Origin of the sequence: Delftia sp. K82 (genome assembly GCF_002193035.1) — a bacterium.
Lineage (GTDB): Bacteria > Pseudomonadota > Gammaproteobacteria > Burkholderiales > Burkholderiaceae_C > Comamonas > Comamonas acidovorans.
Genome location: NZ_MYFL01000001.1, coordinates 1028697 through 1142072, shown reverse-complemented (window position 1 = coordinate 1142072; position 113376 = coordinate 1028697). Strand labels below are relative to the sequence as shown.

The window sequence follows — 113376 nt, the reverse complement described above, 5'->3', positions numbered from 1 at the left end:
GCCCCGCAGCGAGGCTGTAGTCCCCCACGAAGCGAGAGGGGAAGGCGCGCAGCGCCTCAGGGGGAGTTCTGCTTGTGCACGTCTTGCCAGCGCAGCATGTCGGTCACGCGCTCGGCCTTGTCGTCATCGAAGCCCAGGCGCTCCACCCGCTCGGCCGGATTGGCCCAGGTGCCGAACAGCAGGTCCCAGACGGGCAGGCCGTAGTTCTGCGCATGGTGGCCGTACTGGTGGTGCACGGTGTGCATCTCGGGCCGCTGCACGATGTATCCCAGCCAGCGCGGCGTGCGGATGTCGGCATGCAGGAACAGGTCGAACGCCCCCGTGAGGCCGATGGCGAAGGCGGCCGCCAGCGGGCTGGCCCCCAGCACCCAGTAGCTGGACAGCGCGCTCAGCAGCACGGCGGCCGCCGTGTCCATGGGGTGGGCAAAGAAAGCCGTGAGCGCCTCCACGCGCGGCGCGCTGTGGTGCAGCTGGTGGAACAGGCGCCACAGCGTGTCCGACCGGTGCGTGGCGCGGTGCCACCAGTAAAAGACAAAGCTGGTCAGCACAAAGCTCAGCGCGCCCACGGCCCAGGCCGGCCATTGCCGGCCCACGTCCAGCAACGCATGGCGGCGGATGCCGTCCGAGAACAGATGGCCTACCGCCAAGGTGGTGGCCAGCGTGCCCAGGCCCAGCAGCGTGGACAGGATCAGCCAGCGCCGGTCGCAATGGTTGCGCGAGGCCGGCGCGATCACCTCGCGCGTGAAGATGCCGACGAACATCAGCGCCAGCAGCGGGTAGGCCGCGAACTCCCACATCTGCAGCATGCCGCCTGCTCCTTGCCGCTCAGTGCACGTGGCCCCAGTAGATCAGCGCATCGCGCCCTTCGACCGACAGCGACACGGGCGCGCCCACGGGCAGCATCACCTTGGTCGGCACATGGCCATAGGGCAGGCCCTGCAGCACGGGGCACTTGACCTGGCTGCGCAGCCAGTCGATCACGGTCTGCAGCTTGAAGCCCTTGTCGTGCGAGCTGAGCTTGAACTCGCTGAACTGGCCGAACACGATGGCCTTTTGCTGGGCCAGCACGCCGGCATGCAGCAGTTGGGTCAGCATGCGTTCCACGCGGTAGGGATGCTCGCCCACGTCTTCCAGGAACAGGATGCCGCCCTTGATCTGCGGGAAGTAAGGCGTGCCCAGCAGGGAGACCAGCACGGCCAGGTTGCCGCCCCACAGCGTGGCGCCGCCGCTGATGTAGAAGTCCTTGACGGCGGGCTTGCCGTCTTCGCGCAGGCCGATCTTCGGCATCTGCCAGCCCGCGCCCTCGCCCTGGCCGCTGAGCAGGTCGTTGAAGCAGTCCAGCATGATGTCGTCCACGCCGCCCTCGTCGTCGGGGCGGCCGAAGTCGTGCACCAGCAGCGGGCCGGCCCAGGTGGTGGCGCCGGTCTTGGCCAGCAGGGCCAGCGACAGCGCCGTGAAGTCGCTCAGGCCCACGAAGCGCGTGCCGCCTGCGATGGCCTTGGCCACGGCCTTGTACTTGATGCCCGGCAGGATGCGCGTGAGGCCGTAGCCGCCGCGCGTGGGCAGCGCCAGGTCGGCACCGCTGGCCGCTGCGCGCTCGATGGCCGCCAGGCGCGTGGCGTCGTCGCCTGCAAAGCGCTGGTGGCTGCTCAACGCGTCGGCATCGATCTCCACCTGATGGCCCATGGCCTCCAGGCGGCGCACGCCGCGCTTGAAGCCGGCCTTGTCGCGCACGGCACCGGCGGGCGAATAGATATAGATGTGGCGCGGACCCTGGTCATGCGCATGGCCGCAGCAGCTGCCGTCGGCGGCATGCACATGGCCGTGATCGTGATCGTGATCGTGATCGTGGCTGTGGGCAGCGCCATGGTCATGTGGATGCTCGTGCCCATGGGCACAGCAGGTGCCGTCGGCGGAATGCACATGTTCGTGCGCGTGATCAACGGGTGCAGGCGCGGCAGTGGCTGCCTTTTTGCGGGGCGTGCCGGATGTGCTGGGTGTGCCGGGCGTGCTGGAAGAGCGGGAACTGCGCGAAGTGGCCAAGGTGGTTCCATGCCGGCCCTGGCCGGCATGCTCCATATTGCAAGGGGAGTGAAGACGGGGACCTGCCGCTGCGCAGCCCCGGCAAGGGGCCGGCGGCGCAGGCCTACGGGCGGAAGTATTCCACAGCACCGTCCACCATGCCGGCAGCACACAGGGGAACCCAATGGCCGCACGGGGATAGGCGCAACTGCGCTGGCGGCAGCTGTGGCAGCGCCTGCAGCCAGGCCTGGCGCCATGCGGGCGCAGGCATCAGCGCATCGTGCTCGCCGCCCTGCACCCACAGGCGCTGCTGTTGGCTCCACTGCACCAGCAACTCCATCGGCAGCGGCGGCATTTCGGCCTGCACCCGGGGCCAGGCCTGCAGCGCGGCGCGGTGGCCGGGTTGGGAAAACGGCAGGTTCCAGGCCTGCGGCTGTGCGCCGGCCTCCTCACCCACCTCGTGCATGGCGCGGCCCACGGGCCATGACGGCTTGCGCGCCGCCTGCGCAAACCATTGCACGCAGGCATCGGGCGCAGGGCCTGCGGGCCAGGCATTCATGAGCCAGGCGCCGCAAAAACGGGCGGGCTCGGCCTGCGCCACGGCCAAGCCCAAGTGCGCGCCATCGTCATGGCCGACCAGCACGATGCTCCGCAGGTCCAGCGCCAGCACCAGCTCGCGCAGCACCTGCACATGCCAGGCCGCGCTGTGCGCCTTCTCCTTCTTGGGCTGGTCGCTGCGGCCAAAGCCCGGCAGGTCGGGAACGACCACGCGATGGCCGGCCTGGAGCCACCCGGGCAGCATGGGCTGGAACAGCTGGCCCCATGAGGGGCTGCCGTGCAGGCACAGCCAGGTCAGCGGTGCATCGCGCGGTCCTTCATCGACCACGGCCAAGCGCAGGCCTGCCAGCGCCGGCAGGTCGCTGCGCCACTGCGGCTGGGCAAAGCCGCCAAAGGTGGAATCCGCATGGCGCAGCGCCGTGTCCTTGAGCGGATGCGGCTGGGCCGCGCGCTGCTCGGCGCGGCGCGTGCGAAAGAAGTCCGACATCAGGGCCGCGCATTCGCCGGCCAGCAAGCCGCGCGTCACCTGCGTGTGGTGGTTGATCTGCGGCAGCGCAAACACGTCCAGCACCGATCCGGCCGCGCCCGTGCGCGGCTCGGCCGCGCCATAGACCACGCGGCCCAGGCGCGCATGCAGCATGGCGCCGCTGCACATGGTGCAGGGCTCCAGGGTCACATAGAGCGTGCAATCGTCCAGCCGGTAGTTGCCCAGGCGCGCGGCCGCGTCGCGCAGCGCCAGCACCTCGGCATGGGCCGTGGGGTCGCCCTGGGCGATGGGCGCATTGCGGCCCCGGCCGACGATGGCGCCGTCCTTGACGATGACGGCGCCCACGGGCACCTCGCCCGCCTGGGCGGCGGCACGCGCCAGTTCCAGGGCGGCGCGCATCCAGGCCTCGTCGTCGGCCTGCGGCAGTGGACGGTGCTCGGCAGTCAAGGTGTCACAGTGTCCGGGCGACAGGGGGTCAGGGGGTCAGGGCAGCGGCTTGCGCACGCCCTGCGCATATTGGTAGAGCGTGACGACCGGCGCCTGCAGCTCGCCCTGGGGCGTGAAGGCAATCGGCGCCGTCACGCCGTCATGCCGGGTCTGGCGCAGATAGGGGATATAGGCATCGGGCCGGATGGAGTCGGCCCGCACCATGGCCTGGGCCAGCACCATGGTGGCGTCGTAGGCGTAGGGGCTGAAGACCTGGTACTGGTCTGGAAAGCGCTGGTCGTAGCGCTGCTTCCAGGCAGCGCCGCCCGGCATGCGCTCCAGCGGGCTGCCGCCCACGGCGCAGGTCACATTGCGCAGCGGGGACGTGTTGCCCGCCAGCTCGGGCAGGCGCAGCGTGCACAGGCCGTCGCCGCCCAGCAGGCGCACCTTGTCCATGGCCAGCTGGGCCATCTGCCTGAGCATGGGGCCGGCCTGGGCGTCCAGGCCGCCGAAGAAGATGGCGTCCGGCTTCTTGCCCTTGATGGCGGTGAGGATGGGCACGAAGTCGGTGGCCTTGTCGCCGGTGAACTGCTTGTCCACGATCTCGATGCCCTGCTCGCGCGCCTCGGCCTCGAACAGCGCCACGATGCCCTGGCCGTAGGCCGAGCGGTCATCGATGATGGCCGCGCGCTTGACGCCCAGCTTGCCCACGGCGTGCGCGACCAGCGCATCGACCATGGCGCGGTCGTCGGCGATCACGCGGTAGGTGGTGTCGTAGCCCGCCTGGGTGATGGCCGGGTTGCTGGCTGCGGGCGTGACCATGACGATGCCGCAGTCGTGGTAGATGGATGTGGCCGGCAGCGTGGTGCCCGACTGCAGGTGGCCGACCACGGCCGCCACCTTCTTGTCGCACAGGCGCCGGGCCAGGGCCACGGCCTGGCCGGGGTCGCCGCCATCGTCGCCGGCCTCCAGCTTCCAGCGCAGCTTGCGCCCGCCGATCTCCAGCCCCTTGGCGTTGAGATCGTCCAGGGCCATGCGCACGCCGTTTTCCTCATCCTTGCCCAGGCTGGCGATGGGGCCGGACACCGGCCCCGCATGGGCAATGCGCACCACCAGGGGCGCATCGGCCGTACCAGGTGCAGCGGGCGCAGCGGGTGCAGCAGGCGCAGCGGCCGTTCCGGGTGCAGCCGCCGCAGCGGAAGCCCCAGCCGACTGCCCGTTGGCCGGGCCGCTTCCCGGCAGCGCCCAGGCCAGGCCGCCGCTGCCCAGCAGGGTGCACAGCAGGGCCGGGCCGGCCCACGGGAAATGGCGAATCGAGGCGTGCATGGCAACTCCTGGAAAAAACGGTCAATCTGTGAAACAGGCGCCCTGGCAAACGAAATCCGCTGCGGCGTGGCCCACTCGGGCGCTGCCCGGCCGGGCAAGGCCTGGCGCAGAAAGCGCATCAGGCCCGGGGCGGGGCAGGCACGGGCCGGGGTATCCGGCATGGCGGCCCGGCCCGTGCAGTGCGCATCCTAAAGGATAGGCAAAAACCGGCGCCGCCCGCCAGGGCATCGGGCGCATACCCCCTGGCGCGCGTTTTTTCGGTGCTGCGGCGATAATGCTGCGCCTCACCGCAAGCGGGCTGCGAGGTTTTCGTCGCCGGACCGCCCCAAGAGTGGGGGCCTTTTTTTGTCGCCGGGCCGCCCCAAGACAAAAAGCGGCCCCCTTGGGGGGCAGCGGACCTTGCGCAGCAAGGGTAGCGTGGGGGCCAGTTTCCCCCGCATTGCGCCCGACGCCCGGCCCCCACGCCGGTGCGGGTACGAACACAGAACACCACAAAGCCCCATGTCCCTCCTGCCCCACCAGCTCGAACTCCTGTCACCCGCGCGCGATGCCGACATCGGCATCGAGGCCGTGAACCATGGCGCCGACGCCGTCTACATCGGCGGCCCGGCCTTCGGCGCACGCGCCACGGCAGGCAACGACATCCGCGACCTGCAGCGGCTGATCAACCACGCGCACCGCTTCGGCAGCCGCATCTTCATCACGCTCAACACCATCCTGCGCGACGATGAACTGGAGGCCGCGCGCAAGATGGCCTGGCAGATCTACGAAGCCGGTGCCGACGCGCTGATCATCCAGGACATGGGCCTGCTGGAGCTGGACCTGCCGCCCATCCAGCTGCACGCCAGCACCCAGACCGACATCCGCACCCCCGAGAAGGCGCGCTTCCTGCAGGACGCCGGCCTGTCGCAGATCGTCGTTGCGCGCGAGCTGGACCTGCAGCAGATCGCCGCCGTGCGCGCGGCCACCGACCCGGCGCGCACCACCATCGAATTCTTCGTGCACGGCGCGCTGTGCGTGGCCTACTCGGGCCAGTGCTACATCACCCACGCCCACACGGGCCGCAGCGCCAACCGCGGCGACTGCAACCAGGCCTGCCGCCTGCCCTACGAGGTGCTGGACGCGAGCGGCCGCATCATCGCCCACGAAAAGCACGTGCTGTCCATGAAGGACAACAACCAGAGCGACAACCTGCGCGCCCTGATCGACGCCGGCGTGCGCAGCTTCAAGATCGAGGGCCGCTACAAGGACATGGGCTACGTGAAGAACATCACGGCCCACTACCGCAAGCTGCTGGACGAAATCATCGAGGAGCGCGAGTTCTCCGACACGCCCCTGGCGCGCTCATCCTCGGGCAGCACCACGTTCAGCTTCACGCCCGACCCCGACCAGAACTTCAACCGCGAGTTCACCGACTACTTCGTCAACGGCCGCAAGGAAGACATCGGCGCCTTCGACACGCCCAAGACGCCGGGCCGCGCGATCGGCTGGGTCACCAAGGTGGGCGAGAACTTCGTGGAGATCGAGACCTCGAGCCGCGACACCGAACTGCACAACGGCGACGGCCTGTGCTACTACGACCTGCAAAAGGAACTGGTGGGCCTGCAGATCAACCGCGCCGAGTCGGTGGATGCGAAGAAGTCGCTGTGGCGCCTGTTCCCCAAGGACCCCATCGCCGGCTTCAAGGACCTGCGCAAGGGCCTGGAGGTCAACCGCAACCGCGACATGGCCTGGGTGCGCACGCTGGACAAGAAGTCCAGCGACCGCCGCATCGGCCTGTGGGCCGAACTCAAGGAAACGCCCGACGGCTTTGCGCTCACGCTGACCGACGAGGACGGCTTCACCGCCACCGCCGCCATCGTGCAGGAACACCAGGCCGCCACCGACGCAGCCCGTGCCGAGGCCACGCTGCGCGAGCAGCTGGGCCGCTTCGGCGCCACCATCTTCTCCGTGCATGACATCGGCCTGCAGCTGAGCCAGCCCTGGTTCGTGCCGGCCTCGGCCCTGAACCAGCTGCGCCGCGACGCCGTCGCCGCGCTGGAGGCCGCGCGCCAGGCCGGCTTCGTGCGCCTGCCGCGCGCCCTGCCCGTGGAGCCGCCCGTGCCCTTCCCCGAGGACACGCTGACCTATCTGGCCAACGTCTACAACCAGAAGGCGCACGATTTCTACATCAAGCACGGCGTCAAGGTCATGGACGCGGCCTACGAGAGCAAGGAAGAAGAAGGCGAAGTCAGCCTGATGATCACCAAGCATTGCGTGCGCTTTTCCATGAGCCTGTGCCCCAAGCAGGCCAAGGGCGTCATCGGCGTCAAGGGCACGATCAAGGCCGAGCCGCTGCAGCTGATCAACGGCAAGGAAAAACTCACGCTGCGCTTCGACTGCAAGCCCTGCGAGATGCACGTGGTCGGCAAGATGAAGCGCGCGGTGATCAACCAGCACGCCAAGGAAATGCAGGAGTTTCCGATGCAGTTCTACCGCACGCGGCCCGTGCCTTCGGCCAGCGCCTGACAGGCCTCGGCCTCTACCCACAAGCGCCCGCGCTCCGTCAGGGCCGCCAGCCACCGCCCCTCCTCCTGCTCCAGCCTGACCCAGCCCGGCCCCGGCGTGCCGGCAATGGGCGCATCGCCCATCAGCGCCAGGCAGCGCATGAGCACGCTGGCGCCCTGCCCCAGTCGCTTGCCCAGCCTGGGCAGGGACATGGGTGCGGGCTCGGTGGCCAATTCGCGCAGGATGGCGGCAGCCAGTTCTTCCATGCCTTGCACTTCAGGCCGCCATTTCTTCCAGCGCGGGAGACGGCACGGCAGGCAGCCTGTGCGCCACCAGCTGCACGGGAATGGACTTGGAGCTGGGCGTGCCCGCCACTATCGCCGTGGCTGACAGCGGCACCAGCGGATTGGTCTCTGGATAGTAGGCAGCGATGCAGCCGCGCGGAATGTCGTAGACCACGAGCCTGAAGCGCTCGGCGCTGCGCTGCTGGCCGTCATCCCACACCGTCTGCAGGTCCACCCAGTCGCCATTCTTCATGCCCAGGGCGCGGATGTCCTCGGCATGGATGAAGACCACGCGGCGCTGGCCGAAGACGCCGCGGTAGCGGTCGTCCATGCCGTAGATGGTGGTGTTGTACTGGTCGTGCGAGCGCGTGGTGAACAGCGTGAACACCGGCGATGCGCCGGGGCTGCGCGCGGCGCGTGCGCGGTGCACGGGCGTGTCGCGCGGCACGGCGTGCACAAAGAAGCCGGCCTTGCCCCGGGGCGTCTCCCAGATGCGCTCGCTCGCCGCATTGCGCAGCTTGAAGCCGCCCGGCACGGCCACGCGCGCGTTAAAGTCGTGGAAGTCGTCGAAGACCTGCTCGATCAGCTCGCGTATGCGCGCATAGTCGCCAGCCAGCTCCAGCCAGGGCACGGGCCGCTGCGCGCCCAGCGTGGCAGCGGCCAGGCGCGCGACGATGGCGATCTCGCTGAGCAGGTGCTCCGACGCAGGCGGGTTGATGCCGCTGGAGATATGGACCATGCCCATGGAGTCCTCCACCGTCACGCCCTGCGGCCCGGTGGCCTGCATGTCGATCTCGGTGCGGCCCAGGCAGGGCAGGATCAGCGCCTCTCGGCCGTGCACCAGGTGGCTGCGGTTGAGCTTGGTGGTCACATGCACGGTCAGGTCGCAGCGGCGCAGAGCCTGCCAGGTGGCATGCGTGTCGGGCGTGGCCGCCGCGAAGTTGCCGCCCAGCGCTAAGAAGACCTTGCCCCGGCCCTCGAGCATGAGGCGGATGGACTCGACCACGTCCACGCCGTTGGCGCGCGGCGGCTCGAAGCCGAAGACCTGCTGCAGCCGGTCCAGCAGCGCGGCCGGCGGCTTCTCCCAGATGCCCATGCTGCGGTCGCCCTGCACATTGCTGTGGCCGCGCACCGGGCAGGCGCCCGCACCCGGGCGGCCGATGTTGCCGCGCAGCAGCAGCAGGTTGACCAGCATCTGCACGGCGGCCACCGAATGCATGTGCTGCGTGATGCCCATGCCCCAGCAGACGATGGTGCTGCGGGCGGCGATGTAGACCTCGGCCGCCGTCTGCATCTGCGCACGGCTCAGGCCGGACTCGGCCTCCAGCAGGCCCCAGTCCTCGGCCCGCAGGTCCTCGGCCAGGGCCTCGAAGCCGGTCGTGTGTTCGGCGATGAAGGCATGGTCCAGCACGCCGCCGCACCCGTGCCCCAGTGCATCGTCCTGCGCGATCACATGCTTCATGATGCCCTTGACGGCCGCGATGTCGCCGCCCACGCGCAGCTGAAAGTAGTGCGTGCTGATGGGCGTGGCGCCCAGGGTGGCCATCTCCAGCTTGCTTTGCGGGTCCTGGAAGCGCTCCAGCCCACGCTCGCGCAGCGGGTTGAAGCTCAGGATGCGCGCGCCGCGCTTGTGGGCTGCGCGCAGCTCGCCCAGCATGCGCGGGTGGTTGGTGCCGGGGTTCTGGCCGAAGATGAAGATGGCATCGGCCTGCTCGAAATCGGACAGCTGCACCGTGCCCTTGCCCACGCCGATCTGCGGCTTCATGCCGCTGCCGCTGGGCTCGTGGCACATGTTGGAGCAGTCGGGGAAATTGTTGGTGCCGTAGGCGCGCACGAACAGCTGGTACAGGAAGGCTGCCTCGTTGCTGGCGCGGCCCGAGGTGTAGAAGATGGCCTGGTTCGGGTCGGGCAGCGCGTTCAGGTGGCGGGCAATCAGCGCAAAGGCGTCGTCCCAGGCGATGGGCCGGTAGCGGTCGCTGGCCGGGTCGTACACCATGGGCTCGGTGAGCCGGCCCTGGTCTTCCAGCCAGAAATCGCTTTGCGCCATGAGCTCGGCCACCGTATGCCGGGCAAAGAATTCGGGCGTCACGCGGCGCGCCGTGGCCTCGGCCGCCACGGCCTTGGCGCCGTTCTCGCAGAACTCGAAGGTGGAATGGTGGTTGCGGTCGGGCCAGGCGCAGCCCGGGCAGTCGAAGCCGTCGGGCTGGTTGGCCGACAGCAGCGTCTTGGCGCCCTTGACGGCGATATCCTGGCGCATCAGGGCCTGGCTCACGCTGCGCAGTGCGCCCCAGCCGCCAGCGGCCCCCTTGTAGAACTCGATCTTTTGTTCGGACATGGGCCGGGAGTGTTCCGCCTGTCCATGATCCAGGTCAAATCACATCTCCAAATGGAGAGATTCAGCAAATATATGAGCACGGCATCATTGCCCTGCGCCATGCTGGCAACCTCCGCACTGAACCACCGATGAACTCCACAGCCATACACACCGCCATCCCCGAAGACGCCGCGCTGATCGCCCCGCTGTTTGACGCCTACCGCCAGTTCTACGAGCAACCTGCGGATGCCGACGCGGCGCTGGCCTTCATCACGGCGCGGCTGGAGCGCGGCGAATCCGTGATCCTGCTGGCCCGCCGACCGGACGGCAGTGCCCTGGGCTTTTGCCAGCTCTATCCCTCGTTCTGCTCGGTGCTGGCCGCGCCCATCTACGTGCTCTACGACCTCTTCGTGGTACCCGATGCGCGCCGCCTGGGCGTGGGCCGCGCCCTGCTGCTGGCGGCCGAAGCCCATGCCCGCGCCACGGGCCATGCACGCATGGACCTGACCACGGCCCGCAACAACCTGCGCGCCCAGGCGCTGTACGAGTCGCTGGGCTGGGTGCGTGACGAAGTGTTCCTGACCTATGCGCGCCATCTGCAGGCTTGAGCCGCCAGCGGCCTAGCGCAAAACCCGCAGCTCCCGCGCCAGCGCCACGGCCTGGGTGCGGCTGCGCGCGCCCAGCTTGAGGTTGATGCTGCGCAGGTGGGTGCGCACCGTGCTGTCGGAGACGAAGAGTTTCTCGGCCATGGCCGCATTGGAGTAGCCCGAGGCCAGCAGCTCCAGCACGCGCAGCTCCTTGCGGGTCAGGGGCTCGGCAAGCGCCGTGGCCGGCGCCAGGCCCTGGGGAGCATCCGCTGCCTGCAGCTCGGGAGGATCGGCGGGCTCGGCAGGCTCGCCCAGGGCAGACAGCAGCCGCTGCGCATGGGCGGCAGCCTCCGGCTCCGCCGGTTCCGTGCGGCGCGTCAGTGAAGGCGATAGTGAGGGCGACAGCACACGCTGCAGCACCGGCGCGAGCAGCGGCCCCTCATCGAGCATCAGGCGCACAAAGCCTTCGCTGGCACCGTGGCGCAGCGGCTGGGCCAGCATGGCGGCAGCGGCGTCCATGTCGCCGCTGCCCGCCTCGGCCAGCGCGCACAGCACCTGCAGCTTGAGGCTGCGGTGGCGGCGCCCGCGCAGTTGCGCATCGGCCAGCAAGGGGGCGATGGCATCGCGCACGGCACGGCAGTCGCCAAAGTGCAGACCCCAGCGCAGCCGGGCGATGGCGATGTCCTCCACCTCGTGAGGCGGCAGGCGCAGGCGTTCCACGCGCGGCCATACGCCGGGATCGTCGGCACGCTCCAGCGCCTCGGACGCGGCGGCCCGGTTGCCCTGCAGCACGAAGATGCGCGCATGCTCCAGCCGCGCGCTGGCCGTCACGCGGGGCAGCTGGCGTTCATGCCCCAGGTACTCCAGTTCGGTCAGCAGGCCGAAGGCCGCATCCACATCGCCACGCACGAAGGCAATGCGCGCACGCATGCGGTAGCTGGAGATCACATGGTCGGGCAGGCCCACGTCGCGGGCCAGTGGCAGGTAGACGTTGAGCAGGTGGTCGGCGCCATCGAGGTCGTTGGTCTCGTAGAGCACGCCGGCATGCAGCACGCCGGCCCAGGCATTGCCGTTGGTGGGGTTGTAGGAGGCGCTGCGCGGCGTGGCGGCCAGCGCCACGCGAAAGCGCGATGCCGCCTGCCGCAGCCGCCCGCCCGACAGGTCCAGCACGCCCTCCATGGCCTCGGTGTACATGCGGCTGAACAGGCTGCCGGCCTGGGTGCTGCGCGCCGCGTCCAGCAGGCGGTGGGCCTCCTCGGCATCGCCCAGCACCGACACCACGTAGGCCATGGCATTGGTCAGCGAGCTGTCCGCAAACGGCCGGCAGCTGGGCAGGCAGGCCAGCGCCTGGCGGCCCAGGGGCGCCGCCTCTTCCACGCGGTCCATCATGGCCAGCAGCAGCGGCTGCAGGGCCATGACCAGCGCCTGCGCGGCGGGGTCCGCGGCCATGCGGGGCCGCAAGGCGTCCAGCCGCTGCTGCGCCTGCCAGGGGCCGCGCGTGAAGCAGTCGGCATAGGCGGCCACGGCCTGCAGCAGCGGCTCGCGCGCCATCAGCGGCGCCGGCATGGCCGAGAACCAGCGCGACAGCAGGCGCATGCGACCCTGCTCCATCAACGCCTCGGCATGGCGCGCCAGCAGGGACAGGGCATGCGGCAGGTCGCCGCCTTCCAGCGCATGCTCGATGGCGGGCACGGGCCGGCCGCAGGATTCGTACCAGCCGCTCGCCGCCAGGTGAAGGCGCGTCAATTCACCGGGCTGCTCGCGCAGCAACTGCGCGCGCAGGAAGTCGGCAAACATGCTGTGGTAGCGCCAGCTGTGCCCGCCCTGGCCACCCTGCGCCTCGTCGGCCAGCGGCACCAGGAACAGGTGGGCCTGCTCCAGCGCCTGCAGCATGGCGGCGCCGTCGGCACGCGGCACCAGTGCCTGGCAGACCTGGGCATCCAGCGTGCGCAGGATACTGGTGCGCAGCAGGAAGTCGCGCACGGACGCGGGCTGCTGTGCCAGCACATCCTCGGCCAGGTAGTCGGCCACGGCGCGCTCCGAGCCCGAGAAGCGCTCGATGAAATCGCTGTGCGGGCCATGGCGCTCCAGCGCCAGCGAGGCCAGCCACAGCGCGCCTATCCAGCCTTCGGTCTTGTCCAGCAGCCGCGCCAGGGCCTCGCGCGGCAGCGGGCAGCCGCGCAGGCGAAAGAACTCCTCGGCCTCGCCCACGGAAAAGCGCAGCAGCGCCGCATCGATCTCCAGCAACTGGCCACTGGTGCGCAGCCGCCCCAGTCCAAGGGCCGGCAGCGCGCGCGAGCCTATGACCAGCCGCCCGCGCTCGGGCAGCTGCTCCATGAGCTGGCGCACCAGGCCGAGCACGGCATCGTTGTGCAGCACCTCGAAATCATCGATGAACAGCGCAAAGGAGCGGCCCTCGCTGGCCAGCGCATGCAGGGCCTGGGAAAACTCGCCGGCGCCTTGCGACGGCCCCACCCCCAGGGTGCGCACGGCCGCGCCCAGGCACTGCAGAAAGCGCGAGACATCGTTGTCTGCGGCATCCAGCGTCAGCCAGGCCGTGGCCTGGCCCTCCGCCTGCAGGCGCTCGCGCATCTGGCGCATGGCCGTGGTCTTGCCGAAGCCGGCCGGCGCACGCACCAGCACCACGCGGGCGCGCAGCGCCTCGGGCCAGCGCGCGGCCACCGCCAGGCGCGCCACCTGGGCTGCGGCCGCGCGCGGCGGGCTCAGCTTGGCCTGGGGCACATAGCCGGAACCGGGAGCAGGAATGGGCACTGGGGACGGCATGCGGGCGAGGAGCACATGGCAGGAGTGAAGGAGCGGGCACTTTCGTCGGTTTCGACGATGGCGGCAATGCGGGGTGATTCCTAGACTGGCCTGCAGATCATAGGCAGCGCAGCGCGCCCTGTCGCGAGCCAAGGCGACAGAGCGCGCGGCAAAGACTCTCTCAAAGGAGACCCACACATGAAGCTTGACGCAAGCATCAGCGCCGTCGTCACGGGCGGGGCATCGGGCCTGGGCGCGGCCACCGCGCGCCGCCTGGCCGCCAGGGGCGTGCGCGTTGCCCTGTTCGACCTCAACGAGACGGCCGGGCAGGCGCTGGCGCGCGAGACAGGCGGCCTGTTCTGCCGCGTGGACGTGACCGACGAGGCCAGCGTGGACGCCGGCTTTGCCCAGGCGCGCGCGGCCCACGGGCAGGAGCGCATCCTGGTCAACTGCGCGGGCACGGGCAATGCCGTCAAGACGGCCAGCCGCGACAAGGCCACGGGCGAGATCCGGCACCTGCCCGTGGCCAATTTCGACCGCATCATCCAGATCAACCTGGTGGGCACCTTCCGCTGCATCGCCAAGTCGGCGGCAGGCATGCTCACACTGGAGCCGCTGGCCGACGGCGAGCGCGGCGCCATCGTCAACACGGCCTCGGTGGCGGCGCAAGACGGGCAGATGGGCCAGGCCAGCTACTCGGCCAGCAAGGCCGGCATCACGGGCATGACCCTGCCCATCGCGCGCGACCTCATGGGCGAGGGCATCCGCGTGAACACCATCCTGCCCGGCATCTTCGACACGCCGCTGCTGCAGGGTGCGCCCGACAACGTGAAGGCGGCGCTGGCCGCCTCCGTGCCCTTCCCCAAGCGGCTGGGCCAGCCCGACGAATACGCCCACCTGGCCGAGACCATGATCACCAACGGCTACTTCAACGGCGAGTGCGTGCGCCTGGACGGCGCCATCCGCATGGCGCCGCGCTAGGCGTACCGCCCAGGCACCACGGCAGGCACCATCCCCGCGTTTTCCCTGGCCGGAATCGTCGCTTGCGACGATGCCCGGCCCGCGCCGGCCGGGCCACCATCCCCCAGGAATACAGGAACAGGAGACATCCATGGCACAGGCATACATCGTTGCCGCCACGCGCACGGCGGGCGGCAAGCGCGGCGGAAAGCTCTCGGGCTGGCATCCGGCCGATCTCGCGGCCCAGGTGCTCGACGAGCTGGTGCGCCGCAGCCAGGCCGACCCAGCCCAGGTCGAGGACGTGATCATGGGCTGCGTCAGCCAGGTCGGCCAGCAGGCGACGAACGTGGCGCGCAACGCGGTGCTGGCCTCGTCCCTGCCCGAGTCCGTGCCGGGCACCACGGTGGACCGGCAGTGCGGGTCGTCCCAGCAGGCCCTGCATTTCGCGGCCCAGGCCGTGATGTCGGGCAGCATGGACATGGTGATCGCCGCAGGCGTGGAGAGCATGTCGCGCGTGCCCATGGGCACGCCCAACGCCCTGCCCGCCAAGGCCGGCCTGGGCGTCTACATGAGCCCGGCCATGCAGAGGCGCTATCCGGGCGTGGAGTTCAGCCAGTTCATGGGCGCCGAGATGATGGCCGGCAAGTACGGCCTGACCAAGGACCAGCTGGACGCCTATGCGCTGCAAAGCCATGAGCGCGCCGTGCAGGCCGCGCGCGAGGGCCGCTTCGACCGCGAGATCCTCGCCGTGCAGGCGCGCAGCGCCGAAGGCGGTGCCGAGGGGGAAGGCCAGCCGCACACGGTGGATGAAGGCATACGCTTCAACGCCACGCTGGAGGGCATTGCCGGCGTCAAGACCATCCGCGAAGGCGGCTGCGTGACCGCCGCCACGGCCAGCCAGATCTGCGATGGCGCCAGCGGCGTCATGGTGGTCAGCGAGCGCGGCCTCAAGGCCCTGGGCGTGCAGCCGCTGGCGCGCATCCACCACATGAGCCTGCTCGGGCATGACCCCGTGATCATGCTGGAGGCCCCCATCCCCGCCACCCAGGCCGCGCTGAAAAAGGCCGGCATGCGCATCTCCGACATCGACCTGTACGAAGTCAACGAGGCCTTCGCCCCCGTGCCCCTGGCCTGGCTGCAGGCCACGGGCGCCGATCCGGCGCGGCTCAACGTCAACGGCGGCGCCATTGCGCTGGGCCATCCGCTGGGCGCCTCGGGCACCAAGCTCATGGCCACGCTGATCCACGCCCTGCATGCGCGCGGCGGGCGCTACGGCCTGCAGACCATGTGCGAGGGCGGCGGCATGGCCAACGTCACCATCATCGAGCGCCTGTAGGCGCCGCCATGCCACCGTGCGGCCGGCGCCGCCCGCGCCGGTCGCCCACCATCGGGGGAGGGAAAGCCATGAGCCAGGACTCGCAGCCCCTGCTGCGCATCGAAGGCGTTTCGCTGCGCTTCGGCGGCATCGTCGCGCTGGACGGCGTGAGTTTCGATGTTGCGGCAGGCCAGATCTGCGGCCTCATCGGCCCCAACGGCGCAGGCAAGAGCAGCCTGTTCAACTGCCTGTCGCGGCTGTATGCCTGGCAGGCCGGCCACATCCGCTTTCGCGGGCAGCCGCTGGCCACGCTGGGGCGCCACCGCATGGCCGCGCTGGGCATGGGCCGCACCTTCCAGAACCTGGCCCTGTTTCCCAGCATGACGGTGGCCGACAACGTGCGCCTGGGCACGCACAGCCACCAGCACGCCGGCTTTGTGCGCGACGCCCTGCGCCTGCCCGGCGTGCGCCGGCGCGAGGAAGAAGCCCGCGCCCAGGCGCAGTCTCTGATGGCCCTTCTGAAGCTGACGGGCGTGGCAGAGCGCCGCGTGGCCGACCTGCCCTTCGGCACGCAAAAGCGCGTGGAGCTGGCGCGCGCCCTGGCCTGCCGCCCGCAGTTGCTGCTGCTGGACGAGCCGGCCTGCGGCCTCAACCATGAGGAGCTGGCCGGCCTGGGCGACCTGATCCTGTCGCTGCGCGACCGGCTGGGGCTGACCGTGCTGCTGGTGGAGCACCACATGGGCCTGGTCATGCGCGTGAGCGACAAGGTCGTGGCGCTGAACTTTGGCCGCAAGATCGCCGAAGGCACGCCGGGCGAGGTCCGCGCCCATGCCGAAGTCATCCGCGCCTACCTGGGTTCGGACATGCAGCCGCAGGATCAGGACAGGGAGGTGGCGCATGCCGGCACTGCTTGAAATCCGCGGACTGCATGCGGCCTACGGGTCGGTGCGCGTGCTGGACGGCATCGACATGGACCTGGCCGAAGGCCGCGTCACGGCCCTGCTGGGCGCCAATGGCGCGGGCAAGACCACCACGCTGCGCGCCATCTGCCGCCACCTGGTGGACACGCGCGGCGAGGTGCGCCTGGCCGGCGAACGCATAGACCGGCACAGCACCGAGCGCATCGCGCGCCAGGGCGTGGGCCATGTGCCCGACGGGCGCGGCACCTTCGCCCAGCTCAGCGCCGAGGAGAACCTGCGCCTGGGCGCGCAGGCCCGGCCCACGCGCGCGGCGCGCGCCGACGTGGGCGGCGATATGGAGCGCATGTTCGGCTACTTCCCCCGCCTGCGCGAGCGCCGCGCCCAGCAGGCCGGCACGCTGTCGGGCGGCGAGCAGCAGATGCTGGCCATTGCCCGCGCCCTCATGGGCCGCCCGCGCCTGCTGCTGCTGGACGAGCCCTCCTTCGGCCTCGCGCCGCTGGTGGTGCGCGACATCTTCGGCATCCTGCGGCGCATCAACGCCGAGCAGGGCACGACCATCCTGCTGGTGGAGCAGAACGCGCGCCTGGCGCTGGAGCTGGCGCACAGCGCCTACCTGCTGGAGACCGGCCGCATCGTGCTGCACGGACCCAGCGAAGCCATGCGCCGCAACGATGCGGTGCGCCAGGCCTATCTCGGGGAGTAGCGGCCATGGACGCCTTCATCCACCAATTGCTGGCCGGCCTGGCCACGGGCGGCATCTATGCCACCGTGGCCCTGGCCCTGGTCATGATCTACCAGGCCACGCACCACATCAATTTCGCGCAGGGCGAGATGGCCATGTTCTCCACCTTCATCGCCTGGGCGCTGCTGCAGGCGGGGCTGCCGTACTGGTGGGCCTTCCTGGCCACGGTGGCGCTGTCCTTCGTGCTGGGCGCGGCCGTGGAGTTCGCCATCATCCGCCCCATGCACAAGGCGGCGGACCTGGCCCAGGTGGTGGTCTTCATCGGCCTGCTGATCGTCTTCCACAGCCTGGCCGGCTGGATCTTCGGCTACACCATCAAGGAGTTTCCCAGCCCGTTCCCGGCCGACGCCTGGTATGGCAGCGCCCTGATGTCGGCCCATGAGGTGGGCACCATCTTCGTGGCCCTGGCCATCGTGGCCCTGCTGTTTGCCTTCTTCCGGCTCACGCCGCTGGGGCTGGCCATGCGCGCGGCCGCGCAGAACCCGGCCTCCTCGCGCCTGGTGGGCATCTCCGTGGGACGCATGCTGATGCTGGGCTGGGGCCTGGCCGGCGCCATCGGCGCGGTGGCCGGGATGATGGTGGCGCCCGTGGTCTTCCTCGATCCGCACATGATGAGCGGCGTGCTGCTGTATGCCTTTGCGGGCGCGCTGCTGGGCGGCATCGACAGCCCCGCGGGCGCCGTGCTGGGCGGCTTCATCGTGGGCGTGCTCGAAAACCTGGTGGGCAGCTACGTGGTCGGCACCGAACTCAAGCTTTCTGTGGCCCTGGTGCTGATCGTGGGCGTGCTCATCGTGCGGCCGGCCGGGCTGATGGGCCGCAAAGTCGTCAGGAGGGTTTGAACAATGCCCTCCCTGAGCGGCGGACGCCGCTTCCCGTTGCACGGCGCCCCCTCTCTCGCTACGCGGGAGGGGGACGACACCCTCGCGGCGGGGCGGGGCGGGGCGGCGCGGCCGGCGTAGGCCCTTGCTCGGTGTCCCTCGCTTTTGGGCCACGCCAGTTTTGTGCCAAACGCCCTGGAGAACAATGATGTCCACACGATCCGCCTCCTCGTCTGACGCACTGGTCGCCGCCACCAGCGCACGCCGCCCCCTGCCCCTGGGCACGGTACTGATCGCGGCGCTGGCGCTGGCGGCCTGCTCGCTGGTCTTCGTGGCCAAGGGCTACCAGCTGTTCCAGGCCACCATGGTGCTGGCCTATGCCGTGGCCCTGGTGGGGCTGAACATCCTCACGGGCTACAGCGGCCAGATCTCGCTGGGACATGGCGCCTTCTTCGCCATAGGCGCCTATGCGGCCGGCATCCTGATGGACCGCGCGGGCCTGGCCTACTGGCTGGCCGTGCCTGCGGCCGGCCTGGTGAGCCTGGCGGCGGGCTACCTGTTCGGGCGGCCCGCGCTCAGGCTGGAAGGGCTGTACCTGGCGCTGGCCACCTTTGCGCTGGGCGTGGCCATGCCCCAGCTGCTCAAGTACCGCCACCTGGAGGCCTGGACGGGCGGCGTGGGCGGCATCGTGCTGACCAAGCCCGAGGCGCCCTGGGGCCTGCCGCTGGATGCCGACCAGTGGTTCTACCTCTATGCATTGGCCGTGGCGGCGCTGCTGTTCTGGATGGCGCGCAACCTCATAGACAGCGGCAGCGGCCTGGCGCTGCGCGCCATCCGCGACCACGCCATGGCGGCCGAGGCCATGGGTGTGGACAACGCGCACTGCAAGTCCATGGCCTTTGCGATTTCGGCCGGCTACACGGGCGTGGGCGGCGCGCTGTCGGCCATTGCCGTGCAGTTCGTGGCGCCCGACTCCTTCACCATGTTCCTGTCCATTTCGCTGCTGGTGGGCGTGGTGGTGGGCGGCGTGGGAACGCTGTGGGGCGCGCTGTTCGGCGCCCTGTTCATCATGTTCATCCCGGGGCTGGCCGAGCAGGTGTCCAAGGCCGCGCCCTGGGCCGTCTACGGCACCGTGCTCATCGTCTTCATGTTCGCCATGCCCGGCGGCGTGATGGGCCTGCTGCACCGACTGGGCCGGCCGGGCCGGCCGGGCCTGCACCTGCCCTGGCAGCGGCCGCGTGCCTGACTTTCCATCCCCACCCACAGGAGTCCCCCATGAATTCCAGTCCGGCCGTCCGCATGGAACGCCACGGCGACAACGGCGACAGCGGCGAGATCGCCCTCATCGTCCTCCAGGACAGCGCCCGCATGAATCCGCTGGGCAGGCCCTTGCAGCTGCGGCTGCGCGAACTGCTGGCCGAGGTGCGCGAGGACACCTCCCTCCGCGCCCTGGTGCTCACCGCCGAGGGCCGGGGCTTTTGCGTGGGCGCGGACCTGTCGTCCATGGGCGGCGCACAAGGCGGGGCCCAGGCCGATGGCCGCACGCTGGGCGCGCAGACGGCCGACAACATGCACCAGCTGTCCAACCGCCTCATCCTGGACCTGCAGCAGCTGCCCGTGCCCGTGGTCTGCGCCATCAACGGCGCGGCAGCCGGTGCCGGCGTGGGCCTGGCCCTGGCCGGCGACGTGGCGCTGGCGGCGCGCTCGGCCTACTTCTACCTGCCTTTCCTGCCGCGCCTGGGCATCGTGCCGGACCTGGGCACCACCTGGTTCATCGAGCGCCGGCTGGGCCGTGCGCGCGCCCTGGGCCTGTCCCTGCTGGGCGACAGGCTGGGCGCGCAGCAGGCCGCCGACTGGGGCCTGGTCTGGGCCTGCGTGGACGACGAGGCCCTGCGCGAACAGGCCCTGGCCACGGCCGCCCGCCTGGCGCGGTTGCCGGCCGGTGCCGTGCTGGAAGCCCGCCGCGCGCTGGACCACGCAGCCGCTTCCACGCTGGAGCAGCAGCTTCACTACGAGGCCGAACGCCAGCGCGATCTGGTGGGCGCGCCGGCCTTCATGGAAGGCGTGCAGGCCTTCATGCAAAAGCGCGAGCCCGTCTTCGCGCCACGCCAGCCGGGCTGACCGCCGCGCCTTCCCGCCCCGCCGTCCCGACGCACCTTGCTGCGCCCGCACATGCATTCGTCGGAATCGACGATGGGCGCGCGCCGGGCCGGTTCCTACCATGGACCGGCCACCACAAGAAAAGCGGGCACGCCGCCCGCAAGCCAGGAGACAACCATGCGCAACACCATCGCCCGGGGCCCCTGGGCCCTGATCGCCTGCCTGGCGCTGGCCCTGCCGGCCATCACCCAGGCGCCAGCCCAGGCCCAGACCCAGACCCAGACCCAGAAGAAGTACGACACCGGCGCCAGCGACACCGAGATCCGCATCGGCAACTTCGTGCCCTACTCGGGCCCGGTGTCGGCCTACGGCACCATCGGCAAGGCCCATGCGGCCTACTTCGCCAAGATCAACGCCGAAGGCGGCATCAACGGCCGCAAGATCACCTACCTCTCTGCCGACGACGCCTACAACCCCGCGCAGAGCGTGGAGCAGACGCGCAAGCTGGTCGAGCGCGACGGCGTGCTGCTGATGTTCGGCGCGCTGGGCACCTCGCACAACCAGGCCGTGCATCGCTACATGAACCAGCGCAAGGTGCCCCAGCTGTTCGTCTCCACGGGCGCCACGCGCTGGGGCGATCCGAAGAACTTCCCCTGGACCATGGGCTGGCAGCCCACCTACCAGCTCGAAGGCCGCACCTTCGCTCAGCACATCCTGGCCACGCGGCCCCAGGCCAAGGTGGCCGTCCTGATGCAGAACGACGACTTCGGCAAGGACTACCTCAAGGGCGTGCTCGACGGCTTTGGCGAGCAGGCCAAGCAGCGCATCGTCGTGCAGCAGACCTACGAGGTCGGCGACCCCACGGTGGACAGCCAGATGGTGGCGCTCAAGGGCTCGGGGGCGGACACCTTCATCAACATCAGCACGCCCAAGTTCGCGGCCCAGTCCATACGCAAGGCCGCCGACATCGGCTGGAAGCCTGCGCACTACCTGGTCAGCGTCTCGCTGTCCATCAGCTCGGTGCTCAAGCCCGCGGGCCTGGACAACGCGCGCGGCGTGATGACGGCCAGCTACCTGCGCGAGCCCTCGGACCCCACCAACCAGGGCACGCCCGAGCTGGCGGGCTACCTGGCCTTCATGAAGCAGTTCTACCCGGCCGGCGACCCCAACGATTCGCTCAACGTCATCGGCTACTCACAGGCCCAGACCCTGGTACAGGTGCTCAGGCAGGCCGGCGACGAGCTCACGCGCGCCAACATCATGAAGCAGGCCGCCAGCCTGAAGATGGACCTGCCCATGCTCTACCCGGGCATCAGCCTGCTGACCGGGGCAGACGATTTCTTCCCCATCAAGAAGATGCAGCTCGTGCGCTTCGACGGCAGCCGCTACGCGCCCGTGCAATGACCCCGGCCTTCAGGACAACGACAGGAGACACCCCATGCCCGCCTTGCAAGGACTGATGCAGGACCGCCCGCTCATGATCTCGTCGCTGATCGAGCATGCGGCGCGCTTTCACCCGCACACCGAGATCGTCTCGCGCCTGCCGGAAACCCGGGACGGTGGCCTGCACCGCACCGACTGGGCCGGCATGCGCCGCGCCTCCTGCCAGGTGGCCAACGCCCTGCAGTCGCTGGGCGTGCAGCCTGGCGAACGCGTGGGCACGCTGGCCTGGAACAGCTGGCGCCACCTGGCGCTGTACTTCGGCGTCTCGGGCAGCGGCGCGGTGCTGCACACCATCAACCCGCGCCTGTTTCCCGAGCAGATCGAATACATCGCCAACCATGCCGAGGACCGGGTGCTGTTCTTCGACGTGACCTTCGCGCCGCTGGTGGAAAAGCTCGCACCGCATCTGAAGACCGTCACCACCTATGTCTGCATGAGTTCGCGCGAGCACATGCCCGCGCTGGACCTGCCCGACCTGCACTGCTGGGACGAACTGGTGGGCAACCAGAGCGAGGACTTCGAGTGGCCCGAGTTCGACGAGCGCACGGCCTCGTCGCTGTGCTACACCTCGGGCACCACGGGCCACCCCAAGGGCGTGCTGTACTCGCACCGCTCCACCGTGCTGCACACATTGATGGAGCTGGCGCCCGACACCTTCGGCCTGAACGCGAGCGAGACCGTGATGCTCATCGTGCCCATGTTCCATGCCAACGCCTGGGGCACGCCCTATGCGGCGGCCATGGCCGGCGCACGGCTGGTGCTGCCCGGCCCGCACCTGGACGGCCAGAGCGTCTACGAGCTCATGCGCGACGAGAAGGTCACCTTCTCGCAGGGCGTGCCCACCGTGTGGCTGATACTGTTCCAGTACCTGGATGCGCATCCCGACATCGACCCGCGCGCGCTGGGCGTCAAGAGCATAGGCATCGGCGGCGCGGCCGTGCCGCGCGCCATGCTGGAGCGCTTCGAGAACCAGTTCGGCGCCCAAGTCGTGCAGGGCTGGGGCATGACCGAGACCAGCCCCATCGGCGTGGTCAGCAAGCTGCTGCCCCGGCACGATGCGCTGTCGGGCGAGGAGCTGGTCAAGGTCAAGCTCAAGCAGGGACGCGGCGTCTGGGGCGTGGACCTCAAGATCGTGGACGACGACGGCCGGCCCCAGCCCTGGGACGGCCAGGCCCGGGGACACCTGCGCGTGCGCGGCCCCTGGATCGCCAGCGGCTACTTCAAGGGCGAAGGCGGCTCGCCCGTCGATGAGGAAGGCTTCTTCACCACGGGCGACGTGGCCACCATCGATGCCGACGGCTTCCTGCAGCTGGTGGACCGCGCCAAGGACGTGATCAAGTCGGGCGGCGAGTGGATTTCCTCCATCGACGTGGAGAACGCCGCCATGGGCCATCCCGGCGTGGCCGAGGCCGCCATCATCGGCGTGGCCCATCCCAAGTGGCAGGAGCGGCCGCTGCTGCTGGTGGTGCCGCGCGCAGGCCACAGCGTCAGCCGAGAGTCCATGCTCGACTTCCTGTCCACGCGCATCGCCAAATGGTGGCTGCCCGACGATGTGCTGCAGGTAGCCGAGCTGCCGCACACAGCCACCGGCAAGCTGCTGAAAACGAAGTTGCGCGAGCAGTACAAGAACCATCCACTGCCCACAGCCTGAAAGGAGACCTCCATGCCAGGACCGCTTGAAGGCGTGCGCGTGGTCGAGTTCGCGGGCCTGGGCCCGGGGCCGTTTTGCGCCATGCTGCTGGCCGACATGGGTGCCGAGGTGCTGCGCATCGCGCGGCCCGGCACGCCGGTCGATGCACAGGACATCACCACGCGCAGCCGCAGCCAGGTCGAGATCGACCTGCGCGGCGAGGAAGGCCAGGCCTCGGCCCTGGCGCTGATCGCGCGCGCCGACCTGCTGATCGAGGGCTTTCGGCCCGGCGTGATGGAGCGCCTGGGCCTGGGCCCCGAGCCCTGCCTGGCGCGAAACCCGCGCCTGGTCTACGGCCGCATGACGGGCTGGGGCCAGCACGGGCCGCTGGCGCATGCGGCGGGGCATGACATCAACTACATCGCCATCTCCGGCGCGCTGCATGCCATCGGCCGCGCGGGCGAGGCGCCCGTGCCGCCGCTCAACTACGTGGGCGACTTCGGCGGCGGCGGCATGCTGCTGGCCGTGGGCCTGCTGGCCGCCCTGCACGAGGCCGGGCGCAGCGGCCGGGGCCAGGTCATCGACGCGGCCATGACCGATGGCACGGCCCTGCTGTCGGCCTTCATGTACGGCTTCAAGGCCAAGGGCCAGTGGAGCAACCAGCGCGGAGAGAACCTGCTGGACGGCGGCGCGCACTTCTATGACACCTATGCATGCGCCGACGGCAAATACATCGCCATAGGCGCCATCGAGCCGCAGTTCTACGCCGAGCTGCGCCAGCGCTGCGGCATACAGGACCCGCTGTTCGACGCGCAGCTGGACGCCGCACGCTGGCCCCTGCTCAAGCTGCGCCTGGCCGATGTGTTCCGCACGCGCACGCGCCAGCAGTGGTGCGAGCTGCTGGAAGGCAGCGATGCCTGCTTCGCCCCCGTGCTCGACTGGGACGAGGCGCCCCAGCACGCCCACAACCGCGCGCGCGCCACGTTCACCGAGGCCGGTGGCGTGCTCCAGCCCGCGCCGGCGCCGCGCTTTTCGCGCAGCGTGCCCGAGCAGCCCCGCCCCCCGCGCGCCGCCAGCCTGCAAGACACGCTGGCCGCGTGGAACGCCCGCTCCTGAGGAAACCCCATGCCCATGTATCTCACCCAGGCCATCCACAAGGGCCGCCGCGAAAGGGCCGGTGCCACGGCGGCCATCTGCGGCGAAGAGCAGGCCAGCTGGTCGCAGCTTGCGCAGCGCATCGAACGCTGTGCCGGCCTGCTGCGGACGCTGGACGTGGCGCCCGGCGACCGCGTCGGCATGATGGGCCTGAACTCCATCCGCTACCTTGAATACTTCTATGGCTGCTGGTGGGCAGGCGCCGCGGTCAACCCCGTCAACATCCGCTGGAGCGCGCACGAGGTGGCCTACTCGCTGGACGACTGCGACACGCGCGTGCTCTTCGTGGACGATGCCTTCGCGCCCCTGGTGCCCCGGCTGCGCGAGCTGTCCTCCAGCCTGCGCACCGTGGTGTTCTGCGGCACGGGCGCCGCGCCCGAAGGCGCTCTGCACTACGAGCAATTGCTGGCCGCCGCCACGCCCTGCGCCGACGCGCTGCGCAGCGGCAACGACCTGGCTGCCGTCATGTACACAGGCGGCACCACGGGCCGGCCCAAGGGGGTGATGCTCAGCCACGACAACCTGTTCATCAACGCCCTGTCCAATGCCAGCAACGTGCCGCGCCAGCATGTGAAGGTGGGCATGGTGGTCACGCCCATGTTCCATGTGGCCGGCTGCGGCCTGGCCCTGCTCATGGCCCAGCGCCTGGTGCCCCAGGTCATCGTGCCGGCCTTCGACGAGCTGGCCATCCTGGACGGCATCCAGCAGCACGGCGTGAACGAGCTGTTCCTGGTGCCCACCATGATCCGCCGGCTGATCGAGCATCCGCGCCTGGCGGAGTTCGACCTGTCCAGCCTGCGCCTCATGCTCTATGGCGCGGCGCCCATCGACGCCAGCCTGCTGGAGCGCGCCATGCAGGCGCTGCCCGGCGCCGACTTCGCCCAGGCCTACGGCATGACCGAGCTGTCGCCCACCATCGTGTCCATGGGCCCGGCCGAGCACCGCCCCGGCCCGCAGCGTGAGCGCCTGCTGCGCGCGGCCGGCCGGCCCGTGACCATTGCCGAGGTGCGCATCGTCGATGGCGAGGGCCGCGAGCTGCCGCCCGGCGAGGTGGGCGAGATCACGGCGCGCGGCCCCATGGTCATGCAGGGCTACTGGAACAGGCCCGCCGAGACGGCCGCCGCGCTCAAGGACGGCTGGATGCACACGGGCGACATGGGCCGGCTGGATGCCGACGGCTACCTCTTCGTCGTGGACCGGCTCAAGGACATGATCGTCAGCGGCGGCGAGAACGTGTACTCGGCCGAGGTCGAGAACGCCATCGCCCAGCTGCCCCAGGTCGCCATGTGCGCCGTCATCGGCGTGCCCGACGAACGCTGGGGCGAGCGCGTGCACGCCGTGATCGTCGCGCGCGAGGGCCAGCCGCTGACCGAGGCCGAGGTCATCGCCCACTGCCGCGAACGCATCGCGGGCTACAAGTGCCCGCGCTCAGTGGAGTTCCGCGCCGAGCTGCCGCTGTCGGCCGCCGGCAAGCTGCAGAAATTCCAATTGCGCGAACCCTATTGGCAGGGCCGCGAACGCCGCATCAACTGACCCCCAACGAACCACCAGGCCACGCCATGCCACTGCAACTGACACGCTCCTGGAGCACCCCCGAGCTGGAAAGCCTGCGCGCCACCGCCGTGCGCTTTCTGGAAACCGAAATGCAGCCGCAGGACGAGGCCGCACGCCAGCGCGGCAACGTGGGCCATGCGATATGGCGCCGCGCTGGCGAGCTGGGCCTGCTGTGCACCGACATCCCCGAGGAATACGGCGGCGGCGGCGGCGACTTCCGCCACGAGGCCGTGATCCACGAGGAGATGGCGCGCCGCGCCCTCTCGGGCATGAGCAACTCCGTGCACTCCATCGTGGCCCACTACCTGCTCAACCACGGCACCGAGGCGCAAAAGCGCAAGTACCTGCCCGCCATGGCGCGCGGCGAGCTGGTGGGCGCCATCGCCATGACCGAGCCCGGCGCGGGCTCGGACCTGCAGGGCGTGCGCACGCGCGCAGAACTCAGGGACGGCCGCTACCGCATCAACGGCAGCAAGACCTTCATCACCAACGGCCTGCTGGCCGGCCTGATCCTCGTGGTCTGCAAGACCGACCCGGCCCAGGGCGCGCGCGGCACCTCCATCCTCATCGTGGAGACCCGGGACTGCGCGGGCTTTCGCGTGGGCCGCGTGCTCGACAAGATGGGCATGAAGGCCCAGGACACCTCGGAGCTTTTCTTTGATGACGTGACCGTGCCGCAGGACGCGCTGCTGGGCGGGCGCGAAGGCCAGGGCTTCTACCAGCTCATGGGCGACCTGCCCTACGAGCGCCTGATCATCGGCCTGGCTGCCCTGGCCTGCATGGAAGGCGCCTACGAGGCCACGCTGGCCTATGTGCGCGAGCGCCGCGCCTTCGGCCAGGCCATTGCTGACATGCAGAACACCCGGTTCAAGCTCGCCGAGGTGGCCACCACCCTCACCGTGGGCCGCGCCTTCATCGACCGCTGCGTGGAGCAGCTGGTGGCCGGCACGCTGGACACGGCCACGGCCTCCATGGCCAAGCTCTGGGGCTCGGAAGCGCAGGGCCGCGTGCTCGACGAACTCGTGCAACTGCATGGCGGCTACGGCTACATGAACGAATACATGGTCACGCGCATGTACGCCGATGCGCGCGTGCAGCGCATCTACGGCGGCACCAGCGAAATCATGAAGGAAGTGATCGCTCGCGCGCTCTGACGCTCTGATCCCCTGGCGGCGCCAAGCGCTGCCGCAGTCCCCCCTATCCCTTCCCCGGCAGCACAGGAGACAGCAGCCATGACCCTCGACGACCTCATCTACAAGCCCGGCCTGCTCAAGGGCGAACGCATCCTCGTCACTGGCGGCGGCACCGGCCTGGGCCGTGTCATGGCCGAGGCCTTTCTCATGATGGGCGCCGACATCCACCTGTGCGGCCGGCGCGGCGCCGTGGTCGAGCAGACAGCGCAGGAGCTGATGCAGCAGCACGGCGGCCGGGCCACGGGCCATGCCTGCGACGTGCGCCAGCCCGAGGCCGTGGAGCAGATGATCGAGGCCATCTGGGCCGACGGCGGCGCGCTCACGGGCCTGGTCAACAACGCGGCCGGCAACTTCGTGAGCCGCACCGAGGACCTGTCCATGCGCGCCTTCGACGCCGTGGCCAACATCGTCATGCGCGGCAGCTTCAACCTCACGCTGGAGTGCGGCCGCCGCTGGCTGGCCGAGGGCCGCAAGGCCAGCGTGCTGTCCATCCTCACCACCTGGGTCTGGAACGGCTCGGCCTTCACCGTGCCCTCGGCCATGGCCAAGTCGGGCGTGCATGCCATGACGCAGTCGCTGGCAGTGGAATGGGGCAACCGGGGCATACGCTTCAACGCCATCGCGCCGGGCCTGTTCCCCACCGAAGGCATGAGCGCGCGGCTGAACCCGCAGGGCGGCGAGCATGTGCGTGCCGACAACCCCATGGGCCGCAACGGCCGCATGCCCGAGCTGGCCAACCTGGCCGTCTTCCTCATGAGCACCCAGGCCGAGTACCTGACGGGACAGACCATCGCCATAGACGGCGGACAATACCAGGCGACGGGCGGCAACTTCGCCGGGCTGGCCAGCTGGAGCGACCAGGACTGGGCGAATGCGCGCAGCGCCATCGAATCGCGCAACGCGGCCGACCGCCAGCAAAGAACCGCATAGACACAAGGAGACAAGCCATGAGCCAAGAACGCGTGCGCATATCGGTGGACCACGGCGTGGCCGAGGTGACGCTGGCCCGGCCGGACAAGATGAATGCGCTGGACCCCGCCATGTTCGACGCCCTGATCGACGCATTGGCGCGGCTGCGGGATACGCCCGGGTTGCGCGCCGTGGTGCTGCATGGCGAAGGGCGCGCCTTCTGCGCGGGCCTGGACATGGGCAGCATGGCCGGCATTGCCGACGGCCAGCAGACGGCGGACATGACGGACCTGGCCGCGCGCACGCACGGCATGGCCAACCGCTTCCAGCAGATCTGCTGGGGCTGGCGCGAGCTGCCCGTGCCCGTGATCGCCGCCGTGCACGGCGTGGCCTACGGCGGCGGCCTGCAGCTGGCGCTGGGTGCGGACATCCGCCTGGTGGCCGATGATGCGCGGCTGTCCATCATGGAAATCAAGTGGGGACTGGTGCCCGACATGGCCGGCTGCGCGCTGGCCGCGCCGCTGGTGCGCAGTGATGTGCTGCGCGAACTGGTCTACACCGGCCGCATCGTGCCCGGCCCCGAGGCCGTGGCCCTGGGCCTGGCCACGCGCGTGAGCGCTGCGCCGCTGGAGGAAGCGCGCCACCTGGCCCGCCAGATCGCGGCCAGCAGCCCCCATGCCATACGCGCATCCAAGCGCCTGATGCAGCTCAGCGAAACCGCTTCTCCCGCAGACATCCTGCTGGCCGAGGCGCAGGAGCAGCAGGCCCTGCTGGGTAGCCCCAACCAGGCCGAGGCCGTGCGCGCCGGCCTGGAAAAGCGGGTGCCGGTGTTCAACGATCAAGGCCTTTAGACACCTTTTGAAACAGCCGCCGGACCCTGCATCGGGTCCGGCGCAGCCATCCGCAAATACCCTTATTCGACGCCCTTTCGCCACTGCGCTGATTTTTTAGGCATTCCGTGGAAAGCCTTGCAGGGCGCGGATTCGGCAAGTTACACCCGGAGTTTTCCACAACTCCGTCCACACGCACCGGGGATAAAAACCCGGTGCCTGAGGGGCATGCAAGTGCAGGCATACTTGACGGCTTGCCTCGGCTTCCCCCTCTTTTCCCATGCCCCGCCTGCACGCTCCCAGCAAGGATGACAGCCGCCTGCTGCCGCCTTTTGCCGCCCTGCTCGAGCGCTGCATCCACGTGCCCGCCACCGACGCCGAATTCGCGGCCGCACGCGCCGCGCTGATGGCGGCTCCCGTGCTCGGTTTCGATACCGAGAGCAAGCCGCTGTTCCACGCCCACCAGACCGACACCGGCCCCCATGTGGTGCAGTTGGCCACCTGCGACCAGGCCTGGCTGCTGCAGTTGCACCATGCGCAGGCACGCGCGCTTGCGGCCGACGTGCTGGCCAGCGAGTCCATCTGCAAGGCCGGTTTCGGCCTGGACCATGACCGCAGCGCGCTGCCCGCGCGCCTGGGCGTTGCGCTGCACAACGTGATCGACCTGGACCGCGTGTTCAAGCGCCACGGCTATGCCAGCTCGGTGGGCGTGCGCGCGGCCGTGGCCCTGGTGCTGGGGCAGAACTTCCACAAGTCCAAGAAGATCTCCACCTCCAACTGGGCTGCACCGCAGCTGAGCCTGGCCCAGCGCCACTACGCGGCCAACGACGCCCACGGCGCCGCCATGGTGCATGCCGCCCTGCCCGCCTGGGAACAGCGCCAGCCGGCCGTGGCCCAGCCGCCCGCCAGGCCCGGCAGGCCCGCGCCTGAACCCCGCGGCCCCGGCAGCTCCAGCGGCCCGCGGGGGCCACGCAGACCCCACGCGCCACGCGAGCAGGACGCACCGCGCGAACAGCATGTGCCGCACGAGCCGCATGTGTCGCACGAGCAGCACAAGCCGCACGAGCCACATGCACCGCGCGAGTCCAGCGCCCCACGCTCATCGCCACGCCCTTCCCGCACCCCACGCCTGCTGCAGGCGCCGGTCACACCGGGCAAGCCAAGCCCTGGCTAGGCCTCTTCCTCTTGCGGCACCAGCCGCACCCGGTCGCGGCCTGCGCGCTTGGCCTCGTAGAGCATGGCGTCGGCACGCGCCAGCGCCTGCTCCAGCGTCTGGCCCTGGGTCATCCAGGCCACGCCAAAGCTGGCCGTGATGCGCATCTCGTCGGGCAGCGCGCTGAAGCCCATCAGGCGCAGCTGGGTCTGGATGCGCCGGGTGATCCATTGCGCGGCCAGCGGGTCGGCGTGCGGCAGCAGGGCCACGAACTCCTCCCCGCCAAAGCGTGCAACCAAGTCCTGCTGGCGTGTGCTGCGCAGCAGCAGGCGCGCAAAGCGCTGCAGCACCTCGTCGCCCGCCGCATGGCCCCAGCCGTCGTTGACCCGCTTGAAATGGTCCAGGTCGCACACCAGTACGGCGGCCGACAGCTGCGGCTGCTCGGCCAGCCGGCGCTGCACGGCCTCCTTGAAGGCGCGCCGGTTCAGCAGCCCGGTCAGCGGATCGCGGTCGCGTTCCTCGTGCAGCTCCTGCACGGTGTCGCGCACCGCTGCGGCCAGGAATAGCATGGCAAACAGCAGGCCGAACACCAGCAGGCTCAACTGCAGCGCCATCCACGAGGAAGAAATGCCCAGCCATTCCCCGGCCGCGCTGGCCGATACCGAAGCAGCACGCGGCGTCACCCACAGCGTGCGGACGAAAAAACTCAGCGCAAAGACCACGAACACCCACAGCAGCAGCCGGTCCCAGCCTGTGCAGGGATGCCTGCGTGGCAGTCGCCACAGCGGCAGGGCCAGCTGCAGGCCCAGGCCGAAATTGAGCACATGCTGGCGCGCCTGGGCATCGGGCACGGCCCAGGCGTAGTAGCCCAGCACCACCAGCACCGCGCCGCCAAAGCCGGCCGCCAGCGGTGCGTCCGGGCGCACGCCCTGGCGTATGGCCATGGCCTCGGTGATGAACCAGGCCGCGCACAGTTGCAGCGCGGCCGTCGTCAACGCATTGACGGGAACGGCCGCAGGCCGCTCCAGGATCTGCAGCAGCAGCGCCAGGCTGAAGCCGGTGAAGGCGAAGGACATGCTGCGCAACTCGCGCCGGGCACGCAGATGCCGCCAGCAGACATAGAAACAGCCGGCCAGCAGCAAGGTGCACAGGGGCACCGCCAGCGCCAGAAGATGTCTTGCTGTCAACGTCACCATCAACTCCCTGATGGAGTCTAGCGATCAGGTCACGTTACAACACATCGTTAACAAAAATACACATTCACTCACGGTCCTGTCAATGGCAGGCTGGGCCTATCTGCGCGTGGCAGAGGAGCAACCGGGCTGCGGCGTATATGTTCGTAACCAACGCATCGTTGGGCACCGGAGGCCGGCACGCCACAATGCCAACCGTCCTCCGCTAGTAAAACCTCAGGACTTACGCAAACAGGATGCGGGAACGCGCCGCTCCCCCATGGCAAATGGCCCGCCCGTGCCCTTCCTGCGTAAGCCGTCACCAGAAAGGCAATCTTCCATGCGCATCGAAACCCTGGCCGTCCACGCCGGCTACTCGCCCGACCCCACCACCAAGTCGGCCGCCGTGCCCATCTACCAGACCGTGGCCTACGCCTTCGACAGTGCCCAGCATGGCGCCGACCTGTTCGACCTCAAGGTGGCCGGCAACATCTACACGCGCATCATGAACCCCACCACCGACGTGCTGGAAAAGCGCGTCGCGGCGCTGGAAGGCGGCATTGCCGCCGTGGCCGTGGCCTCGGGCATGGCCGCCATCACCTATGCCATCCAGGCGATTGCCGAGGCCGGCGACAACATCGTCTCGGCCAGCACGCTCTACGGCGGCACCTACAACCTGTTCGCCCACACCTTCCCGCAGCAGGGCATCACGGTGCGCTTTGCCGATCCGCGCGACCCGGCCAGCTTTGCCCAGCACATCGATGAGAAGACCAAGGCCATCTTCATCGAGTCCATCGGCAACCCGCTGGGCAATGTCACCGACATCCGCGCGCTGGCCGACGTGGCCCATGCCCATGGCGTGCCGCTGATCGTGGACAACACGGTGCCCAGCCCCTATCTGCTGCGCCCCATCGAGCACGGCGCCGACATCGTCGTGCACTCGCTGACCAAGTACCTGGGCGGCCACGGCAACAGCGTGGGCGGCGCCGTCGTGGACAGCGGCAAGTTCCCCTGGGCCGAGCACAAGACACGCTTCAAGCGCCTGAACGAGCCCGATGTCAGCTACCACGGCGTGGTCTACACCGAGGCCCTGGGCGAGGCCGCCTACATCGGCCGCGTGCGCGTGGTGCCGCTGCGCAATACCGGCGCCGCACTGTCGCCGCACAACGCCTTCCTCATCCTGCAGGGCATCGAGACGCTGGCCCTGCGCATGGACCGCATCTGCGAGAACACCCAGAAGATCGCCGAGACGCTGCAAAAGCATCCCAAGATCGAATGGGTGCGCTACGCTGGCCTGCAGGACCATCCCGACCACGCCCTGGTGAAGAAGCAGCTGGGCGGCCGCGCCTCGGGCATCCTCTCCTTCAGCCTCAAGAACGGCAGCGGCGACAGCGACACGCGCGCCGCCGGTGCGCGCTTCCTGGATGCGCTGCAGCTGTTCACGCGCCTGGTCAACATCGGCGACGCCAAGTCCCTGGCCACGCACCCGGCATCGACCACGCACCGCCAGCTGGACGCCGAGGAGCTTGCCAAGGCCGGCGTGACCGAAGGCATGGTGCGCCTGTCCGTGGGCATCGAGCACATCAGCGACCTGCTGGCCGACCTGGAGCAGGCGCTGGCCAAGGTCTGATTCCCGCGCAAGGGCGGGCCGGACTGCGCGGCGGCCCGGCCCTTGCAGGCAGGCCCTGGCCTGTCAGCGCCGCTTGGCGCGCTCTCGCACTTGCTGCGAGGAGTAGAAGATCAGCGGATCGGGCGTGCGTTGCGGGTTGGCGCAGGGCTCGATGGCATGGCCCTTGGGCGGGGCGCAGCGGGCCAGGTCGCGCAACTGGGCCTGGGTGCGTTCGGCGTGGCGCGCGGCGGTCTCGCCTTCGGACGGGCGGCTGCCGGGCACGATGAGGCGCAGCTCCATCTTGCGGATGGCAGGCTCCACGGCATAGGTGCCCTGGTACTGCATCACCACGCGGCGCTCGGCCAGGTCCACCGTGGCCAGCACGGCGCGCATGGGCACGGGAATCATGGCGCCCGACTGGTAGCGCACCAGCACGAAGGGCGCAAAGGGCTTGGGAATCTTCAGCTCCAGTGTCTGGCCCTTGCCTCCGCGCGCATCGGCGCGCACGCGCAGCTGCCCGCCGTCGGGCAGGTAGCGGTCCAGCCGCCAGCCCGTGGATACACGCTGCGCACCCACGCAGGGCGCGTAGTAGTACTCGGTGGCATCAGCATCCTTGCCCGTGTAGAGCATCTGGGCACCTTCATGCTCGGTGAGCGCCTTGGCGGCCACGTCCGCACCGTCGGCCCTGGCGCCAACCAGCGTGCCGCCCCGCACGAACACGCCTGTGTACGGGAACCAGGTGGTGCGCTGGTTCGCCACGGCGCCATAGGGCTTGCATTCGGTGGACATGCTCTGGTCCTGCATGTCGGCATGGGGGGCCACGGGCTCGCCGCCGTGGCCGCCGCCCTGGTCGGCCAGGCTCAGGCGGCCATCGGCCTCGATGGTGAACGTGGCCTTGGCCACCATGGAGTAGTAGCGGCCGGCAGCGTCTTCGCCGATCAGCAGCAGGCTGGGCAGGGGCGTGAGGTTGGCCACCTCGGGTTCGGCGTGCGGCGCATCGGCCGGGGCCTTGGCGGGCACCTCGGGCCGGGGCTGGTCCTGTGGCTGGCTGGGCGCCGGTGCCTGGGGCGGCGCAGTGGCGCAGCCGGCAAGGACCAGGGACAGCGGCATGGCAAGAACAAGCGAACGCAACAACATGGAACTCCCTCGGATCATTGAGGCCGACGATGCTACTGCATGCGCCGGCGCGCGATGCAATGCCAGGCAACGCGGCACGGGCAGGCTCAGGCCAGGTCCCTTGCCAGCCGCAGGCCGGTCATCTGCCAGCGCGCCTGGGTGGGGAAGAAATTGCGGTAGCTGGCGCGCGCATGGCCGGGCGGCGTGAGGCAGGAGCCGCCACGCAGCACGTACTGGTTGACCATGAACTTGCCGTTGTATTCACCCACCGCGCCCTCGGCCACCACAAAGCCCGGGTAGGCGGTGTAGGCCGACTGGGTCCACTCCCAGACCTCGCCCAGCGCATGGCTGCCGGGCTGCATGGCGCGCGGGTGCACGGGGCCGGGCGGCTCGCCGTGCTGGGGGCGCTGCGCCATCTGCGCGGCAAGGGCCGCCTCCCATTCCGCCTCGGTGGGCAGGCGCGCACCGGCCCAGCGCGCATAGGCATCGGCCTCGAAGTACGAGAGGTGGCAGACGGGCCTGCGCCCGTCCAGCGCCAGCGCGCCATGCAGGCTGAATTCCTGCCACATGCCGTCCATCACGCCGCCGGCCTGGCGCCGCCAGTACCACGGGTGCTCCAGCTGCTGCGCGCAGCGCCAGTCCCAGCCTTCGGCCAGCCACCACTGCGGCTGGGCATAGCCGCCATCCTTGACGAAGCGCAGGAACTCGGCATTGCTCACGGGCCGCTGCGCCATCTCGCAGCCCTGCAGGAACACCTCGTGGCGCGGGCGCTCGTTGTCGAAGGCAAAGCCATCGCCCGCATGGCCCACGGCATGCATGCCGCGCGGCACGGTCAGCCACTGCAGCGGCGGGGGCAATCCATCGGGCTCTTGCGACGCAGGCACGCCCTCTTCCTGCGCCCGGTACGCAGGCCACAGCGGGTGGCAGGACAGCAGGTGCTTGATGTCGGTCAGCAGCAGCTCCTGGTGCTGCTGCTCATGCTGCAGGCCCAGCTCCAGCAGCGCGGCCAGCCGTGCAGGCGGCTGCGTGCCCCAGTCCTCGAACATCTGCAGCATGCGCTGGTCCACGGCCTCGCGGTAGGCCAGCACCCGCGCCAGCGAGGGGCGCGTCAGCAGCCCGCGCTGGGCACGCGGATGCCGCTCGCCCACCTGCTGGTAGTAGGAGTTGAACAGCACGCGAAAGTCGGCATCGAAGGGCGGCATGCCGGGCGCGTGCTCGGCCAGCACAAAGGTCTCGAAGAACCAGGTGGTATGCGCCAGATGCCATTTGGCCGGGCTGGCGTCTGGCATGGACTGCACGCAGGCATCCTCGGCCGACAGGGGCGCGGCCAGCAGCACGGTGCTCTGGCGCACGGCCTCGTAGCGCTGCACCCAGCGGAAGACGGCGGGCATTTCACGCATGGGCATGGATCACGGCAAACCACTGGCGCTCATCCGTCCAGACTTGGCAGGACCCGAAGCCCGCGCAGGCCAGCATGCCCAGGAATTCGGGCAGCGGGTACTTGTAGCTGTTTTCGGTGTGGATGGTCTCGCCGGCCGAGAAATGCCGCAGCCCCTGCGGCCAGCCCACGATCAGCGGGCGGCGCGCGCGCAGGTGCATCTCGATGCGCGAATGCTCGGCGTTGAAGAAGGCCACATGCTCCCAGTCGTCCGGGTTGAAGTCGCTGCCCAGCAGGCTGTTGACGTGGCTGAGCAGGTTCAGGTTGAAGCGCGCCGTCACGCCCTGTGCATCGTCATAGGCGGGCTCCAGCCATTGCGTGGACTTGGGCAGGTCTATGCCGATCAGCAGGCCGCCGTCGTCGTTGACCATGGCACGCATCTGGCCCAGCATGCGCTGGGCCTGTACCGGGTCGAAATTGCCGATGGACGAACCCGGATAGAACAGCAGCCGCCCGGCCTGCGGGATATGGGGCGGCAGGGTCAGCGGCTCGGTGATGTCGGCCGTGACGGCATGGGTCTGCAGCTGCGGAAACTCCTCGGCCAGCCGGCGCACGGACTGGCGCAGGAACGCGCCCGCAATGTCCACGCCCACGAAATGCCGTGGCCGCAGGCTGCGGCACAGGCCGCGCACCTTCTCGCAATTGCCGGCGCCCAGCTCGATCAGCACCTCGCTGCCGCGCAGGGCCTCGGCCATGGCGGCGCCAGAGTCGGCCAGGATGGCGGTCTCGGTGCGCGTGGGGTAGTACTCGGGCAGCCGCGTGATCTGCTCGAACAGGTCGCAGCCGCGCGCGTCGTAGAGGTATTTGGGAGAGACCTGGGCCTGGGGCTGCATCAGCCCGTGCTGCAGTTCGGCGCGGGTCGCGCGCAGTGCGTGGTCCGCCCATTCCGGGGCCGCCTCGCGCCTGCTGCCCTGGGCGGGCGCACGCGGCGCCGAAGGCAAAGGCAGCGGCACGCGCTGGGCGCGCGATGCCAGGGCAGAGGAAGACACGGTCGAGTCGTGGGCAGACAGCATGGTGGGGGCCTCGCGTTGTGCGCCGCCCGCCGCAGCATGGTGAATGCCGCATCCCGGCTTGCAGCAGGGCGCGGTCGCCAAGGGGCGGACAGCCAATGGTGACTGACGCCTGCAAACGGCAAGCGAGCCTCGCAAGACTCGCACCGGCAGGCCGAGGCACCAGCCTAGGCGCCTGCCCATGGCATGCGGGTAGGACAGTTTCCACCGCGCGTGATTTTTTCGTGACCTGTCCGGTGGTGCGCCGCAGCATGTCAGCAGCAGGCGAAAGCACCGGTTCGGACGAAAAAAATCCGGTATGCCGCGAACGGCATACCGGACCAAGTACCCATCCTTGCCTCACTACGCGCTGCCGGATGAAGCAGCGCGTGCCTCACTCATGATCAGGAGATCAGAAGCGATAGCCCAGTCCCACACCGACCAGCACCGGGTTCACCTTGAAGGTGCCCACCTTGGTGCCGGCGGAGCTCACGTCCGTTTCAATGAAGACCTTCTTCACGTCGAAATTCAGCGACCAGTTCTTGTCCAGCGCGTAGTCGAAACCGATCTGCAGCGCGCCGCCGAAACTGTTCTTCTTGATCGAGGGGTTCAGCGCGGCCTGCACGGCAGGGTTGAAGCTCACGCTCGAAAAGCGGGTGTAGTTCACACCGGCGCCGACGTAGGGCTTGAAGGCGCCGAAATTGGTGAAGTGGTATTGCGCCAGCAGCGTGGGCGGCAGGTGCTTGAGGCTGCCGATCTGGCCCAGGCCGTTGGCACGCAGGTCGTGCTTTTGCGGGTAGGTCAGCACCAGCTCGGCCGCGATGTTGGGCGTGAAGAAGTAGGACACGTCCAGTTCGGGCATCCACTTGTTGTTGATCGACAGACCCAGACCCGTGCTGTCCTTGTTGGCGCTGTCCAGATTCACGGCGCGCACGCGCACCATCCAGGGGCCTTCGGCCTGCTGCGCAAACGCGGCACCCGACGACAGGGCGCAAACGGCAGCAACGGCGAGCAGAGTTCTTTTCATGATGGAGAGTCTTGGAGTAGCCCGGGGCAAATCCCGTAGCTGTATTGCATCAGGGGCGGACGTGGCCGATCTTGTCCTAGCTCAAACCCGAAGGTGCGCAGCCCCGCATGGCCGGATCGCGTTGGATGCATGCAACGCATTGCGCGGCGGGCCAGCGGCAACCGATTCGAGCTGCCTGGCTTGAGGTTTGAGCTGCGAGGTCGTGGCTGCATTGGTTGATTGACTACGTCCTCGCTGGACGCATGCTGTTTCGCCTCGGCGATGCCCTGGACATCACGCCGTCTGCATTGATCAAGGATGTGGAAAAGCGCCTGAAGGTGATCGGTCAGGGCAGTGACCCGGCCGGCGATTGACGGCTCCTTTCGACAGAACGGGAAGCCGGGCGCTGGAACACCCAGGGCCGGCATAAGCAAAGACGCAGATGCCGCTTGCACGCCCATGCAATACGCACTAATTTGGAGGGCCGGCCCGGCCATCGGCGCCGACGGCAGAATCTGGACGTATCCCATCCCTACCCGTCTCTTTCATGACCACCCTCAAGCTCTACTACGCGACCGGCACCTGCGCCCTGGCCACCCGCATCGCCCTGATCGAAGCCAATGCGCCGCACGAAGTCATCAAGCTCGACTTCCCCAAGGGCGAGCAGCGCAGCCCCGAATACCTGGCCATCAATCCCAAGGGCCGCGTGCCCGCCCTGGTGACCGAGCGCGGCGTGCTCACCGAAACGCCGGCCCTGCTGGCCTACGTTGCGCGCCGCTTCCCCGAGGCCCGGCTCGCCCCGCTGGACGATGCGTATGCCTTTGCCCACATGCAGGATTTCCACAGCTACCTGTCCTCCACCGTGCACGTGGCCCACGCCCACGGACGCCGCGCAGGCCGCTGGGCCGATGACGAAGCGGCCATTGCCTCCATGCAGCGCAAGGTGGCAGCCAACATGGCCGAATGCTTTGGCGTGATCGAGCGCCATTACCTGGGCGATGCGCCCTGGGTGCTGGGCTCGGACTATTCCGTGGCCGACGCCTACCTGTTCACCATTGCCGGCTGGCTGGAAGGCGACGGCGTGGACATCGCCGGCTTCCCCAAGGTGCAGGCGCATTTCAAGCGCATGGGCGAGCGCGCTGCCGTGCGCGGGGCGCTGGGAAGCTGAGAGGGGGAGGCTGCCCGCGATACCCTCAATGAAGGTGCTTGGTCAGGTATCTATCGCAGGTTTGCGGCAGATGCCGTTCACTTGCCGATTCATCAGGAAGGAACGCTGGCGCGCAATGCCTTGCCCACATCGGCAGCGCCTCGGCCAGCACCTGGCTGCGGAAGGCCTCCAGCAAGGCATTGGGCGTCAGCCCATCGACCGACACGCCCAGCAGGCGCTGCAGTTCCTCCTGGATGGCGGCCACATGCATCAGGGTCGCACGGTGGGACTCGACCACATGGCGAATCCCGGTACGGTTCAAAGCCAGCGCTTCGGAAAGTTTCATGCATTCCTCGCCATGCATGGCCATCGCACAGCAGATGCCGCGTCGAGTGCATCCACTCCAGGTCGCCGGGTCAAAGCGCCCTGCAACCGCCTCGGCACATCCGCCACATTCAACAGAAAACCCATCATCTCTGAAAGCCATTCGTAAATTCCCCTTGGCAGTCCACCAAGCCCCGGGCCTCTACCGCCGTCCCCAAGCCTTGCCTACAGTCGCCAGGACAGGCAGGGGCGTTGCACAAGGCGGCGCCTTTTCGCCATTCCAGAAACGACGGATTCAGACGACAGGGTGGAACATGCAAAGACAAGCCAGGGTGATTGCCATCAACAACCAGACAGGGCTCATCGGCCTGCAGCCGGAGGGAGAGGACAGCTGCGTGCTGGCGCAGCAGCTCGATACCCGCCCCGTGAATACGGGCCAGATGCTGTCAGGGGAGATGGACAGCGTGGGCATGGAGACGTTTGTGAACGCGCAGACGCAGGACCGCATCGAGGTCTTCGTGGAGGCCTACGGGCTGTCTGCGGAGGCCGTGGAGCTCGCCCTGCGCTGAGCGGGCTGCAGGGCGGGTGAAGGTGCAGGTGCCAGCGTCAAGGCCGCGCCCACTGCGCCAGCGTGTGCCGCGCCAGGGCCTCGACATCCAGCGGAGACTGCGGGTCTAACGCAAGCTCTCCCAGCATCACCATGGCCTCGGGGATCTGGTTGCGTTCACGCAGCACCATGGCCTTGTTCAGGAGCAGAAAGCCGCGGGTCTCGGCATCGGGGTCAGCCTTCAGGCCGCTGTCCAGCAGGGCGAGACGTTTTGCGGGGTCGTCCTCCAGATGGGCGGCGGTCTTCCAGGCGGGAGCGAAGCCGGGCGTCTCGCGGGTCATGGCCAGCGCGGCCTGGCGCGCCTTGTCGCGGTCGGTTTCCCACTCCAGGGCAAGGTAGCGCAGGTAGGTGCCTTGGGGGAGCTTGCCGTCACGCTCCATGCGCAGGCTGTGCACGGCCGTCTTGGCGGTGAAGAAGCCCCTGGGCGCCAGTGCATCCACGCGCCGGTAACGCCGATAGGCCGCGTCAAAGTCCTTTTGCAGCAGGTAGGTGAATGCAGCGTCGTAGATGGGATAGGGCCAGCGGGGCGCCAGCTTCGAGGCAGTCTCGAAATGTGCCAGGGCGGCGCGGTAATCGCCGTTCTGCCCTGCAGCGCGGCCCAAGGCATGGGCATCGCGCGCGGCCTGGCTGACGGGTGTGGCGGAGGGTAGCTCCCAACTGAAGCGGCCATCGGCCTTGTCCAGGTCGCTGCGCCTGAGCACGCGGCCGGCGCTGTCCTTGAACACGATGTCGTCGGCCGCCAGGGCAGGCGCCGGCGCCAGCAGTTGCAATGCCACAGCCGCGGCAGCAAGCAAGGAGAACTTCATGGTGTATCGGGCCTTGTTGGGAAGCCCCGATATTAGGGCGCAGCCCCTGTGGTGCTGACGGCAGGCAGGGATTCCACTGCGCAGGCAGCCGGGGCAGGCCGGCTCCTGGCCCGGCCGCGCTTGCGGGCAAGGTGATTCATTTGCCATTCCAGCGATTCGGTGTCGAAGTCGAAGGCGTCGAGCAAGGCAATGGCTTTTCGGGCCTCCCTGAAGTCGATATCCGTGATGGGCGGGCCATGCCTCAGCGACAGGTCATGCTTGAGCAGCCACTCCTGAAGATCGGCCAGGGCGATGATGGAGACGCCCTGGTTGATGAGCTGTGACGCGCTGACCTGCGCGAGCACGGCCGGCGTCAGTTGCCTGGATGAGCGCAGGCCCAGCACCTGCTTGAGCTTGGCCACCAGCGGCGTGCGCAGCTCGAACTGGGGCAGGCTCTCGAAGTGGGCCAGGGATTCGAGGTACAGCTGCGGCTCCGCTTGGATGGCGGCCAGGTCGTTGGGCAGATGCAGCAGCTCGCAGATGCGGTTGAGCGCCGTGCGCGCGCGCTCGGTGCTGAGTTTCTCGGCCCTGCCCGCTTGCGCGAGCGTGCAGCCGGCGATGACGGACCGCAGCACGCTGGCCTTGGTGAGGTTGGAAATCATGAAGTCCCCCTGATGAACACCCAAGGACCGGTGCGGATGCGAATTCAGCCGCCCGGTCCCGACAACGGCTCCGCTGCGGCAATGGGCCGTTCCCGGAGCCTCGGCGGCCGGCAGGCGCAAACACATTGCGCCGCCGCCAAGGGACAGGAGGACGCCTGGCCTTGCGGAGTTCCAGGGGGAATGCATGTGCTTGCGCCCACAGTCAAATGCGATGCGCCGAAGCGAAAATTCCATGCAAACGGGGGCCGTCCGGCCCCCGTGGCGTGCCTTGCCGACTCCAGGGCCGGCCGGCGATGTTTGCCGCGACTCAGCGGCGGCGCAGACGCTTGATGCCTTCGACAGCCGCCAGCACGATGGCGCCGGCCACGATGCCGGCCACCGCGTTGAGCACATTCACCGCCAGCACGCGCCACAGGCCGCCCAGCGCGCCCTGGGCCACGGCATCGCCCAGGCCTTCCACGGCGTGGTGCAGCGCAGGCACGCCGTGCACGAGGATGCCGCCACCCACCAGGAACATGGCGGCCGTGCCCGCAACGGACAGCCCCTTCATCAACCAGGGCGCGGCGGCGACGATGCCCCGGCCCAGCGCACGGGCCGCGGCGCTGGCACGCTGGCCCAGCCACAGACCCAGGTCATCGAGCTTGACGATGCCGGCCACCAGGCCATAGACGCCCACGGTCATGATGAGGGCAATGCCCGCCAGCACGGCCACCTGCTGCCCGAACGGGGCGGCGGCCACGGTGCCCAGGGTAATGGCGATGATCTCGGCCGAGAGGATGAAGTCGGTGCGCACGGCGCCCTTGATCTTGTCCTTTTCCATGGCGACGAGATCGACGCCCGCATCGGCATTGGCCTGGGTCAGGCGCTCGCGCTCCACGGCATCTTCCTCGGGCGAATGCAGGAATTTGTGGGCCAGCTTCTCGCAACCCTCAAAGCACAGAAAGGCACCGCCCACCATGAGCAGCGGCGTGACAGCCCAGGGAATGAAGGCGCTGATGAGCAGCGCCGCAGGCACCAGGATGGCCTTGTTGATCAGCGAACCCTTGGCCACGGCCCAGACCACGGGAATCTCGCGCTCGGCGCGCACGCCCGTGACCTGCTGGGCGTTCAGGGCCAGGTCATCGCCCAGCACGCCGGCCGTCTTCTGTGCAGCCACCTTGGTCATGACGGACACATCGTCGGCCATGGCCACGCTCTTGCGTGCCGCGACCTTGGTCATGAGGGCCACGTCGTCCAGGATCGCTGCAATATCGTCCAGCAGCATCAGCAAACCAGCACCAGCCATCGCATTACTCCAGTGAATTGTTCGGGGAACTTCTTTTTGCCTGGGCGCCATCATGGGGCCTGGGCATGTCCTGCCCATGTAGGAGATGCCCGGCGGCCAGCCCTGTCACGGGGCCGACCGGCCGTCCGTCACTTGCTGGTCTTGAAGCCCTGCCCTGCCGCCCAGGCCGCCACGTCGTCGCGGCGGATGGCGGCGGCCATGAGCTGCGGGAAGGCATCCGGCGTGCAGGCAAACGAGGGCACGCCCAGCGCGGCCAGCTTGGCGGCCAGTTGCGCGTCGTAGGCAGGGGCGCCTTCGTCGCTGAGTGCCAGCAGGGTGATGAACTGCACGCCCGACTCCACCAGTTCGGAGGCGCGGCGCAGCAGGCCGCTTTCCACACCGCCTTCATAGAGGTCGGAGATGAGCACGACGATGGCGTTGCGCGGCTCGCTGATCAGGCCCTGGCAGTAGCCCACGGCACGGTTGATGTCGGTGCCGCCGCCCAGCTGCACGCCAAAAAGCACGTCCACGGGGTCGGAGAGCTTGTCGGTCAGGTCCACCACCGCCGTGTCGAAGACCACCAGACGGGTAGCGACGGCCGGCAGGCTGGCCATGACGGCACCGAAGATGCTGGAGTAGACGACGGAGTTGGCCATGGAGCCGCTCTGGTCTATGCACAGGATGACTTCGCGCTGCGGGCGGCGCACCTTGCGGCCGTAGCCGACCAGGGTCTCGGGCACGATGGTGCGGTAGTCAGGCTGCCAGTGGCGCAGGTTGGCGCGGATGGTGCGGTTCCAGTCGATCTCGGAGTGGCGCGGACGGCGGTTGCGCTGGCTGCGGTCCAGCGCGCCCGAGACGGCGCTGCGCATGGGCTCTTCCAGGCGGCGCATGAGGTCGTCCACCACCTTGCGCACGACGATGCGCGCGGTCTCCTTGGTGTTCTGCGGGATGACGGAGCCCAGGGAGATGAGGTCGGCCACCATGTGCACGTCGGGCTGCACATGCTCCAGCATTTCGGGCTGGAGCATGAGTTCGCGCAGGTTCAGGCGCTCCATGGCGTCGCGCTGCATGACCTGCACGACCTGGCTGGGAAAGTACTTGCGGATGTCGCCCAGCCAGCGCGCCACGCTGGGCGAGGAGTTGCCCCGCCCGCCGCGGCGCGAGAGGCCGCCGTCCTTGTTGTCCTCTTCGTAGAGCGCGGCCAGGGCCTTGTCCATCTCGTCGATGGAGCTGCCCTTTGGGCCCAGCCCGCCGCAGCTGGCCTCGGACGGCTGGCCCAGCACCAGGCGCCAGCGTTGCAGGCGGGTGGTGGGCTGGGGGGCGGTCTCCTGCGGGTCGGCGCCGGCAAGGGGTGCATCGTTCACGGTGGCAGCGGTGTTCATGGCTGGGCCTCCTGCAGGCGGGTCAGCGGTTGCGCGGGCATGTTCAGGCCCAGCAGTTGATCGAGTACGGGAATGGCGAGAATGGCACGCGCCTCGTTCCAGGCGCCGTCGTTCCCATCGCCTGCCGCACCTGCGGCACCCGCGGCACCTGCGGATGCAGCCGCCACGGCCGCACTGCCCTGGCCGCGCCGGGCCTTTTCGCCCAGGCTCTGGCGGTCATGGTTGGAGAAGGCCGAGAAGCTGCGGCGCACCAGGGGCAGGATCTGGGTGAACTGGGTCTCGCCCAGCTGCGCCAGCCAGGCATCGACGGCGCCCCAGATGGCGTCGTCGTGCAGCAGCACCAGGGCCTGGCGGTTGAGAAAGCCGTCCAGCCAGGCGGCAGCGTCCAGCGGCGCCACGCCCAGCGAGAGATTGCGGCCCAGTTGCGTGGCCACGGCCTCGCTGTCCAGGCGGTGGGCATCGAGCAGCAGGCGGCAGGCCGCGCCGCGCAGCAAGGCGGCGCCCGCGTCGCCCATGGCAATGCTGCGCAGGGCGCCGAACCAGGCTTCGCGCGGCTCTTCGGCATCGCGCAGGCGCAGGGCCTCGTGGGCCTGCAGCACCGTGGCCTGCATGTGTCTTGCAGCGTCTTCATCCAGCGCCATGCAGGCCAGGGGCAGGCCGATGGCGGCGCGCAGCGCCATGCTGTCGATCACCGTGGCCAGAGCCTGGGTGTCGGTCTGGCGCACGCTGCCGTAGCGCAGCACATTGGCCAGCGGCGGCAGCGCCTGCATGAGCTGGGAAACATCGCCGGTGCTGGCCGAGCGGTCGGCCAGGTCGTGCATGAGGGCATCGACCAGGTGCGGCAGGTCGGCCAGCAGGGCGTCGTCGATGGTCTTGGCCAGCTCGGGCAGCGGGGTCTCGGGCGTCAGCGCCTGGCGCACCTTGGCGGCGGCGGCCTGCACCAGGGTGCCGCCGTAGCGGCTGGCCTCGATGATGCGCACGGCCAGCTCGGGCTCCCACTGCAGCTGCCAGCTTTCGCGGAAGGTGCCGCGGTTGCGCTGCTGGTCGGTGGTGACGCTGCCCCACTCTATGCCCAGCAGGCGCAGCCGGTGCAGGAAGTGGCTGCGTTCGCGGTCCGTGTCCTTGCGCAGGTCCAGGGCCAGGACCTTGGCGGCCGCCTCGGGCTTGAGGCGCAGGCTTTTTTGCTGCTGCTCGATGTCGCGCTGCAGCGGCACCTGGGGCACGTCGGCGGGCACGCCGCCGATGCGGTCGCCCACGCTGAGTTCGCGCTCGATCAGGCGCAGCGGCGTGCGCTCGCCCATGCTGATGACGGTGACGATGGCCTCGTCCAGCTCGGGCAGGCCGGGGCTGGCATGGCCGCGCAGGGCCGCAAGGCTTTCGGCCAGGCGCGTGGCCTCGATGATGTGGGCGCTGGAGCAGTCCAGGTCCTTGGAGCGCAGCAGATGGGCCACGCGCGCCAGCCAGCCGACGGTGCGCTGGGTGCTGGCGCGTGCCGGGTCGGCAGCAGGTGCGGGCTGAGACAAGGACTCGGGCACAGGCTCGGAGCAGCGCCACAGATGTTCATACCAGCCCGGCGAATCCACGCCCGCGCCATAGCCGCTGGACGAGCACAGGTTGCGGTAGGTCCAGGGCGCCCAGGTGGCCTGGACCTTGGCCTTGGGCAGGCCCTTGAGCGTGGCGGCATCGGCCTTGGCGGTGACCTGGGCCTGCAGGGCAGGCACATGCCATGCGCCGCAGACCACGGCAATGCGCTGGTGGCCGGCCTTGACGGCCTCGCGCATGCACTGGCGCATCCAGGCTTCGCGCAGCGCCTCGCGCTGGGCATGGCGTTCTCCGCGCACTTCGTTGGGCAGCTCGGCGCGCACCACGGTCATGGCTTCGGCAATGCCCTCGAACAGGGTGGCGCCGTCGCCGCGTTCCTCGACCATGCGGTTCCACCAGCTTTCGCCGTCGGGGTAGCCAGCGGCCTCGGCCAGCAGGTCCAGCGGATCGTGCCAGTCCTGCGGGGACTGTGCCGAGGGATCGACTGCAAGGTCGGCAGCCGGCACGGACTGCGTGGTGTCGTCGCGGTCCAGGGCCTCGGCGGCATTGCTCTGGAGCTGGCTGCCGTCTGCCGCAGCGGCGACGGAATCGGAGCCGGTGTCGGAGTCGGAGCCGGTGTCGGCATCCTGGCCTTCATCGGCCGCATCCGCGCCTGCATCAGCTGCATCTGCTGCCGCCGCCTCGGCCCGGCGCCGCTCCTGCTCGGCCATGTCCAGCGCCATGCGGTGGGTCTGGGGCAGGTCGATGAAACGCGTGGCCACGCCCTGGCGCGCCGCCCATTGCAGGGCCTGCCATTCGGGCGAGAACTCGGCATAGGGATAGAAGGCGGCATGGGCCGGGCTGTCCTGCACATAGACCAGCATGGCCACGGGCGGCTGCAGGTCGGCATGCTGCAGCATGGGCAGCAGGGACTCGCCCTCGGGCGGCCCCTCCACCAGCAGGCAGTCGGGCTGCAGCTGCTCCAGGGCCTGCAGCAGGCTGCGCGCGCAGCCCGGGCCATGGTGGCGGATGCCGAAGAAATGAAGCGGATTGGCAGAGGTGGCCATACAGGGGATGCGCAGAGGGTGCGGTCGGTCAGCGGTGCGGGACTGGGGGCTTCAGAGCTGCTCGCGGCAGGCGCGGTACAGGTCCTTCCAGTCGCTGCGTTCCTTGACCACGGTTTCCAGGTATTCCTTCCAGACCACGCTGTCCTGCACCGGATCCTTGATCACGGCGCCCAGCAGGCCCGAGGCCACATCGCCCGCGCGCAGCACGCCGTCGCCGAAATGCCCGGCCAGCGCCATGCCGCTGTTGATGACCGAGATGGCCTCGGCCGTGGACAGCGTGCTGCTGGGCGACTTGACGCGCACGGTCTTGCCGTCTTCGGTCTGGCCGTTGCGCAGCTCGCGGAAGATCTGCACCACGCGGCGCACTTCCTGCAGGGCCGGCGGCTCGGCGGGCAGGGCCAGGGCGCGGCCCTGCTCGGCCACGCGCTTGGTGACGATCTGCACCTCTTCGTCCTGCGAGGCCGGCACGGGCAGGATGACGGTGTTGAAGCGGCGCTTGAGCGCGCTGGACAGCTCGTTCACGCCCTTGTCGCGGTTGTTGGCCGTGGCGATGACCGAGAAGCCCTGCACGGCCTGCACTTCGCTGCCCAGCTCGGGCACGGGCAGGGTCTTTTCGGACAGCACGGTGATCAGCGTGTCCTGCACATCGGCCGGGATGCGGGTCAGCTCTTCGATGCGGGCGATCTTGCCCAGCTTCATGGCATTGACCAGAGGGCTGGGGATCAGCGCCTTCTCGGACGGGCCGTGGGCCAGCAACTGGGCGTAGTTCCAGCCGTAGCGCAGTTGCTCCTCGCTGGTGCCGGCCGTGCCCTGCACCAGCATGGTGGAGTCGCCGCTGACGGCGGCCGACAGGTGCTCGGACACCCAGGACTTGGCCGTGCCCGGCACGCCGTACAGCAGCAGGGCGCGGTCGGTGGCCAGGGTGGAGACGGCGATTTCCATCAGGCGCGGATTGCCGATGTACTTGGGGCTGACTTCAAAGCCGTTGCCGAGCTTGCCGCCCATCAGGTACTGGAGCACGGCCCAGGGCGAGAGCTTCCAGTTGGGCGGACGCGGACGGTCGTCCACCTTGCGCAGGGCTTCGAGTTCTTCGGCGAATTGCTGTTCGGCATGCTGGCGCAGGACTTGGCTCATGGTGTGCTTCCGGGAAGGGGTAAGGGTTGGATTCGGTTCGGTTCGGGGTATGCGGCAGGACGGGCGCGGCTCAGGCCGGGCCGCGCAGGGCGACAAAGGCCTGGTGCAGGCCCAGGCGCAGATCGACGATGCGCTCCAGATGGCCGCGCATGCGCTCCTCGTCCCAGGGCCGCACGCGGCTGCGTTCGAGGCGCGCCTGCTGCTGGGGCGTGAGGGGAATGCTTGCCGGTGCGGCAACTGCAGCGGCTGTGGCGGCAGCGGTGGCCGTGACTGCTGCCGCAGGTTCGGTTTGCGGCTCGGGCTCAGGCTCGGGTTGCGCATCCAGCACCGAGGGCTTGCGCCACAGTTCGGCAAAGCGCTCCAGCGCGGTCACGTCCAGCATGCGCGCACAGGACAGCAGGGCCTGGTCGGCGCGGTAGCTGTGCCAGTTGCCCGTGATCTGCTTGCCGCCCACGGCCACGTGCAGTGCCTCGGTCAGCCGCGCCGACAGCGCGGGCGAGAGCAGTTCGGCACCGCCCAGCGACTGGGACATGCCTTCGATGGCATCGATGAGCTTGTGCCTGTCGCGCTCGAACTGGGCAATCCAGCGGGACTCGCGTTCCTCGCGGGACAACCGGGCCATGAGGGCGGGCAGGAGCGCGTCGTGGCGCATGTCGCGGCCCATGGTCTGGGCGGCATCGATCCATTCCACGTCCAACTGGTATTGCAGGGCCCGCACCCAGCCCTGGCGCAGTGAGGATTTCCAGTCGCTGCGCCGGCTCCACTCCATCACTTCCAGGGGCGTCAGGCCCAGGGCGCGGGTCCAGAAGGACACGGGCGTGAGCTGCACCATCTGCTCCAGCAGCCAAGCCTTCTTGCCGCCACGGTGGTAGGCGTCGGGCTTGAGCGTGATGCCGTCGCGCTCCCATTCCTTGAGGCCTTCTTCGGGAGGCTCCACGATCCACTGGCCCTTGTCGTCCTGCTGCAGCATGGACTGCATCCAGCCCATGACGCGCTGGCTGTGCGCGCTGTCCGGCAGACACGAGAGCATTTGCGCGGCGTTCTCGCGGATCTCCTTGCTGCGGTCGGACAGCAGTTTTTCGAGCAGCGGCTCATCGTCCATGCCCAGCCCGACGGCCAGGGCCTGGACCAGGGGCAGGCGCTCCTTGGCGCCCAGCTCCTTCAGACTGCCTTCCAGCCGCGTGCGGGCCTTGGCGGCATCGGTTGCGCGCTCGCTGCGCAGCAGGGCCACGCGCTGCTCCACCGAGCCCTCCTGCCAGACCAGTTCGGGGTCGGCGGTTTCCTCCACGCCGCTGGCATAGCTCCATTGCGGGTTGAGCGCGCCCAGCCAGCGTCCGCGCTCGCCCAGCACGGGGGCCAGCCACTGGCGCAGTTCCACGGACTGGCGGCCCTGCTCCAGCGCAGGCACCAGCAGATCGTGGGGCAGGCGCTGGCCGGCCTGGTCCAGGGTGCGCAGCATGGAGGCCTGCAGCTCGAACGGGCCGTCCTTGAGCACGTCGCCCATCAGGGTGTGCAGGCGCGCATCGGCAGGCGCGGTGCGCGACTCCGCAGGCGCGGCGGCCGGCACGGCCAGCGGTGCCGTCAGGCGCACCTGCGCGCCAGGCTGCCAGCCGGCCCGCTCGAACACGGCCGCCACGGCGCTGGCGCGCAGCAGTTGCTGGGCAGGCGAGTCACCGGCCACGTCAGCGCGGGGCTGCAGCGCGGCCTGCACGGCCTGCTGCGACCCGCTTGCGGACGGGTCCACGCCCGAAGCCAGCGCAGGCGGCACGGCCAGCCGGTCCGAGCCGACCATGGCCGATTGCTGCAGCGCAGCCCAAAGTTGTGCGTTGCTCATACCGGATCACCCTGGTTCTGCCAGATACATTGCTTGGCGGTTTCACCCTCGCGGGCCTGCCAGGCACTCAGCAGCCGCCAGCGGCCCACGGCCGGGCCGGGCTCCCATTCGCCAAACAGCTGCATGGGCGCACCGCCGCTGAGCGCCAGCAGGCGCCAGGCCTCGGCATCGTCAATGGCCACGGGAACGGGCTGCACAGGCGCGGCAGTGCCTGCAGCAGACACGCCGGGCGCAGCCGCCGATGCGCCCAGCGCATCGGGCCAGGCCGCAAACCATTGGCCCTGGGCAGGCACCAGGCGCAACCCGTCCTGGCACAGCGGCTGCGTGGCCTGCAGCGGGTTGGCGGCAATGCGCTGGCCCAGCCGTTGCAGGACGTCTCCCCCGGCCGAGTTGGCCAGCGGGCTGGCGCCATCGGCAGGCAGCGCAGGCCCGTTGCCATTGGCCGCAATGGCGCGCAGCGGCGCATGGCCCGGATAGAAATTCAGCGCGCAGCCGTAGCGATGGCCCGGCACCCAGGCCGATTCAAAGCCGCGCCCGCCCTGCGCATAGTCCAGCACCAGGGCCATGCGCCCGGTGCGCTGGCCCTGCAGCCAGACGCGCCGCTCCATGAGCCGGCCTTCGCGCTCGATCATGCGCAGGCCGGCCACCAGCCATTCGTCCTCGACCAGTTGGCCCTTGGCCTGCACCTCGGCCTTGTCCATGGGCCAGCCCAGCGCGGCCATCACGTCGGCCTTGACTTCGGGGCTGAGCGATTCGCGGCGGCGCACGGCGTCGATGATCAACTGCCAGTGGCCCAGTTGCACCAGCATGTCGCGCGGCCAGTCTCGGTGGCTGTCCACCAGATCCCTGCAATCCTTGATGCGCGCCGCCATGCCCGTGGCCTGCGCATCGACCATGCGCGCGGCCATGTTGTTCCAGCGCTGGCGCATCTGCGTGTCGCTGGCCTGGTTGGCCAGGCCCGCACGCACCATGTCCTGCATCCACAGCGACAGTTCCTGCAGGCCGGCTTCGACCTTGTCCCAGCGCTTGTCTTCGCGCCTGGCCTGCTGTTTGGCCGCGACCTCGGGATCGGGTGGCGGCTCGGCCGCTGCGGCGGCAGCCTTGGCCTCTTTCTTCTCGGCCTTTTCCTGGCGGCTGTCCAGCCAGGTCTGCACCCAGGCGGGCGGATCAACGCCTTCGGGGACTTGCCCGCCGGCACGCATCAGCATCAGCGCCAGCCCGTGCTTGCAGGGGAATTTGCGGCTGGGGCAAGAGCATTTGAAGGAAGGCCCCGACAGGTCCACCTGGGTCTGGTAGGGCTTGCTGCCGCTGCCCTGGCATTCACCCCAGACCGCCACATCATTGGCGCCCATGGCGGGCCATTTGGCGGGCGATTGCAGGCCCTTGGCGGCCTTGCTGGATGAGGCGTCCGGCGACAGCGCCAGCACTTCGCTCTCTGTTCCTAATACACGCGACACCGAAGCTCCCTCTCCAAGTGTTTGTCATCGCCGGGCGCATTGAATGAAACGGCACTGCCCGGCAAACCCGAAAGCCTATCAGCAATAGTTATCGGCAATTTGAAACAATTCACAACAACACCCAACCTCTCCCCCATGAATGGGAAACCCCCATGGCGCGCAGCCAGCTGCGCTATATCAGCGCGTGCATTGATGGCACCAAGCCATGCCAGCCTTCAGGCATTGCGAAAGACGCAGAAAACACGCATTCACCATTTCCTGCGATGCACATCGCCACCCATTGAAAGCAAGCACTCATTCCGCACTGAAAACGGTTTCACTCCATTGCACTGGCAACCATTGCAATCCGCTGGCCATTGCGATAGCCCGACAGTGCGCTCGACCCGCAGCCAGGCAAGGCCGGACCAGACCCTGGCTGGGGGATGGGCTCTCGAAAAACCGGATGTGCCAGGCAAATATACTGTATATTTATACAGCCATGGAGTTGCAACGCAAACTTTTCATCCTCGCCGACGCCGCCAAGTACGACGCCAGCTGCGCCTCCAGCGGATCGCAGGGGCGCGACTCGCTGGACGGCAAGGGCATGGGCTCGGTCACCGGCATGGGCATCTGCCACAGCTATGCGCCCGACGGGCGCTGCATCTCGCTGCTCAAGATCCTGCTGACCAATGTCTGCATCTTCGACTGCCGCTACTGCATCAACCGCAAGAGCTCCAACGTGCAGCGCGCCCGCTTCACGGTGGCCGAGGTGGTGCAGCTGACGCTGGACTTCTACCGGCGCAACTGCATCGAGGGGCTGTTCCTGTCCAGCGGCATCATCCGCTCTAGCGACTACACCATGGAGCAGCTGGTGGAAGTGGCGCGCCGCCTGCGCGAGGAGCATGACTTTCGCGGCTACATCCATCTGAAGACCATCCCGGATGCCGCCCCCGAATTGCTGGCCCAGGCAGGCCGCCATGCCGACCGCCTGAGCATCAATGTGGAACTGCCCACGGCCAGCGGCCTGGCGCAGTTCGCGCCTGAAAAGGATGGACAGCGCATACGCCAGGCCATGCAGGGCGTGGACCGGCATGTGCAGGCCTGGCGCGCGGCCACGCGCGAGCAGCGCCAGGCGCAGTCCCTGCCCGGCGCGCCCGCGCAGCGCGCCGCCGTGCCCCGCTTTGCGCCGGGCGGGCAGAGCACGCAGATGATCGTGGGCGCCGACCGCGCAACCGATGCCGACATCCTCGAATCCAGCCACACGCTGTATGCGGGCTACGGCCTGCGCCGCGTGTACTACTCGGCCTTCAGCCCCATTCCCGATGCCTCGCGCGATCTGCCGCCGCAGGCTCCTCCCCTCATGCGCGAGCACCGGCTCTACCAGGCCGACTGGCTGATGCGCTTTTACGGCTACGGGGCGGGCGAGATCGCGGCAGCCAGCCGCCACGGCATGCTGGACCTGGAGATCGACCCCAAGCTGGCCTGGGCACTGGCCAACCGGCAGCAGTTCCCCGTGGACCTCAACCGTGCGCCGCGCAGCCTGCTGCTGCGCGTGCCGGGCCTGGGCACGCAGACGGTGGACCGCCTGCTGGCGGCGCGCCGCGTGCGCAGGCTGCGGCTGGACGATCTGCTGCGGCTGCGCGCCCCCGTGCAAAAGGCCCTGCCCTTCGTGCTGATCGACGGCCACCGGCCCCTGCTGGGCGAGACCGACTCGGCCGCGCTGCGCACCCGGCTGATCGCGCAGTCGCAGGCCAGCCAGGCCCAGGCACGGCACAGCGGCATGCGCGTGCAAAGCGCGGTGCAGGCCAGCCTGTTCTAGAACCTGGAGCACGCCATGCAAGCACAGGCTCTCACCATCGAACTCGACAGCCCCGACGACTGGCCCGGCTTTCGCGCAGCCTGCAGGGCGCTGCTGGCCCATGGCGCCGACCCCGCCCTGGTGCGCTGGCGGTGGCCCAACACGCGGGGTGCGCAGCAACTCGGCGCGGGGGTGGACCTGTTTTCCAGCGCGCCGGAGCAGGCCATGCCCGCCTCGGCACTCGCCGGGCTGGCCGGCCCCGGCGAGGCAGGGCTGTCCCTGTCCGAAACCCAGATGTCCGCGCTGCGCCATGCCTGCATGCACCGCGCGGCGGGCCGCTTCGAGCTGTGCCACCGCTGGCTGGCGCGCATGCAGGCCCGGCCCGAACTGCGGCTGGATGCGCTGGATGCGGACTGGCGCGCCATCGAGGCCCTGGCCCGCCCCGTCTCGCGCGAGATCCACAAGATGCACGCCTTTGTGCGCTTTCGGACGACGCAGCGGCAGAACCAGCCCGAGCTGCACATTGCCTGGTTCGAGCCCGAGCACCACATCGTGCGCGCGGCAGCGCCCTTCTTCTGCAAGCGCTTTGCCAACATGCACTGGGCCATCCTCACGCCGCAGTGCAGCGCGCACTGGGACGGCCATGCGCTGCGCCTGGCGCCCGGCGCGCGCCGCAGCGATGCCCCGCCAGCCGACGCGGGCGAGGCCCTGTGGCTGACCTACTACGCCAGCACCTTCAACCCCGCGCGCCTGAAGGAGCAGGCCATGCTGCGCGAGATGCCGCGCCGCTACTGGCACAACCTGCCCGAGACGGTGCTGATCTCCACCCTGGTCCAGCAGGCCCGCGCGCGCACGGCGCAGATGCTGGCGCCGTAACGGCAGCCGCCAAAAAGAAACAGAAAAAGAAAAGGCCCCGAAGGGCCTTTGTCTGCTTTGCAGCGTCGCTCAGTGCATCAACCCAGCCACTTGCGGGCGTTGCGCCACACGCGCATCCAGGGGCTGAATTCCGACTTGTCGCCGTTGGTCCAGCTCATCTGCACGTTGCGGAACACACGCTCGGGGTGGGGCATCATGGCCGTGAAGCGGCCATCGGCCGTGGTCACTGCCGTCAGGCCGCCGGCCGATCCGTTGGGGTTGAACGGGTACTGCTCGGTGGCCTTGCCGTGGTTGTCCACATAGCGCATGGAGGCGATGGCCTTGTCCGCATTGCCGCGGAAGCGGAAGTTGGCAAAGCCTTCGCCGTGGGCCACGGCGATGGGCAGGCGGCTGCCGGCCATGCCCTGCAGGAACAGGCTGGGCGACTCCAGCACTTCCACCATGGACAGGCGTGCCTCGAAGCGGTTGCTCTGGTTCTGCGTGAAACGCGGCCAGTCCTGGGCACCGGGAATGATGTCGGCCAGCTCGGCAAACATCTGGCAGCCATTGCACACGCCCAGGCCGAAGGTGTCGCTGCGGCCGAAGAACTGCTGGAACTGCGCGGACAGGCTGTCGTTGAAGGTGATGGAGCGCGCCCAGCCGATGCCGGCGCCCAGCGTGTCGCCGTAGCTGAAGCCGCCGCAGGCCACCACGCCGGCGAAGTCCTGCAGCTGCGCGCGGCCGCTTTGCAGGTCGGTCATGTGCACGTCCACCGCGTCGAAGCCGGCTTCGGTGAAGGCGTAGGCCATTTCCACATGGGAGTTCACGCCCTGCTCGCGCAGCACGGCCACGCGGGGGCGCGCGCCCAGGTTCAGGAAGGGTGCGGCGGGGTTCTCGGCCGGGTCGAACGTCAGGTGCAGGTGCATGCCCGGGTCGGCAGGCTCGCCGGCTGCGGCGTGCTCGCTGTCGGCGCAGGCCGGGTTGTCGCGCTGCTGGGCAATCTTCCAGCTGACGGCATCCCAGACCTGGTGCAGGTCGCTGAGCGAGGCGCCGAAGACGGACTTGGCATCGCGCCAGACCTGCAGTTCGCCCTTGCCCGCATCGACCTTGGACGAGACGGGACGCGTCTTGCCGATGATGTGGCTGCAGGTGGACAGGCCATGCTCGCGCAGGGTCTGCAGCACGGCGGCGCGGTCGGCCGTGCGGATCTGCAGCACGGCGCCCAGCTCTTCGTTGAACAGTGCGCGCAGCGTCATGTCGTCGCGGCGGCCGCTGATCTGGGAGGCCCAGTTCTTGCCTTCGCCCGAGTCCATGCGGCTGTCGCTGATGCCGTCGCCTTCGGTGACCAGCATGTCCACGTTGATGGCCACGCCCACATGGCCGGCAAAGGCCATCTCGGCCACGGTGGCCAGCAGGCCGCCGTCGCCCTTGTCGTGGTAGGCCAGGATCTGGCCCTTGGCGCGCAGGTCGTTGACGGCATCGACCAGGGCGATCAGGTCCTTGGCGTCATCGAGGTCAGGCGTTTCATTGCCGGACTGGCCCAGCACCTGGCCCAGGATGGAGCCGCCCATGCGCATCTTGCCGCGGCCCAGGTCCACCAGGACCAGGGTGCTGTCGTCTTCCGTGGCGTCCAGCTGGGGCGTGAGCGTGCCGCGCACATCGTCGATGGAGGCGAAGCCCGTGATGATCAGGCTGACGGGCGAGGTCACCTTCTTGACCTGGCCGCCCTCGTTCCACTGGGTGCGCATGGACAGGCTGTCCTTGCCCACGGGGATCGAGATGTCCAGCTGCGGGCACAGCTCCATGCCCACGGCCTTGACGGTGGCGTAGAGCGCCGCGTCTTCGCCGGGCTCGCCGCAGGCCGCCATCCAGTTGGCCGACATCTTGACCTTGGACAGCTCGATGGGCGCGGCCAGCATGTTGGTGATGGCCTCGGCCACGGCCATGCGTCCCGACGCCGGGGCGTTGATGGAGGCCAGCGGCGTGCGCTCGCCCATGGCCATGGCCTCGCCCTTGAAGCCACGGTAGTCGGCCAGGGTCACGGCCACGTCGGCCACGGGCACCTGCCAGGGGCCGACCATCTGGTCGCGGTGCGTGAGACCGCCCACGGCGCGGTCGCCAATGGTGATCAGGAAGCGCTTGGAGGCCACGGTGGGGTGGGCCAGCACGTCGATCACGGCCTTTTCCAGGGGCACGCCGGTCAGGTCCATGGGCGGCAGCTCGCGCTGCACGGTGGCCACGTCGCGGTGCATCTTGGGCGGCTTGCCCAGCAGCACGTTCATGGGCATGTCCACGGGGAACTTCTGGTCGCCCGAGGCCACCGCAGTGTCCTCCAGCACCAGTTGGCGCTCTTCCGTGGCCGTGCCGATCACGGCAAACGGGCAGCGCTCGCGCTCGCAGAAGGCCGTGAACTCGGCCAGCGATTCGGGAGCGATGGCCATCACATAGCGTTCCTGGCTTTCGTTGGACCAGATTTCCTTGGGCGCCAGGCCGGATTCCTCCAGGTTGACGGCGCGCAGGTCAAAGCGCGCGCCACGGCCCGCATCGTTGGTCAGCTCGGGGAAGGCATTGGACAGGCCGCCGGCACCCACGTCGTGGATGGCCAGGATGGGGTTCTTGTCGCCCTGGGCCCAGCAGTGGTTGATGACTTCCTGGGCGCGGCGCTCGATCTCGGGATTGCCGCGCTGCACGGAATCGAAGTCCAGCTCGGCCGCGTTCGTGCCGCTGGCCATGGAGCTGGCAGCGCCGCCGCCCATGCCGATGCGCATGCCGGGGCCGCCCAGCTGGATCAGCAGGGTACCGGCGGGGAACTCGATCTTCTGAGTCAGCTCGGAGTCGATCACGCCCAGGCCGCCCGCGATCATGATGGGCTTGTGGTAGCCGCGCATCACGGCATCGGCACCCACGCCGACCTGCTGCTCGTACTCGCGGAAATAGCCGGTCAGGTTGGGACGGCCGAATTCGTTGTTGAAGGCCGCGCCACCGAGCGGGCCCTCGATCATGATCTGCAGCGGGCTGGCGATGTGCTCGGGCTTGCCCACTTCGCTGCCCCACAGCTTGGAGACCGTGAAGCCCGACAGGCCGGCTTTGGGCTTGGAGCCGCGGCCCGTGGCGCCCTCGTCGCGGATCTCGCCGCCCGCGCCGGTCGATGCGCCGGGGAAGGGGGAGATGGCCGTGGGGTGGTTGTGCGTCTCCACCTTCATCAGCACGTGGTTGACGGCCTGCCTCTTCTGGTAGCTGGGCGCCTTGATCTTGTCCAGGGCCGCCTCGAAGGTGGCGACGAAGCGCTCGACCTCATGGCCTTCCATGATGGAGGCGTTGTCCGAGTAGGCCACCACCGTGTGCTGGGGCGAGACCTGGTGCGTGTTGCGGATCATGCCGAACAGGCTCTTGTCCTGGGCCTCGCCGTCGATGGTGAACTGGGCGTTGAAGATCTTGTGGCGGCAGTGCTCGCTGTTGGCCTGCGCAAACATCATCAGCTCCACGTCCGTGGGATTGCGCTTGAGGCCCTTGAAGGCATCGACCAGGTAGTCGATCTCGTCGTCGGCCAGGGCCAGGCCCCATTGGCGGTTGGCAGCCTCAAGCGCGGCGCGGCCGCCGCCCAGCACATCGACGAACTCCATGGGAGCGGCGTCCAGGGCGGAGAACAGTTGCTCGGCCTCGGCGCGCGTGGCGAAGACCGACTCGGTCATGCGGTCGTGCAGCAAGGCGGCGATCCGTGCAGTCTGCTCGGCCGAAAGCTCAGGCGCGCTGCCCAGCACATTGCTCAGCAGGCCGGTCTTGAAGGCGATGCGGTATTCGGTGATGCGCTCCACGCGGAACACGCCCAGGCCGCAGTTGCGGGCAATGTCCGTGGCCTTGGAGGCCCAGGGGGAGATCGTTCCCAGGCGCGGCGTGACCACCAGGGCGGCACCGTCGGCCGGGCCTTCATAGGGGTCTCCATAGGTCAAGAGCGCCTGGAGGCGCTCTTGCAATGCGGGCGTGGGTGCGGCGTCCGTGGCCACCAGGTGCACGAAGCGCGCGGCAATGCCGGTGATTTTGGGATGGATGGAGACCAGTTCGGTCAGGAGCTGCTGGGCGCGGAACGAGCTGAGAGCGCTTCCACCCTCCAACTGTGTCAGATGCAAGGTCACGTGGCGGCCTGTTGGGTGAGGAGGCTTGTGAAAAGCGCCCTGCGGCCCCGCCCTCCGGGGGCTAGCTGCAAGGCGCTGAATCGGTGAGGCCGCTATTTTACCGGGCTGAGCCGTCCCGATGGCGACAGCCGCCCCTTACCCCTGCACGCCCGAAGGCGCAATGGGATAATTGCGGGCATGAGCATCACCATCAAGAGCGCTGAAGACATCGCAGCCATGCGCGTGGCCTGCCGCCTGGCTTCGGAAGTGCTGGACTACATCACCCCCCACATCAAGCCCGGCATCACCACGGCCGAGATCGATCGCCTGGGCGCCGAATGCATGGCGCAGCAGGGCACGGTCTCCGCCACCATCGGCTACCAGCCGCCCGGCTACCCTCCCTACCCCGGACACCTGTGCACCTCGGTCAACCATGTGGTCTGCCACGGCATTCCCAATGACAAGCCGCTCAAGAAGGGCGACATCGTCAATGTGGACGTCACGGTCATCACCAAGGACGGCTGGTACGGCGACAACAGCCGCATGTTCATGATCGGAGAGTGCTCCATCGCAGCCAAGCGCCTGTCGGCACTGACCTTCGACGCCATGTGGCTGGGCATCCAGCAGGTCAGGCCCGGCGCCACGCTGGGCGACATCGGCAACGCCATCCAGACCTTTGCCGAAGGCCACGGCCTGTCGGTGGTGCGCGAGTTCTGCGGCCACGGCATCGGCCAGAAGTTCCACGAAGAGCCCCAGATCCTGCACTACGGCCGCCCCGGAACGGGCACCGTGCTGGAAGAAGGAATGGTCTTCACCGTCGAGCCCATGCTCAACCTGGGCAAGCGCGAGATCAAGGAGCTGGGCAAGGACGGCTGGACCATCGTGACCAAGGACCACAGCCTCTCGGCCCAGTGGGAACACACCCTGGTGGTGACCAAGACGGGCTACGAAGTCATGACCCTGTCGGCCGGCTCGCCCGCGCTGCCCCCCTTCGTTACCACCACAAGCTGCTGAGGCTCGGCATGTTTCTTGCGTGATGCGCAGGCAAAATGGCATGGCGTCCGGGGCACCCGCTCCCGGCGCCTTCCCTGCCCTCGCCGCGCATGAAACAGACCACTGACCACACTCCTTCCCACGCTGCGCCCTCTGCCCCGGACTCGCTGGAGCAGTTGCGCGCGCAGTACGCCCGGGATCGCGGGCGCTGGATAGGCTCGCTGCTGGCGCCCACCATGGGCCGGCGCGGCGTGCGCCTGGTGCTGCAGCACCTGAGCGATCTGGCCGACACGCTGCTGCGCGCGCTGTGGCATCGCGCCGGCATGCCGCCCGAGGCCTGCCTGGCCGCCGTGGGCGGCTTCGGGCGCGCCCAGCTGTTTCCCTATTCCGACATCGACGTGCTGGTGCTGCTGCCAGCAGCCGGCACGGCAGATGCCGAGCTGGCCTCGCGCATCGAGAAATTCATTGGCAGTTGCTGGGACGCGGGCCTGGAGATCGGCTCCAGCGTGCGCACGCTGGCCGAATGCCTGGAGGAATCCGAGCGCGACCTGACGGTGCAGACCGCCCTGCTGGAATCACGCCGCATCTGCGGCAGCGAGCCGCTGTTCGCCGAGTTCCAGACGCGCTACCAGGCCCAGATGAATGCGCACGCCTTTCTGTCCGGCAAGCTGCTGGAAATGCGCCAGCGCCATAACAAGTACGAGAGCACGCCCTACTCGCTGGAGCCCAACTGCAAGGAATCGCCCGGCGGGCTGCGCGATCTGCACACCATGATCTGGCTGGCCCGTGCCGCAGGCCTGGGCAGCAGCTGGCAGGCCCTGGCCGGCAAGGGGCTGATCACCGATTTCGAGCGCCGGCAACTCGAAGACAACGAAGCCCTGCTGAGCCTGATACGTGCGCGCCTGCACGCGGTGGCCGGCCGGCATGAGGACCGCCTGGTCTTCGACCAGCAGACCGCCGTGGCCGAGGCCTTTGGCTACCGCTCCACCTCGGCCGAGGGGCGCAAGCTGGCCATGCGCGCCAGCGAGACGCTGATGCGCCACTACTACTGGGCGGCCAAGGCCGTGACCCAGCTGTGCCAGATCCTGCGGCTGAACATCGAAGAGCGGCTGAACCCGCGACCCACGCCGCGCATCCGGCTGAACTCGCGCTTCTACGAGAAGGCCGGCACCATCGAGGTGGCCAGCGACGATCTCTACGAGCGCGAGCCGCACGCCATCCTCGAAACCTTTCTGATGTACGAGACCCATGTGGGCCTCACCGACCTGTCGGCGCGCACGCTGCGCGCGCTGTACGGCGCGCGGGACCTGATGGATGCGGCCTTCCGGCGCGACCCGGTCAACCGCGCCACCTTCATGAAGATCCTGCAGCAGCCCAGCGGCATCACGCACGCCATGCGGCTGATGAACCAGACCTCGGTGCTGGGGCGCTACCTGTGGCCGTTCCGGCGCATCGTGGGCCAGATGCAGCATGACCTGTTCCACGTCTACACGGTGGACCAGCACATCCTCATGGTGCTGCGCAATGTGCGGCGCTTTTTCATGGCCGAGCATGCGCATGAGTACCCGTTCTGCTCCCAGCTGGCCAGCGGCTGGGACAAGCCCTGGCTGCTGTATGTGGCCGCGCTGTTCCACGACATCGGCAAGGGCCGGGGCGGCGACCACTCCATCATCGGCGCCGTGGAGGCCAAGCGTTTTTGCCGCGCCCACGGCATTGCGCGCGCCGACGCCGAGCTGATTGAGTTCCTCGTGCGCGAGCACCTGACCATGAGCCAGGTCGCACAAAAGCAGGACCTGTCGGACCCCGAGGTGATCCAGGCCTTTGCCGAACGCGTGGGCAACGAGCGCAACCTCACGGCCCTGTACCTGCTGACCGTGGCCGACATCCGCGGCACCAGCCCCAAGGTCTGGAGCGCCTGGAAGGGCAAACTGCTGGAGGACACCTATCGCCTGACCTTGCGCGTCATGGGCGGACGCGCGCCCGATGCAGCCGCCGAAATCGAGGCCCGCCGCCGCGAGGCCCTGGTGCAGCTGGCACTGACAGCCCAGCCCTTCGAATCACACAAGAAGCTCTGGGACACGCTGGGCGTGGACTATTTCATGCGCCACGAGGCAGCCGACATCGCCTGGCACACGCGCCACCTGTCGCGCCACGTGGGCACCACCCGCCCCGTGGTGCGCGCGCGCCGCTCCCTGGCCGGCGAGGGGCTGCAGGTGCTGGTCTACGCGCCTGACCAGCCCGATCTGTTCGCGCGCATCTGCGGCTACTTCGACCGGGCGGCCTTCTCCATTCTGGATGCGCGCGTACACACGGCCCACAACAGCTATGCGCTGGACACCTTCCAGGTGGTCGCGCCCGCCATGCAGGAGCAGTACCGCGAGCTGATGCACATGGTCGAGAACGACCTGGTCGCCGCGCTGATGCAGGGCGGGCCGCTGCGCGAGCCATCCCCCCGGCGCCTGTCGCGCCGCGTCAAAAGCTTTCCCTTTGCGCCGCGCGTCACGCTGCAGCCCGACGAAAAAGCCCAGCACTGGCTGCTGTCCATCTCGGCCACGGACCGCGCCGGCCTGCTCTACACCGTGGCGCGCATCCTGGCGCAGCACCACCTGAGCGTGCAATTGGCCAAGGTCAGCACGCTGGGCGAGCGCGTGGAAGACAGCTTTCTGATCGAGGGCGCCGAACTGCAGAACAACCAGCGCCAGCTGCTCATAGAAACCGAGCTGCTGCAGGCCTTGGCGGTCTGAGCTTGCAGCGAAAAAAGGCCCGCCCTGTCAACCAAGGCGGGCCTTTTACATCCAGGCGCTGGCGCTGGTGCGGGCGCGGGTGCGGCCGTCAGTGCATGGCGGCCGCAGGCGCCGACACTGTGGCCACTTCCTTGCCCTCGCGGTCATAGAGCTTGCCGTCGACCACCCGGTCGCCATCGGCCAGGGCAGACAGCACGGCCTCGCTGAGCACGCGCTCAGAACCTGCGCCGAACACCGAAGGCTCCTCGGGGTTGCCCTGCTTGAAGTGGTTGAAGACCAGGTTCAACAGCAGCACGGTCACCGCCGTGGAGCTGATGCCCGAATGGAACATGGTGGCGAACCAGTCCGGGAAGTGGTGATAGAAGTCCGGCTTGACCATGGGCAGCACGCCCATGCCGATGGATGCCGCCACGATGATCAGGTTCATGTTGTTGTGATAGTCCACCTTGGCCAGCGTGCGGATGCCGCTGGCCGCCACCGTGCCAAAGAGCACTAGGCCCGCGCCGCCCAGCACCGAGGGAGGCACGCAGGCCACGATGCGCCCCATGATGGGCAGCAGGCCGAAGGCGATCAGGATCAGGCCGCTGAAGGCCACGACATAACGGCTCTTGATGCCCGTGACCGCAACCAGGCCCACGTTCTGGGCAAAGGCGCTCTGCGTGAACGAGCCGAAGAACGGCGCCACCACGCTGGACAGCATGTCGGCGCGCAGGCCGTCTGCCAGGCGGCGCGAATCCACGCGGGTGCCCACGATGTCGCCCACGGCCAGGATGTCGGCCGAGGTTTCCACCAGCGTCACCAGGATCACGATGGACATGGAAAGGGTCGCCGCCAGGCTGAAGGTCGGCCAACCGAAGTGCAGCGGCATGGGCACGGCGAACCAGGCGCCGCTGCCCACCTCGGAAAAGTCGGACTTGCCGATCATGGCCGCCACCGCCGTGCCGATGACGATGGCCAGCAGGATGGACAGGCGCGAGATCATGGCATTGCCCAGCTTGCTCAGCGCCAGCACGATGACCAGCGACAGGCCCGCCAGCCCGATGTTGCCCATGCTGCCGTAGTCGGCCGCCTGGGGATTGCCGCCCATGGCCCAGTGGGCCGCCACCGGCATCAGCGACAGGCCGATGATGGTGATCACGCAGCCATTGACCAGCGGCGGGAAAAACCGGGTGAGCTTGGAAAAAATGGGCGCAATGATCAGGCCGAACACCGAGGCAAAGAGCACGGCGCCCAGCACACCCTGCATGCCGCCGCCCGTGTGCAGGATGCTGACCATGGTGGCCACGCCCGAGAAGGACACGCCCTGCACCAGCGGCAGGCGCGAGCCGAAGAACGGAATGCCCAGCGTCTGCAGCAGCGTGGCCAGCCCGCCCATGAAAAGGCAGGCCGTGATCAGCAGGCCCGTGTCGGCCGCCGACATGCCGGCCGCATTGGCCATGACCAGGGGCACGGCCACGATGCCTCCATACATGGTCAGCACATGCTGCAAACCATAGAGGGTGTTGGCCGTGAGGCCGAGTTGCTCGTCCTCCGGGCGGATGTCTGCGCCCAGGGCCGGCGCATTGCCAGAACTTTTTTCCATCGCTGTCTCCTTGTCCTCTTGTTCACAGAACGCCGGACAAGTACGCGGCAGCCGGATGGCGGCAGGCGCGCCCCCGCGCACCCTTTGCCGCCGACCCGATAGGCAGCGCTCTCCTGCATCCTGCATCGCGAAGCCCGGTGGCTGCTTGGCAGCTCTTGGCGGGCGAACGCACACAATCCCCGCCTTGGCGGGAAGTGCCAATGTACGGCGCCAGCATGGAAAAATTGTCTACCGATTTGTATACAAAGACCTGACCGAAGATCCTTGAATACGGGCAGCGCCCGCCCGCTCAGTCGTCCTCGGCCGCGCTGATGCCAGGGAACAGCACATCGGTGAAGCCGAACTGGCTGAAGTCGCGCATGCGCATGGGATAAAGCTTTCCCCAGAGGTGATCGCACTCATGCTGGACCACGCGCGCATGAAAGCCATCTACCGTGCGGTCGATGGCATCGCCAAACACATCGAAGCCCGTGTAGCGGATATGGTTCCAGCGCGGCACCATGCCGCGCATTCCGGGTACGGACAGGCAGCCTTCCCAGTCCAGTTGCTCGTCCTCGCCCATGGGCGTGATGACCGGGTTGATGAGCACGGTGCGCGGCACCACGGGCGCATCGGGGTAGCGCGGATTGGGCAGGCCGGAGCCGAACACCACCATCTGCAGGTCCACGCCAATCTGCGGCGCGGCCAGCCCAGCGCCGTTGGCTGCATGCATGGTGTCCAGCAAATCGCTGAGCAGCAGGTGCAGTTCGTCGGTGTCGAATTCGGTCACGGGCTGGGCGACGCGCAGCAGGCGCGGATCGCCCATCTTCAAAATGGTGCGGACAGTCATGGCAGTGCAAGGCTATGCATGTAAATGTGGGTTGCCAAGCATAGCGGCCGCCCGGCTCCCGGCCGCCCCCTGGCCACCTCTTGGCCGCCATGGCCACAGCGCGCTGGCACAATCGCAGCATGCCCAGCACCGCCAGAGAGTCATCCACCGCGTCCCCAGAGGACCGTGAGGCAGGCGTGCAGCAAACAACGGCAGCACAGCCCCTGGAGCCAGAGGCCACTGCGCAGGCAGGCACGGCGCCGGCCTTCCATGATGACGATCCCCCTCCCCTGCACCGCATGCCCGCCGCCCCGTTGCGCTGGGCGCTGCAGCTGTTTGCCTGCCTGAGCCTGGCCACGGGCATTGCCGGCATCTTCATTCCAGGATTGCCCACCACGGTGTTCGTGCTCATGGCCGGCTGGGCCGCGGCGCGCAGCTCGCTGCGCATGCACACCTGGCTGTGGCGCCATCGCCTGTTCGGCCCCATGCTGCGCAACTGGGCACGGGGCGGCTGCGTGAGCCGGCGCGCCAAATGGAGCGCCAGCGCCATGATGAGCCTGTGCGCCGTCATACTGCTGTGGACACGCCCGCCCGCCTGGGTGCAGGCCGTGGCGCTGACCTCCATGGGCTGTGTGCTTGTGTGGCTGTGGTTCAGGCCCGAGCCCTGAGAATGAAGGCCTGCAGCCGGCCTTCCTGAAAAAATTCCCCCGAGTTTTCTGTGACGTGTTTTTTACGTCATATAATCTAGGTCTTGTTCCTCAATAGCTCAGTTGGTAGAGCGCCGGACTGTTAATCCGTAGGTCCCTGGTTCGAGCCCAGGTTGAGGAGCCAAAAGAATTTCAAGATCTTGCAACCGCACAAGATCTCTGTCGATAGACGTGTATTCCTCAATAGCTCAGTTGGTAGAGCGCCGGACTGTTAATCCGTAGGTCCCTGGTTCGAGCCCAGGTTGAGGAGCCAAATTTCAGTGGCCTTGCAATCGCACAAGACCCAACGCCAACATATTCCTCAATAGCTCAGTTGGTAGAGCGCCGGACTGTTAATCCGTAGGTCCCTGGTTCGAGCCCAGGTTGAGGAGCCAGATGAAAAGCCCGCATGCCAACGCATGCGGGCTTTTTTGTTGGGTCAGGCTGCACGCACCATGCCCACGGTGGGCGTGTTCGGTGGCGATGGAGTTGCGGCGGGCTCCACGGTGACGGGCTTGCTGTGCCTGGCATGTGCGCGGCGCGAAACATGGGCAGCACGGGATTGCTCGACGCCCTCTTCCCATGCGCGCAGCTCTTCTTCCAGCCGTGCGGCACGTTCCGCATACATGTCAGCAGAGGACTTGTAGTACTCCGCGGCAATGGTGTGCTCCAGCATCGCCATGCGGGCTTCCTGCAGGTAGGCCCGGGTGCGACGGATATAGCGCGGCTCGGCAAGGCTTGCGCCAAAGATTTTGCTGAAAAACATCGCTCATCCTCCTTCGATGCCTTCACAGCGAAAGCCAAGCATCCGCAAGAAGACGGAACCAGCATAGCCCAAGCTTGCCAAGAGGCACTGTCCCCTGGCGCGACAAGGCCGCGTAGGAGGTTCACTTACCCCGGCCAGGCGATGCCCTCGCATCCACGCAGCCCTCTTGCGCATGGTTTGTGCAAGACTGCGGCTGCAGAGAATACGAATCCATTTCCTCCGTCCGCACCCGATCATGTCCCATCCCCTCCCATGGCTCATTCCCCACCAGGCCTTCCCTCCTGTGGAAACGGCATGGGGCCCCAACGACCCCATCCCGGGCCTGCTGGCCGCAGGCGGCACGCTGGATGCGGCGCACCTGCGCATCGCCTACAGCCAAGGGATTTTTCCCTGGTTCAGCGAAGGCCAGCCCACGCTGTGGTGGTCGCCCGATCCACGCATGGTGCTGCAGACATCGCAGTTCCGGCTGCACCGCAGCCTGCGCAAGACATTGCAGCGCTTTCGTGCCACGCCGGGCTGCGAGATCCGCATCGACAGCGCGTTCGAGACCGTGATGCAGCACTGCGCCCAGACGGTGCGCCATGACCAGGATGGCACCTGGATCGTGCAGGAAATTCTTGACGCCTATGCCGACCTGCACCACCAGGGTGCAGCCCACAGCGTGGAGACCTGGGTGGATGGACGCCTGGTGGGCGGCCTGTATTGCGTGGCACTGGGCCGCGCCGTGTTTGGCGAATCCATGTTCGCGCATACCACCGACGCATCCAAGATCGCGCTGGCAGCCCTGGTTGCACTGTGCAGACACCAAGGCGCCGTGCAGATCGATTGCCAGCAGGCTACGCAGCATCTGGCCTCGCTGGGGGCGCGCGAAATGCCGCGCGCCCGGTTCCTGCAAACCGTGGTCGAGCAAAGCCAGCTGCCGCCCATGCGCTGGCAGTTCGAAAACGTATACTGGGACGCGTTGCTGCCACCGTCCGGTGAGGCTGGCGACACATCACCGGCTGCCGCCAGCACACCATGACGCACCCGAACGATCTTCCGCTGCAGGCCCTGCAGTTCTATGCCACCGCCGCCTACCCCTGCAGCTATCTCGATGGCAGGCTGGCGCGTTCGCAAGTGGCCACGCCCAGCCACCTGATCCAGAACAGCGCCTATTCGGAGCTGGTTTCACTGGGTTTTCGCCGCAGCGGAATGTTCACCTACCGGCCGTATTGCGACGGATGCCGTGCCTGCGTGCCGATGCGCATCCTGGTCCACGACTTCCGCCCCGACCGCAGCCAGCGCCGCGCCGCCGCGCGCCACGCCGATCTCACGGCATCGATCCAGCGCCTGCACTACTCGAACGAGCACTACCAGCTGTACCTGCGCTACCAGCAAAGCCGCCACAGCGGCGGAGGCATGGACCATGACAGCGTGGACCAGTACACCCAATTCCTGCTGCAAAGCCGCGTCAACTCGCGCCTTGTGGAGTTCCGCACGCCCGCGGCCGATGGCGGCATCGGCACGCTGAAGATGGTCTCCATCCTCGATGTGCTGGAAGACGGACTGTCTGCCGTCTACACCTTCTACGAGCCCAACGACCCCGCCAGCTACGGCACCTTCAATGTGCTGTGGCAGATCGACCAGGCCCGGTCCATGAGCCTGCCGTATGTCTACCTGGGCTACTGGATCGCCGACAGCCAGAAGATGAATTACAAGGCGCGCTTCCTGCCCCATGAAGTGCGCGTTGACGAGCGCTGGCAGCGCGTGGATCAGCTGCCGCGCTGATACAGCGTCACTCCACGCCTTTTCAGCGACATTTCTTATGCGCATAGCCGCTGTTTGCTGGCGGCACATATGCCGCCATGCCATGGCCGCCGCTAGAATGACCGAATGCCGAAACTCCACTCCGCCTCATGAAAAAAAACGATAACGCGGCCTCCCCCAAGCCCAGCGTCCAGGTCCTGGAACGCATGTTCACGTTGATCGACGTGTTGGCCTCGCGCGAGGAAGCGGTATCGCTCAAGGAGATCAGCGAGCGCACCGGCCTGCACCCCTCCACCACGCACCGCATCCTCAACGATCTGGCCATTGGCCGCTTTGTCGATCGCCCCGAATCGGGCAGCTACCGCCTGGGCATGCGCTTCCTGGAACTGGGCAATCTGGTCAAGGCCCGCCTGAGCGTGCGCGAAGCGGCCCTGATCCCCATGCGCCAGCTGCACAAGCAGATCCAGCAGCCGGTCAGCCTCAGCGTGCGCCAGGGCGATGAAATCGTCTATGTGGAACGCGCCTACAGCGAGCGCTCCGGCATGCAGGTGGTGCGCGCCATCGGCGGCCATGCGCCGCTGCACCTGACATCCAACGGCAAGCTGTTCCTGGCGGCGGACGATGCGCAACAGGTCCGCGCCTACGCCACGCGCACCGGCCTGCCCGGCAAGACGCACTTCAGCATCACGCGGCTGGCCGACATGGAAAACGAACTGGACAAGGTACGCCACCATGGCGTGGCCCGCGACAACGAAGAGCTGGAACTGGGCGTGCGCTGCATGGCCGCCGGCATCTACGACGACCAGGGCAAGCTGGTGGCCGGCCTGTCCATCTCCGCTCCCGCCGACCGGCTGGACGAAAGCTGGATGTCCAAGCTCCAGTCCACCGCACAGGAGATCTCGGGCGCCCTGGGCTTCAACGCAACCCGCCCGGCGGCACCGCCACCCAACCCCTACGCGCGCAGCAGCCATTGAACAGCCGTCGGCCCCATTGGCATTGGCCAGGGGCCATTGGCAACACACACCCCTGCCCACCAGAAACGACAAAGGCGCCATCGGCGCCTTTGTCGTGAGGGGAAAGAAAACTCAGCCCTTGACCTTGTGGATCATGGGATCGCCAGCCACCTGCCCCATGGACTCCACCCAGTGGCGCACGCGCTCGGCATCGCCGAGGCGGCTGAACTTTCCGGCCGAATCCAGGAAGACCATGATGATCTTGCGGCCAGCCACCTGCGCCTGCATGACCAGGCAGCGGCCTGCCTCGGAGATGTAGCCGGTCTTTTGCAGACCAATGTCCCAGGTGGGGCTCATCACTAGGCGGTTGGTGTTGTTGTACTGCAGCGTGCGGCGGCCCACGGCCACCTCATAGCCGGGCGAGGTGGTGTACTCGCGCACCAGCGGATCGCTGTGCGCCACATTGACGAGCACGGCCAGATCACGGGCGCTGGACTGGTTGCGGCTGGACAGCCCGGTGGGCTCCACGTAGCGGGTATCGGTCATGCCCAGCAGACGGGCCTTGGCGTTCATCTGCTGGACAAAGGCATCAAGGCCACCAGGGAAAGTGCGACCCAGGGCATGGGCAGCGCGGTTTTCACTGGACATCAGGGCCAGGTGCAGCATTTCACCGCGCGTGAGCGTGGTGCCGACGGCCAGGCGCGAGCTGCTGCCCTTTTCAGTATCCACGTCGTCCTGCGTGATGGTGATGGTTTCATCCATCGGCAGATGGGCCTGGGAAATCAGCAGGCCGGTCATCAGCTTGGTCAACGAGGCGATGGGCAAGACGGCATGGTCGTTCTTGCTCAGCAGCACCTCATGGGTGTCCTGGTCCAGGACCAGGGCCACGCTGCTCTTGAGATCCAGAGGATCGGCCACCGCATGCAGACCGGCCATCTGGCCGAAGGACAGGCGTGGCTCGTAGGCAACGGCGCGAATGGGGATGGCAACGCTGCGTGCAGCGACGCGGCTGGGCTGGCGCGCGCTCTTGGCAACGCGTTTGCCCTGGGGAGCGGCCGTGGCGCGCTCCTTCACCGCCTTCTTCTTGACAGGGGCCACGGCCACCTGTTTCTTGGCAACTTTCTTGGCGGGCGCGGCATATGCGCCCGGAGCAGCAAGAGCACAACTCAGGGCCAGAAAGGACATGACCTGAGCAAATCGACCGAGGCGGGCACGGCGTAGGGTGGGCATGAGAAATGCTCCAAGCAGCAAGAATTTGTGACTAGACCTTACATTAATCGAAAAAGTCGCACTGTGACAATAACTTGTGCGACTTTTCGATAATTTAAGTGAAATTATAAGGCGAGTGCTTACCCCTGCGCAGCCACGATCTCTGCATTGCTGTGTAATTTGTTCAACGCGCTCAGATAGGCCTTGGCAGAAGCCACGACGATGTCAGGGTCGGCGCCCACGCCGTTGACCACGCGCCCGCTGCGCTGCAGGCGAACGGTCACTTCGCCCTGGCTTTCGGTGGAGCCGCTGATGGCGTTGACCGAGTACAGCAGCATCTCGGCACCGCTCTTCACCTCGGATTCGATGGCCTTGAACGAGGCATCGACCGGGCCATTGCCATCGGACTGGGCCTTGATCTCTCGGCCGTCGCGGCTGAACACCACTGACGCGTGTGGGCGCTCACCTGTCTCGCTTTGTTGGGCCAGCGAGATGAACTGGAAGGGGTCGGCCTGTTGATGCGCGTCCTGCTCGGTCACCAGGGCCAGGATGTCCTCGTCGAAGATCTCGCTCTTGCGGTCGGCCAGCTCCTTGAAGGCGGCAAAGGCGGTATTGATCGCGGCTTCGCTGTCCAGCTCCACGCCCAGCTCGTGCAGGCGCTGCTTGAAGGCGTTGCGGCCGCTGAGCTTGCCCAGCACGATCTTGTTGGCGCTCCAGCCCACGTCCTCGGCACGCATGATCTCGTAGGTGTCGCGCGCCTTGAGCACGCCGTCCTGGTGAATGCCGGAGGCGTGGGCGAAGGCGTTGGCTCCCACCACGGCCTTGTTGGGCTGCACCACGAAGCCGGTGGTCTGGCTGACCATGCGGCTGGCGGCCACGATGTGCAGGGCGTCGATGTTGACGTCCAGGCCAAAGTAGTCCTTGCGCGTCTTGATGGCCATCACCACCTCTTCCAGCGAGCAGTTGCCGGCGCGCTCACCCAGGCCATTGATGGTGCATTCGATCTGGCGGGCGCCGCCGAGCTTGACGCCGGCCAGCGAGTTGGCCACGGCCATGCCCAGGTCGTTGTGGCAGTGCACGCTCCAGACCGCCTTGTCGCTGTTGGGCACGCGCTCGCGCAGGTTCTTGATGAAGGCGCCGTAGAGCTCGGGAATGGCATAGCCCACGGTGTCGGGCACGTTGATCGTGGTTGCGCCCTCGGCGATCACGGTCTCGATGACGCGGCACAGGAAATCCGGGTCGCTGCGGTAGCCGTCCTCCGGGCTGAACTCGATGTCGGCAATCAGGTTGCGCGCAAAGCGCACGGATTGGCGCGCCTGCTCCAGCACCTGATCGGGCGTCATGCGCAGCTTTTTCTCCATGTGCAGCGCGCTGGTCGCAATGAAGGTGTGGATGCGCGCGCGGTTGGCGTCCTTGAGGGCTTCGGCCGCACGGGCGATGTCACGGTCATTGGCCCGCGCCAGCGAGCAGATAGTGGAGTCCTTGATGGCGCGCGCAATGGCCTGCACCGACTCGAAGTCACCGTTGGAGCTCGCCGCAAAACCGGCCTCGATCACATCGACCTTCAGCCGTTCGAGCTGGCGCGCGATGCGCAGCTTCTCGTCGCGGGTCATGGAGGCACCGGGCGACTGCTCGCCGTCACGCAAGGTGGTGTCGAAAATGATCAATTGGTCGGTCATGGGGAGTCTCGTCTTTCTTGTGGATGCGAAGCCCCTGCCCACGGGCAGGCGATGAAAAAAGCCGGTGCGCTTGTGGCTGCACCGGCTCGGGAACGAAATTCAGGCGGCGACCGCCTCCTGCTCCACCGCATTCTCGGCGGAGGGAACACGCTGCAAGCCCGACATGATGGCCCGGAACGAGGCAGAGACGATATTCGCATCGACCCCGACGCCGTAGCACACGTGGGACTCGTCCACGCGCAGTTCCACATAGGCGATGGCCTTGGCGTTGGCACCTTCGCCAATGGCGTGCTCGGCATAGTCCAGAACGCGTACTGCGCGGCCGCTGTGCTCGCTCAGCGCCTGCACGAAGGCGTCGATCGGGCCCGTGCCCTCGGCCTCGACCGTGCGCTTGCCGCCCTCGACGGCCAGGTCGGCCGACAGGCTGACCACACCATCGTTCTCGCTCAGCCGGTAGTGCGGCGCCTGCACGGATTGCAGGCCGTATTCGCGCTGGAACAGATTCCACAGGTCGGCGGCAGCCAATTCCTTGCCGCTGGCATCCATCTCGCGCTGCACGACCTGGCTGAACTCGATCTGCAGGCGGCGCGGCAACTGGAGGCCATATTCGCTTTCAAGCAGATAGGCGATGCCGCCCTTGCCCGACTGGCTGTTGACGCGAATGACGGCCTCATAGCTGCGACCCAGGTCCTTGGGATCGATGGGCAGATAGGGCATGTCCCAGACGTCGCCTTCCTTGCGGTCGGCGAAGGCCTTCTTGATCGCATCCTGGTGCGAGCCAGAGAACGAGGTGTAGACCAGGTCGCCCACGTAGGGATGGCGCGGGTGCACGGGCAACTGGTTGCAATGCTCGACCGTGCTGCGGATGCCGTCGATATCGGAGAAATCCAGCCCGGGCGACACGCCCTGGATGTACATGTTAAGCGCCACGTTGACCACGTCGAGGTTGCCCGTGCGCTCGCCGTTGCCGAACAGGCAGCCTTCGAGGCGGTCGGCACCGGCCATCAGCGCGAGCTCGGCCGTGGCCGTGCCGGTGCCGCGATCGTTGTGGGGATGGACGGACAGCACGATGGAATCACGGCGCTGGATATGGCGGTGTGTCCACTCCACCATGTCGGCAAACAGATTGGGCGTGGAATGCTCCACCGTGGTGGGCAGATTGATGATGCACTTGCGCTCGGGCGTGGGCTGCCATACATCTGTGACGGCATCGATAACGCGCTTGGAAAACTCCAGCTCGGTGTCCGAATACATCTCGGGCGAGTACTGGAAGGTCCATTGCGTCTGGGGGTAGCCGGCAGCGATCTCGTTGAACATGCGGGCATTGGTGGTGGCCAGCTCGACGATCTCGTCTTCGCTCATGTTCAACACCACGCGGCGCATCACGGGCGCGGTGGCGTTGTAGAGATGGACGATGGCACGGGGCACGCCTTCGAGCGCTTCGAAGGTACGGCGGATGAGGTGCTCGCGCGCCTGGGTCAGCACCTGGATGGTCACGTCATCGGGAATGCGGTTTTCCTCGATGAGCTTGCGCATGAAGTCGAACTCCACCTGCGAAGCGGAGGGGAAGCCGACCTCGATCTCCTTGAAGCCGATCTTCACCAGCTGCTCGAACATGCGCATCTTGCGATCGATGTCCATGGGCTCGATCAACGCCTGGTTGCCATCGCGCAGATCCACGCTGCACCAGATCGGAGCCTTGGTAATCGTCGCGTCGGGCCAGCTGCGATTTTGCAGACGCACGGGAGCGAAAGCGAACGGACGGTACTTGGTCGAAGGGTTTTGCAACATGGCTGAAGTGCTTTCTATCGTCTAGGTAAAAACAAGACCCACCTGCTCCAGCGACCCCACAAATGCAAAACGGCCCGTCGCTGGTGCAAACGGGCCGTGAAAGTAGGTATGTACGCGCGCGCTACTGTCTCTGCCCGTTGGACATCAGTAGTAGAGCTAGCGACAGGTATTGCATTCGGACGACTTTAGCACAGGTTCACAAAGGCTGTGAAGATGCTGCGCCGCATCACTTGTGCAGGCCGCGCTCCTCGGGCTCGTCGGTCGAGGTGCTGATGACGCTGGTGCGCTGGCCCTTGGCCTTGCGCCAGGCGTAGACGCCATAGCCCGAGAAACCGTAGAGCAGGAACACGCCGAACAGCACGATGGGCGGGTGGATGTTGATGATGGCAATGCCCAGCGCAATCAGCACGATGGCGGCAAACGGCACGCTCTTCTTGAAGTGCACGTCCTTGAAGCTGTAGAACGGCACATTGGTAACCATGGTCAGGCCCGCGTACAGCGTCAGGAAGAACATGATCCAGGTGATCTGCGTCCAGCTCAGCCAGGCATCCTGACCGCGCAGCAGGCCCGCTTCGTCCAGCAGCCAGATGAAGCCCGTGACCAGCGCCGCCGCGGCAGGCGAAGGCAGGCCCTGGAACCAGCGCTTATCCACCGTGCCGGTATTCACGTTGAAACGCGCCAGCCGCAGGGCGGCGCAGGCGCAATAGACAAAGGCGGCAATCCAGCCCCAGCGACCAATGCCCTTGAGCGCCCACTCATAGGCGATCAAGGCGGGAGCGGCGCCGAAGGACACCATGTCCGACAGCGAGTCCATCTGTTCGCCAAAGGCGCTTTGCGTATTGGTCATGCGTGCCACGCGGCCGTCAAGACTGTCCAGCACCATGGCGCAGAACACGCCTGCGGCAGCCAGTTCAAAGCGGCCATTCATGGCCATCACGATGGCGTAGAAGCCACCGAACAGCGCAGCCAGCGTGAACAGGTTGGGCAGGATGTAGATACCCTTGCGGCGCTTGCGCACCACCACGCCCTCAATCTCGTTGGACTCATTGTGGTTTTGCATCAATCCAGCCTCCAGCACAGCGCCTACGGGCGCGGGCAGCTATTAAAACGATAGTATTCTAAGGGAGCGGACTGCGCCGCCCCGAAAGGGTCAGTGTACCTGCGCGCCGCACCCCTTCCCTGCACGAAAAAGGCCACCCGTCGGGGTGGCCTTGTCCTGCACCTTGCGTAGGCCGCTTGCGCGACCCAGACAAGATGGAATGCAGCAATCTCAGTTGCGGCTCTGGTCAACCAGCTTGTTCTTGGAGATCCAGGGCATCATGGCGCGCAGCTGGCCACCGACCTTCTCGATGGCATGGTCGGCGTTCATGCGGCGGCGGGCCGTCATGCTCGGGTAGTTGGTGCGGCCTTCCTGGATGAACATCTTGGCGTATTCGCCCGTCTGGATGCGCTTGAGGGCAGCACGCATGGCTTCGCGCGACTTGTCGTTGATGACTTCGGTACCCGTGACGTACTCGCCGTATTCGGCGTTGTTCGAGATGGAGTAGTTCATGTTGGCGATGCCGCCTTCGTACATCAGGTCCACGATGAGCTTGAGCTCATGCAGGCACTCGAAGTAGGCCATTTCGGGAGCGTAGCCGGCTTCGGTCAGGGTCTCGAAGCCCATCTTCACCAGTTCCACCGCGCCGCCGCACAGAACGGCTTGCTCGCCGAACAGGTCGGTCTCGGTTTCTTCCTTGAAGTTGGTCTCGATGATGCCGCCCTTGCCGCCGCCGTTGGCCATGGCATAGGACAGGGCCAGGTCACGGGCCTTGCCGGACTTGTCCTGGTACACAGCGATCAGCGAAGGCACGCCGCCGCCCTTCAGGTACTCGGAACGCACGGTGTGGCCAGGACCCTTGGGGGCGACCATGATCACGTCCAGATCGGCGCGGGGCACGACCTGGTTGTAGTGGATGTTGAAGCCGTGGGCAAAGGCCAGCGTGGCGCCTTGCTTGATGTTGGGGGCCACGTTGTTGTTGTAGACCTCGGGGATGTTCTCATCCGGCAGCAGGATCATGACCAGGTCGGCGGACTTCACGGCGTCATCGACTTCCGCGACGGTCAGGCCAGCCTTGGCGACCTTGTCCCAGGAAGCGCCGCCCTTGCGCAGGCCGACCACGACCTTCACGCCGCTTTCGTTCAGGTTTTGCGCGTGTGCGTGGCCCTGGCTGCCGTAGCCGATGATGGCAACGGTCTTGCCCTTGATCAGGCTCAGGTCACAGTCCTTGTCGTAGAAAACTTTCATGTTGGCTCCAGGCTTCGTGTGTGTAGGGGTTGAAAAGGGGAAGGGGACAGGTTTCAGGTGCGTTGCAGCGCATCAAACGCGCAGAATGCGTTCGCCGCGGCCGATGCCGCAGGAGCCGGTGCGCACGGTTTCCAGAATGGCCGTGCGGTCCAGCGCCTGCAGGAAGGCGTCGTTCTTGGATTGGTCGCCGGTCAGCTCGACCGTGTAGCTCTTTTCGGTCACGTCGATGATGCGGCCGCGGAAGATGTCCGCCATGCGCTTCATCTCCTCGCGTTCCTTGCCCACGGCACGGACCTTGACCATCATGAGCTCGCGCTCGGTATAGGAGCCTTCAGTCAGGTCCACGACCTTGACGACTTCGATCAGGCGATTCAGGTGTTTGGTGATCTGCTCGATCACATCTTCGGAGCCATTCGTCTGAATGGTCATGCGCGACAGCGATGCGTCTTCCGTGGGGGCCACGGTCAGCGATTCGATGTTGTAGCCGCGGGCCGAGAACAGGCCCACCACGCGCGACAAGGCTCCCGGCTCGTTTTCGAGCAGCACGGCAATGATGTGTTTCATGAAAGAAAGATTCCTCTTTTCGCTGCCCTCCCCCGGCGCCGGTAAACGTCGGGCTTGGCAGGCAATAGATTCGTCAAAGGGGCCGCCTCGAGGACGGCTTACTGGAACGGATGCGGCAGGAATGAACCCGGGCAAATCCCGCAAGGGACCATGCTCAGAGGTCGTCAGCTCCCAGCAGCATCTCGGTGATCCCACGGCCGGCCTGCACCATGGGGAACACATTCTCGGTGGGATCGGTACGGAAGTCCATGAACACCGTGCGGTCCTTGAGCTTGCGTGCCTCGCGCAGGGCGGGCTCCACGTCCTCGGGGCGCTCGATCAGCATGCCCACGTGGCCATAGGCCTCGGCCAGCTTCACGAAGTTGGGCAGCGAGTCCATGTAGCTACTGCTGTAGCGGCCCGAGTACTCGATCTCCTGCCACTGGCGCACCATGCCCAGGTAGCGGTTGTTCAGCGACACCACCTTGACCGGCGTGTTGTACTGCAGGCAGGTAGCCAGCTCCTGGATATTCATCTGGATGGAGCCTTCACCCGTGATGCAGAACACCTCGGATTCAGGCTTGGCCAGCTTGATGCCCATGGCGTAGGGCAGGCCCACACCCATGGTGCCCAGGCCGCCGGAGTTGATCCAGCGGCGCGGCTCGTCGAAGCGGTAGTACTGCGCGGCCCACATCTGGTGCTGGCCCACATCGGACGTGATGTAGGCATCGGCGTCGCGGGTCATGTTCCACAGCGTCTCCACCACGTACTGCGGCTTGATGACCGAGCCATCGCCACGGCTGTACTGCAGGCAGTCGCGGCTGCGCCAGCCTTCGATGGTCTCCCACCATTGGCCCAGGGCCGCTGCGTCGGGACGGGCACTTGCCTCGCGGATCATGGAGATCAGCTCGGTCAGCACCTCCTTGACGTCGCCCACGATGGGCACGTCCACCTTCACGCGCTTGGAGATGGAAGAAGGATCGATGTCGATGTGGATGATCTTGCGCTCCACCGACATGAAATGCTTGGGGTTGCCGATCACGCGGTCATCGAAGCGCGCCCCCACCGCCAGCAGCACGTCGCAGTTCTGCATGGCATTGTTGGCTTCGATGGTGCCGTGCATGCCCAGCATGCCCAGGAACTTGCGATCGCTGGCCGGATAGGCACCCAGGCCCAGCAGCGTATGCGTGACCGGGTAGCCCAGCATGTCCACCAGCGTGCGCAGCTCGTTGCAGGCATTGCCCAGCAGAACGCCACCGCCCGTGTAGATGTAGGGTCGTTTGGCGGCCAGCAGCAACTGCAGCGCCTTGCGGATCTGGCCGGCATGGCCCTTGCGCACCGGGTTGTAGGAGCGCATCTCCACCTTCTCGGGGTAGCCGGCGTAGAGCGCCTTCTTGAAGGACACATCCTTGGGGATGTCCACCACCACGGGGCCGGGACGGCCGGTGCGCGCGATGTGGAAGGCCTTCTTCATCGTGTCCGCCAGCTCGCGCACATCCTTCACCAGGAAGTTGTGCTTGACGATGGGGCGGGTGATGCCGACGGTGTCGCATTCCTGGAACGCATCGGTGCCGATGTAGGCCGTCGAGGTCTGGCCGCTGATCACGACCAGGGGAATGGAATCGGTATAGGCGGTGGCAATGCCGGTCACGGCGTTGGTCAGGCCGGGACCCGAGGTCACCAGGGCCACGCCGACTTCACCCGTGGCCCGGGCAAAACCGTCTGCCGCATGCACGGCCGCCTGTTCATGGCGCACCAGCACATGCTGAATGGAATCTTGTTTGTAGAGGGCGTCGTAGATGTACAGAACCGCACCGCCCGGATAGCCCCAAAGCTGCTTGACACCTTCGGCCTGCAGGGACTTGACGAGGATCTCGGAGCCCATCAGCTCCTGGGATGCATGGGACTGCGACGCCGCTGCTGCCGCGCTGGAGTACTCGGCTTTGGAAATTTCCATGATCAACCTTTGTGAATTTCTCTAACGAAAAACCTTGGGTGCCCCTTGCCTGAAGCCCTTGTGAGGCCGGTGCGGGACTTAGGACCAACAGACATGGGCGAGTGAGTAAACGCCGGACCGTGACCCGTTTGCCTTTTTGAATTGCAGCAGACATTATCGCACTGCAACAAGCCTGCGCGCCATCCTGCGAAAAAAATTGACAGTGCGGTGCGATAATCAGGCCCCGCACCCGTTCAGCCCCTCATCAACGAGCCCCTCATCCGGGCCTGCGTTCCTTTTGGCAACCGAGCAAGAACTATCCGACTTCCTCAAAAGCGTAGAAAAGCGAGCCTTCAAGCGCAGCTTTTTTCACGTCCGGGATGAGGAGGCGGCGCTGGACATCGTGCAGGACAGCATGCTCAAGCTGGCGCAGCACTATGGCGACAAGCCCATCAACGAGCTGCCCATGCTGTTCCAGCGCATCCTGTCCAACAGCACGCTGGACTGGTTTCGCAGGCAAAAAACGCAGAACGCCCTCTTCACCCGCATGAGCGACCTGGAGGCTTCGGCCGGCGACGATGCGGACTTCGACTGGCTCGAAACCTACGCCGACTCCGGCCAGAACGGCGAAACCGCCCGCAGCGCCGAAGATCTGACCGAGCGGGCCCAGATTTTGCAAAGCATTGAAAAAGAGATACAGGAGCTTCCAGCACGTCAACGCGAAGCTTTCCTGATGCGTTATTGGGAAGAGATGGACGTCGCGGAGACCGCTGCCGCGATGGGGTGTTCCGAAGGAAGTGTAAAAACACATTGTTTCCGCGCCATCCAGACATTGAGCAAGGCACTGAAGGCCAAAGGAATCGAGCTATGAAGACTGCGCCCACTCTCACTCTCCACAGCGAAATGGCGGCCGACCGCATCGCACGCCGGATCACCGCGCGCCTGGGTGACGGCGAGGCGTTGCTGCCATACGACATCACCGAACGGCTGCGCGCTGGGCGCGAGCGCGCCCTGTCCGTTCGCCGGCGCGAGCTGCGCGCTGCACCGCTGCAGACCGCCAGCGCAACCCAGGCCCAGGGCGGCACCCTGACGATGGGCTCGGGCGACGAGGGCGGCACCTGGTGGCGCGCGCTGATCTCGGCCGTGCCGGTGCTGGCGTTAATCGTTGGCCTGGTGGTCGTCAACGTGCAGACGGACCAGACAGGTCTGACCGAGGTTGCCGAGGTGGATACCGCCTTGCTGACCGATGATCTGCCGCCTGCCGCCTACGCCGACCCCGGCTTCATCCAGTACCTGAAGACTTCGGCCACCAACACGGAACGCTGATCCCCGCCTTGCCTGCCTGCATGCCCACTGATTCACGCGCCGCGTTCCACCGCTCAGCCGCCGCCATCCTGGCGGCGGTGCTGTTGATGGCGCTGGCCTGGACCGGCTGGCGCGTCGTGCAGCAGGTACGGCTGGCACCCAGCACCGTCTCGCCGGCCACGATCGCAGCCTCCAAGACCCTGCACGGTGATGCAGCCACACGCCAGCGCGCCACGGACCTGGCCTCCGGCCCGCGCTGGGCAGAGCTGACACCGGCGCAGAGCAGCGTGCTTGAACCCCTGTCCGAGCGCTGGTCCATGATGGATGCGCTGCAAAAGCGCCGCTGGATGGCGCTGGCCGAGGGCTGGGACAAGCTCAGTGAAAAAGAGCAGGAAAAGCTGCGCGATCGCATGCAGACCTGGTCCAGCCTCAGCGCCCAGCAGCGCAGCCAGGCCCGACTGAATTTCGCCCTGACCAACCGCCTGGCCACGGACAAGCGCGCCCAATGGGAGGCCTACCAGGCGCTCAGCGACGAGGAAAAACGCCTGCTGGCCGCGCGCGCCGCGCCCAAGGCCAAGGGCGCCGCCACCGCCATAGAGCCCGTGGCCCCCAAGCGGCTGGCGCGGATTCCGGCGGCCTCGGTGGCTCCGGCCACCATTCCGAATCCGCCGAAGATTCCGCCCGCCACCATCTACAACCCGCCGCTCCCCGTGCCCCCGGCCCCATCGCCTGCGGCCGTGGAAACCCATCCCGTGCGCCCGCCGGCGCTGGTGGAGACGGCGCCGGTGGAAGTGCCCTCGGCCACGCCCATGCCTTTGCCGCCCATGGAACTGCATGACAGCCCCGATGCTGCATCCCAGCCATCGCACGGCGAAGCGCCCCTCTCGCATTGACGCACTGACGCACCGATCTCCCCGTCCGCATGACGAACGCCACATCCCCCGCCTCCACCACGGCAGCCGCAACCGCAGCCTCCCCACAGATGGCCCCGCGACTGGCGCGGCGCATGGCCTGCTGGCTCTACGAGGGCATGCTGCTGTTCGGCGTGGTCTTCATTGCAGGCTATCTGTTCGGCACCCTGTCGCAGACACGCAACGCCATGGACAACCGCCATGCGCTGCAGGCCTTCATGTTCGTGGTGCTGGGCATCTATTTCGTCTGGTTCTGGTCCAAGGGCCAGACGCTGGCCATGAAAACCTGGCACATCCGCCTGGTGGATGCAGCGGGCCAGCCCGTCAGCCAGTTGCGCGCGCTGCGGCGCTATGTGTTCAGCTGGATCTGGCTGCTGCCGCCACTGGCGGCCTATTCGACCGGCGTGCCTGCACTGACCACGCTGATGCTGCTGGTGCTGTGGGTAGCGCTCTGGGCACTTCTGAGCCGCTTTCATCCGCGCCGCCAGTTCTGGCATGACGCATGGGCCGGCACCCAGTTGATCCACCAGGCCCCGGCACCCAGGAAAAAGCGCTGACAGCCCCAGAGGCAGCGTCGCATCTCCTACACTCGCAAGCATGCCCGCCGCATCTCCCGACCCGACCGACAGTGCACCTGTCAATCCCCAGAAAAGCCGCACAGGCCTGACGCGTGTCTGGCACGCAGCAGGCTATTCGCTCTCAGGCCTTCGCGCCGGATGGAACGAAAAAGCCTTCCGCCAGGAAGCGCTGGCCGCCAGCGTGCTGATCCCTGCCGCCTTCTGGCTGGGAAGCAGCTGGATCGAGGTCGCACTGCTGGCGGGCACCGTGTTGCTGGTGCTGATCGTGGAGCTGCTCAACAGCGGCATCGAGGCCGTGGTCGATCGCATAGGCCCCGAATGGCACGTTCTGTCCAAGCAGGCCAAGGACATGGGCAGCGCGGCCGTGATGCTGGCGCTGCTGCTGTGCGCCGGCGTCTGGCTGGCCGCCCTCTATCAACGGTTCATTGCATGACAAATCCCACGTTTTCCATTTGTGTGTATTGCGGCTCGCGCCCCGGCGACCAGCCCGGATTCATTGAGGCGGCCCGCGCCACCGGCCGCTGGATCGGTGAGCACGGCGGCCAGCTGGTCTATGGAGGCGGCCGCAGCGGCCTGATGGGCGAGGTGGCCGAGGCCACGCGGCAGGCCGGCGGCCGCGTCGTGGGCGTGATCCCGCAGGCGCTGGTGGACAAGGAACTGGCCAACCATGCCTGCGATGAACTGCACATCGTCCAGACCATGCACGAGCGCAAGGCCATGATGGCCGAGCGCAGCGATGCCTTCGTCGCCTTGCCCGGCGGCATAGGCACCTTCGAGGAATTGTTCGAGGTCTGGACCTGGCGCCAGCTGCGCTATCACGACAAGCCCATCGGCCTGCTCAATGTGGATGGCTACTACGACAGCATGCTGCAGTTCCTGCAGACCTGCGTGGGCCATGGCTTCATGGGCGAGTGGCAGATGGGACTGATCGAAAGCGGCAGCGACATCCCCACGCTGCTGCAATCCCTGGTGCAGAACGCCGGCACGGGCCTGGAGACTGCGCCCTTGCGCGCCGTGATCTGAACAGAAGCGGAAACGGAAACGGCCACCCTTGAGAGGATGGCCGCCAGCGTCGAGATATCAAGAATGCAGGGCGCCGAATGCGCCCTGCCCTGCTCTCGGACTCAAATGGCTCCGTCGTCGAGCTCGCCGGTACGGATGCGCACCACGCGCTCCACGGCCGTGACGAAGATCTTGCCGTCACCGATCTTGCCCGTGCGCGCCACGTTGACGATGGCGTCCACGCAGCGGTCCACGTCCTCGGTACGGACCACGACCTCGATCTTCACCTTGGGCAGGAAGTCCACCACGTACTCAGCGCCGCGGTAAAGCTCGGTATGGCCCTTCTGGCGGCCAAAGCCCTTGACCTCGGTGACGGTCAGGCCGTTGACGCCGCAGTCGGCCAGTGCCTCGCGGACCTCTTCCAGCTTGAACGGCTTGATGATGGCGGTGATCATTTTCATGGGGTGAACTCCTCAGTGCATGCAATACGGGGCAAGACGGCTGGCCGGGAAACCCCGCAGCCTCAGGTGCTTCAAGCGCGAAAGCGGTTGGTGATGGGGTAGCGCCAATCCTTGCCGAAGCTGCGGCGCGTCAGTCGCGGCCCCACGGGCGCCTGGCGGCGTTTGTACTCGTTGATCTGGATCAGGCGCGTCACTCGCTCCACATCGGCGCTGGCGTACCCGTCGGCCACGATGGAGGCGATGCTTTCGTTATTTTCCATGTAACGGCGCACGATGGCATCGAGCACCTCATAAGCGGGCAGGCTGTCCTGGTCTTTCTGGTCAGGGCGCAGTTCGGCGCTGGGCGGGCGCGTGATGATGCGATCCGGAATGGGGTCCAGCCCCGTGCCGAACGGATCGTTGGCATTGCGCCAGCGCGCCAGCGCAAAGACCTCGGTCTTGAGCACGTCCTTGATCACGGCAAAGCCGCCCGCCATGTCGCCATAGAGCGTGCAGTAACCGGTGGACATCTCGCTCTTGTTGCCGGTGGTCAGCACCACGGAGCCGAACTTGTTGGACAGGCCCATCAGCAAGGTGCCGCGGATGCGGGCCTGCAGGTTTTCTTCGGTCGTGTCCTCGGCGCGGCCCGCGAAGGCCGGGGCCAGGGCGGCCTTGAAGGCCTCGAACTGGGGCGCGATGGAGATTTCGTCATAGCGCACGCCCACGCGCTCGGCCATGTCACGCGCGTCAATCCAGCTGATGTCGGCCGTATAGGGCGAAGGCATCATCACCGTATGCACCTTGTCCGCTCCCAGGGCATCGACTGCAATCGCCAGCACCAGGGCCGAGTCGATACCGCCCGACAGGCCCAGCAGGGCGCCGGGGAAACGGTTCTTGCCCACGTAGTCGCGCACGGCCAGCACCAGGGCGGACCACAGCGCCGGCAGGTGCCCTGGCTGCGCAATCACCTCGCCGGCCAGCAACAGCCCCTGCCCGCCCGTGCGGACCCCCACCTGCGGCAAGGCCTCGGCAAAGGCCGGCGCGCGCGCGGCAATGGAGCCGTCCGCCTGCACGGCAAAGGAGCTGCCATCAAAGACGATTTCATCCTGGCCGCCAACCAGATGTGCGTAGACCAGGGGCAGGCCAGTCTCGCACGCACGCGCGGCCAGCGTGGCTTCGCGTTCGGCCTGCTTGCCCTCATGGAAGGGCGAGGCATTGATCACGGCCAGCAATTGCGCACCGGCCTGAGCGGCGGCGCGTGCGGGTTCGGGATGCCAGGCGTCCTCGCAGATCAGCAGGCCCACGCGCACGCCCTGCACTTCGATCACGCAGGGCGATTGGCCGGCCACAAAGTAGCGCTGCTCGTCGAACACGCCGTAGTTGGGCAGGCATTGCTTGGCATGGCTGCATTCCACGCGCCCGTCGCGCAGCACGCTGGCCGCATTGCGCAACGCGCCACCGGCGCCGGGGTCGCGCCAGGGATGGCCCAGCACCAGCGCCAGGCCCGGCCATTGCGCGGTCTCCAGCGCAAGCTGCTGCACAGCCTGGTCGCAGGCATCCAGAAAGGCGGGGCGCAGATACAGGTCTTCGGCCGCATAGCCGCACAGGGCAAGCTCGGGCGTCAGCAGCAAGCGCGCTCCCGTGGCATAAGCTTCACGGGCTGCGGCAATGATTTTCTGGACATTGCCGGGCAGGTCGCCCACGACAAAGTTGAGCTGGGCAGTGCAGATGGAGAGCGTCATGGAATGCAATGGAGCCAACAGGGCCGACAAGGCCACCCCACAGCGAAAGGCGGCAGCGCGCGTCACACCGGCCTGCAAGGAATGGCATGGCTGAAACCGCAATTATCACCCGCGTGCTGGACAGCGTGCAGCAGCTCGATGCCCAGGCCTGGAATGCGCTGCTGGCATCGCAGGCCGCGCCCACTCCCTTCATGCGCCACGAGTACCTGAGCGCGCTGGAATCCAGCGGCAGCGCCGTGCCGCAAACCGGCTGGGCCGGCCGCGTGGTCACGCTCTGGCAGGGCGGCGAGCTGGTCGCCGCCTGCCCGGTCTACGCCAAGGCGCACTCCTATGGCGAGTACGTGTTCGACTTTGCCTGGGCGCGCGCCTACGCCCAGCATGGCCTGGACTACTACCCCAAGGGCGTGCTGGCCGTGCCTTTCACGCCCGTGCCGGGCAGCCGCCTGCTGGCGCGCACGCCCTTGCTGCGTGCAGCCCTGGTGCGCGCGGTGCGCGAATGGGCCCAGGCGCAGCAGCTGTCTTCGCTGCACCTGCTGTTCAGCGATGCCGAGGATCTGGCAGCCTGCGATGCCGACGGCTGGATGCAGCGCAGCACCGTGCAGTTCCACTGGAGCAACCAGGGCGCCGATGGCGCCGGGCACAGCGATTTCGACCACTTTCTGGCGACGCTGAACCAGGAAAAGCGCAAGAAGATACGCCAGGAAAGGCGCAAGGTGCATGAGGCCGGCGTGCGCTTTCGCGCCCTGCACGGGCCGGACATGGGAGCACAGGACTGGGCCTTTTTCTACCGCTGCCACGAGCGTACCTACCTGGAGCATGGCAACGCCCCGTACCTCGAACCGGCCTTCTTCGAGGCCATGGCGCGCCAGATGCCCGAGGCCTGGCTGATGTTCATCGCCGAGCGCGACGGCCAGCCCATGGCCTGCAGCCTGATCGCGCTGGATGCTGCGGCCGCAAGGCTGTCAGCGGGCCATCCAGGCGGGTGCGCCCATGCGCCGCAGGCCCCGCAGGCCCCGCAGGGAACGGCCTACGGCCGCTACTGGGGCGCACTGGAGCGTGTGGATTGCCTGCATTTCGAGGCCTGCTACTACCAGCCCATCGCCTGGTGCATAGAACGCGGCATTGCGCATTTCGAGGGAGGCGCCCAGGGCGAGCACAAGATGGCGCGGGCGCTGCTGCCCGTGGTCACCCCCAGCGCCCACTGGATTGCCCACCCGTCCTTTGCCGATGCCATCTCGCGCTTTCTGGACCGCGAGGGCGAGGGCATGGCCGGCTATCTGCAGGAGCTGCAGGCCCACAGCCCGCTGCGCCAGGGGTAAGGCCAGGGCCAAGGCTCAGAAGGTTTCCCAGTCGTCATCGCCCTGGCCGGGCTGGCGTGGTGCCGGCTTGCCGGCCTGCGTGGGTCCGGTGCGCGGCCGGATGGGGGGCGTGGCATCGCGCTCAAGCCGGCGGGCCAGCGTCTCGCCGCCTGCAGGCGCACCGCCGCCGCCCAGGGCCGCAGGCCGCGCAGGGCTGGCGGGTGGGGCAGGCCGGACAGGCGGGGCTGCGGGGCGCGCTGCGGCGCTGGCCGGTGCCGCCACCCTGTGCGGCACATGCGCATGGCTGTCCGTGGCGCCACGGGGCAACTGGAAGACGGCCACGGCCTCGACCAGGTCCTGCGCCTGCTTGCGCAGCGAGGCAGCGGCGGCCGCGCTTTCCTCGACCAGGGCCGCGTTCTGCTGCGTGGTCTGGTCCATCTGCGTGACGGCTTCGCCAACCTGGGCCACGCCGGAGCTCTGCTCGGTGCTGGCCGAGCTGATCTCGCCCATGATGTCGGTGACCCGGCCGATGGCGGCCACCACTTCGGTCATGGTCGTGCCTGCGCGGTCCACCAGTTGCGAGCCCTGCTCCACACGCTCCACGCTGGCCGTGATCAGCGCCTTGATTTCCTTGGCCGCCTCGGCGCTGCGCTGCGCCAGCGAGCGCACCTCGCCCGCCACCACGGCAAAACCCCGGCCCTGCTCACCTGCGCGGGCCGCCTCCACGGCGGCATTGAGCGCAAGGATGTTGGTCTGGAAAGCAATGGAGTCGATCACGCCGATGATGTCGCCGATGCGCCGGCTGCTGTCGTTGATGCCCTTCATGGTTTCCACGGCCTCGGCCACCACTTCGCCGCCACGGCGCGCAACGCTGGATGCATTGAGCGCCAGTTGATTGGCCTGGCGTGCGTTGTCGGCGTTCTGGCGCACGGTGGAGCCCAGCTCCTCCATGGAGGCTGCCGTCTGCTCCAGGGCACTGGCCTGCTCTTCCGTGCGGCTGGACAGGTCGGCATTGCCCGAGGCAATCTGCGCGCTGGCCGAGGCCACGCCTTCGGCGTTCTGGCGCACGCTGCGCACGGTCTGCACCAGGCTGGACTGCATGCGCTGCAGCGCGCCCAGCAGCAGGCCGGTTTCGTCATGGCGGTCGATGCGGATGGTCCCGCCCAGGTCGCCGTTGGCCACGCGGTCTGCGGCATCGACCGCATGCGCCAGCGGCGCGCGGATGGAGCGCGTCAGCCACAGGCCGGCCAGCACGGCCAGCAGCACGGCCGCCAGCGCCGCCACGCTGAGGACGACGACCGAGCGCCCGTACACAGCCTCGGCATTGCGGCTTTCCTGCAAGGCGGCATCACTGTTGAGCTTGACCAGCAGATCCAGCGTGTTCGACGAATCGTTGTAGAGCTTCAGCGACTCGCCGCCCAGCACCGCCTGGGCCTTTTCCTTCTCGCCCTGGCGCGACAGCGCCAGCACCTGCTGGCTCAGTTGCTGGTAGCGCTCGCGTTCCTGGACCAGTTGCGCGTAGAGCCTGCGTTCTTCGTCGGATGACAGCAGCGGCTCATAGGCCTTCTTGCGCTCGGCCAGGCGGCGCTGCAGTTGTTCCAGCTGCTTTTCCGAATCGGTCTTGTAGGCGGCATCGTCATTGTTGACATGGCGCACTTCCAGAAGGCGCGTGCGCACGACATCGGTGCCGATCTGGTTGATCACTTCCACGCTGGGCATGGCGTTGCCCGTGATGACTTCCATGCTGGCGCGCATGGAACGCAGTTGCACCAGGGCCGCGGCCACCACGGCCAGCAGCAGCAGCACCAGCAGGCCGAAGGTGCCCAGCATGCGCGTTGAGATCTTGAGGTTTTTCACGTTCATCTTTCTTGTCGAAGTCCTGCCATCTTGTTGTGCCTAGCTTTGTGTTGCGCCATGGACAGGCGTCAGCCAGGCCCGGCGCGGACTTCGCAAAAACAGATCTGCCGCAGCCGCGCAAGTCGGCTCGTTGGCAGGGATTGGAGAGGGAGAGCCACCGCGGTGGCGCGGCCTGCTGGAAGACTGATTGCCGCCAGGCGTGGCGACCATGAGAACAAGGTGATCACGGGATATCCCTTCGCTCCTAGGGAGCGGCGCCAGAAGCCGCCATTGTTCACGCTGTAAGAATAGGACTACATCCACTTACATTCTGCCAGTATCCAGGCATTGTTCAGGACAAGTTCAGGTACTGGTAGTAGGCAGAAACCTTCACTGGCAGATTTGTGCCACAGCCTCTCGCTCCCGTCTTGCGCCAGCTCAGCGGCAGACACAAAAGGAAAGCGGCCCCATGCAAAGCATGGAGCCGCCAGAAAAGGAAGCTGAACTGCGCGTGAGGCCTCAGAACGCGGCCCACTCCTCATCGTCGGCGGTGGCCGTCTTGGTGGCCTTGGCCGGGGTGGCCGCAGCGATCTGTTGTGCCGGCCTGGCGGCCATGGGAGCCAGGGCCGGACGCGGTGCCAAGGAGGCAACAACCGTTGCGCGCGATGCTGCGGCAGTCGCCACAGAGACAACTGGCGCATCGGCAGCCGCCGTGCGAAATACCGAGACCGAGGCCACCATGGCCTGTGCCTGCTGCTGCAGCGACTGGGCGGCGGCGGCGCTTTGCTCCACCAGGGCCGCGTTCTGCTGCGTGGCTTGGTCCATCTGCGTGATGGCATCACCCACCTGGGCCACGCCCGCGCTCTGCTCGCTGCTGGCCGCGCTGATCTCGCCCATGATGTCCGTCACGCGCCGGATGGCGGTGACGATTTCCGACATGGTCTCGCCCGCCTTGTCCACCAGCTGCGTGCCCTGCTCCACGCGCTGCTCGCTGGCCTGGATCAGCGCCTTGATCTCCTTGGCCGCCTCGGCGCTGCGCTGGGCCAGCGAACGGACCTCGCCCGCCACCACGGCAAAGCCCCGGCCCTGCTCGCCTGCGCGGGCCGCTTCCACGGCCGCGTTCAGCGCAAGAATGTTGGTCTGGAAGGCAATGCCATCGATCACGCCGATGATGTCGGCGATCTGGCGGCTGCTGTCGTTGATGCCCTTCATGGTGTCCACCACCTGGGCCACGACTTCGCCGCCACGCGCGGCGATGCCCGATGCGGAGGCCGCCATCTGGTTGGCCTGGCGTGCGCTGTCGGCGTTCTGCCGCACGGTGGCGCCCAGTTGCTCCATGGAGGCTGCCGTTTCCTCCAGCGCGCTGGCCTGGCTTTCGGTGCGCGCCGACAGATCGGCATTGCCCTGGGCGATCTCGCCAGCGGCCAGTGCCACGCCCTGCGCGTTGCCGCGCACCTCGCCCACCAGCTCGGCGAGCTTGCGGCGCATGTCTTCCTGCGCGTTGATGAGCTGGCCCATTTCGTCGCGGCGGCGGCTGGTGACCGGCGTCTCCAGATGGCCGGCCGCCACGTTGCGCGCCACATGGACGGCCTGGGCGACGGGGCCGGTCACGGCACGCGTGATGGCCCAGCCCACCAGGGCTGCAATGGCCACCACCACGGCCAGCGTGCCCAGCACCCAGATGCGGGCGAGGTCAAAGCCGGCCTGCGCCTGCTGGCGTGCCTGCTCGCCCGCCTCGCGCTGCAGGGTCAGCAGGCGGCCGGCGCTTTCGGCCAGCTTGCCGAACTGCGCCTCGGATTCGCCTGCGAACATCAGCCCCATCTCGTCGGCCATGAAGGCCTGCTCCTCGGTGGTCGAATAGTTGCCGGCACGCGCGCGCTCCAGCAGGCGCGCATGCATGGCCAGGAACTGCTGCTTGAAGCCGAGGTAGTCGTCAAAGGCCGCGCGCAGGGCCTGCTGGTCGATCAGCGCACGCAGAGCCGTCTCATGCTCGCCGATGGTCTGCAGCCGGTCCTGCACCTGCTTGGCAAAGCCATCGACCTCGCCCAGGCTGCGCGCCGAGGCGATGCCGGCCTCGTGGCGGCGCAGGCGGTTGTACTCGGAGCGCATGGCGCCCGCATGGAACATGCTGGGCAGGGCCACATCCGACAAATGCAATGCGTTGCGGTGCATTTGCGCCAGTTGCAACCAGGCCACCGCCCCCAGGATGGCCGAGAACAGGACCATGACGAGGAATCCCATGCCCAGCTTCGTGCCCATGCGCCAATCTGCCAACTTCATTTGCTCGCTCCCGGGCTGATGGCTCGCACCAGCGCCTGATTGATCTGCCCAAACCCTGATCCACGACAAAACAAAAAACGCACCCGGCGCGTAGGCAACGGGTGCGTTTCAAATTGTATCAACTGCGAAGCGGGCATTTACCTCAGCGCAGTTGAGACTCCCTCAACGGGAGTGAAAAGGATCAGCCCTTGTAGTTGGCGATGCCGTCCACGACTTCCTTCTTGGCCTCGTCCACGCCCTTCCAGCCCAGCACCTTGACCCACTTGCCCTTTTCCAGGTCCTTGTAGTGCTCGAAGAAATGCTGGATCTGCTTGAGGGTGATCTCGTGGATGTCTTCCAGCGTGTTGATCTTGTCGTAGGCGGGCAGCAGCTTTTGCGTGGGCACGGCCAGGACCTTGCCATCCACGCCGGACTCGTCTTCCATCAGCAGGATGCCGATGGGGCGGCAGGCCACGACCACGCCCGGGGGCAGCGGGAAGGGCGTCATCACCAGCACGTCCACCGGATCGCCGTCGCCGGACAGCGTCTGGGGCACATAGCCGTAGTTGGCCGGGTAGTGCATGGCCGTGCCCATGAAGCGGTCCACGAAGACGGCGCCGCTTTCCTTGTCCACTTCGTACTTGATGGGATCGGAGTTGGCCGAGATCTCGATGACCACGTTGAAGGTTTCAGGAGCGTTCTTGCCCGGTGTGACTTTGTCGAAAGACATGATGGATGAGGAGAGTTGAAACAAAAAAGCCCCCGCAGGGGGATAGCAGCGTGATTTTAGGCGCAGGCACACGCCCCCACGGATGGCTCCGCAGGAACGCCTGCCATGCTACGGCGGCAAGCCTGCGCCAAGCTTGCAGCGCCCGGGCCGTTTTCAGGCGTGTGCGCCGCCCGCGCGCCGTTGCACGGGCCCGCTGCGCTGCTCCACCGCATGCTGCACTTCGCGGCGCAGGCCCAGGGCAAAGCCCAACTCGGCCAGCACGAACAGCGGCCCGATGACCAGGCCCACGATGTCATCCAGGAAAGCCGGCTTGCGGCCCTCGTAGTAATGGCCCGCGAACTGGATCACCCAGCCCACGGCGAAGATGCCCAGGCCCCAGCCCAGCCAAGCCCCCATCGGCAGCATGGCGATGGGCTGGGCCAGCGCCAGCATCAGGGCAAGCACCAGGGCCATGGCGATGCCGTAGCGCAGGTCCAGCAGACAGTAGTAGATGCCTGCCGCCAGTGCCGCCAGCAGGGCCAGGCTCAATGGCAGCTCGGGCAGGCCATCGCCCAAGGGGACAGCCCACTGCAGGCGGGCCAGCAAAATCACCACCGCCCACATGATCAGCGGCACGCCGACGAAGTGCGTGAGGATGTTGCGCGGATCACGGTGATAGTCCGCGTACTGGGACAGTTGGTCGATGAGGGTTTTCATAGGCTGCACCTGCGGTGGATGTTGCGCAACCATGGTGGTGTCATCAAGGATTGGCGTCTGTCATGGATCCGACACAAGCCTCATCGCACACCTCGGGCTTACCCGCACCCGCCCCGGCAGCTCCGGCAGCCCACGCCGCCCCGCGCGGCGTACGGCGCCGTGCTGCGGCCGGCCCGCCGGGCATGGCCGATCTCTGGGCCACCATCGAGGCGGGCCGCTGGTTCCACGCCCTGCCGCCGGAGCTGGGCGCACAGCTCAAGGCACTGGCCCAGCCCCGCACGCTGGCGGCAGGCGACTGGCTGTTCCGGCGCGGCGACCCGCCCTGCGGCCTGTATGCGGTGGCGCGTGGGGCGCTCAGCATCTCGGGAACGGCCGCCTGCGGCGAGCAGGCCCGCACGGCGCTGCTGACCCTGGTGGAGCCTCCCATGTGGCTGGGGGAAATCGCGCTGTTCGATGGAGCCGAGCGCACCCACGATGCTCAGGCAGCCACGGCCTGCACCGTGCTGCACGTGCCTCAGGCCCCACTGCAGGCATGGCTGGCGGCCCATCCCGAACACTGGCAGGTGCTGGCCTTGCTGCTGACCGACAAGCTGCGCGTGTGCCTGATGGCGCTGGAGGAGCACACGCTGCTGCCTGCGCCGCAGCGCCTGGCGCGGCGCCTGGTGCGCATGGCCGAAGGCTTTGACCAGTGGCAGCCGGACGGCCAGGGCCGCCAGCGCTGGCGCCGCGAGCTGGATGTTTCCCAGGAACAGCTGGCGCGCATGCTGGGCCTGTCGCGCCAGACCACCAACCAGATCCTGCAGGAGCTGCAGCAGGCCGGTTGCCTGCAACTGCGGCGCGGCAAGATGGAGGTGCTGGACCGGCAGGGCCTGCGCGACGCGGGTTGGCCCGAGGACGGAAGCCACTGAAGCCACTGAAGCCACTGAAGCCACTGAAGCCGCTGGAGCCACCAAGGCGATCGAGGGGACGCAGCAACGCCCGGGACTGGACAAGCGGCGCGGGCACCCCACAATCGGGCTCCATGCAATACCACTACATCGGCAATGCGTCCGTGCCCACGGAGTCGGGACGCACGATCCCCGTGCTGGACCCGTCGGACGGGCAGGCTTTCGACGAGCTGCAGCGCGGCTCGCCCCAGGACATCGACCTGGCCGTGCGTTCGGCGCGCGAGTGCCAGGACAGCGTCTGGAGCAAGCTTTCTGCCGCAGAGCGCGGTCGCCTGCTGATGCACCTGTCGGGCAGCGTGCTCCAGCATGCCGATGAGCTCACGGCCATTGAGCAGCGCGACTGCGGCAAGCCCACGCGCCAGGCCCGTGCCGACGTGCTGGCGCTTGCGCGCTACTTCGAGTTCTATGCCGGCGCCTGCGACAAGCTGCACGGTGAGACCCTGCCCTACCAGCAGGGCTACAGCGCCCTGACCTGGCGCGAGCCCCACGGCGTGACCGGTCATATCGTCCCCTGGAACTATCCCATGCAGATCCTGGGCCGCAGCGTGGGCGCGGCGCTGGCTGCGGGCAATACCTGTGTGGTCAAGCCCTCGGAAGACGCCTGCCTGTCCGTGCTGCGCGTGGCGCGGCTGGCCACCGAGGCAGGCTTTCCAGCCGGCGCCTTCAACGTGGTCACCGGCCTGGGTCACGAGGTGGGCGAGGCCCTGGCGCGCCATCCCGGCGTAGACCACCTGAGCTTCACGGGCAGCCCCGGCGTGGGCACGCTGATCCAGCAGGCGGCTGCCGAGCGCCACTGCCCCGTCACGCTGGAGCTGGGCGGCAAGAGCCCGCAGATCGTGTTTGCAGACGCGGACCTTGATGCCGCCGTGCCCGCCATCGTCAATGCCATCGTGCAGAACGCGGGCCAGACCTGCTCGGCAGGTTCGCGCGTGCTGATCGACTCGCTGATCTACGAGCCGCTGCTCGAACGCCTGGGCCAGGCCTTCGAGGCGCTGCGCGTGGGCCCGGCCGCCATGGACCTGGACCTCGGGCCGCTGATCCGCGCCAGCCAGCAGCAGCGCGTCTGGGATTTCCTGTCCGACGCCCAGGTGGCCGGCATTGCCGTGGTGGCGCAGGGCCAGATCGTCGAGGATGCGCCCGACAGCGGCTTTTACCAGGCGCCCACCCTGCTGCGCGACGTGCCGCCCGAGCACCGGCTGGCGCAGGAAGAGATTTTCGGCCCCGTGCTCTGCGCCATGCCCTTCCATGACGAGGACCATGCCGTGCAACTGGCCAATGGCACGGCCTACGGCCTGGTGGCAGGCCTGTGGACGCGCGACGGCGCGCGCCAGCTGCGCATGGCGCGGCGCCTGCGCTGCGGCCAGGTCTTCATCAACAACTACGGCGCCGGTGGCGGCGTGGAGCTGCCCTTCGGCGGCGTCAAGTCCAGCGGCCATGGCCGCGAAAAGGGCTTCGAGGCGCTCTACGGATTTACCACGCTGAAGACCGTCGCCATACGGCATGGCTGATCGTTGCGCATGACGGAAAATCGCGGGATGCCCGGCGCCAGCCGGCAGCCCGCGACAGAAAGAACAGCTTCCCCCATGCCCCTGTCCCCCATTCCCGACCGCACGCCCCAGCATGAACGCGACGTGCGCTACCGCAGCTACGCCCGCGCCGACGGCCTCTGGGATATCGAAGGCGAGCTGCGCGACAGCAAGACCCATGACATCGAACTGAGCGGCGGCCGCCACATGCCCGCCGGCACGGCCATACACCACATGTGGATACGCACCACGGTCGATGCCCGCCTGGTGGTGCAGGCCATCGAGGTCGTCATGGATTCCCACCCGCTGGGCCACTGCCCCGAGGCCACGCGGGCCATGCAGAAAATGGTCGGCTGCAGCATGGCGCGCGGCTGGCGCAAGGCCATCAACGAGAACCTGGGCGGCGTGGCCAGCTGCACGCATCTGCGCGAGCTGCTGTTCAACATGGCCACCGCCGCCTTCCAGTCCGTGCCGGGCGTCTTTGGCGATGCCGACCCCAGCCAGCCGCCACGCCACCTGGGCCAGTGCCTGGGCTGGGACTTCAACGGCCCCGGTGTGGCCCGCTATTACCCGCAATTCGTGGGCTGGCAGCCCGGCACAGGCGGCGCGCCCCCGATCCCGGCGACCACAGCAACCACCGAAACCCAGGGGGCCTGACCCCCCCGACCGAGGAGCAAAGCCCGATGCGTGTCCAGGACAAATCCATCATCGTCACAGGTGCCGGCAGCGGCATCGGGGCCGGCATCGCCCAGCGGCTGGCCGCCGAAGGTGCCCGGGTCATCGTCAACGACATCGACCGCGAGGCCGGCACGCGCGTGGCACAGTCCATCACCGCCGAAGGCGGCCGGGCACTTTTCGTGCAGGCGGACATGACAAGCAGCGAACAGGTCAAGGCCCTGGTGGAGGCCACGCTGCAGGCGCATGGCCGGCTCGATGCCTTCGTCAACAACGCGGGCTGGACGCACCGCAACCGCCCCATGCTCGAAGTCAGCGAGGCCGAGTTCGACCGCGTCTACGCCATCAACGTCAAGAGCATCTACCTTTCTGCCGTGCACGGCGTGCCCGCCATGCGCGCCAACCCAGCGCTGGCCGATGGCCGCCCTGGCGGCGGCAGCTTCATCAACATCGCCTCCACGGCCGGCCTGCGCCCTCGGCCAGGGCTGACCTGGTACAACGGCTCCAAGGGTGCCGTCATCATCACCAGCAAGTCCATGGCGGCCGAGCTCGGGCCCGAGAACATCCGCGTCAACTGCATCAACCCCGTGTTCAACCCGGACACCGGCCTGGCCGCCGAGTTCGCCGGCGGCCCGGTGGACGAAGCGCGCCGCGCACGCTTTCTGGCGACCATTCCGCTGGGCCGCTTCTCCACCGCAGGGGACGTGGCCAATGCCGCGCTGTATCTGGCCAGCGACGAGGCCGCCTTCATCAGCGGCACCTGCATCGAGGTGGACGGAGCGCGCTGCGTCTAGACACAGATCAAGAACTGCAGGCTTGCGCAGTGCCTGGGCATAGGCATTCGGGCAAAATCACAGGCATGGCAGAACGAGTGATCCCCCTGGTCGACGAGCGCTCCCCCACGCGCCCGGCCGCCGTGCCAAGTCTGCTGCAGACGCCCACCGGCGATCTGCAGGACAGGCTTGGCCGGTCGCTGCGCGACCTGCGCATCAGCATCACCGACCGCTGCAACTTCCGCTGCAGCTACTGCATGCCCAAGGAAGTCTTCGACAAGAACTACAGCTACCTGCCGCACGGCTCGCTGCTGAGTTTCGAGGAAATCACGCGCACGGCGCGCCTGTTCGTACAGCACGGCGTGCAGAAGATCCGGCTGACGGGTGGCGAGCCGCTGCTGCGCAAGAACGTGGAAACGCTGGTGGAGCAGCTCTCCGCCCTGCGCACGCCCGGCGGCCAGCCGCTGGACCTGACGCTGACCACCAACGACTCCCTGCTGGCCCGCAAGGCCCGCGCGCTCAAGGACGCCGGCCTGAACCGCGTCACCGTGAGCCTGGACGGGCTGGACGACGCGGTGTTCCGCAGCATGAACGACGTGGACTTCCCGGTCTCCGACGTGCTGGCCGGCATCGAGGCGGCCCAGGCCGCGGGCCTGACCAACATCAAGGTCAACATGGTGGTCAAGCGCGGCACCAACGAAGACCAGATCCTGCCCATGGCGCGCCACTTCCAGGGCACGGGCGTGACCTTGCGCTTCATCGAATACATGGATGTGGGCGCGACCAACGGCTGGCGCATGGACGAGGTCCTGCCCTCCGACGAGGTCATCGCCCGGCTGCGCGCCGAACTGCCCCTGGTGCCGCTGCAGCCCAGCGCCACCGGCGAGACGGCCGTGCGCTGGGGCTATGCCGACGCGCGCGGCCTGCACGACCCGTCGCTGGGCGAGGTCGGCGTGATCAGCAGCGTCACCCATGCTTTTTGCGGCGACTGCAACCGCGCGCGCCTGTCCACCGAAGGCCGGCTGTACCTGTGCCTGTTCGCCTCCGAAGGCTGGGACCTGCGCAGCCTGCTGCGCAGCGGCGCCAGCGATGCAGAGGTCGCCTCCGCGCTGGCCCCCATCTGGCAGCAGCGCAGCGACCGCTACTCCGAGCTGCGCGCCAGCCTGCCGGCCAGCACGGGCACGCAGCGCAGGCGCATCGAGATGAGCTACATCGGCGGCTGATCCGTGCGGCGTGCGCGGGGTGTCGGCGCCCTGCCATCGCCGCCCCGCCCCCTACTCCTTTTCCCGCTGCTCCCTCCCGCCCCACATGCCCCCTTCTTCCCATCCCGCTCCCCTGCACGTCCCCCTGCCCCTGAACGACATCACGGGCTGCGTGCTGGCAGGCGGGCGCGGCATGCGAATGGGCGGCATCGACAAGGGGCTGCAGCCCTTTCTGGGCCAGCCGCTGGCAGCCCATGCGCTGGACCGCCTGGCGCCCCAGGTCGGGCATCTGCTGATCAACGCCAATCGCCATGCCGAGGCCTATGCGCAATTGGGCGCGGCCCACGGTGCGCCGGTCTGGCCCGATGCCGAACCCGACTATCCCGGCCCGCTGGCCGGCTTCCTGAGTGGCCTGATGCACTGCCGGACGCCCTGGCTGGTCTGCGTGCCCTGCGATACGCCGCTGTTCCCGCTGGACCTTGTGGAGCGGCTTGTGCAGGCAGCGCTGTCGCAGCAGCCTGCGGCCGACATCGTCGTCGCCCATGGCTGGGAGCACTCGCTTGACGCAGATCAATCCCTGCTGCGGGCCCAGCCCGTGTTCTGCCTGATGCGGTCATCGCTGCGTGATAGTCTGCAATCGTTCATACGCTCGGGCGGCCGCAAGATCGATGCATGGACGGGCCAGCACCGCTGCGCCCCGGCCCTCTTCGACCGCGCGGGCGACAGCCCGCTGGCCTTTGCCAACGCCAACACGCAGCAGGAGCTGCAGGCGCTGGCGCGCGCCGCAGCCACCCCGTCGTAGTGCCCCGCGCCGCCGGCCCGCACGCCGCCTTGCCCAACCGGATTCCGTTCTGATGACAGCATCCTTCCAGCCCGCATCCCCCACCACCGCATCCACCCAGGACCTGAGGGTCGATCAGGCCCTGACACAGCTGGCCAGCCTGCTGCAGCCCCTGGGCCCGGTGGCAGAGTTGGAGACGCTGGCGCTGGCCGATGCGCTGGACCGCGTGCTGGCCGAAGACATCGTCTCCCCCGTCGATGTGCCAGCGCATGACAACGCCGCCATGGATGGCTATGCCTTCGATGGTGGCCAGCTGCAGGCAGCTCACGCCGGTTCGCCCGCTGCACCGCTGGTGCTGCGCGTAGTCGGCCAGGCCCTGGCCGGCAAACCCTGGCACGGCACCGTGCAGGCCGGCGAGTGCATCAAGATCATGACCGGCGCCGTGTTGCCTAGCGGGCTGGACACGGTGATCGCGCATGAACGCACCGTGTCCGCAGGCACTGACCACATCGGCATTCCGGCAGGCAGCGTGCGTGCCGGGGACAACCGGCGCCTGCGCGGCGAGGACCTGAGCCTGGGCCGCGTGGCCCTGGCGGCGGGCCAGCGCCTGCATCCCGCGGCCCTGGGCCTGATCGCCAGCCTGGGCCAGCCCCAGGTGCGCGTGCGCAGGCGGCTGCGCGTGGCCTATTTCTCCACGGGCGATGAAATCCTCCACCCCGGCACGGCGCCGCGCGAGGGTGCGGTCTACGACAGCAACCGCTTCAGCCTCATCGGCCTGCTGCAGCGCATGGGCGTGCAGGTGCTGGACCTGGGCGTGGTGGCCGACGAGCCCGAGGCCCTGCAGGAGCGCCTGCGCGAAGCCGCCTCTTTGGCCGACGTGGTGCTGACCAGCGGCGGCATCAGCGCAGGCGAGGCCGACCACACGCGCGCCATGCTGCAGCGCATGGGCTGCGTGCACTTCTGGCGACTGGCCATGCGGCCCGGCCGTCCGCTGGCCGTGGGCCTGCTGCAGCCTGATGCGGGCACGCCGTTTGCCGCAAGCCGCACGCCTGCACGCACCACGGTGCTGATCGGCCTTCCTGGCAATCCCGTGGCTGCCATGGTCAGCTTTCTGGTCTTTGTCCGTCCGGCACTGCTGCAGCTCATGGGCGCTGCGCAGGCAGCTGCCGAGCCGGCCGCCCTGCCCCAGGCCGTGGCTGCCCATGCGCTGTCCAAGCGGCCGGGCCGCACCGAATACCAGCGCGGCCTTCTGTCCACAGGCGCCGATGGCCGCTGCCTGGTCCGCACCACCGGGCCGCAGGGTTCGGGCGTGCTGCGCTCCATGGCCGAGGCCGACTGCCTCATCGTGCTCGAACATGAGCGCGGTGCCGTGCAAGCCGGCGAAACCGTGTCCATCCTGCCGCTGCAGGCCTTTCCCTGACAGGAGATTGCCCCATGCCCTTCCAGTCCAAGCACCTGACCGACGCCCCCGATCGCAGCACCGTCGACACACTGCCCGGCGCTACCTTGCTGGAGTTCGGCACCGCCTGGTGCGGCCACTGCCAGGGCGCGCAACCGCTGATTGCCCAGGCGCTGGATGCCGCCCCGCAGGTGGCCCACATCAAGGTGGAAGACGGCCCCGGCCGGGCCCTGGGTCGCAGCTACCGCGTCAAGCTCTGGCCCACCCTGATCTTTCTGCGTGACGGGCAGGAGGTGCAAAGGCTGGTGCGGCCCCAGCAGGCCCGCGAGATCGCGGATGCGCTGGCCCGCATCACCGCCCAGCCCTGACACTTGCGGCGCGGCCGCTGCCTGTGTATCGCCGACAATGGCCCGCATGCCGCCTCAAAAGAAGCCAACCGAATCCGCGCCCAAGAAGCCCCGCCGCAACAGCGGCCGCCCGCTGGCCGACGATGCCGTCGGCCGAGACATCATCCTGCAGACCACGGTCAACCTGCTCAAGACCCGCACGCCGGAGCAGCTGAGCATTCTGGAAATCGCGGCGGCAGCCGGTGTCACGCGTGCCCTGGTGCGCTACTACTTCAGCAGCCTCAAGGGCTTGCTGCAGGAGGTGACGGAGTCCCTGATGCGCGAGTTGCAAAACCGCATGGAAGTGGCGCTCAGGACGCAGGGCACGGTGGAAGAGCGCGTCTACCAGCGCCTGCTGCTGCGGCTGGATTTCATGCGCGAGCACCCGCAGTTCGAGCGGCTGGCGCTCTCCGAGATCTACCACTACGAAAGCGAAGAAGAGCCGCCGCCCTCGGGCACGCCGCTGCAGCGCATCACGCGGCGCGGGCTGGAGCTGACCTCGACCATGCTGATGAACGGAGCACAGGCCAGCCACCCGGCACAGGTGGACCCGCGCTTCATCCACCTGGCCATCCTCAGCATTTCGGCCTTCCTGCCCACGGCACGGCCGCTGCTGGCCGAACTGTTCGGTGAGGGACCCGAGGCAGACCAGCAGATCGAGCGCTACCTGCGCTTCATGTCTCACCTGCTGGCCGAGCGCATCAGGCAGGATGCGCCGGCGCAAGACCACCCTCCTTCCCCGGGCCACCACCCGGGATGACTTGCGCCGGCGCCCGCTGCTTCCTCCCTCCTTTCGTTCAGCGCCTGTTCAATCTAGTCAGGCTGTATGCCCAGCTCCTTGACCAGCCGCCCGAAGCGCTCGAAATCGCCGGCATTGGTCTTGCCCAGCCGCTGGGGCGGGCCGCCCACAGGGACGGTTCCCAGCGTGGCCATGCGCGCCACCACGTCGGGCATCCTGAGGATCTCGTTGAGATGCGTATTGAGCAGCTTGACCACCTCGGCGGGCATGTTCCTGGGGCCGAACAGGCCGTACCAGGCGGTCAGCTCCACGTCCTTGTAGCCCAGCTCGGCCAGCGTGGGAACGTCGGGCGCCAGCGGTGAGCGCTGGGCGTCGGCCACGGCCAGCGCCACCAGCTTGCCGCCGGGCAGGTAGGGGGCGATGGAGCCCAGCGTGCTGTAGGTGAAGGGCACATGGCCGCCCACCACATCGGTGACGGCCGGGGCCACGCCCTTGTAGGGAATGGCCTCGAAGCGGGCGCCCGTGGCGCGCCGGACCATCTCGCCGAGGAAGTGCATGGGCGAGCCGTTGCCCGGCGTGGCATAGCCCAGCGAGCGGCCTTGGCTGGAGGAGATGGCCTCCTTGAAGCTGCGCACGCCCGCACCGGGCCCGGCGACGAGGAACAGCGAAGTGGAGCCGACCTCGATCACGGGCGTGAAGCCATTGAGCACGTCGTAGCCGTGGCCCGCGCCCAGCTTGAGCACCAGTTGGGCCATGGCAAAGGTATTGGGCGCCAGCAGCAGCGTGTAGCCATCGGCCGGTGCCTTGGCCACATAGCTGCTGCCGATGGTGCCGCTGGCGCCCGCGCGGTTGTCCACGAGCACGGACTGGCCGATGCGGGCCGACAGCTTCTCGCCCAGCAGCCGCGCCAGCGCGTCGGTATCGCCGCCTGCGGGGTAGGCCACGACGATGGTGACCGGCTTGTGGGGGTAGGTCTGGGCCTGCGCCGGACCGGCGAGCAGCGCCAGGGCCATGGCCGCGCCCAGGGCGAGCGTTCTGCGTTTCGCTTTCATGGAGAGGGCTTTCATCGTGGTTTTTTCATTGTCAGCAAAGGTCGTTGCCGGGCTCAAGCCTGGCGTATCGCCACACGGTGCATCCGCCGCGCTGCGGGGTGGTAGTCATTGACCGCGTAGTGCTGCGTGGCCAGGTTGTCCCAGATGGCCACCGAGCCCTTGCGCCAGCGAAAGCGCACCTGCCATTCAGGCACCTTGGCCAGCCCGCTGAGCATGGCGATCAGGGCCGCGCTCTCGTCGCTGGTCACGCCTTCTATGTGCGTGGTGTAGAGCGAGTTCACAAAGGCCACGGGCAGGCAGGTCACCGGGTGCACCAGGACCACGGGCTGCTCCAGCGGCGGATGCTTGAGGCGCGTGGCCCGATAGGCCTCGCCCGAGGGATCGCGGCGCATCAGGCTTTGCCTCAGGGCCGGCGCCTCCCAGTTGTGGGTGGCGCGCAGCTTGCGCAGATAGGCCTGCAGCTCGGGCGCCAGCGAGGCGAAGGCCGTGGTCATGCTGGCCCACATGGTGTCGCCGCCCGTGGGCGGCACGTCCACGGCGTAGAGGCAGGCACCGGCGGGCGGCTTGGTCTGCCAGGTCAGGTCGGCATGCCAGATGTCGGTGCCGGTGCGCGTGCCCTGGCTGATCAGCAGCTCGACATGGGGATCGTCCGGGTGCGAGGGAAAGGTGGAGGACACGGGCTCTACCTTGCCGAACACCTGGGCCACGCGCACCTGCTGCGCAGGGTCCAGCGTCTGGTCGCGGAAGAAGATGACCTGGCGCTCGGCCAGCAGCTTGCGCAGCGCGTCCGCATGGTCATGCACCTGCGCCGGGTCCGAGAGATCGATGCCGTATATCTCCGATCCTATGCACGGGGTGATGTGTTCGACTTGCATGAAATTCCTTTTCTCAAAAAAAGCGGGGTTGGAGTGGTGATCAGGTGGACGCGATGTCCTGCGGCAGCGGCATGGAGCGGAACCGGCGGCCGGTGGCATGGAACAGGGCCGTGGCCACGGCGGGCGCCGTGGGGCCCAGGGCCACTTCGCCGCAGCCCTGGGGCGGCCGGTCGCTTTCGACCAGGACCACCTCCACGCGGGGCATTTCGGACAGTTGCAGCAGCGGGTAGTCGTGGAAATTGCTTTGCTGCACCACGCCCTTGTCAAAGCCCAGCCGGCTCTTGAAGGTGTTGGTCAGCGCAAAGCCGATGCCGCCTTCAACATTGGCCTTGACCAGTCCCGGGTTGACCACGCGGCCCGCGTCGATGGCGCAGATGGCGCGCTCCAGCCGCACGCGGCCTTCCACAACACGCAATTCCATGACCAGTGCGACGAAGGTCTGGAAGCTCTCACCCCGCCCCGTGTAGACGTTGAAGGTCATGGCGCGGTGCAGCCCTGCCGGTGCGGGCTGCTCCCAGCGCGCGGCCCGCGCCGCCGCATCCAGCACGCCCAGCGCCAGCGGCTGGCCGGCCAGCAGGCGGCGCCGGTACTGGTAGTCGTCCACGCCTGCGGTGTGGGCCAGCTCGCTGATGAAGCTTTCCAGGAAGAACACGCTGGACGTGGTGCCTACGCTGCGCAAATAGCTCAGCGGTATGGGCTGCTGCACGTCCACGGCATCCACCAGCAGGTTGGGCACGCCGTAGATCAGGTCGTAGATGGACTCGACCATGGTCTCGTCCCAGCCGCCTGCATCGGCCATCTTCTTGGGGTTGATGGCCCCGTACAACGACTGGCCCGAGATGCGTGCATGCAGCGCGGCCGGCATGCCGTCGGCGCCGAGCACGGCGCTCAAGCGCCCCGATGCGCCGGGCCGGTAGTAGGAATGCCGTATGTCGTCCTCGCGCGAGCGGATGACCTTGACGGGCCGGCCCACGGCCTTGGATGCCGCTGCCGCATGCAAGGCGAAGTCGGGCATGTACTTGCGCCCGAAGCTGCCGCCCAGGAACGTGGTGTGCACGATGACCTTGTCCGCAGGCACCCCGCAGGCCTTGCCGAGTTCGCCGCGCAGGAAGTCCTGGCCCTGGTAGGGCCCCCAGGTCTCGACTTCGCCGTCGCGCACATGGACAGTGGCGGCCAGCGGCTCCATGGTGGCGTGCGTGATGTAGGGCGAGTGGTAGTCGGCCGTGATCGGCTTGCCCGCCGCCAGCATTTCGCGCGGCTTGCCCAGGCTGCGGGCAACGACGGCCTTGTCGCTGGCCAGGCCTGCGACGAACTGCGCATGGATGCGCTCGCTGTCCACGCCGGCCGCCGCGCCGGCGTCGAATTCGATGTCCAGCGCGTCGGCGGCCTGCTTGGCGATCCAGTACGAATCGGCCACCACGACAACGGTGCTGGGCTCAGGGTCGGGCCACTGCGTGGTGCGCACGACGGCATGTACGCCGGGGCGCGCGCGCACCTCTGCCTCGTTGCGGATGCGTACGATGCGCCCCGTCACGCTGGGCGCCATGCGCACGGCGCCGATCAGCATGCCGGGCACCTCGACGTCGATGCCGAAGACCGCGCTGCCATCGACCTTGGCCGGGGTGTCCACCCGGCGCAGGTTGCGGCCAATCAGGCCCTGCTCGGAAGCCGACTTCATGCGCGGGCGCGCGGCGATGGACAGCCTGGAAGCCTCGGCCACGATCTCGCCGTAGCCCACGCTGCGGCCCGTCGCGGAGTGCAGCACGCGGCCGGCGCGCGTGCTGCACTGGGATGCCCGCACGCCCAGCCGGGCCGCGCCGGCACGCAGCAGCACATCACGGGCCTGGGCACCGGCCAGGCGCATGCGCTCGTAGAAATAGTTCATCGACATCGACGCGCCCACGAACTGCTGGAACGGCATCTCGCCCGCATCGTTGCGATAGGCGTCGCGCCCCGTGACGAAGCGCACGGTCACGCTGGCCCAGTCGGCATCGAGCTCGTCGGCCAGCACCTGGGGCAGGCCCGTGTAGATGCCCTGGCCCACCTCGCACTGCGACACGCCGATCACCACCTGCCCCGAAGGCTCGATCCAGACCCAGTCGCCGATGGAGGAAGCCGTTGCTGCCGCTGCACCGGCCTCCGCTGGCGCGGCCTGCGCCAGCGGAATCAGCAGGCTGCCGGCAGCAGGGGCCACCAGCAGCGCAGCAGCGCTCTGGAGCAGATGCCTGCGCCGCAGCGAGATGGCAGAGCCGGCCGTGCGGCCCCGTTCATTGCTTGGACGCTGCGGCATGGATGGCCTCCCGGATGCGGTGGTAGGTGGCGCAGCGGCACAGATTGGTCATGGCCTCGTCGATCTGCGCATCGGTGGGCTGTGGATGGGTCTTGAGCAGCGCGGCAGCGGCCATGACCATGCCGGACTGGCAGTAGCCGCACTGCGGCACGTCCTTGTCCATCCAGGCCTTCTGGATAGGGTGGGAACGGTTGCTGGACAGCCCTTCGATGGTCGTGACCGCCTTGCCGCCCACCGTCGAGACGGGCAGCACGCAGGAGCGCACCGGCTCGCCATCGACATGGACCGTGCAGGCTCCGCACATGCTGATGCCGCAGCCGAACTTGGTGCCGGGCAGCTTGAAGTGATCGCGCAGCACCCACAGCAACGGGGTTTGCCCGTCGCCGTCAAAGGCCACGCTTCGGGAATTGAGGGTGAATTTCATCGTGGGGTCTCCAATGCGCCCGCATCGACCGGGCTGCATGTCTCATGCCTCTCAGAACGAGTGGTGTATGCCTGCCGCAATCACGGTCTGCGTGCGCCCGCTGGCAACGCCCACGGAATTCATCGCCGCCACGCCATCCGAGGCGCGCTGGTGCGTGACCGAGGCATGCAGCTGCGTGCGTTTGGAGAAGGCGTAGCGCGCGCCCAGGTGGACCTGGTTCCACTTCGTCTGCTCGAAGCGGCTGAAGGAGTAGCCCGTGTTGATGGTCACGGACTGGCTGGTCTGCCAGGCCAGGCCCAGGTCAAGGGCACTCATGTTGCTGGAGGCCCCGCCGTATTTGAGCGTGGAGCGCGTCAGCAGCGCGTTGAGCCGGACCGGAAGCGCATCGAGCTGGTAACCGCCGCCGATGCCCAGCACCTGGAAGGTATCGAGCACCAGCGGCCGGCCCGCCACCAGGTCCTGGCCCAGCGCGTTCGCCAGGCCCGTGCGCCCGGCGATATCGAAGGCACGGCCACGCGCATCGGTGTAGGCCACGGCCAGATTGAGCTTGGCACTGGAATAGCTGCCCATGACGCTGTAGGTACGGTTGGCCTGCGAGCGACCCGGCACCTCGCCAAAGCCGTACTGCGCGCCGAACTGCATCCCGCCCATGCTGGGCGTCAGGTAGACCACGGAGTTGTCCACCGGAAACTGGCTGGACAGGCCGTCCAGGTTGCCCGGGTGGTAGAGATAGAAGTTGTAGAGCTGGTAGCCGTTGCCCCACTGGCTCAGCGTGCCGGCCGTGAAATCGACCTGGCGACCCAGCCGCACCGAGCCCATCGACGCGCTGTCCAGACCCACCCAGGAAGCCCGGTTGAAGTAGCTGGTCGGCGAGATCGGCGAGCCGATGTCCGTGAGGAATCCGTTCTCCAGCTGGAACGAGGCCTTCATGCCACCGCCCAGGTCCTCGGAGCCGCGCAGGCCCCAGAGGTCAGGCTGGGAAATGGCCGAATCCATGCGCGTCAGCCGGCTCCCGCGCACATCGCTGATCCAGGGCATGGTCAGGTCCATGCTGCCGTACAGCGTCACCGAACTCTGGGCCAGCGCCGCTCCCGCGCCGCCCAGCATCGCCAATGCGGCAATTGCTTTGTATTTCATCGCAAGGCTCTTTCATCGTGAGATGGGTAAAAAAATTCCACAAGTGGCAATTTTGAACACCACGCCACGGAAGATGCTTGGCAAGGCGCGAACTAATTTCCACTTATGGAAATATTAGCTGCGCGGGCCGAATTCTGGTTCTGGGGTTTTCATCTACCGCGTTGTAGGTAGGTCTCGGAAGATGGAAGCAAGGGACGGGCATTGCACCCGCCCCGCACCAGGCGCTCAGCGCCCCAGTGCCTGGTCCACACCCTTGTTGGCCAGGGCGTCTGCCCGCTCGTTGCCAGGGTCGCCTGCGTGGCCCTTGACCCAGCGCCAGTCGATGCGGTGGCCACCACCCTGGACCAGGGCGTCCAGCCGCTGCCACAGCTCTACGTTCTTGACCGGCTCCTTGGAGGCCGTCTTCCAGCCCTTGGCCTTCCAGCCATGGATCCATTCGGTGATGCCCTTGAGCACGTACTGGCTGTCGATGTAGAGCACCACATCGCAGGGCCGCCTGAGCGCGGACAGCGCCTCGATCACGGCCATCATCTCCATGCGGTTGTTGGTCGTGTTCAGCTCGCCGCCGAACAGCTCTTTCCTGGCGCTGCCGGCCTCCAGCACCACGCCCCAGCCGCCGGGGCCCGGATTGCCCTTGCAGGCGCCGTCCGTGTAGATAACAACTTGATTCAAAAAATTTCCTTGGGTTGAATGGCCCGGCCTTCAGGCCGGTTGGAATGCGGATCGCTGCCCTGCACCGCCTGCGCCGGCATGCGGTGGGCCACAGGCACGGAGGCGCCCGACACGGCTGCGCGGCCACGCCAGGCAGGCTCCAGCATGCGTGCGCCCGGCACGCGCTTGACGGCCACCACGCAGTACACGCCGCCCAGCATGGGCCAGCCCAGCCGCCCCACGCGGTCCATGAACTGCCAGCGCCGCAGCCAGCGATCCGTCTGCACGGCAGGACGATAGCAGCCGAACTGCACGGCCTCGATCTCGAAGGCCAGCAATCGCAGCCAGTCGCGCAGCCGCCAGTAGCCCACGCCCCAGCCCACATCGGGCAGATACACGCCGCGCTCGGCACGGCGCTGCACGCCCAGCAGACTGGCGGGGTTGAGCCCGCACACGACGATACGGCCCTCGGGCATCAGCACCCTGGCCGCCTCGCGCAACACGGCATGGGGGTCCGGCGAGGTCTCCAGCGTGTGCGGCATGACGACGAGGTCGAGGCTGGCCTCGGAAAACGGCAGCGCGGCCGGATCGGCCAGCAGCGCCACGGGCACCTCCAGCGGCGGCACTGCCTCGGCTGGCACCGCATCCTGCATGGAATCCAGGGCCAGCCAGCGGTGCGGCATGCGATTGGCGCGCAGCCCCTGGAGCATGGGCATGCCCAACTGCAGGCTGTGATAGCCGAAAATATCGGCCACCGCCTCGTCGCAGCGCTGCTGCTCCCATTCCAGCAGGTAGTGGCCGAGGGCAGATTGCGTCCAGTGATGCGTCCCTATAATTTTGCTGCTCATGAACCTGTTGCCCATCCCCGCTTTTTCCGACAACTACATCTGGCTGCTGTACGACGCAGGGCAAGCCCTGGTCGTCGATCCCGGCGATGCAGCGCCCGTGCTGGCCAGCCTGCGCCAGCTGGACTTGCAGTTGCAGGGCATTTTAGTCACCCACCACCATGCCGATCATGTCGGCGGCGTGGCGCAGCTGCGCCAGGCCACGGGCGCCCAGGTCTGGGGCCCCGCCTACGAGCAGTTGCCCGAACCCGTGCAGCGCGTGCAGGGTGGCGATACCGTGCAGGCCCTGGGCGGCCCCTGGCAGGTCATTGACGTGCCCGGCCACACCAGCGGCCACATCGCCTTCTACAGCACGGCGGCGCAGGCGCAGCCCGTGCTGTTCTGCGGGGATACGCTGTTTTCAGGGGGGTGCGGGCGCCTGTTCGAAGGCACGCCGCAGCAGATGCAGCAATCGCTGGACGATCTGGCCGCGCTGCCGGACAACACCCTGGTCTGCTGCGCACATGAGTACACAATGTCCAACCTGCGCTTTGCGCAGGCCGTGGAACCAAACAACCAGGCCCTGGCTCACTACCAGAGGCATTGTCAGGCGTTGCGCGAGGCCGGCCGGCCCACGCTGCCTTCCCTGATGGAGACCGAGCGCTCCATCAATCCCTTTCTTAGAACGCGCGAATCCGCAGTGGCCGCCGCCGCCGCAGGCTTCGACGCACAGGTGAGACAGCAGGACCCCGCCAGCGTGCTGGCCGGCCTGCGCCAATGGAAAAACGTCTTCTGATGAAACTGCTACACACCCTGCTGCTGGGCAGCCTGCTGGCTCTTGCGGGCTGCGCCACCACCAGCAGCCCGGACCTGGCCAGCACGGCCCCCGCCCCCAGCACCGCACCGCACTCCCCGATGTACCCCAACGGACCGCTGAGCCCGCTGGGCACAGGCAGCGCCGGCAACGGCGGCGTGGCCTCGCTGGAGACCACGGGCGATCTGTGGGTACGCATTCGGCAGGGCTTTGCCATGCCCGACCTGGACCAGGATCTGGTCAAGGACCGCGAGCAGTGGTATGCCAGCCGGCCCGACTACATACAGCGCATGACCGAGCGCTCCAGCAAGTACCTGTTCCACATCGTCGAGGAACTGGAGCGGCGCAACATGCCCACCGAGCTGGCGCTGCTGCCCTACATCGAGAGCGCCTTCAACCCGCAGGCCGTCTCCACCGCCAAGGCGGCCGGCATGTGGCAGTTCATGCCGGCCACCGGCACCTATTTCGACCTCAAGCAAAACGCCTTCCGCGACGACCGCCGCGACGTGCTGGCCTCCACGCGCGCCGCGCTGGACTACCTGCAAAAGCTCTACGACATGTTTGGCGACTGGCACCTGGCCCTGGCCGCCTACAACTGGGGCGAAGGCAGCGTGGGCCGCGCCATCAAGCGCAACGAGAAGCTGGGCCTGCCCACGGGCTACACCGACCTGCAGATGCCGGCCGAGACCCGCATGTACGTGCCCAAGCTGCAGGCCGTCAAGAACATCGTGGCCAACCCCGATGCGTTCAACACCGAGCTGCCGCTGATCGAGAACCACCCCTACTTCCAGACCGTCACCATCACCCGTGACATCGACGTGGAACTGGTGGCCAAGCTGGCCGACGTGTCGACCGATGACTTCAAGGCGCTGAATCCCAGCTTCCGCAAGCCGGTGATCTTTGCGGCCGGCACGCCGGAAATCCTGCTGCCCTGGGACAACGCCAAGGTGTTCCGCCGCAACATGCAGGCCTTCGACGAAGGCCAGTACGCGAGCTGGACCGTGTGGACCGTGCCTTCCACCATCAGCGTGGCCGAGGCGGCCCAGCGCGTGGGCCTGGGCGAGTCCGACCTGCGCGCCCTCAACAACATCCCCCCCGCGCATGCTGATCAAGGCCGGCTCCGCGCTCATGGTGCCGCGCGGCGCCAACGTGCGTGCCGACGTGGCCGGCCACGTGGCCGACAACGGCCAGATCAGCTTTGCCCCCGAGATCGTCACGCGCCGCACCACCATCAAGGCCCGCAAGCGCGACACGCTCATCAGCGTGGCCAACCGCTACGGCGTCAGCGCGTCCAATCTGGCGGACTGGAATGACCTGAAGTCCTCCGCCACCCTGCATGCCGGCCAATCGCTGGTGGCCTACCTGCCGGTGCGCGCCAGCAGCGGCGGCAATGCCCGGGCGGCCAAGTCCACCGGAACCGCACGCAAGGTGGCCGTTCAGCCGCAAAACCGCAACGCCAAGGTGTCGGTCACCACGGCGCCGCGTGGGGGCAAGCCATCCAAGGTGAAAAAGCGCTGAAGGCACCCTCACTGCCCCCTCCACAGAGCCCGCTTTCGCGGGCTCTTTTGCGTACGGCCCGGGGGCTCAGGTGTGGAAACGCTGGCGGGACTGCCGCACGAATTCGTTGGTGAACGAGCGCTCCAGGTCGATACCGCTGCGCGCCAGCGCAGGGTTGAGCCGGACCAGGGCGCGCAGGGCCGTGGCAGGCCCGTCATCGGGCATCAGGCCATCGGGCGAGATGGTGGTGCGCATGTGCTCGAAGGCCGACAGATAGGCGCGCCGCGAACCCAGCAGATAGGGTGCAGGCACGGCCCTGAGCACATCCATGGGCGCGGCGGTCTGCAGCCACTTGAGCGATCGGACCATGGCATTGCTCAGCGCCTGGGCCTTGGCCGGGTTCTTGCGCAAAAAGGCCTGGGTCGCGTACAGCGTGCCCGAGGGCATGGAGCCGCCGTACAGCTGCGCGCTGCTGCGCAGATCACGCAGGTCTCTGACGATGCGCACGGCACCCTTGTCCTCCAGCACGCTCATCAGCGGGTCCGCATGGCAAAGCGCATGCACGCGCCCGGTGCGCAGCGCCTCCATGGCGTCAGGCCCCGAGCCCACACCCACCAATTGCACCAGATCGGCCTCCAGACCATCGCCCAGCAGCATCAGTTGCACGGCCCGGGCCGTGGATGCGCCCAGCGAGGACACGCCCACGCGCCGCCCGCGCAGGTCGGCCAGCGTCTGGTAGCGCGGCATCCAGCGCGAGGACACGCCCAGCGCAATCTGCGGCGCACGCCCCTGCACGACAAAGGCACGCAGCACACTGCCGCGCTGCTGCGCGACAAGCGTGTGTTCATAGGCACCCGCGCACACATCGGCGGCGCCCGATTCCAGCGCCTGCAGCGACTGCGACCCGCCCGGATAGTCATCGATGCGCACGGTCAGGCCCTCGGCCTCGAAGTAGCCCAGTTGCTGGGCAATCACCAGCGGCAGGTAATACAGCAGGCCCTGACCGCCCACGGAAATCGTCACCAGCTCGGCCGAACCGAGGGAAGGAAGCGACCAAAGGGAACCCAGCCCCATGAGGCTCAACAAGGTTCGGCGATCAAGCACGTGGGAAGACATGATGGTTATTTTGCTGCAGTGCAACACGATCATGCCCAGAGCCCGCATGCACAGCATCGGTGCTTGCCCGTATGTGAAACACCGTAGGCTTCAGGGCCAGCACGGCGCGCGATGAACACGCGCCCGGCCCTCACCCAGGCCTCACCCAGGCCTCAGCGGTAGCCCGCGAAAAACAGCAGCAGATTCACCACCAGCGCCAGCGCCCAGGCCAGACTGCGCAGCGTGGCGCGGTCCGTCACATAGAAGGCGATGTAGGCAATGCGCAACACAACAAAGGCCACGGCCAGGCCATCGACACGCGCGGACGGTGCACCCAATTGCCAGGCAACCAGCAAGGCGCCAATGAAGAAAGGCAGGCACTCGAAGCTATTGGCCTGCGCCGCGTTGGCCCGTGCCTGGTAGCCCGTCTGCTGCGCCAGCCAGGCCCGGGGTTCGTGGTTGTCGAAACCGCGCTGCCCCGGCCGGTGCTTCATGCCGGGCGCCTTGGCGATGTAGGCGCAGGCCAGCGGCAGCAGGGCCGCCACCAGCAGGCACCAATGCGCTATGGAGAAGCCGCCGGGCGGCAGGATGACAGAGGTCGGCATACAGGCTCCTGATGAATAGACAAGAAACGCCAGCCGCCTCGGCCACTACCGGCGGTCCACCAGCGCATGGGCGATCGTACCCAGGTCCACGTATTCGAGTTCGCTGCCTATGGGCACGCCGCGCGCCAGGCGCGTCACATGGATGCCGCGCGCCTTCAGGGCCTCGCTGATCGCATGGGCCGTGGCCTCGCCTTCCGCCGTGAAGCTGGTGGCCAGGATCACCTCCTGCACCTTGCCGTCGCCGGCACGCTCCAGCAGGGATGACAGGTTCAGATCGCGCGGACCTATGCCGTCGAGTGGCGACAGCCGCCCCATCAGCACGTAGTAATAGCCCTGGTAGGCACCCGTGCGCTCCATGGCCGCCATATCGGCGGGCGCCTCCACCACGCACAGCCGGGCCGCGTCGCGCCCTTCATCCTGGCAGATGGAGCAGATGCGGCCTTCGGTGAAGGTATGGCAGCGCTCGCAGTGGGTGACCGACTCCACGGCCATGGTCAGGGCACGGGCCAGTTGCCGCGCGCCGTCCTGGTCGCGCTGCAGCAGGTGGAAGGCCATGCGCTGCGCCGACTTGATGCCCACACCCGGGAGCCTGCGCAAGGCCTCGATCAGGCCATCGAGCGATTGCACGTCCGACATGGCAGCTTCCTTTCAATGGAGAAGGGTCTCAGAAAAAAAGCGATCTGCAGGGGCAGATCGCTCGATGGCCACTCCACACGAGTGGGCAGCAGGAGAAGCCGGCATGGCCTCTCCAGGCTGTTCGGCACAACCGCTGGGGCCTGCCTCAGAACGGGAACTTCATGCCGCCCGGCAGGCCGGGCATGCCGGCCGTGAGCTTGCCCATCTTCTCGTTGGAAGTCTCTTCGGCCTTGCGCACGGCGGCGTTGAAGGCGGCAGCCACCAGGTCTTCCAGCATGTCCTTGTCCTCGGCCAGCAGGCTGGGGTCGATGGTGATGCGCTTGACATCGTGCTTGCAGGTCATGACCACCTTCACGAGGCCCGCGCCAGACTCGCCTTCCACCTCGATGTTGCCCAGTTCATCCTGGGCCTTCTTGAGGTTGTCCTGCATGGCCTGGGCTTGCTTCATCAGGCCGGCCAGTTGTCCTTTGTTGAACATGTGAGTTCCTTCTTCTGTAGGGTAAAAACGAAACGCTCTAGAGCGTGTCAGGGCTGAATGGATACGGGCTTGATACTGCCGGGCACGATTTTCGCGCCATGGCTGCGGATCAGGGTCTGCACCAGAGAATGATTCATCACGATGTCTTCTGCAATGCGCTGGCGCTCATGGCTGGCCACCGCATTGCGCCGCGCGGGGCTGTCTGCCACGGCGCCCTGCTCGACATGCAGTTGCCGCGCCAGGCCAGCGGCCTCCAGCGCCGCACGCAGGCGCTCGCGCGTGGCGGGCTGCGCCAGCGAGCTGCTTTCCACGCGCAGCGTCCATGCATCGCCATCGCGTGCTACCAGTTGCGACTGCAGCGCCAGCTGCCGTGCCAGCGCCGTGACGGCCTCGGCCTGCACCAGTTGCTGGACGGCAGCGTGCCAGACATCGCCATCGGGCGTGCGCTCCACGGTCGGCGCGGGAGGCGCAGCGGGGGACTGGCGGCCACGTTCGGGAGCGAAGTCCTGCACATCGATCTGAGTGTCGATCTGCGGTTCGGCCTGCCGTGCCACGGCAGCGGCAGGCGGCTCCAGGGCCAGATCTCCGTCATCGCTCCAGCGGCCTTCGTCGGCCCAGCCTTCATCGGGCATCCCGGCCCAGGCACCCTCGTCCGGTGCATCGGCATCCTGCGCCTGCGGCGCCTCATCGGCAGAAGAGTCTTCGTCTTCCTGCACATCGTCCACGGGCTCGTCCACAGGCTCGTCCAGGGGCTCTTGGGCGACACCGGCGGCCGGCTTCACCTCTGGAGCAGCGGAAGGCCTGGCCTCCTGGACAGGCGCAAGCACAGGTTCCGGCCTGGCAACTGCGGCCACGGCCACGGGCGCCTGAACAGGCGCTGGAGCCGCAACGGCTTGCACCACGGGAGCGACCACGGCGGGCGCAGCGGTCGCGGGAGATGCGACAGGCGCGACAGGAGCAGGAGGCGCGACCGGGACGGGCATGGCCGCCTTGGCTGGCACAGCGGGAGCCTCGGGCACAGCGGGCTGTGCGGGCCGCGTCTGCGCCACGGGCGCGGGAGATTCAGGCTTCGCCGTGGAGGGGGTCAGCGCTGGAGTTTTTTTTTCAGCCGCGCCCGGGGCGGGCTCTGCAGATTGCGGCTTGAACGCCAGCAGCCGCAGCAGCGCCATGGTCAGCGCCGCGTACTCGTCGGGTGCCAGGCCCAGTTCGGCCCGGCCATGCAGACAGATGCTGTAGAGCAGCTGGGTTTCGTCGCGCGGCATCAGCACCGCAAGGCGGGCGATCTCTGCGGCCTCTGGATCGCTGGCGTCGGCGGCCATCTGCGGCACGGCCTGTGCCACGGCCATGCGCTGCAGCACGGCGCACATTTCCTCCAGCGTGGAGGCGGCGGACAGGCCATTGCGGCGCAGCGCCTCGGAGGTTTCCACCACCACCTGGCCATCGGCCTGGGCAAGTGCCTCGATCAGGCGGAACACATGGCTGCGGTCCACGCTGCCCAGCATCTGGCGCACCGTGGCCTCCTGCAGCTGTCCGCTGCCAAAGGCAATCGCCTGGTCGGTCAGCGACAGCGCATCGCGCATGGAGCCACGCGCGGCGCGCGACAGCAGGCGCAGGGCCTGGGGCTCGGAGGCCACGCCTTCCTGCCCCAGCACCTGGCCCAGATGCTCCAGCACGGTCTCGGGCGCCATGGGCCGCAGGTTGAACTGCAGGCAGCGGCTGAGCACGGTCACGGGCACCTTCTGCGGATCAGTGGTGGCCAGCACGAACTTCAGGTATTCGGGCGGCTCCTCCAGCGTCTTGAGCATGGCGTTGAAGGCCGTGTTCGTGAGCATGTGCACTTCGTCGATCATGAAGACCTTGAAGCGTCCCTGCACCGGCTTGTAGACAGCCTGCTCCAGCAGGCTCTGCACCTCGTCCACGCCACGGTTGGAGGCAGCGTCCAGCTCCGTGTAGTCGGGAAAGCGCCCGCTGTCGATTTCGGTACAGGCCGCACAGACGCCGCAGGGCGTTGCCGTGATGCCGCCCTGGCCATCGGCGCCCTGGCAGTTGAGCGACTTGGCCAGAATGCGCGAGACCGTGGTCTTGCCCACGCCGCGCGTGCCGGTGAACAGATAGGCATGGTGCAGGCGCTGCTGCGTCAGGGCATTGGTGAGCGCCTGAACGACATGCTCCTGCCCCACCATTTCAGAGAAATTGCGGGGGCGGTATTTGCGGGCCAGCACAAGATAAGACATCCCGCGATTCTACGGGGCTGGGCGCCCTTGCCTGAGGCGACCCGGGTTTGGCCGGCCATGTCGTCCGGGCGGCCCGGTGTTTGCCCCTATAATCGAGAGTGACGGGCCTCCTCGCATGGGGAAGCGGCCAACCGGGTCAGGTGGGGAACCAAGCAGCCCTAACCGTGAAACCAGTGCCGAGGGCAAGGCTCGTCACCTTCATTGAACAGCAGGCCCTGCGGGCGCCTGCCCCGTCCAGGCCCGCTGCGGCACCCACTCCTCCTTAACGCTCTGCGCCATCCACCTTGAGATAGCGCGCAACGCCTTGCGCCGCCTGCAGGCCGCTGGCCATGCACGCCGTCAGCAGGTAGCCGCCCGTGGGAGCCTCCCAGTCCAGCATCTCGCCGGCGCAGAAAACGCCAGGAGCGGCTGCGCACATGCCGTTGGCGTCCAGAGCTTCCAGCCGCACGCCGCCTGCCGTGCTGATGGCCTCGTCAATGGGTCGGGCCGCCACCACGGTGATGGGCAGGGCCTTGATGGCATGGGCCAGCCGCACAGGGTCGCCCACACCTTCCTTGCCCAGCACCTCATGCAACACGGCGG

At 67.7% G+C, this 113376-nt stretch carries 97 protein-coding genes, 3 tRNA genes, 1 other RNA gene and 2 pseudogenes (1 of these 103 cut by a window edge); 52 read left to right on the top strand and 51 right to left on the bottom strand.

Annotated features, from left to right (window positions below):
• Positions 1-56 precede the first annotated feature (56 nt).
• From KDK82_RS04975 to KDK82_RS04960, 4 genes are all read right to left on the bottom strand, one after another.
• Entirely contained in the window at positions 57-806 is a 750-nt protein-coding gene (locus tag KDK82_RS04975; RefSeq protein ID WP_065348044.1) for a sterol desaturase family protein, read from the bottom strand.
• 19 nt (positions 807-825) lie between these two features.
• Positions 826-1818: an LD-carboxypeptidase gene (locus tag KDK82_RS04970; RefSeq protein ID WP_065348046.1), complete on the bottom strand. Its 993-nt coding sequence runs from the start codon at positions 1816-1818 to the stop codon at positions 826-828.
• Between the two features lie 328 nt (positions 1819-2146).
• Entirely contained in the window at positions 2147-3514 is a 1368-nt protein-coding gene (gene tadA, locus KDK82_RS04965; protein WP_256974397.1) for a tRNA adenosine(34) deaminase TadA, read from the bottom strand.
• Positions 3515-3550: 36 nt separating this feature from the next.
• Positions 3551-4819: a branched-chain amino acid ABC transporter substrate-binding protein gene (locus KDK82_RS04960; RefSeq protein WP_088164165.1), complete on the bottom strand. Its 1269-nt coding sequence runs from the start codon at positions 4817-4819 to the stop codon at positions 3551-3553.
• Positions 4820-5320: 501 nt separating this feature from the next.
• Here KDK82_RS04960 and KDK82_RS04955 point away from each other — a divergent pair.
• Positions 5321-7327 carry a U32 family peptidase gene (locus KDK82_RS04955; RefSeq protein WP_088164164.1) on the top strand — a complete coding sequence of 669 codons (2007 nt, stop codon included), beginning with the start codon at positions 5321-5323 and terminating at the stop codon, positions 7325-7327.
• Here KDK82_RS04955 and KDK82_RS04950 read toward each other — a convergent pair.
• Together KDK82_RS04950 and KDK82_RS04945 are read right to left on the bottom strand one after the other, a co-directional pair.
• Positions 7291-7572, bottom strand: coding sequence for a hypothetical protein (locus KDK82_RS04950; protein ID WP_012206611.1), 282 nt, complete (start codon positions 7570-7572; stop codon positions 7291-7293). The two genes, KDK82_RS04955 and KDK82_RS04950, sit on opposite strands and share 37 nt — an antisense overlap.
• 10 nt (positions 7573-7582) lie before the next feature.
• Positions 7583-9925, bottom strand: a complete 2343-nt coding sequence (locus tag KDK82_RS04945; RefSeq protein WP_088164163.1) for an FdhF/YdeP family oxidoreductase — start codon at positions 9923-9925, stop codon at positions 7583-7585.
• A 128-nt stretch (positions 9926-10053) separates the two neighbouring features.
• Here KDK82_RS04945 and KDK82_RS04940 point away from each other — a divergent pair, with 128 nt between their 5' ends.
• Entirely contained in the window at positions 10054-10512 is a 459-nt protein-coding gene (locus KDK82_RS04940; protein ID WP_013801551.1) for a GNAT family N-acetyltransferase, read from the top strand.
• A 12-nt stretch (positions 10513-10524) separates the two neighbouring features.
• On the opposite strand, the gene KDK82_RS04935 is transcribed toward KDK82_RS04940, so the two are convergent.
• Positions 10525-13275, bottom strand: a complete 2751-nt coding sequence (locus KDK82_RS04935; protein WP_088164162.1) for a LuxR C-terminal-related transcriptional regulator — start codon at positions 13273-13275, stop codon at positions 10525-10527.
• Between the two features lie 177 nt (positions 13276-13452).
• On the opposite strand from KDK82_RS04935, the gene KDK82_RS04930 reads away from it, so the two are divergent.
• The 15 genes from KDK82_RS04930 (at position 13453) to KDK82_RS33370 (ending at position 29997) form a co-directional block, all read left to right on the top strand.
• The gene (locus tag KDK82_RS04930; RefSeq protein ID WP_016451398.1) at positions 13453-14235 is read left to right on the top strand and encodes an SDR family NAD(P)-dependent oxidoreductase; all 783 of its coding nucleotides are present in this window, start codon (positions 13453-13455) and stop codon (positions 14233-14235) included.
• 130 nt (positions 14236-14365) lie between these two features.
• Positions 14366-15550, top strand: coding sequence for an acetyl-CoA C-acetyltransferase (locus KDK82_RS04925; RefSeq protein WP_088164161.1), 1185 nt, complete (start codon positions 14366-14368; stop codon positions 15548-15550).
• 68 nt (positions 15551-15618) lie between these two features.
• Entirely contained in the window at positions 15619-16443 is an 825-nt protein-coding gene (locus KDK82_RS04920) for an ABC transporter ATP-binding protein (protein ID WP_088164160.1), read from the top strand.
• Entirely contained in the window at positions 16427-17152 is a 726-nt protein-coding gene (locus tag KDK82_RS04915; RefSeq protein ID WP_088164159.1) for an ABC transporter ATP-binding protein, read from the top strand. The genes KDK82_RS04920 and KDK82_RS04915 overlap by 17 nt, the downstream gene beginning before the upstream one ends.
• A 5-nt stretch (positions 17153-17157) precedes the next feature.
• Complete coding sequence (locus KDK82_RS04910; protein ID WP_012206619.1) at positions 17158-18030, top strand: branched-chain amino acid ABC transporter permease; 873 nt, start codon at positions 17158-17160, stop codon at positions 18028-18030.
• A gap of 187 nt (positions 18031-18217) precedes the next feature.
• Entirely contained in the window at positions 18218-19255 is a 1038-nt protein-coding gene (locus KDK82_RS04900; RefSeq protein WP_088164158.1) for a branched-chain amino acid ABC transporter permease, read from the top strand.
• Positions 19256-19284: 29 nt separating this feature from the next.
• A complete protein-coding gene (locus KDK82_RS04895; protein ID WP_088164157.1) occupies positions 19285-20130 on the top strand; it encodes an enoyl-CoA hydratase-related protein in 846 nt (281 codons plus the stop codon).
• 156 nt (positions 20131-20286) lie between these two features.
• Positions 20287-21513, top strand: coding sequence for an ABC transporter substrate-binding protein (locus KDK82_RS04890; RefSeq protein WP_088164156.1), 1227 nt, complete (start codon positions 20287-20289; stop codon positions 21511-21513).
• Between the two features lie 34 nt (positions 21514-21547).
• A complete protein-coding gene (locus tag KDK82_RS04885; protein ID WP_088164155.1) occupies positions 21548-23203 on the top strand; it encodes a long-chain-fatty-acid--CoA ligase in 1656 nt (551 codons plus the stop codon).
• Positions 23204-23215: 12 nt separating this feature from the next.
• Complete coding sequence (locus KDK82_RS04880; RefSeq protein ID WP_012206624.1) at positions 23216-24298, top strand: CaiB/BaiF CoA-transferase family protein; 1083 nt, start codon at positions 23216-23218, stop codon at positions 24296-24298.
• Positions 24299-24307: 9 nt separating this feature from the next.
• On the top strand, positions 24308-25870 hold the full coding sequence (locus KDK82_RS04875; RefSeq protein WP_088164154.1) for a long-chain-fatty-acid--CoA ligase: 1563 nt from the start codon (positions 24308-24310) through the stop codon (positions 25868-25870).
• 26 nt (positions 25871-25896) lie between these two features.
• The gene (locus tag KDK82_RS04870; RefSeq protein ID WP_088164153.1) at positions 25897-27045 is read left to right on the top strand and encodes an acyl-CoA dehydrogenase family protein; all 1149 of its coding nucleotides are present in this window, start codon (positions 25897-25899) and stop codon (positions 27043-27045) included.
• 78 nt (positions 27046-27123) lie between these two features.
• A complete protein-coding gene (locus KDK82_RS04865; protein ID WP_013801538.1) occupies positions 27124-28014 on the top strand; it encodes an SDR family oxidoreductase in 891 nt (296 codons plus the stop codon).
• Between the two features lie 17 nt (positions 28015-28031).
• Positions 28032-28844, top strand: coding sequence for a crotonase/enoyl-CoA hydratase family protein (locus KDK82_RS04860; RefSeq protein WP_088164152.1), 813 nt, complete (start codon positions 28032-28034; stop codon positions 28842-28844).
• Between the two features lie 259 nt (positions 28845-29103).
• Complete coding sequence (locus KDK82_RS33370; protein ID WP_179217847.1) at positions 29104-29997, top strand: 3'-5' exonuclease; 894 nt, start codon at positions 29104-29106, stop codon at positions 29995-29997.
• On the opposite strand, the gene KDK82_RS04850 is transcribed toward KDK82_RS33370, so the two are convergent.
• On the bottom strand, positions 29994-31172 hold the full coding sequence (locus tag KDK82_RS04850; RefSeq protein ID WP_088164151.1) for a GGDEF domain-containing protein: 1179 nt from the start codon (positions 31170-31172) through the stop codon (positions 29994-29996). The two genes, KDK82_RS33370 and KDK82_RS04850, sit on opposite strands and share 4 nt — an antisense overlap.
• 316 nt (positions 31173-31488) lie before the next feature.
• Here KDK82_RS04850 and KDK82_RS04845 point away from each other — a divergent pair, with 316 nt between their 5' ends.
• The gene (locus tag KDK82_RS04845) at positions 31489-32778 is read left to right on the top strand and encodes an O-acetylhomoserine aminocarboxypropyltransferase/cysteine synthase family protein (protein ID WP_034395982.1); all 1290 of its coding nucleotides are present in this window, start codon (positions 31489-31491) and stop codon (positions 32776-32778) included.
• A 63-nt stretch (positions 32779-32841) separates the two neighbouring features.
• On the opposite strand, the gene KDK82_RS04840 is transcribed toward KDK82_RS04845, so the two are convergent.
• The 4 genes from KDK82_RS04840 to KDK82_RS04825 form a co-directional block, all read right to left on the bottom strand.
• Positions 32842-33894 carry a hypothetical protein gene (locus KDK82_RS04840; RefSeq protein ID WP_088164150.1) on the bottom strand — a complete coding sequence of 351 codons (1053 nt, stop codon included), beginning with the start codon at positions 33892-33894 and terminating at the stop codon, positions 32842-32844.
• A gap of 86 nt (positions 33895-33980) precedes the next feature.
• Entirely contained in the window at positions 33981-35279 is a 1299-nt protein-coding gene (egtB, locus tag KDK82_RS04835) for an ergothioneine biosynthesis protein EgtB (RefSeq protein WP_088164149.1), read from the bottom strand.
• Positions 35266-36324 (bottom strand): L-histidine N(alpha)-methyltransferase, encoded by a 1059-nt coding sequence (gene egtD, locus KDK82_RS04830; RefSeq protein WP_088165431.1) that lies wholly within the window; start codon positions 36322-36324, stop codon positions 35266-35268. Before egtD ends, egtB begins: the two co-directional genes overlap by 14 nt.
• A 388-nt stretch (positions 36325-36712) precedes the next feature.
• The gene (locus KDK82_RS04825; protein ID WP_013801530.1) at positions 36713-37327 is read right to left on the bottom strand and encodes an OmpW family protein; all 615 of its coding nucleotides are present in this window, start codon (positions 37325-37327) and stop codon (positions 36713-36715) included.
• Positions 37328-37542: 215 nt separating this feature from the next.
• On the opposite strand from KDK82_RS04825, the gene KDK82_RS32600 reads away from it, so the two are divergent.
• Together KDK82_RS32600 and KDK82_RS04820 are read left to right on the top strand one after the other, a co-directional pair.
• Positions 37543-37680, top strand: coding sequence for a hypothetical protein (locus KDK82_RS32600; protein ID WP_179217846.1), 138 nt, complete (start codon positions 37543-37545; stop codon positions 37678-37680).
• 173 nt (positions 37681-37853) lie between these two features.
• Complete coding sequence (locus KDK82_RS04820) at positions 37854-38474, top strand: glutathione S-transferase family protein (RefSeq protein WP_088164148.1); 621 nt, start codon at positions 37854-37856, stop codon at positions 38472-38474.
• Between the two features lie 127 nt (positions 38475-38601).
• Here the strand turns inward: KDK82_RS04820 and KDK82_RS04815 are convergent.
• Positions 38602-38799: pseudogene (locus KDK82_RS04815) on the bottom strand (nucleotidyltransferase); the annotation flags it as partial.
• A gap of 292 nt (positions 38800-39091) precedes the next feature.
• Here KDK82_RS04815 and KDK82_RS04810 point away from each other — a divergent pair.
• A complete protein-coding gene (locus KDK82_RS04810) occupies positions 39092-39346 on the top strand; it encodes a hypothetical protein (RefSeq protein ID WP_012206639.1) in 255 nt (84 codons plus the stop codon).
• Between the two features lie 37 nt (positions 39347-39383).
• Here the strand turns inward: KDK82_RS04810 and KDK82_RS04805 are convergent, their stop codons facing one another.
• The 8 genes from KDK82_RS04805 to KDK82_RS04770 all read right to left on the bottom strand — a co-directional run bounded on the left by KDK82_RS04805 (position 39384) and on the right by KDK82_RS04770 (position 50490).
• Complete coding sequence (locus tag KDK82_RS04805) at positions 39384-40190, bottom strand: lipopolysaccharide assembly protein LapB (protein WP_088164147.1); 807 nt, start codon at positions 40188-40190, stop codon at positions 39384-39386.
• A gap of 32 nt (positions 40191-40222) precedes the next feature.
• A complete protein-coding gene (locus KDK82_RS04800) occupies positions 40223-40831 on the bottom strand; it encodes a hypothetical protein (protein ID WP_088164146.1) in 609 nt (202 codons plus the stop codon).
• Positions 40832-41138: 307 nt separating this feature from the next.
• Positions 41139-42116: a DUF808 domain-containing protein gene (locus tag KDK82_RS04795; RefSeq protein WP_088164145.1), complete on the bottom strand. Its 978-nt coding sequence runs from the start codon at positions 42114-42116 to the stop codon at positions 41139-41141.
• A 128-nt stretch (positions 42117-42244) separates the two neighbouring features.
• On the bottom strand, positions 42245-43477 hold the full coding sequence (locus KDK82_RS04790) for a VWA domain-containing protein (RefSeq protein WP_034396011.1): 1233 nt from the start codon (positions 43475-43477) through the stop codon (positions 42245-42247).
• Positions 43474-46065, bottom strand: coding sequence for a DUF5682 family protein (locus KDK82_RS04785; RefSeq protein ID WP_088164144.1), 2592 nt, complete (start codon positions 46063-46065; stop codon positions 43474-43476). Before KDK82_RS04785 ends, KDK82_RS04790 begins: the two co-directional genes overlap by 4 nt.
• Before the next feature lie 51 nt (positions 46066-46116).
• Positions 46117-47199, bottom strand: a complete 1083-nt coding sequence (locus tag KDK82_RS04780; RefSeq protein WP_012206645.1) for an AAA family ATPase — start codon at positions 47197-47199, stop codon at positions 46117-46119.
• A 70-nt stretch (positions 47200-47269) separates the two neighbouring features.
• On the bottom strand, positions 47270-49033 hold the full coding sequence (locus KDK82_RS04775; RefSeq protein WP_088164143.1) for a DUF5691 domain-containing protein: 1764 nt from the start codon (positions 49031-49033) through the stop codon (positions 47270-47272).
• The gene (locus KDK82_RS04770) at positions 49030-50490 is read right to left on the bottom strand and encodes an SWIM zinc finger family protein (protein ID WP_088164142.1); all 1461 of its coding nucleotides are present in this window, start codon (positions 50488-50490) and stop codon (positions 49030-49032) included. Before KDK82_RS04770 ends, KDK82_RS04775 begins: the two co-directional genes overlap by 4 nt.
• 152 nt (positions 50491-50642) lie before the next feature.
• Between KDK82_RS04770 and KDK82_RS33075 the strand changes: the two genes are divergently transcribed.
• The 3 genes from KDK82_RS33075 to KDK82_RS04760 all read left to right on the top strand — a co-directional run bounded on the left by KDK82_RS33075 (position 50643) and on the right by KDK82_RS04760 (position 53143).
• On the top strand, positions 50643-50774 hold the full coding sequence (locus KDK82_RS33075) for a hypothetical protein (protein WP_256974396.1): 132 nt from the start codon (positions 50643-50645) through the stop codon (positions 50772-50774).
• Between the two features lie 194 nt (positions 50775-50968).
• A complete protein-coding gene (locus KDK82_RS04765; protein ID WP_088164141.1) occupies positions 50969-52288 on the top strand; it encodes a putative DNA modification/repair radical SAM protein in 1320 nt (439 codons plus the stop codon).
• Between the two features lie 15 nt (positions 52289-52303).
• Positions 52304-53143, top strand: coding sequence for a TIGR03915 family putative DNA repair protein (locus KDK82_RS04760; protein ID WP_088164140.1), 840 nt, complete (start codon positions 52304-52306; stop codon positions 53141-53143).
• Positions 53144-53220: 77 nt separating this feature from the next.
• Here the strand turns inward: KDK82_RS04760 and purL are convergent, their stop codons facing one another.
• The gene (purL, locus tag KDK82_RS04755; protein WP_088164139.1) at positions 53221-57255 is read right to left on the bottom strand and encodes a phosphoribosylformylglycinamidine synthase; all 4035 of its coding nucleotides are present in this window, start codon (positions 57253-57255) and stop codon (positions 53221-53223) included.
• A 177-nt stretch (positions 57256-57432) separates the two neighbouring features.
• Between purL and map the strand changes: the two genes are divergently transcribed.
• Together map and KDK82_RS04745 are read left to right on the top strand one after the other, a co-directional pair.
• Positions 57433-58248, top strand: a complete 816-nt coding sequence (gene map / locus KDK82_RS04750) for a type I methionyl aminopeptidase (RefSeq protein ID WP_034396030.1) — start codon at positions 57433-57435, stop codon at positions 58246-58248.
• 89 nt (positions 58249-58337) lie between these two features.
• On the top strand, positions 58338-60971 hold the full coding sequence (locus tag KDK82_RS04745) for a [protein-PII] uridylyltransferase (RefSeq protein ID WP_179217845.1): 2634 nt from the start codon (positions 58338-58340) through the stop codon (positions 60969-60971).
• 88 nt (positions 60972-61059) lie between these two features.
• On the opposite strand, the gene KDK82_RS04740 is transcribed toward KDK82_RS04745, so the two are convergent.
• Entirely contained in the window at positions 61060-62553 is a 1494-nt protein-coding gene (locus tag KDK82_RS04740) for a nucleobase:cation symporter-2 family protein (protein ID WP_088164137.1), read from the bottom strand.
• 289 nt (positions 62554-62842) lie between these two features.
• Positions 62843-63382 (bottom strand): peptide deformylase, encoded by a 540-nt coding sequence (def, locus tag KDK82_RS04735; RefSeq protein ID WP_013801513.1) that lies wholly within the window; start codon positions 63380-63382, stop codon positions 62843-62845.
• A 278-nt stretch (positions 63383-63660) separates the two neighbouring features.
• Here def and KDK82_RS04730 point away from each other — a divergent pair, with 278 nt between their 5' ends.
• The 4 genes from KDK82_RS04730 to KDK82_RS04715 all read left to right on the top strand — a co-directional run bounded on the left by KDK82_RS04730 (position 63661) and on the right by KDK82_RS04715 (position 64442).
• Positions 63661-64029, top strand: coding sequence for a YbaN family protein (locus KDK82_RS04730; protein ID WP_256974492.1), 369 nt, complete (start codon positions 63661-63663; stop codon positions 64027-64029).
• Between the two features lie 87 nt (positions 64030-64116).
• Positions 64117-64192: transfer RNA gene (locus KDK82_RS04725), tRNA-Asn, on the top strand.
• 53 nt (positions 64193-64245) lie between these two features.
• Positions 64246-64321: transfer RNA gene (locus KDK82_RS04720), tRNA-Asn, on the top strand.
• A 45-nt stretch (positions 64322-64366) separates the two neighbouring features.
• A tRNA-Asn gene (locus tag KDK82_RS04715) sits at positions 64367-64442 on the top strand.
• Between the two features lie 44 nt (positions 64443-64486).
• Here the strand turns inward: KDK82_RS04715 and KDK82_RS04710 are convergent.
• Entirely contained in the window at positions 64487-64813 is a 327-nt protein-coding gene (locus KDK82_RS04710; protein ID WP_012206656.1) for a hypothetical protein, read from the bottom strand.
• Between the two features lie 235 nt (positions 64814-65048).
• Between KDK82_RS04710 and aat the strand changes: the two genes are divergently transcribed.
• The 3 genes from aat (at position 65049) to KDK82_RS04695 (ending at position 67533) form a co-directional block, all read left to right on the top strand.
• Positions 65049-65834 carry a leucyl/phenylalanyl-tRNA--protein transferase gene (aat, locus tag KDK82_RS04705; protein WP_088164136.1) on the top strand — a complete coding sequence of 262 codons (786 nt, stop codon included), beginning with the start codon at positions 65049-65051 and terminating at the stop codon, positions 65832-65834.
• Complete coding sequence (locus KDK82_RS04700; RefSeq protein WP_012206658.1) at positions 65831-66580, top strand: arginyltransferase; 750 nt, start codon at positions 65831-65833, stop codon at positions 66578-66580. The genes aat and KDK82_RS04700 overlap by 4 nt, the downstream gene beginning before the upstream one ends.
• Before the next feature lie 128 nt (positions 66581-66708).
• Positions 66709-67533, top strand: a complete 825-nt coding sequence (locus KDK82_RS04695) for an IclR family transcriptional regulator (protein WP_013801509.1) — start codon at positions 66709-66711, stop codon at positions 67531-67533.
• Between the two features lie 111 nt (positions 67534-67644).
• Here the strand turns inward: KDK82_RS04695 and KDK82_RS04690 are convergent, their stop codons facing one another.
• The 7 genes from KDK82_RS04690 to KDK82_RS04660 all read right to left on the bottom strand — a co-directional run bounded on the left by KDK82_RS04690 (position 67645) and on the right by KDK82_RS04660 (position 76978).
• Positions 67645-68742, bottom strand: a complete 1098-nt coding sequence (locus tag KDK82_RS04690; protein ID WP_088164135.1) for a serine hydrolase — start codon at positions 68740-68742, stop codon at positions 67645-67647.
• Positions 68743-68861: 119 nt separating this feature from the next.
• Positions 68862-70400, bottom strand: coding sequence for a 2-isopropylmalate synthase (locus KDK82_RS04685; RefSeq protein ID WP_034396043.1), 1539 nt, complete (start codon positions 70398-70400; stop codon positions 68862-68864).
• Positions 70401-70499: 99 nt separating this feature from the next.
• Complete coding sequence (gene leuA, locus KDK82_RS04680) at positions 70500-72191, bottom strand: 2-isopropylmalate synthase (protein WP_034396046.1); 1692 nt, start codon at positions 72189-72191, stop codon at positions 70500-70502.
• 226 nt (positions 72192-72417) lie between these two features.
• Entirely contained in the window at positions 72418-73251 is an 834-nt protein-coding gene (gene pssA / locus KDK82_RS04675) for a CDP-diacylglycerol--serine O-phosphatidyltransferase (protein ID WP_012206663.1), read from the bottom strand.
• A gap of 210 nt (positions 73252-73461) precedes the next feature.
• A complete protein-coding gene (gene ilvC / locus KDK82_RS04670) occupies positions 73462-74478 on the bottom strand; it encodes a ketol-acid reductoisomerase (protein ID WP_012206664.1) in 1017 nt (338 codons plus the stop codon).
• A 72-nt stretch (positions 74479-74550) separates the two neighbouring features.
• Complete coding sequence (ilvN, locus tag KDK82_RS04665; protein ID WP_012206665.1) at positions 74551-75042, bottom strand: acetolactate synthase small subunit; 492 nt, start codon at positions 75040-75042, stop codon at positions 74551-74553.
• A gap of 154 nt (positions 75043-75196) precedes the next feature.
• Positions 75197-76978 (bottom strand): acetolactate synthase 3 catalytic subunit, encoded by a 1782-nt coding sequence (locus KDK82_RS04660; protein ID WP_043819761.1) that lies wholly within the window; start codon positions 76976-76978, stop codon positions 75197-75199.
• Between the two features lie 277 nt (positions 76979-77255).
• Between KDK82_RS04660 and KDK82_RS04655 the strand changes: the two genes are divergently transcribed.
• Genes KDK82_RS04655 through KDK82_RS04630 form a run of 6 tightly spaced genes read left to right on the top strand, consistent with a single transcriptional unit; the run spans position 77256 to position 80774 of the window.
• Positions 77256-77828 carry an RNA polymerase sigma factor gene (locus KDK82_RS04655; protein ID WP_013801505.1) on the top strand — a complete coding sequence of 191 codons (573 nt, stop codon included), beginning with the start codon at positions 77256-77258 and terminating at the stop codon, positions 77826-77828.
• Positions 77825-78283, top strand: a complete 459-nt coding sequence (locus KDK82_RS04650) for a DUF3619 family protein (RefSeq protein ID WP_088164134.1) — start codon at positions 77825-77827, stop codon at positions 78281-78283. Before KDK82_RS04655 ends, KDK82_RS04650 begins: the two co-directional genes overlap by 4 nt.
• A gap of 20 nt (positions 78284-78303) precedes the next feature.
• Positions 78304-79155 carry a DUF3106 domain-containing protein gene (locus KDK82_RS04645; RefSeq protein WP_013801503.1) on the top strand — a complete coding sequence of 284 codons (852 nt, stop codon included), beginning with the start codon at positions 78304-78306 and terminating at the stop codon, positions 79153-79155.
• Between the two features lie 29 nt (positions 79156-79184).
• Positions 79185-79730 (top strand): RDD family protein, encoded by a 546-nt coding sequence (locus KDK82_RS04640; protein WP_013801502.1) that lies wholly within the window; start codon positions 79185-79187, stop codon positions 79728-79730.
• Positions 79731-79770: 40 nt separating this feature from the next.
• Complete coding sequence (locus KDK82_RS04635) at positions 79771-80184, top strand: diacylglycerol kinase (protein ID WP_088164133.1); 414 nt, start codon at positions 79771-79773, stop codon at positions 80182-80184.
• Complete coding sequence (locus KDK82_RS04630; protein ID WP_012206672.1) at positions 80181-80774, top strand: TIGR00730 family Rossman fold protein; 594 nt, start codon at positions 80181-80183, stop codon at positions 80772-80774. Before KDK82_RS04635 ends, KDK82_RS04630 begins: the two co-directional genes overlap by 4 nt.
• 101 nt (positions 80775-80875) lie before the next feature.
• On the opposite strand, the gene KDK82_RS04625 is transcribed toward KDK82_RS04630, so the two are convergent.
• Positions 80876-81214 (bottom strand): P-II family nitrogen regulator, encoded by a 339-nt coding sequence (locus tag KDK82_RS04625; protein ID WP_012206673.1) that lies wholly within the window; start codon positions 81212-81214, stop codon positions 80876-80878.
• Positions 81215-81285: 71 nt separating this feature from the next.
• Entirely contained in the window at positions 81286-82935 is a 1650-nt protein-coding gene (locus KDK82_RS04620) for an NAD+ synthase (protein ID WP_088164132.1), read from the bottom strand.
• A gap of 86 nt (positions 82936-83021) precedes the next feature.
• On the opposite strand from KDK82_RS04620, the gene KDK82_RS04615 reads away from it, so the two are divergent.
• The gene (locus KDK82_RS04615; protein WP_088164131.1) at positions 83022-84254 is read left to right on the top strand and encodes a GNAT family N-acetyltransferase; all 1233 of its coding nucleotides are present in this window, start codon (positions 83022-83024) and stop codon (positions 84252-84254) included.
• Positions 84255-84269: 15 nt separating this feature from the next.
• On the opposite strand, the gene KDK82_RS04610 is transcribed toward KDK82_RS04615, so the two are convergent.
• The 4 genes from KDK82_RS04610 to KDK82_RS04595 all read right to left on the bottom strand — a co-directional run bounded on the left by KDK82_RS04610 (position 84270) and on the right by KDK82_RS04595 (position 89754).
• The gene (locus tag KDK82_RS04610) at positions 84270-86096 is read right to left on the bottom strand and encodes a methyl-accepting chemotaxis protein (protein WP_088164130.1); all 1827 of its coding nucleotides are present in this window, start codon (positions 86094-86096) and stop codon (positions 84270-84272) included.
• Between the two features lie 492 nt (positions 86097-86588).
• Positions 86589-88349, bottom strand: a complete 1761-nt coding sequence (locus KDK82_RS04605) for a methyl-accepting chemotaxis protein (RefSeq protein WP_088164129.1) — start codon at positions 88347-88349, stop codon at positions 86589-86591.
• A 181-nt stretch (positions 88350-88530) separates the two neighbouring features.
• Positions 88531-89058, bottom strand: coding sequence for an inorganic diphosphatase (ppa, locus tag KDK82_RS04600; RefSeq protein ID WP_012206678.1), 528 nt, complete (start codon positions 89056-89058; stop codon positions 88531-88533).
• Positions 89059-89211: 153 nt separating this feature from the next.
• Positions 89212-89754, bottom strand: coding sequence for a DUF962 domain-containing protein (locus KDK82_RS04595; protein ID WP_088164128.1), 543 nt, complete (start codon positions 89752-89754; stop codon positions 89212-89214).
• Between the two features lie 62 nt (positions 89755-89816).
• Between KDK82_RS04595 and KDK82_RS04590 the strand changes: the two genes are divergently transcribed.
• The 9 genes from KDK82_RS04590 to KDK82_RS04550 all read left to right on the top strand — a co-directional run bounded on the left by KDK82_RS04590 (position 89817) and on the right by KDK82_RS04550 (position 98203).
• Complete coding sequence (locus tag KDK82_RS04590) at positions 89817-90662, top strand: Crp/Fnr family transcriptional regulator (RefSeq protein WP_088164127.1); 846 nt, start codon at positions 89817-89819, stop codon at positions 90660-90662.
• Between the two features lie 113 nt (positions 90663-90775).
• The gene (locus KDK82_RS04585; RefSeq protein WP_088164126.1) at positions 90776-92209 is read left to right on the top strand and encodes an aldehyde dehydrogenase family protein; all 1434 of its coding nucleotides are present in this window, start codon (positions 90776-90778) and stop codon (positions 92207-92209) included.
• Between the two features lie 75 nt (positions 92210-92284).
• Positions 92285-92884 carry a DUF2889 domain-containing protein gene (locus KDK82_RS04580; protein WP_088164125.1) on the top strand — a complete coding sequence of 200 codons (600 nt, stop codon included), beginning with the start codon at positions 92285-92287 and terminating at the stop codon, positions 92882-92884.
• Between the two features lie 26 nt (positions 92885-92910).
• Complete coding sequence (locus KDK82_RS04575) at positions 92911-93696, top strand: SDR family oxidoreductase (protein WP_088164124.1); 786 nt, start codon at positions 92911-92913, stop codon at positions 93694-93696.
• 65 nt (positions 93697-93761) lie between these two features.
• Positions 93762-94898 carry a GTP 3',8-cyclase MoaA gene (gene moaA, locus KDK82_RS04570; protein WP_088164123.1) on the top strand — a complete coding sequence of 379 codons (1137 nt, stop codon included), beginning with the start codon at positions 93762-93764 and terminating at the stop codon, positions 94896-94898.
• 85 nt (positions 94899-94983) lie between these two features.
• Positions 94984-95679, top strand: coding sequence for a molybdenum cofactor guanylyltransferase MobA (gene mobA / locus KDK82_RS04565; protein WP_088164122.1), 696 nt, complete (start codon positions 94984-94986; stop codon positions 95677-95679).
• Positions 95680-95731: 52 nt separating this feature from the next.
• Positions 95732-97078 carry a gephyrin-like molybdotransferase Glp gene (gene glp, locus KDK82_RS04560; protein WP_043818975.1) on the top strand — a complete coding sequence of 449 codons (1347 nt, stop codon included), beginning with the start codon at positions 95732-95734 and terminating at the stop codon, positions 97076-97078.
• Positions 97079-97092: 14 nt separating this feature from the next.
• The gene (locus tag KDK82_RS04555) at positions 97093-97425 is read left to right on the top strand and encodes a thioredoxin family protein (protein ID WP_034396086.1); all 333 of its coding nucleotides are present in this window, start codon (positions 97093-97095) and stop codon (positions 97423-97425) included.
• 46 nt (positions 97426-97471) lie between these two features.
• Positions 97472-98203 carry a TetR/AcrR family transcriptional regulator gene (locus KDK82_RS04550; RefSeq protein WP_224986460.1) on the top strand — a complete coding sequence of 244 codons (732 nt, stop codon included), beginning with the start codon at positions 97472-97474 and terminating at the stop codon, positions 98201-98203.
• 53 nt (positions 98204-98256) lie between these two features.
• On the opposite strand, the gene KDK82_RS04545 is transcribed toward KDK82_RS04550, so the two are convergent.
• The 7 genes from KDK82_RS04545 to KDK82_RS04515 form a co-directional block, all read right to left on the bottom strand.
• Complete coding sequence (locus KDK82_RS04545; RefSeq protein WP_088164121.1) at positions 98257-99234, bottom strand: tripartite tricarboxylate transporter substrate binding protein; 978 nt, start codon at positions 99232-99234, stop codon at positions 98257-98259.
• Between the two features lie 53 nt (positions 99235-99287).
• Positions 99288-100109 (bottom strand): TauD/TfdA family dioxygenase, encoded by an 822-nt coding sequence (locus tag KDK82_RS04540; RefSeq protein WP_088164120.1) that lies wholly within the window; start codon positions 100107-100109, stop codon positions 99288-99290.
• Between the two features lie 40 nt (positions 100110-100149).
• Positions 100150-102399, bottom strand: coding sequence for a xanthine dehydrogenase family protein molybdopterin-binding subunit (locus KDK82_RS04535; RefSeq protein ID WP_088164119.1), 2250 nt, complete (start codon positions 102397-102399; stop codon positions 100150-100152).
• On the bottom strand, positions 102377-102823 hold the full coding sequence (locus KDK82_RS04530; RefSeq protein ID WP_012206692.1) for a (2Fe-2S)-binding protein: 447 nt from the start codon (positions 102821-102823) through the stop codon (positions 102377-102379). Before KDK82_RS04530 ends, KDK82_RS04535 begins: the two co-directional genes overlap by 23 nt.
• A 51-nt stretch (positions 102824-102874) precedes the next feature.
• Entirely contained in the window at positions 102875-103960 is a 1086-nt protein-coding gene (locus tag KDK82_RS04525) for a porin (protein WP_047218951.1), read from the bottom strand.
• 225 nt (positions 103961-104185) lie between these two features.
• Positions 104186-104632: a ribonuclease HI gene (gene rnhA, locus KDK82_RS04520; protein ID WP_013801482.1), complete on the bottom strand. Its 447-nt coding sequence runs from the start codon at positions 104630-104632 to the stop codon at positions 104186-104188.
• The gene (locus KDK82_RS04515) at positions 104629-105459 is read right to left on the bottom strand and encodes a class I SAM-dependent methyltransferase (protein ID WP_013801481.1); all 831 of its coding nucleotides are present in this window, start codon (positions 105457-105459) and stop codon (positions 104629-104631) included. Before KDK82_RS04515 ends, rnhA begins: the two co-directional genes overlap by 4 nt.
• Between KDK82_RS04515 and gloB the strand changes: the two genes are divergently transcribed.
• Both gloB and KDK82_RS04505 read left to right on the top strand, forming a co-directional pair.
• On the top strand, positions 105458-106231 hold the full coding sequence (gene gloB, locus KDK82_RS04510; protein WP_012206696.1) for a hydroxyacylglutathione hydrolase: 774 nt from the start codon (positions 105458-105460) through the stop codon (positions 106229-106231). The two genes, KDK82_RS04515 and gloB, sit on opposite strands and share 2 nt — an antisense overlap.
• A pseudogene (locus tag KDK82_RS04505) lies at positions 106231-107767 on the top strand (transglycosylase SLT domain-containing protein). Before gloB ends, KDK82_RS04505 begins: the two are co-directional and overlap by 1 nt.
• Before the next feature lie 66 nt (positions 107768-107833).
• On the opposite strand, the gene KDK82_RS04500 reads toward KDK82_RS04505, so the two are convergent.
• The 5 genes from KDK82_RS04500 to dnaX all read right to left on the bottom strand — a co-directional run bounded on the left by KDK82_RS04500 (position 107834) and on the right by dnaX (position 112794).
• Positions 107834-108862 carry an ABC transporter substrate-binding protein gene (locus tag KDK82_RS04500; protein ID WP_224986458.1) on the bottom strand — a complete coding sequence of 343 codons (1029 nt, stop codon included), beginning with the start codon at positions 108860-108862 and terminating at the stop codon, positions 107834-107836.
• Between the two features lie 152 nt (positions 108863-109014).
• Positions 109015-109446 carry an MAPEG family protein gene (locus KDK82_RS04495; protein WP_012206699.1) on the bottom strand — a complete coding sequence of 144 codons (432 nt, stop codon included), beginning with the start codon at positions 109444-109446 and terminating at the stop codon, positions 109015-109017.
• A gap of 45 nt (positions 109447-109491) precedes the next feature.
• Positions 109492-110082: a recombination mediator RecR gene (gene recR / locus KDK82_RS04490; protein ID WP_034396114.1), complete on the bottom strand. Its 591-nt coding sequence runs from the start codon at positions 110080-110082 to the stop codon at positions 109492-109494.
• A gap of 145 nt (positions 110083-110227) precedes the next feature.
• Entirely contained in the window at positions 110228-110560 is a 333-nt protein-coding gene (locus KDK82_RS04485) for a YbaB/EbfC family nucleoid-associated protein (protein ID WP_012206701.1), read from the bottom strand.
• 47 nt (positions 110561-110607) lie between these two features.
• Positions 110608-112794 carry a DNA polymerase III subunit gamma/tau gene (gene dnaX / locus KDK82_RS04480; RefSeq protein ID WP_088164118.1) on the bottom strand — a complete coding sequence of 729 codons (2187 nt, stop codon included), beginning with the start codon at positions 112792-112794 and terminating at the stop codon, positions 110608-110610.
• 100 nt (positions 112795-112894) lie between these two features.
• Here dnaX and ffs point away from each other — a divergent pair.
• Positions 112895-112991, top strand: an RNA gene (ffs, locus tag KDK82_RS04475) — signal recognition particle sRNA small type.
• 65 nt (positions 112992-113056) lie between these two features.
• On the opposite strand, the gene KDK82_RS04470 is transcribed toward ffs, so the two are convergent.
• A protein-coding gene (locus KDK82_RS04470) for a TIGR03862 family flavoprotein (RefSeq protein ID WP_088164117.1) crosses the window boundary here: on the bottom strand, positions 113057-113376 show its end. 1057 nt of this gene lie beyond the right edge of the window; 320 of the gene's 1377 nt are visible here — the last part of the coding sequence; its start codon lies beyond the right edge, outside the window; its stop codon occupies positions 113057-113059.

What these genes read in the sequence shown, in the direction of transcription:
- KDK82_RS04810 (WP_012206639.1), top strand. Translation starts at nt 39,092, where the DNA reads ATGCAAAGACAAGCCAGGGTGATTGCCATCAACAACCAGACAGGGCTC.
- dnaX (WP_088164118.1), bottom strand. Translation starts at nt 112,794, where the DNA reads ATGTCTTATCTTGTGCTGGCCCGCAAATACCGCCCCCGCAATTTCTCT.
- KDK82_RS04685 (WP_034396043.1), bottom strand. Translation starts at nt 70,400, where the DNA reads ATGACCGACCAATTGATCATTTTCGACACCACCTTGCGTGACGGCGAG.
- KDK82_RS04775 (WP_088164143.1), bottom strand. Translation starts at nt 49,033, where the DNA reads ATGAGCAACGCACAACTTTGGGCTGCGCTGCAGCAATCGGCCATGGTC.
- KDK82_RS04630 (WP_012206672.1), top strand. Translation starts at nt 80,181, where the DNA reads ATGACAAATCCCACGTTTTCCATTTGTGTGTATTGCGGCTCGCGCCCC.
- KDK82_RS04760 (WP_088164140.1), top strand. Translation starts at nt 52,304, where the DNA reads ATGCAAGCACAGGCTCTCACCATCGAACTCGACAGCCCCGACGACTGG.
- KDK82_RS04605 (WP_088164129.1), bottom strand. Translation starts at nt 88,349, where the DNA reads ATGAAGTTGGCAGATTGGCGCATGGGCACGAAGCTGGGCATGGGATTC.
- KDK82_RS04640 (WP_013801502.1), top strand. Translation starts at nt 79,185, where the DNA reads ATGACGAACGCCACATCCCCCGCCTCCACCACGGCAGCCGCAACCGCA.
- KDK82_RS04635 (WP_088164133.1), top strand. Translation starts at nt 79,771, where the DNA reads ATGCCCGCCGCATCTCCCGACCCGACCGACAGTGCACCTGTCAATCCC.
- KDK82_RS04485 (WP_012206701.1), bottom strand. Translation starts at nt 110,560, where the DNA reads ATGTTCAACAAAGGACAACTGGCCGGCCTGATGAAGCAAGCCCAGGCC.
- KDK82_RS33075 (WP_256974396.1), top strand. Translation starts at nt 50,643, where the DNA reads ATGGCGCGCAGCCAGCTGCGCTATATCAGCGCGTGCATTGATGGCACC.
- KDK82_RS04875 (WP_088164154.1), top strand. Translation starts at nt 24,308, where the DNA reads ATGCCCATGTATCTCACCCAGGCCATCCACAAGGGCCGCCGCGAAAGG.
- KDK82_RS04790 (WP_034396011.1), bottom strand. Translation starts at nt 43,477, where the DNA reads ATGAACACCGCTGCCACCGTGAACGATGCACCCCTTGCCGGCGCCGAC.
- KDK82_RS04955 (WP_088164164.1), top strand. Translation starts at nt 5,321, where the DNA reads ATGTCCCTCCTGCCCCACCAGCTCGAACTCCTGTCACCCGCGCGCGAT.
- KDK82_RS04915 (WP_088164159.1), top strand. Translation starts at nt 16,427, where the DNA reads ATGCCGGCACTGCTTGAAATCCGCGGACTGCATGCGGCCTACGGGTCG.
- KDK82_RS04865 (WP_013801538.1), top strand. Translation starts at nt 27,124, where the DNA reads ATGACCCTCGACGACCTCATCTACAAGCCCGGCCTGCTCAAGGGCGAA.
- leuA (WP_034396046.1), bottom strand. Translation starts at nt 72,191, where the DNA reads ATGTTGCAAAACCCTTCGACCAAGTACCGTCCGTTCGCTTTCGCTCCC.
- KDK82_RS04530 (WP_012206692.1), bottom strand. Translation starts at nt 102,823, where the DNA reads ATGAAATTCACCCTCAATTCCCGAAGCGTGGCCTTTGACGGCGACGGG.
- KDK82_RS04730 (WP_256974492.1), top strand. Translation starts at nt 63,661, where the DNA reads ATGCCCGCCGCCCCGTTGCGCTGGGCGCTGCAGCTGTTTGCCTGCCTG.
- KDK82_RS04540 (WP_088164120.1), bottom strand. Translation starts at nt 100,109, where the DNA reads ATGCAAGTCGAACACATCACCCCGTGCATAGGATCGGAGATATACGGC.
- KDK82_RS04575 (WP_088164124.1), top strand. Translation starts at nt 92,911, where the DNA reads ATGCGTGTCCAGGACAAATCCATCATCGTCACAGGTGCCGGCAGCGGC.
- KDK82_RS04765 (WP_088164141.1), top strand. Translation starts at nt 50,969, where the DNA reads ATGGAGTTGCAACGCAAACTTTTCATCCTCGCCGACGCCGCCAAGTAC.
- KDK82_RS04925 (WP_088164161.1), top strand. Translation starts at nt 14,366, where the DNA reads ATGGCACAGGCATACATCGTTGCCGCCACGCGCACGGCGGGCGGCAAG.
- KDK82_RS04825 (WP_013801530.1), bottom strand. Translation starts at nt 37,327, where the DNA reads ATGAAAAGAACTCTGCTCGCCGTTGCTGCCGTTTGCGCCCTGTCGTCG.
- KDK82_RS04910 (WP_012206619.1), top strand. Translation starts at nt 17,158, where the DNA reads ATGGACGCCTTCATCCACCAATTGCTGGCCGGCCTGGCCACGGGCGGC.
- pssA (WP_012206663.1), bottom strand. Translation starts at nt 73,251, where the DNA reads ATGCAAAACCACAATGAGTCCAACGAGATTGAGGGCGTGGTGGTGCGC.
- KDK82_RS04895 (WP_088164157.1), top strand. Translation starts at nt 19,285, where the DNA reads ATGAATTCCAGTCCGGCCGTCCGCATGGAACGCCACGGCGACAACGGC.
- KDK82_RS04800 (WP_088164146.1), bottom strand. Translation starts at nt 40,831, where the DNA reads ATGATTTCCAACCTCACCAAGGCCAGCGTGCTGCGGTCCGTCATCGCC.
- KDK82_RS04890 (WP_088164156.1), top strand. Translation starts at nt 20,287, where the DNA reads ATGCGCAACACCATCGCCCGGGGCCCCTGGGCCCTGATCGCCTGCCTG.
- KDK82_RS04740 (WP_088164137.1), bottom strand. Translation starts at nt 62,553, where the DNA reads ATGGAAAAAAGTTCTGGCAATGCGCCGGCCCTGGGCGCAGACATCCGC.
- KDK82_RS04885 (WP_088164155.1), top strand. Translation starts at nt 21,548, where the DNA reads ATGCCCGCCTTGCAAGGACTGATGCAGGACCGCCCGCTCATGATCTCG.
- KDK82_RS04860 (WP_088164152.1), top strand. Translation starts at nt 28,032, where the DNA reads ATGAGCCAAGAACGCGTGCGCATATCGGTGGACCACGGCGTGGCCGAG.
- KDK82_RS04785 (WP_088164144.1), bottom strand. Translation starts at nt 46,065, where the DNA reads ATGGCCACCTCTGCCAATCCGCTTCATTTCTTCGGCATCCGCCACCAT.
- KDK82_RS04700 (WP_012206658.1), top strand. Translation starts at nt 65,831, where the DNA reads ATGACGCACCCGAACGATCTTCCGCTGCAGGCCCTGCAGTTCTATGCC.
- KDK82_RS04935 (WP_088164162.1), bottom strand. Translation starts at nt 13,275, where the DNA reads ATGCCGTCCCCAGTGCCCATTCCTGCTCCCGGTTCCGGCTATGTGCCC.
- KDK82_RS04650 (WP_088164134.1), top strand. Translation starts at nt 77,825, where the DNA reads ATGAAGACTGCGCCCACTCTCACTCTCCACAGCGAAATGGCGGCCGAC.
- KDK82_RS04695 (WP_013801509.1), top strand. Translation starts at nt 66,709, where the DNA reads ATGAAAAAAAACGATAACGCGGCCTCCCCCAAGCCCAGCGTCCAGGTC.
- mobA (WP_088164122.1), top strand. Translation starts at nt 94,984, where the DNA reads ATGCCCCCTTCTTCCCATCCCGCTCCCCTGCACGTCCCCCTGCCCCTG.
- ilvC (WP_012206664.1), bottom strand. Translation starts at nt 74,478, where the DNA reads ATGAAAGTTTTCTACGACAAGGACTGTGACCTGAGCCTGATCAAGGGC.
- gloB (WP_012206696.1), top strand. Translation starts at nt 105,458, where the DNA reads ATGAACCTGTTGCCCATCCCCGCTTTTTCCGACAACTACATCTGGCTG.
- KDK82_RS04805 (WP_088164147.1), bottom strand. Translation starts at nt 40,190, where the DNA reads ATGAAGTTCTCCTTGCTTGCTGCCGCGGCTGTGGCATTGCAACTGCTG.
- KDK82_RS04545 (WP_088164121.1), bottom strand. Translation starts at nt 99,234, where the DNA reads ATGAAAGCGAAACGCAGAACGCTCGCCCTGGGCGCGGCCATGGCCCTG.
- ppa (WP_012206678.1), bottom strand. Translation starts at nt 89,058, where the DNA reads ATGTCTTTCGACAAAGTCACACCGGGCAAGAACGCTCCTGAAACCTTC.
- recR (WP_034396114.1), bottom strand. Translation starts at nt 110,082, where the DNA reads ATGTCGGACGTGCAATCGCTCGATGGCCTGATCGAGGCCTTGCGCAGG.
- KDK82_RS04950 (WP_012206611.1), bottom strand. Translation starts at nt 7,572, where the DNA reads ATGGAAGAACTGGCTGCCGCCATCCTGCGCGAATTGGCCACCGAGCCC.
- KDK82_RS04880 (WP_012206624.1), top strand. Translation starts at nt 23,216, where the DNA reads ATGCCAGGACCGCTTGAAGGCGTGCGCGTGGTCGAGTTCGCGGGCCTG.
- KDK82_RS04840 (WP_088164150.1), bottom strand. Translation starts at nt 33,894, where the DNA reads ATGTTGTTGCGTTCGCTTGTTCTTGCCATGCCGCTGTCCCTGGTCCTT.
- KDK82_RS04710 (WP_012206656.1), bottom strand. Translation starts at nt 64,813, where the DNA reads ATGTTTTTCAGCAAAATCTTTGGCGCAAGCCTTGCCGAGCCGCGCTAT.
- KDK82_RS04625 (WP_012206673.1), bottom strand. Translation starts at nt 81,214, where the DNA reads ATGAAAATGATCACCGCCATCATCAAGCCGTTCAAGCTGGAAGAGGTC.
- aat (WP_088164136.1), top strand. Translation starts at nt 65,049, where the DNA reads ATGTCCCATCCCCTCCCATGGCTCATTCCCCACCAGGCCTTCCCTCCT.
- KDK82_RS33370 (WP_179217847.1), top strand. Translation starts at nt 29,104, where the DNA reads ATGCCCCGCCTGCACGCTCCCAGCAAGGATGACAGCCGCCTGCTGCCG.
- KDK82_RS04660 (WP_043819761.1), bottom strand. Translation starts at nt 76,978, where the DNA reads ATGGAAATTTCCAAAGCCGAGTACTCCAGCGCGGCAGCAGCGGCGTCG.
- KDK82_RS04615 (WP_088164131.1), top strand. Translation starts at nt 83,022, where the DNA reads ATGGCTGAAACCGCAATTATCACCCGCGTGCTGGACAGCGTGCAGCAG.
- KDK82_RS04610 (WP_088164130.1), bottom strand. Translation starts at nt 86,096, where the DNA reads ATGAACGTGAAAAACCTCAAGATCTCAACGCGCATGCTGGGCACCTTC.
- egtB (WP_088164149.1), bottom strand. Translation starts at nt 35,279, where the DNA reads ATGCCCATGCGTGAAATGCCCGCCGTCTTCCGCTGGGTGCAGCGCTAC.
- KDK82_RS04550 (WP_224986460.1), top strand. Translation starts at nt 97,472, where the DNA reads ATGCCGCCTCAAAAGAAGCCAACCGAATCCGCGCCCAAGAAGCCCCGC.
- moaA (WP_088164123.1), top strand. Translation starts at nt 93,762, where the DNA reads ATGGCAGAACGAGTGATCCCCCTGGTCGACGAGCGCTCCCCCACGCGC.
- KDK82_RS04900 (WP_088164158.1), top strand. Translation starts at nt 18,218, where the DNA reads ATGTCCACACGATCCGCCTCCTCGTCTGACGCACTGGTCGCCGCCACC.
- KDK82_RS04820 (WP_088164148.1), top strand. Translation starts at nt 37,854, where the DNA reads ATGACCACCCTCAAGCTCTACTACGCGACCGGCACCTGCGCCCTGGCC.
- KDK82_RS04620 (WP_088164132.1), bottom strand. Translation starts at nt 82,935, where the DNA reads ATGACGCTCTCCATCTGCACTGCCCAGCTCAACTTTGTCGTGGGCGAC.
- KDK82_RS04590 (WP_088164127.1), top strand. Translation starts at nt 89,817, where the DNA reads ATGGATCCGACACAAGCCTCATCGCACACCTCGGGCTTACCCGCACCC.
- KDK82_RS04690 (WP_088164135.1), bottom strand. Translation starts at nt 68,742, where the DNA reads ATGCCCACCCTACGCCGTGCCCGCCTCGGTCGATTTGCTCAGGTCATG.
- KDK82_RS04940 (WP_013801551.1), top strand. Translation starts at nt 10,054, where the DNA reads ATGAACTCCACAGCCATACACACCGCCATCCCCGAAGACGCCGCGCTG.
- KDK82_RS04845 (WP_034395982.1), top strand. Translation starts at nt 31,489, where the DNA reads ATGCGCATCGAAACCCTGGCCGTCCACGCCGGCTACTCGCCCGACCCC.
- KDK82_RS04920 (WP_088164160.1), top strand. Translation starts at nt 15,619, where the DNA reads ATGAGCCAGGACTCGCAGCCCCTGCTGCGCATCGAAGGCGTTTCGCTG.
- KDK82_RS04745 (WP_179217845.1), top strand. Translation starts at nt 58,338, where the DNA reads ATGAAACAGACCACTGACCACACTCCTTCCCACGCTGCGCCCTCTGCC.
- KDK82_RS04960 (WP_088164165.1), bottom strand. Translation starts at nt 4,819, where the DNA reads ATGCACGCCTCGATTCGCCATTTCCCGTGGGCCGGCCCGGCCCTGCTG.
- KDK82_RS04850 (WP_088164151.1), bottom strand. Translation starts at nt 31,172, where the DNA reads ATGGTGACGTTGACAGCAAGACATCTTCTGGCGCTGGCGGTGCCCCTG.
- KDK82_RS04930 (WP_016451398.1), top strand. Translation starts at nt 13,453, where the DNA reads ATGAAGCTTGACGCAAGCATCAGCGCCGTCGTCACGGGCGGGGCATCG.
- glp (WP_043818975.1), top strand. Translation starts at nt 95,732, where the DNA reads ATGACAGCATCCTTCCAGCCCGCATCCCCCACCACCGCATCCACCCAG.
- ilvN (WP_012206665.1), bottom strand. Translation starts at nt 75,042, where the DNA reads ATGAAACACATCATTGCCGTGCTGCTCGAAAACGAGCCGGGAGCCTTG.
- egtD (WP_088165431.1), bottom strand. Translation starts at nt 36,324, where the DNA reads ATGCTGTCTGCCCACGACTCGACCGTGTCTTCCTCTGCCCTGGCATCG.
- KDK82_RS04580 (WP_088164125.1), top strand. Translation starts at nt 92,285, where the DNA reads ATGCCCCTGTCCCCCATTCCCGACCGCACGCCCCAGCATGAACGCGAC.
- def (WP_013801513.1), bottom strand. Translation starts at nt 63,382, where the DNA reads ATGACTGTCCGCACCATTTTGAAGATGGGCGATCCGCGCCTGCTGCGC.
- KDK82_RS04795 (WP_088164145.1), bottom strand. Translation starts at nt 42,116, where the DNA reads ATGGCTGGTGCTGGTTTGCTGATGCTGCTGGACGATATTGCAGCGATC.
- KDK82_RS04870 (WP_088164153.1), top strand. Translation starts at nt 25,897, where the DNA reads ATGCCACTGCAACTGACACGCTCCTGGAGCACCCCCGAGCTGGAAAGC.
- KDK82_RS04500 (WP_224986458.1), bottom strand. Translation starts at nt 108,862, where the DNA reads ATGTCTTCCCACGTGCTTGATCGCCGAACCTTGTTGAGCCTCATGGGG.
- KDK82_RS04595 (WP_088164128.1), bottom strand. Translation starts at nt 89,754, where the DNA reads ATGAAAACCCTCATCGACCAACTGTCCCAGTACGCGGACTATCACCGT.
- KDK82_RS04515 (WP_013801481.1), bottom strand. Translation starts at nt 105,459, where the DNA reads ATGAGCAGCAAAATTATAGGGACGCATCACTGGACGCAATCTGCCCTC.
- KDK82_RS04945 (WP_088164163.1), bottom strand. Translation starts at nt 9,925, where the DNA reads ATGTCCGAACAAAAGATCGAGTTCTACAAGGGGGCCGCTGGCGGCTGG.
- KDK82_RS04555 (WP_034396086.1), top strand. Translation starts at nt 97,093, where the DNA reads ATGCCCTTCCAGTCCAAGCACCTGACCGACGCCCCCGATCGCAGCACC.
- KDK82_RS04525 (WP_047218951.1), bottom strand. Translation starts at nt 103,960, where the DNA reads ATGAAATACAAAGCAATTGCCGCATTGGCGATGCTGGGCGGCGCGGGA.
- KDK82_RS04975 (WP_065348044.1), bottom strand. Translation starts at nt 806, where the DNA reads ATGCTGCAGATGTGGGAGTTCGCGGCCTACCCGCTGCTGGCGCTGATG.
- KDK82_RS04535 (WP_088164119.1), bottom strand. Translation starts at nt 102,399, where the DNA reads ATGCCGCAGCGTCCAAGCAATGAACGGGGCCGCACGGCCGGCTCTGCC.
- KDK82_RS04585 (WP_088164126.1), top strand. Translation starts at nt 90,776, where the DNA reads ATGCAATACCACTACATCGGCAATGCGTCCGTGCCCACGGAGTCGGGA.
- KDK82_RS04780 (WP_012206645.1), bottom strand. Translation starts at nt 47,199, where the DNA reads ATGAGCCAAGTCCTGCGCCAGCATGCCGAACAGCAATTCGCCGAAGAA.
- map (WP_034396030.1), top strand. Translation starts at nt 57,433, where the DNA reads ATGAGCATCACCATCAAGAGCGCTGAAGACATCGCAGCCATGCGCGTG.
- KDK82_RS04645 (WP_013801503.1), top strand. Translation starts at nt 78,304, where the DNA reads ATGCCCACTGATTCACGCGCCGCGTTCCACCGCTCAGCCGCCGCCATC.
- KDK82_RS04495 (WP_012206699.1), bottom strand. Translation starts at nt 109,446, where the DNA reads ATGCCGACCTCTGTCATCCTGCCGCCCGGCGGCTTCTCCATAGCGCAT.